Source organism: Crocinitomix catalasitica ATCC 23190 (assembly GCF_000621625.1).
Lineage (GTDB): Bacteria > Bacteroidota > Bacteroidia > Flavobacteriales_D > Crocinitomicaceae > Crocinitomix > Crocinitomix catalasitica.
The window spans coordinates 57,672-146,732 of sequence record NZ_JHXV01000011.1; the positions used below are offsets into that span (position 1 = coordinate 57,672).

Consider the following 89,061-nt stretch of genomic DNA (forward strand, 5'->3'; position numbering starts at 1 on the left):
AAGCAAAATCAAAAGGAACTGGAATTGCGTTTACATTTGTATTACATGTAGCGAATAATTCTTGTAATTCTTCATTCAATTTTTTATCAGACTTTTCAAGAATATCAGACAAACTTGTTCCTGATGTTGTTGCACCTGTAGTGCTTGTATAAGAACCGTTGTAAATATTTTGAATACCTTTAAAATTGGTAATGATATCACGGTGTGTATTGTCAGAAAAACAAGAATGTTCATCTTCTTGATCTTGGTTATCTAAAGCTGTGAAAATTCGTTCGCCTGCTAATTCTGATTTACCTAAAACACCCATTCCTGTTAGGATATTCCCCATAGAAACATCATCATCTTCAGCCATGAAAGCTGTACGGTAAGCACCACTTTCTTTCCATTCGTTCACCATTGAGTTTAAATCATCAACTAATATATCAGCACAAGCCAATAAGTATTGACCTCTTCTAGCTTGATTTTCGGCAGTACCTGTTCCATCAGTAATATAATCAGTATAAGGTCTGTTTCCTGGTGTTTTTAACGCTGTATTCGCATCATCTTGTCCCCATAAAAGGAATTCGATCGCGTGATAACCAATGCTGATGTTCTTTTCTCCACCTTCTTCATTTAGTGAGATAAGTAATTCTTTTGTGATTATAATATCAGTATCGTTGATGATTCCTGATGCATCAGCACCTTCAATATAATCAACATAACCTTCATCTAAAGGCCATGCATTTAAAGCGCCTTCTGGTCCGTCAGCGTCATCAATTGGTCCTCCAGAAAATCTGAATGCCTCACTTTGTCCATAAGGTTCACGTGCAGCTAACCACGCATTTTTTGCAGCTGTTAAATTGGCATCACTTGGGGCACTTACAAATGTTGTTAAAGCAGTTTGTAATTCAACTGTTTTCGTATAAGCATCCTGATAGTTTGCATAAACAATTGAAGCGTATGTTTCTTTAAATTCACTTTCAAGCGTATTTATTTTTTTCTTCTTACAAGCGGCTAATAAAAGTACAGCTGAAAGGATGAATATAATTCTAGAAATTTTCATTTTTGTTATTTAGATTGGTTTTAAAGAACGCAAATGTACGTTTGAGGGAACGCATTGACAATACCACAAAAAAGGTAAATACTAGAAATTAATTGTTAAGACCTGAGTCAATCAATAATTACGCGGTTCAAATACAATCTCATACTTAATCCCTTCTAAATCTTTAAAAAAAAGCGCATAATAATTCGAACCGTGTTGTGGATAATATTTGGGTGGATTTACAATTTCCGCGCCGGCTTCAATTATTTTCGGGTAAGCGTCATCCACCTCTTTTTTTGAATTCGCTTTAAATGCAATATGATGAATGGCTCCTGGTTTACGGCGGTGAATTTCGTCGTTTTTAAAAGCTTCTCGTGGCGAATTAATTCCGATGATCAGCAAGGGATGTACATATTCAATCACATCAAAATCGTGGGCATCGACACGGCCTTTTGATTTAAGAGCAAGATCAAAACCCAGAATGGCAAAGAATTTATCGTAAAAGGTTTCGGCTTTTTTTAAGTCACGAACTGTTATCTGGATATGATCAATTATTGGTTGCATATTTTTATCTTTGTACTGTACCTTGCTAAAATAAGCAAGGTTCATTATATCAACGCATTAAAAACAGAACAATATATGTCTAAATTTCAAGATTTAATCAATAGTGATCAACCTGTTTTAATCGACTTTTTTGCGACATGGTGTGGACCATGTCAAACTTTGGCGCCTATTATTAAAGACGTAAAGAAAAACTTTGGAGATGATTTAAAGGTCCTTAAAGTGGATATCGATAAAAATCAAAGCTTAGCTAGTAAGTTACAAATTAAGGGTGTACCGACGATGATTTTATATCAAAACGGTAAACAAGTTTGGCGACAATCTGGCGTTGTACCAGCAAGTCAATTAGAAGCTATAATTCGAGACAAAACGAAGTAAATTTAAAGAGAAGTATATTTCATACTCAATAACAAACGGATGAAAGTGGTAAGTACATTTAAATATTGCGGTGTTCTATTGGTTTTATTTGTTTTGGCTAGTTCCACTTCTAAATCTTCCGAATCGAAAAATGAAATATTACTTATCGGTAAATGGTATCATCAATATGGAGGCATACATACACATGCTAAAAGCAATTCTCCCTATCCTAGATGGTATGTTTTCAAACCAAATTCTCGAATCGAATTCTCTGGTTGCACTGATATGTGTGGATGCATGCGGTTAACTTTAAAGGGTAAATACAATTGGGTGAATGATAGTACAATATCAGTGCAATACAAACGCTCAAAAAAACATAAAGGGTCATTTAGCAAAATTAAATCCGTTGAAACAAATTTAATTCAGATCAAAAGGGTAAATAAAAATCAGCTTAAAATTACAAGCTTAAATTAAAAAAGAGCCGTTAACATTGCTGTTAAACGGCTCTTTTTGTTTCATCAAATTGGATAGATTAATTCCAACCTCCTCCTAATGCCTTATAGATATTGACCATTGCACTCATTTGTTTTTGCTTGGTTTCAATCAACTCAAATCGTGATTCAAGTGCATCTCTTTGTGTCATCAATACTTCCATATAATCAGCTCTTGCAGCGCTAAACAGGTTGTTCGATATTTCAATTGACTTCGTCAATGCTTCAACCTCTAAAGATTTTAAATCATAACTCTTTTCAAGATTATCAATATTTGACAATTCGTTCACAACCTCAATATAAGCAGTTAAAATACTGCGTTCGTATTCGTAAATAGCTTGTTGTTGCTTATTATTGGCCGAATAATAGGTTGCTTTTATCGCATTTCTATTAATCAATGGTGCTGCAATGTCACCGGCTAACGAATAGATGATTGATTCGGGTGAATCGACTAAAAACTTCGGATTAAAAGCTTGAAATCCAACACCAGCATTGATGCTTAATGAAGGATAGAAATTCGCTTTTGCGACCTTCACATCTAATTTAGCAGCAACCAACATCGCTTCTGCTTGGCGAATATCAGGTCTATTCTCTAGTAATTGTGTAGGAATACCACTTTGAATATCCGTTGGCATTAAATCGTTGAAGATGGCAGCATTGCGTTCAATCGGTTGCGGAAAACGACCTAAAAGAAAATTGATTCTATTCTCCGTTTCAATTATTTCTTGCTGAATTCTAAATTGCAATCCTTTTGTTTTGAGCACTTGCGCTTCGAATCTACGGACAGCTAATTCTGTTACTCTAGCGGCTTCCTTTTGCATCTCTACTATTTTATATGCATTGTTCTGTATTTCGATATTCTGTTGAATGATCAAAAGTTCATTGTCTAACGCTAATAATTCGTAATAGGTATGCGCAATTTCAGCAACTAATTGTGTCACCATAAAATTCTTCCCTTCAATAGAAGCGAGGTATCTATTCACTGCTGATTCTTTACCGTTTCTCAATTTGCGCCAAATATCAACCTCCCACGTCGCGAAAGCACCGATTTTATAATCTTGCAAAGGATCAGGCGTTTCAATTCCAGGTTTGATATCTGTATTCGCATCGTTTGCACCTTGACTGGTATATCGACCAACTTTATCAACACCACCAGCTGCTCCAATACCAACATTTGGCAAATATTCGCCTTTACGTGTTCTGATCTCGTTTTTTGAGACTTGAATTTCTTGTAAGGTGATATTCAATTCTTGGTTATTCGCTAATGCAGTATCGATAAGCGCGGTGAGGTAAGGATCGTTTAAAAAATCCTTCCATTGCACATTGGCACTATTGATTGTATCTGTATTACCACTAAAACTTGTCGGTGTGCTATCATCCAAAGTTTTATTCACTGCGGCTGGCGACACGCATGCAGAAAAACTTAAAGTCAATCCGATTATAGCTGCGCCTATATATTTCATTAATTTATTCTTTTTCATATTGAATCATATCTTCAGATAATGGAGAATCATCTTGATTTTTAATTAATTTTTTACCATGTGATAGGGTGGCAAAAATGTAGTATAACCCCGGGATGAGGACAACCCCAAAAATGGTCCCAAATAACATTCCACCTAAAGCAGATCCCCCAATTGTTTTATTACCAATTTCACCAGCTCCATGCGCAAAAACCAAAGGAATCAATCCTGCGATAAAAGCGAACGAAGTCATTAAAATAGGTCTAAAACGAACTTTTGCGCCTTCAATTGCGGATTCATAAATAGTCATACCTTCTCGATTTTTTTGAACGGCAAACTCAACAATTAACACCGCATTTTTCCCTAATAATCCGACCAGCATAATCAGTCCAACCTGGGCATAAACGTCGTTGGCAAGTCCCATAAACTTAAGAAGTACAAAAGATCCAAAAACACCAACTGGTAATGAAAGGACAACAGCCAATGGCAATAAGAAACTTTCATATTGTGCCGCTAAGACAAGGTAAACGAAAATCAATACCACCAAAAAGATGTATAATGCTTCATTTCCTCTACGAGATTCATCATAAGACAAGCCTTCCCAAGCAATATCGTATCCATTTGGCAAGGTTAATTCGGCCACTTCATTAATAGCTTGAATGGCATCTGCAGTTGTATAACCTTCTGCCGGAAGCCCTCGAATGGAGGCTGAATTGTACATGTTAAAACGTGTGATTTCATTTGGTCCTTGTGTTTTTTTCATATGCATAAATGCAGAGTAAGGCACCATTTCACCTTCTTCATTTTTGATGAATAATTTCATTACATCAGAAGGCATCCTTCTGAATTCAGGTCCTGATTGTACATACACTTTAAAGAAACGTCCAAAACGAATAAAACCTTGTTCGTATGTACTACCAATTAAAATATCAAGGTTATCCATGGCTTTACCAATACTAACCCCTTTTTGCATGGCTGCTTTATTGTCAATTTCTAATTCGAATTGTGGATAATTCGCCGCAAAGAAGGTGAACAAGCCACTCAGTTCTTTCCGTTCTTTCAATGCATTCATAAAATCTTGATTGATCTTATCGAATTCTTGATAATCGGTTGTTGGGTTCTTGTCCAATAATCGCATAGAGAATCCACTTGAAGAACCAAATCCAGGAACTGCTGGAGGTTCGAAATATTCGATAATCGCACCAAAATCTTTTGTCTTTTCTTCTAATTCTTCCATTATCTCGTGAACAGATTGATCACGTTCAGACCAAGGTTTTAAATTGATCAAGCAAGTTCCTGCATTCGAACCTCGACCTTCGGTCATGATTTCATAACCTGCCAAAGAAGAAACTGATTCTACTCCTTCAATCTCCTCACAAACGATTCTTAATTTTTGAGAAACTTGATTCGTTTTCTCCAATGTCGAACCTGGAGGTGTTTGAACAATCGCATAAATAGTTCCTTGATCCTCACTTGGAATAAATCCGCCTGGTAGACTTTTACTTTGGAAGAAAATTCCAATACCAAATCCTAATAGAATAATGAATGTGAGTAATCTTCGATTTACGATCAGTTTCAAAATCTTCACATAACGATTCGTTAATTTATCAAATTGATTATTGAACTTACCTAAGAACCAAGAAATTGGTGTTTTTCGTTTAGGTTTACCATGGTTGTTTTTCAAGAAAATAGCACATAACACTGGTGTTAATGTTAAGGCAACGACAGCAGAAAGAATAATTGAACTAGCCATTGTTATCGAAAATTGTCGATAGAATGTTCCAACCGGTCCAGACATAAAAGCAATCGGAACGAAAACAGAAACCATCACCGCTGTAATGGCGATGATCGCACCACTTATTTCAGACATCACAACTTTTACGGCTTGGTAAGGATTCAATCCCGTTTCTTCCATTTTAGCATGAACCGCTTCCACCACAACAATGGCATCATCCACCACAATACCGATGGCGAGCACCAGCGCGAACAATGTGATGAGGTTGATTGATAATCCAAAAATCTGCATGATAAAAAAGGCTCCAATTAATGATACTGGAACGGCAATAATCGGAATGATTGTAGATCTTAAATCGCCCAAGAAAATAAAAACAACCAAGGCCACAAGAATAAAAGCATCCCTTAAAGTATGCGTTACTTGCTCGATTGAGGCATCTAAGAATTTAGAAACATCATAACTAATTTTATAATCTACACCTGGAGGGAAATTTTCTTTCATCTCTTCCAGTTTCTCTTTTACATTATCAATTACTTCGGTAGCATTACTGCCAAAGGCTTGCTTTAATACAATGGAGGCAGAAGGATGACCATTTAGATTCGAATAAATATCAAAGAACTCACTACCCAATTCTACTTCGGCAATGTCTTTTAATAAGATGTTTTCACCTTCGGCATTCGCGCGAATAATAACATCTTCGTATTCTTCTGCTTTATTCAACCGACCTTTATACGTCAATACATATTCGAGTGATTGCGCTTCAATTCCAGAACTTTGACCCAAACGTCCCGGTCTACCCACAATACTTTGTTGATCTAAAGCTTCCATTACCTCTTCAGAGGAAATATTATACGCCCTCATTCGATCAGGATTTAGCCAAACACGCATAGCGTATTTTCTACTTCCTAAAATTTGTGCTCTTGCTACACCAGGTGTTCTATTAATTTCTGGAATCATTTGCACATCGGCAAAGTTGTACAAGAACTTTTCATCCAGCGAATTATCTGTGCTATAGAGGTTGACATACATCAACATACTTGGTTGAATAGGCATAATAATTACACCTTCACGTTGCACTAATTCAGGCAATAAAGGCATTACCCTATCAACACGGGTTTTTACACCAATAACAGCTTGATTGGGGTCAGTGCCAGGTTCAAAAACCACTTGTAAAGTAGCTTCACCAGCACTTGTCGCATCCGTTGTCATATAACGCATGCCCTCAACACCATTTATTGAGTTTTCAAGGGTAATTAAGGTAGATTTTACCAAAACATCAGCACTTGAACCAGGGTATGCAATGAAAATACTAACAGTAGTAGGAGCAATCTGCGGAAATTGCGCAGTAGGTAATTGTTTTATCGATAAGGTTCCGACAAACACCATAACAATGGAGATGACGATAGCCAATACCGGTCTATGTATAATTTTTCTAAACATTTTCTAAGATTTTTGAATGAATTAAACTATTCAGAATACAATCCTAAGTTCGATAATACAGAATTCGGTGACTGAAACTCATAGTCAATTTTAAGACCTGCTTTTACTTTTCTTAATCCATCTAAAAGTATTTTATCATCCTTGTTTAAACCGCTTTCAACAATGTATATATGTTGAATTTCGTCGGCAATTTTGATTTGTCTTGCTTGCAAAACATCGTTTTCATCCAAGACAAAAACATATTTATGCTCAAGAATCTCATAAGTTGCAATTTGAGGAATCACAAGGGCGTTTTTCATCGGCGTTTCAACCAATACGCTTCCTGTTTCGCCATGTCTTAAAAGACCATTCGGATTTGGGAATGTTGCTCTAAATGCGATATTACCAGTTTCGTTATTAAAGTCCGCTTCAATTGTTTCAACACGACCGGCAAAATCAAACATTTTACCATTAGCCATGCGCAAAGAGACGATTAAAATACTATCCTTGCTCAGCTTTGTTTGATAATCCAAATATTCCGATTCGGACACATTAAAATAGACCCACATTTTACTATTGTCAGAGAAGTTGGTTAGTAAATCACCTTCATCAATCAAACTACCTTCTCGAACAAGAAAACGGTCAATGATACCGTCAAAAGGAGCGCGAATTTCTGTGAAATCTAAATGCACTTGTGCTAAAGCCAATTCTGCTTTTGCTTTGTCTAATTTAGCCTCAGCCATTGCCAATTCGTTTGGCGCAACAACATTATTGTCAGCTAGTTTTTTGGTGTTTTGATATTCTATTTCTGCGAATTTAACTTCGGCTTGTGCCTTCTGTTTTTCAGCCTCATAAAGCTTCGGCATAATTTGGAAAATTATCTGTCCTTTTTTAACAAATTGACCTTCGTCTACATAAATTTTTTGCAGGTAACCATGTTCCTGTGCGCGCAATTCAATATGCTGAATTGAATGTATTTGTGAGACATATTGTTTAACTAAAAAAGTATCGAGTAATACGGGATTGGTGACCAAAAACTTGGTATCAATTTCGTGTGATTTTTCGTGTTCTGATTTACAGCTAAATGTTGTAAACAAAGCGATTAAACCAATGCAAGCGAGCATTTTTTTCATAATTATTTTACTTAATTCCCGATATAAATCGGCTGTTATGATATTGATTGTTTATTTTGAATTGGGCAAAATTGAATGCACATATTCGATTACTGAAAGACAAAGTCTTCGAAAAAAAATAACGCTAGAAAAGCGTCAGGACTAACAATCGTAAATTGTTAGTTATAAGAAGGTATCATATTCTGAAAACGCGCAGTAAGAGATGTCTTCTGCAAGCGGGAGTCGCATTATAATGCGCTATTTCATCGTTACATTTTACAGGCGCTTGCGCATCAATTAAAAATGGACGATGATTAATATCAAGTGAAGGTAAAAAATTATTCTTCTGAAAACCAGGTTTCTTTTTGACTACTTTGTCTTCATCTAATTCTAACTCTGTAGCGTCATATCCAAAATCACGAATATAAGAGGCAGAATGCGCTGATTTAAACTCAAGTTCGTTGGTATGAAAAATAGGGTGATGTTGAATTGATGTGCCAACTGATTCAATAGATTGATTTTCAGTAACCGCAAACGAATTTGCAGACACCAAACTTAATCCACCAACAAAGAGTAGACTAAAACATATAAAATATTTTAGCGCCATTTTAACCATCGGGTGCAAAGCTATATAAAGTTTATTGGTATATGTTGATTTGAAAACTTATAATTTTGTTAATTTTTACAAAATGACAACTGTAAATGGGTAAATTGCAGCTTAAATTTAAACGTTCGTGCAATCATTTTAAAAGCAATTACGTTTAAACAAAAAACCACGCTAATTCATGTTACAAAAAACGATATTACTTATTGCAGTTTGCCTTCAGTTCAATTCATGGACACAATCAGTAGATAATGCTTTGGTTGGATTTTACATTTACGAAACGGCACAAGAAGGAAAAAGCAAGAAAGGGGAGGAAAAATTAATTCCTGATGCAATTATTAGTTTGGACGCATACGGTTACAGTGAAAAATCGACAATTGTTAGTGATGAGATGATTTATTGTGAAAAATATGGAGGACTTTTTTCTAGTTATAAAGACAGTTTAATTTTGACATTTTATGTGTTCAAGGATAATTGTAAAAATGGTGGTAACGATCCTAAAGTTGAATTTGCTCAACAGGTGATTGAAGGTTATTCAATTCGAAGAAAAGGAGATGCTGTAGATGCTATTATCTTTAGAGAAGATGGTGTTGAAAAAATCTATAAAAAAGTAGGTGCACCAAAATAAAAAGGTGGATTTACACGTTCAATACCCTTTTTTCAACTTGAACAATGAGTTTTAATTGGGCTGGGTGTTTCAGTAAATTCAATGGATAAGCGTATAATTCGAATGATACCAATATTCAAAAAGTATAAAAATTCTGACAAAGCTGCAATTCTTGCAATTTTAGCGAAAAATACGCCCGAATATTTCCATCCGGACGAAGCAACTGATCTTAATAATTATTTAGATAATGAAATTGAAGACTATTTTATAGTTGAAGTCAATGGAAAAATAATTGGTTCGGGAGGCATAAATTATTTTAGCGCTGCGAGTTTAGCCAGAATATCTTGGGATGTGATTGATCCAAATTTTCATGGACAAGGATGGGGAAAAAAATTAATTGAACATCGCATAAGCTGGATCAAAGAAAAGGCTCCAGAAATTCAAAAAATTGAAGTTCGCACGACACAATTGACGCATAAATTCTACGAGAAAATGGGCTTCGAATTAATTAAAACAGAACAGAATTTCTGGGCGGAAGGATTCGATTTATATCAAATGGAAATGCAATTGTCTTAATAAAGACGGAGGTTAATTAAGATCGAGATCGTTAGATAAATAGGACTGAATCATTAATAGGTTTTTAATAATGCCTATTTTTCCAAATAAACCAAGAACATTATGCTAGTAAAAAAGAATACGACTTTCCGTGGAATTATGGCTTTTACAGGTCATCATTTGGTATGGTTAACTCTGTGGGCGTTAATTGTCGTTTGCTTGTATGAATTTTCATTCATGCGTGGATTCACAATTCCTTGGTTGCCCTTATCAGTTATAGGTACAGCTGTCGCATTTTATGTCGGTTTTAAGAATAATCAGTCTTATGATAGACTTTGGGAAGCCAGAAAAATTTGGGGAAGTATTATTAACAGCAGTCGAAGTTGGGGTTTAATGATCAGGAGTCTAATCGTGAGCGAATCGGATGAGCAGCCTCAGAATGAAGAAGAGTTAAAAGCTATTCATAAAAAATTGATAAATCGCCATATTGCTTGGTTGTATGCTTTGCGTTCTCAATTATTATTGTCTACAGAATGGGAGCATGTAAATTTAAGAGGAAGTTTTGGGCGTTTCGCTAGACGTAGTCGAAAGACAATTGGCGTCGGATTGTTTAATGACGAAGCATCCGAAGACAATTTAAAACGATACCTTCAGGAAGACGAGTATGAAAAGTTGATTAATTTTAAAAATACCGCAACACAAATTATCGATAAACAAGCGCAAGACATAGCTGCTTTAAGAAAAAAAGGCTGTGTCAGTGATCTGGATCATGTCGAATTGCAAGAGGTGTTGCGAGAATTCTATAATTTTCAAGGAATGGCCGAAAGAATTAAGAAATTCCCTTTGCCTCGACAATATGCCAATATGAGTTTTATTTTCGTTTGCTTATTTGTATTCATGTTACCATTTGGTGTTGTTACTGAATTTGCAAAATTAGGAGATTGGGGCAGTTGGTTTTCTATTCCTTTTATCGTAATCATCGGTTGGGTTTATGTTGTAATGGAACTTGTTGGTGATTATTCTGAAAATCCTTTTGAGGGACTCTACAATGACATTCCAATGTTGTCCATTTGCAGAGTGATAGAAATTGATTTATTAGAAATGATAGGAGAAACCGATTTGCCTGATGCAATCGAAGCAAAGAACGGGGTTTTGATGTAGTTATTTATGATAAGTAGGTGAATTCAATTTAATAGTATTCCATAAGTTATATTTGTAAGTCTAGTCTTTGTACGATAGACCATTTTTAATCATGATTTTTCAAAAACAGATTTGTCTCTATATTGCTTTACTCTTTTCGGCAGCCATTTGGTCGAATGAAACTGAGTTGGATAGTCTTAAACGTCAATATCATTCAGCGTCAGAAGATAAAATTATTTCAAGTGCATATGATTTAAGTCATTGGTATATTGGACGAGATTCGATACTGGCGAATGATTATTTACAATTGGCAATGGAGTTGTCAAAGAAAACGAATAATGTGCATGGCGTGATGCGTGGGAATCTAGAATATGCATATTTACAAACAACTTATGGACAACCCCATTTAGCAATTGAAACAGTTTTTAACTTGCTCAAACAAACGCCAAAATTCACTTTGTCAGACAGCATTCGTTTTGTTGATATTTTATCAATATCGCTTGAAAAATTAGGTGTTTTGGACCTTGCTATAAATTACAGAAAAGAGCATTTAGACTTAATAAGTGGTGGCGAAAAAAAGCAAGTCTACTATACAATTGAGAATTTAGCTTATTTAAATACTACGGTCGAATTGTATGATTCGGCGAATTATTATTACAATAAAGCGCTTAAAATTGCAATCGAGTTGAAGGATCCATCTTTACTCATGCATTGTAACAACAATATTGCTCACAACCTAAAAATGCAAGGTCAAGATCATGAGGCTTTAAAAAAATATGAAAATGCGATTGAATTTTATACGGCGCTAGAATCACCTAATCAAACAGACAGTTTATTGTTTGCTATAATACTCGGTAATATTGGAAGCCTCGAACTCAGTCTTGGCAAGATGCATGCGGCACAAGAGAATTTGGAGGCGAGTACGAATTTAATTTATGATTTAAACAGACAAGGCAATCATGACAGTTTACATTTTGGTTTTTACCAAATAAAATATGCGGAACTGGAGATTGAATTGGGAAACTTTAAGGCCGCGGAAAATAAATTATTATTGGCATTCAATAATTTACAACATGCTCCAAATTTATTAGTTGACTATTATCGCGTACTGATTCATTTATATGAAAAAACGAATCGAACTGACAAAGCGAGTCAGGCATTAAAAAGACTTGTTTTAGTTCGTGACCGAATTGAGCAACAAAAAATGGTAGCGAACTTTGGTATAAATGGATTAGTTAAATTTCAGTTAGAAAATCTAAAAACGAGTTATCAATTATTATCCGAATCTGTAGCGAGAGAAAAAGCTTCAAGAAAAGTAAGTACAAGATTGTTAATATTGGTGTATTCACTATTGTTCATTATAGTTTTGATTTTATTTTTAATTTATAGAGCTAAACAAAAAAAGAAAACTGAGCTATTAGGTGTCGAAAAAAACAAGGTTGAAAAACGGTTGGCAGTTAAGTCCAAAGAAAGTTCACAATTATCAATTAAGTTGGATAATAAAGACAATGACCTCACTGATTTCGCAATAGACCTTCGTCGTAAGCAGTCTTTTAATAAGGATTTATTGAATAGACTGACTAATCTAAGTTCATCCAATCAAATAGAGATTGATTTAAAAGCGTTAATTTCTGATGTGCGATCAGAGCTGTTTATCGATAAGAATTTGAAATTTTATCAGGAGAATATTGATAAAATTAATCATGAATTTAAAATGAAATTGTTGCAATTATATCCAAGCTTAACACAAAATGAACAGCAGTTATGTGCGATGTTAAGATTAGGTTTAACAACTAAAGAAATTGCAACTGTTAAAGGAATTTCACCTGCATCTGTGAAAGTTTTGCGCCATAGAATTCGAAAAAAAATGCATTTGAAGGCTGAAAGTAATTTAGTTGATTTGTTAAAATCGGTAAGTTAAACAATTGTAAATAAAGAGTTTAGAATCATAGTTAACCTATTGTTACCCTCTTTAATCATCTAAACACTAATCATCTTACCTATTTTCGAGAATGTTGCTCAACAGACATGAAAGTTTTGTTGATTGCATTTAAGTATAAATTAATTTAAGTAATGAAAAGATGAAAAGAATTTACAATCAATTTAACCTGCTCTGTTTAATTTTCGGAGTAGGTATGGTGTTTCAATCGAATGCGCAAACAGGGATGCATTTTGATGGTATCGATGATTTTGTTTCAGTGCCAAATGCGTCTTCAATGATCGCAGACTCTTCAGAAATAGCTTTGTCGTTTTGGGTTTATCCAGAAAATGTGGATGCAGGATGGCCAGATTTTGATGGCTTTGCTGGGTTCAGAAATAATACAGATGCTGATTTCTATGTAATGCACTTAGGAGGAACAGATGTTGAAGCTAGGTTTCGTAATGAAGCGGGCACAACATACGATATTTCTTATGGAGGACTGGTTTTAAATGAATGGAACCATTTTGTTTTTGTCTATGACGGTGCCAACACGATTCTTTACCACAATGGAATAAATGTGACAAGTGGGGAAGCATCTGGAATAATTTCTTCAAGTACAACTTCATTAGATATAGGAAGAATGTATTTTACAACCGAAGAGAACAGTTTTTATCTACAAGGTAAATTAGATCATGTTGGACTTTGGAATACTGCTATATCTGAGGAAAATGTTGTCGCTCTTTATGAAGATTTATGTGATTATGATTTGTCCCTAGAGGAATTAGTATTGTGCTATGAATTTACAGAAGGAAGAATTGATAGTGATAATACTGAATTAGAAGGGGCAATTGACAGCAAAGGAAATATTGACGGGGATTACTTTAATCTTGAATTAGACGGTTCAATATCGAATTATACAGATGGAATTACAGGGGCTAAAACCTCTTTTATTTCGGAGAGATTTTGTGACTTTTATACCGTTCCTAGTGGAGATGAAACTTATGTGACTGCTGGTACATATTTGGATACCTTAACAAGTGTTTCTGGTTGCGACAGTCTTATTACTATTGAGCTAAGATCAGATGCTACACACGCTGGAATTTCAATACTGACATGTGGAACCTATACTGTTCCAAGTGGCGATGAATCTTATGATGAAGAAGGAACTTATATGGATACTATTCCAAATACAATGGGTTGTGATAGTATTCTAGTTATCAATCTTAGATTCAATACTAGTTATGCGACAATAGATGAAATGGCTTGTTTTTCTTATACTGTTCCAAGTGGTGATGAAACTTACACGGAAACTGCTGTTGTACATGATACAATATTGAATGTTTTAGGATGTGATAGTATATTGACAATTAATTTAACTATTAATGAGTTTGATGTCTTGATTACGCAAGAAGAGGATACGTTGACAGCTGTATCGGATGAAGGAACATATCAATGGATGGACTGCGTTACGGATGAGATTATTATTGGTGCGACAGAACAAAGTTTTACACCAGAAGTGAATGGTGAATATGCTTTGATTTTAACAATCGATGGTTGTTCTGATACCTCTATCTGTAATACAGTTACAATTTCAAATGTTGGTTTGAATGACCTTCCGTTTGAGGACGTTGTAATTTATCCAAATCCCGTAAATGATAGGTTGACGGTTAATTTAGGCACTATTTTATCTACTGTTAATATTAGTGTGTCTAACATAGCCGGTCAAATCATTAATGAAGAGATATATCACGATACCAATCTGATTAATCTTTCTTTTGATGGCCAAACGAGAGGAATATACTTCATGACTATAACGGCGAATAATAAAGTTAAAACGATTAAAGTAATCAAAGAATAAGCATTTCAATTTTACTTTAAAAGCCGTTCAATATTTTACAATTGAACGGCTTTTTTATTAAGGCATTAATATTTAATTTATTGCAAGTGTTTGATTATAAGTTAAAAAGAATATATAATATTTCGATTTAAGCAAGACGATTGCCGATTTAGTTCAAATATGTAGGCGTTATTCTATTGTTAACGAATAAACTGTATCCCTGAAAACAGGTATACTTAAAAAAATTAACATTTGAAAAGCAACCAATCTTCTTTAGGATTCGTAGAGTTGGCAACTCGATATTTCTTCTGTTCAAATACGACAATTTGATTGGGGGAATTTTTTAAATAATTAAATGAAATTAAACTACTTAACTTATGAGATTAAATTTTAGGAACAACTTGCGACTCTTGATGGTGCCGGGGGCATTATTATTGAGTGCCGCCTCATGGGGGCAATGTGAAGATGAAGATCTTGATGCTTTAACCCTAACAATTTCTGACGACGAAATTTGTGTAGGAAGTGAATTAACCTTGACAGCGGTGTCTTTAAATGGTGGAACGATCACTTGGGATAACGATCTCTTGAATGGAGAGCCTTATATAACTGAAACAGCAGGAGAAATAGTTTTTACTGCAACAAGTGATAGTGAAGACGATTGTGCTTCAGAAGTAACAATTATCGTTCATGCATTACCAGAGGTTAGTATTTTAGGAGATGCTTCTATTTGTGCTGGTGCTTCTGTAACGCTTGAAGGTGAAGGTGCATTGGTGTACACTTGGGAAGGTGAAGTTGTTGACGGTGTACCATTTACTCCAGAACTTACAGCTACATACGAAGTATCAGGTGTTGATGCAAATGGTTGTACAAACACAGCTGAATTAGAGGTTGTTGTTAATGCCTTACCAGAAGTTGAAGCGACTGCAGATTTTACAGAAATTTGTGCAGGAGAATCAATCGTTTTAACTGGTTCTGGCGCAGATACATATGCTTGGGACAACGAAGTTGTTGATGGAGAATCATTTGCTCCGGAAGCGTCAGGGACTTATACAGTTACTGGAACGGATAGAGCAGAATGTGAAAATACTGCGACAATAGAAATCACGGTAAATGCATTGCCAGCAATTGAAATTACTGCAGATGTAATGGAAATTTGTAATGGTGAGTCAGTAACATTAACTGCTGTAGGTGAAGGAACTATCACTTGGTCAGGAGATGTTGTAGATGGCGAAGCATTTACACCAAGAGAAACGGCTACTTATGAAGTAACTACTATTGGTGAGAATGATTGTGAAAATACTGCGACAATTGAAATAGTAGTAAACGAAATTCCAAGAATCGGAATCACTGGAGAAGATGCTATTTGTTTAGGTGAAGGATTAACGTTATCAGGAACAGGAGCTACAACTTATACTTGGGACGGTGGTGTTGTTAACGGTGAGGAATTTTTCCCGACTGAGACTACAACTTACGAAGTAACAGGAGAAGATGAAAATGGATGTGAAAATACATCAACAATAGAAGTTGCTGTAAATGCTTTGCCAGTAGTTGAAGCATCTGCAGATTTAACAGAGATTTGTGCTGAAGAAGAGATTGTTTTGACAGGATCAGGCGCAGATACTTATACTTGGGATAACGGTGCAGTTGATGGAGAAGCTTTTACATTGTCTGAAACAACAACATTTACAGTTACTGGTGAAGATCGTAACGGTTGTGTAGATACTGAAACAATTGAAATTACAGTAAATGCATTACCGTTATTAACAATCACTGCTGATAATGAAGCGTTATGTAATGGTGAATCAGTAACATTAACAGCTGCCGGTGAAGGAACAATTACTTGGTCTGGTGATGTTGTAGATGGTGAAGCATTTACACCAGAAGCAACAGCTACTTATGAAGTAACAACTATAGGAGATGATGGATGTGAAAATACAGCGACAATTGAAATAGTAGTAAACGAAATTCCAAGAATCGGAATTACAGGAGAAGATGCTATTTGTTTAGGTGAAGGATTGACTTTATCAGGAACAGGAGCTACAACTTATACTTGGGACGGTGGTGTTGTTAACGGTGAGGAATTTTTCCCGACTGAGACAGCTACTTATGAAGTAATAGGAGAAGATGAAAATGGATGTGAAAATACAACAACAATTGAAGTTGTAGTAAATGCATTACCAGTAGTTGAAGCTGCTGCAGATTTAATAGAAATTTGTGCTGAAGAAGAGATCGTTTTGACAGGATCAGGAGCAGATACTTATACTTGGGATAATGCTGCAGTTGATGGAGAAGCTTTTACATTGTCTGAAACAACAACATTTACAGTTACTGGTGAAGACCGTAACGGTTGTGTAGATACTGAAACAATTGAAATCACAGTGAATGAATTACCAGCAATTGGAATAACTGCTGATATCACTGAATTTTGTATTGGTGGTTCTGTTGTATTAACAGCAACTGATGCTGTTGATTTTACATGGGCTGGTGATGTAGTTGATGGAGAATCTTTTTCACCGGAAGCAACAGCAACTTACGAAGTAATGACAACTGGAGATAATGGATGTGAAAATACAGCGACAATTGAAATCATTGTAAATGCATTACCAGAAGTTGTTATTTTAGGTGAATCTGCGATTTGTATCGGAGACGAATTAACATTGACAGCTTCAGGAGCTGAAGATTATACTTGGGAAGGTGAAGTAGTTGATGGAGAATCTTTTTCACCAGAAGCAACAGCATCTTATACAGTTTCAGGAGTTGATGAAAATGGTTGTATCAATACAGCTACTTTAGAAGTTGTTGTAAACGAATTACCAATCGTTACAGCTGCTGCAGATGTAGAAGAAATTTGTATTGAAGGATCTGTCATCTTGACTGGTTCAGGTGCTGATACTTATACTTGGGATAATGATGTAGTGAACGGTGTTTCATTCTCTCCTGAAAGATCAGGAACTTATACAGTTACTGGTGTTGACCGTAACGGTTGTGAAGCTTCAGCTAGAATTGATATTACTGTGAATGCATTACCTGAAATAGCTATTACTGCTGACGAAGACGAAATTTGTTTTGGAGAATCAGTTACATTAACTGCAGCTGGTGAAGGAACAATTACTTGGGCTGGAGATGTTGTTGATGGAATGGCATTTTCGCCAGAAGTAACAGGAACTTACGAAGTAGCTACTATTGATGAAAATGGATGTGAAAATTCAACTACTATTGAAATCATTGTAAATGAATTACCTATTGTAACGATTGCTGGAGATGAGACTGTTTGTCTTGGAAACGTTGCGTTTTTAGGTGGTGAAGGAGCTGTTTCTTACAGTTGGTCAGGCGGTATCTTTGATAGAGTAGGATTCTCACCGGATGAAACTAGATCTTATACAGTAACTGGTATTGACGAAAATGGTTGTACTAATTCTGCAACAAGAGAACTAGTAGTATTTGAAAAGCCAGTTGTTGTTGCAACGGCAGAAGATACTAAAGTTTGTCTTGGTGATGAGGTTTCATTAATGGGAACTGGTGCTGAGGTTTATACTTGGGAAGGTGATGTAGTTGATGGTGAAGGATTCGTTTCTACTGAAATGGGTATTTTAACTTATACTGTTACTGGAACAGATGCTAATGGTTGTACTAATATGTCTACAATTGACATTGAAACTAAAGATTCAATTCAAATTATTTCTGCAGTTACAAATGAATTTTTTGGAGATGACGCTGAGATTAACATCGCAGTATTTGGTGGATATGGTGCATATGTATACGATTGGGATAATGATGGAACAGGAGATTTTGATGATTCTCAAGATTTAGTAGGATTAGCTGGTGGAATCTTTTCTGTAGTTGTTCGTGATGAAGAAGGTTGTGAAGGTGAGCATACAGTTGTAATTGAAAGTCAATTGAGTGTTGATGGACAAGAAATTAATACTGTTGAAATTTTCCCTAACCCAACTACTGACTTTATTACAGTGAAAGCTGAAGGTCAATTTTCATATGAAATTACAACTAGCAATGGTCAAATAATTTTAAATGGAAACACTGTTGATACAGAAATGATTTCAATGAGTGATTTTGCTGATGGAATCTATTTTGTAAAAGTGACTTCGAATGAAGGAGCAAACACAATTTCAAAAGTGATTAAAAAATAAGTATACAAAAGGCTGGCGAAAGCTAGCCTTTTAATGTTTTGAATAATACGCCGGTCATGGAAACATGATCGGCGTATTTGTTTTTTAGGTCACGATAGACCGCTTAAAAAACGCGTAGTATATAGATAGTCCAAAAAGGAATAAATATGTCTTAGGATATCGCTTAAGTATCAATAAATAGAATTAACAAGTACTTATAATATTAATTAAATGCTGAATGGTTCTCATTTCATTCGAACCTGCTGGTGGTAAAACCGTAATAGTAGAATAATCTACACTTGAGTTAAGTTCTGGTTTCAGTGGTACTTCTTTAATCATACTATCTGCCTTAATTTTAAGGCCATATCGTCAGCATAATTTTCGAAAAAGTCAAGGAAACTAAAGTATTCACTATTCTATCATTGATTTCGTGAATTTTTATTTTTTAAAGACCAGTTTCATCATTAATTCGACTTGATGTCGCAGTGAAGTAATTTCCTTATCCAAAATAACACGTACCTTATAAAACCATAAGTTTTTCGATTAAACATAATGCTTTTCTAAAAGGCATAAGTATTCCTTAAGTTATCGCATAAGTACCAAATAACTAGAATTAAAAAGTACTTAAAATTTAATTAAATGTTGAATGGTTCTCATTTCATTCGAACCTGCAGGTGGTAAAACGGCAATAGTAGGATGATATGCACCTGAGTTAAGTTCCGGTTTTAGTGTAACTTCTTTAATCATACCATTAGCCTTAATTTTTAATACCATATCGTCTGCATTACTTTCGAAAAAGTCAAGGAAACTACAGTATTCACTTGGTATACCATTGATTTCGTGAATTTCTATTTTTTTAAGACCGGTCTCATCATTAATTCGACTTGATGTCGTAGTGAAGTATTTCCCTTTTGCAAGATAACGCATACCTCTAAAACCATAAGTATATCGATTGTAACTTATACTATCTTCCGACTCTTCTATTCGAATATTTAAGTCCGAAAACAGGCTATCTAATGGTACATCTTCCTTTCCTACAATACAAGCGTATAATGCCGGCCTAATCGCTTCGAATTTACTAGATAATTCTTCCAATAAAAGCGCATCATCAAAAGGTTTGTCTTTGCCATACTTTCGCAGTAAATAAGTTAGCAAAGTTGAAATATTATTCTCTCCATTACTTTCCATTGTTATTAAGTAATCAATATAGAAACCGACTAGCGCACCCTTGTCATAATAGTTACCAAAATAATCTTGACTTTTTTTACTTAGAATATTTTGACTTGCATCTAACATTGAATGTTTTTTGTAGTATAAAGTGCTTTTATCTTTGTTTTTCAGCATCATAAAAAACTCCTCTTTATTCATTAGGCCAGCAGCTAAATTGTTTTTATAAGCCAAGTATTCTGTTACCCCTTCATACAGCCATAGGTGACCAGAAAATATTTTGGGATCATAAAAATTATAAGGAGAGATAAGATTACTCGTTAAGTTCATCGGTGTAAGGACATGATAGAATTCATGTGCTACGGTTTCTGATACCAAGTCCACAAGTCCTGTTGTGTCTGTATAAAAACTGTATACGGAAGATGATTTATGCTCTAAAGCACCTTGCATTAAGCCGTTGGAGTATTCGAAGCAAAACAAGAAACAGTATTTGTTTGGTAAGTAACTATTTAAGAGTTCGTTTTGTGCAGCTTCAGTTACGATTGTTTTTATTTCATCGGCGAAATAGGCGGCATTAACGATTTCGTTTTCTGAATAAACAGCAATTTGCACCTGCATATTGTTTACCTGAAATTCTATTAAATCATTTTCTTTAAAAGTAGTATACAAAAAAGGACTGTCAACCAATTGGTCGTAAGTCTCTGCTTTTATGATATCAATTTCATTTTTTGCTTCTACTTCAAGTGCTCCAATTCCTTGGCGATCACCTTTTTTAACATGAATTTTATACGCACTTTCTTGTAGTCCTTCGAAATAGCCCACTATTGCATGGAAATTTAGGAGATAATAAGAAGAATCATTAAAATTAGTGCCGGCAGGTTTAAATATTCCGACTGACAACGGACTTATTTGGTGTGTTTGTTTTGCCGTGTATTCAATTTGCTTAATTCCACTTGGATTTTTGAGAATAAAAGCATTTGTTTTTTTCTGCTTAGGAATTAATTTTGATCCATCTTTATACGTGACTTCTACATTGTATATAAATTGACCAAAATTATTCTCTTCGTACATACCAGGTATAATGGAAGGAAAGATGAGCATATTGTTTTCATCAGATAACTCGTCAATTTGATGTATGACTTTTAGTTCACCATAACTTTGACTAGTTAAGTCGATATGAACGTTGTTGCTTTGACCAAAAATAAAAAAAGGAAAGCATAAAAATGCGAAGGATATAAATTTAAAAAACATTGATTTTGGGTTAGTTTTGGGTAATACTTAACCAAATATACCGTCTAAATGTCAATGATCAATAGGAATTTAGATGAACCCATTGTATTTGTAGCTCAAATTGGTTTTTCCATAGAAATGTGACGAATTTGTGCTTTATTAATCCATGTTTATTGTTCTTTTCGGCTAAATACGAACTGTACACGTCTATTTTGCATTCGATTTTCTTCCGAATCATTCGGTTTTCTTGGATTAGATTCACCCAATGATTCAGTTTCTATTTGTAGATCATCCACTTTAAGTTTCAACAAGGTGTTTTTTAGTGTTATTGCCCTATTTTTACCGACATTATAATTATTGCCGTTAGAACCAAGGTCGCATGTATGACCAATAATGTGTACAATTAAATCGTCATGTTGCTTCAAAATATTAGCCACTTCTTGCGTTACTTTATCTTCATTCTTTGAGTTAATTTGGGCAGCAGAATTCAATTCGAACACAATCAATTTATCTGTCATTTCAAAACTTCTATTTAACGAGTCTATATTCAATTGATTAGGTTTAATTGCTGAAACCATAGGGTTAACATCTTCCGCTTTTTGCTGTGCTTTTGGTGCTACCGAATCTATTTCTACAATACGATTTTCTTCTCTTTCAGGTGCGATTTGATGTGGTGCAACCTCGTCAATCATCGACTCTTCTTGATCCTCTATTATTTCTGATGATTCGTCAATTGGTATAATAGGAGTTTCAGAATTTTGTGGCTGTTTTCTGCACAATTTGATTCCAATCATAATTTCATGCGATCCACTTGACAATCCTGCCAATTGATTTCCTCCAAAACCGTAGCCGTATGCAATTTTAAATTTACCTTTCAGATTTAAATCAACCATTCCGATCACACCATAGGACGTTCTATAAATACTACCTAAGCCAAAAATATTTTTCCATTCAGCATGCAATCCAATATCGAATTGATGACCGATAAAATCAGCATTTTTATATAATAAAGAAGGTGTTACAATCCAATTATTCGTTTTAATTACATCAATTGATCCGTGTAAATTATAATGTTGTACTAATTTATAGTCATCATACCCATCATTCGAATAAGTCGTTAAACCACGTGAATATATTTGAGGGACAGATAAGCCAATTCGTATCCGTGGCTTCGTAAATAAAATGCCAGCATCGGAAGTAAAACCCAAGTCAGATTGATTCGCAAATAATAGTGAATTATCAGTATAATCTGTCGCAATGGCATCTGAAAAAGCAAAACTTTGTTGAATCATTCCAGCCGATATACCAAGACTTAAATTGGCGTCTTCAGACAACCTGATATGGTAAGCATAGGTTAATTTGGCATTAAAACTCTGCAATAAACCAGCTTGCTCCATGCGTGCATCTATCCCAATACCATGTGCACCAAATACTCTTCCATCAAGTGTTAGTGCATTTCTAACTGGACTATCATTAATGCCAACCCATTGATTTCTGTGATTTATATAAGCCGAAAAACAATCTTCCAATCCTGCTGCTGCTGGATTAATTAAATATTGATTTTGATTATACAATGTATTTAAACTGCTCTGCTGTGTTTTTGCTGTGATTGAAAGTATTACCATCATCACTGTTGCGAATTGCTTAATAATTTTCATAATCTCTTATTTAACGGATTAATGTTATACTTCCAGTTTCAGGTTGACCATCACTACAATCAATGATATAATAATAATTACCTGCTTGTAATTCTCTACCCTCATGTGTGCCATCCCACATATTATCGTATCCTTTATTTTCATAAATTAAATGGCCCCAACTATCAATTATTTTTACGGAACAATTACCCAGTAAATAATGTCCTTTTATTTGCCATGTATCATTTTTATTGTCACCATTTGGACTGATAAAATTGTTTATTTCAATTTCTAGGCTCACATAGACCAAAATCTCATCGGTTGCTGTACATCCATTTTCCGTAGTTCCAATTATGGTATATAAAGTAGTTTGTTCTGGATTTGCGATTGGATTTTGGATATCTGTTTCAGATAACCCTATTGGAGGTGTCCATTGATAAGTTACTGGTATCGAGGTTGTAGGATTTAACTCCACTGCAAATCCAGCATTTATTGTTTGGTCCGTTCCAGCATTAATTGTAGGTATTTCGAATCGCTCTATGGTCATAGTACAGAGGTCTGAATTGCCATGAACATCTATTGCTTCATACATATTGGTTGTGATACCAAGGGGAAATATATCACCAGATGCTATTCCACTGATTAATTCGATACGCGCTACTGCACAATTATCTACTGCGATGAGATCAGGTATAGTTATAATAGAATCACAAGTCGTTATATTTTCTGGACAAACAATAGATGGATTTTCGGTATCAATAACTTCAATTTCAAAAGAGCAAGTCGCAACATTACCCGAGGCATCAACCAATTCGAATGAATTAATGGTCGTTCCAATAGGATAAAGAGCACCAGAAGTTAAACCTGCTATTTGACTAAAGATAGGGTCAGCACAGTTATCGTTGAATAGGGGCGCATCATAAGCAACATTCGCCCCACAAACAGTTGGGTCATTTTCAATAGAAATAGAAGGAGGACAATCCAATTCAGGAATTTCATTATCAATAACGGTCACATTAAACGAACAAGTAGCGGTTAAACCGATTTCATCGTTAACCCTATAATTGACAAGAGTTAAGCCAATTGGGAAAACGCTTCCAGTGACAAATCCGTCTGTTATTATAGTTGTTGCCGAACAATTGTCTTCACCAATCGGTGTAGCATAAGTGACTGTTCCACCACAAATGCCGGGATCGTTATTTACTGTAATATCAGCAGGGCAAGATATTGTAGGAGGTGTGTCGTCAACAGGGATTACTTCAAATGAACAGGTAGCGACATTTCCGGCTGTATCCGTTGCTGTTAGCATAATAGTTGTCGTCGAAAAGATGATCGTGCCGGGAGCTGGTGATTGTAAAATTGTAGGTGTTAAACAATTGTCAGTTGCTATTGCCAATGATGTATAATCGACTAATGTAAAAGCACAATCCTCGTCAAAACTTACATTTTGATTTTCAGGACAGCTAATAATAGGATTGATTTCATCGATTAAAAAAACTGTGAATGTACAATTAGCTTCATTGCTGCTTGCATCTACAGTAGATAGTGTAATAATTGTTTCACTTGTTATAATTGTGCCAGCTGTAGGACTTTGAGTTATAAGTAAATCATCACCACAATTGTCTGTTGTTATTGCTAAAGCTGTATAATCGGGCAATACAAAATCACAATCTTCACTTAAAGATTCCAATTGATTTATAGGGCATGTTATCGTTGGATCTTCAATATCAAATACTGTTATGTCAAAAGAACATTCAGCTTCAAGACCAGCCTCATCAGTCACAACAAAAGTATTGGTTGTCGTGCCAATCGGAAAAATACTTCCACTTGCTAATCCTTCACTTAAAATTGTTGTTGGAGCACAGTTATCAATTCCTACGGGTGTTAAATAGGTTATTGTTGCACCACATACTCCCGAATCGTTATTTGTAGATATATCTTCAGGGCAATTAATTGTTGGAACCGTAACATCAGTTGGGATGACTTCAAAAGAACAAGAAACTGCATTACTTGCCGTATCTGTTGATGTTAAAATAATCGTTTGTGTACTTGTAATAATCGTACCTGCTGCTGGAGATTGCGTAATAATCGGTGCTAAACAATTGTCATTTGCTGTAGCTAAATTGGTGTAGTCCAATAGTGTGTAGGAGCAATCCTCATCAAAACTAACCCGTTGATTTTCCGGACAAATAATAGTAGGAGCAATTTCATCGATGAGGTTCAGGTTAAATGAGCAAGTAGTCATACTGTCACTTTCATCCGTTACTTGTAACGATATTAATTGATTTGCGCTAATTAAAGTGCCAGGTGCTGGGGTCTGTATTATCGTGAGAAGGTCAGTACAGTTATCACTTACTGTGGCTAAAGAACTATAATCGATTATTTCAAAATCACAACTTGCAGATAAACTGCCAGTTTGATTGGTAGGGCAAATATCAAAAGTAGGCGGAATTGTATCTTTTATATTGATAAAACCGGATTGCGTAAAAGCTCTTGAGCAGCCATCAAGGTCACTTACAATTAGTGATATATCATATTCTCCATAATCTGTGAAAGTATGCGTTGGGTTTGGTAAAGTAGAAGTTGAACCGTCGCCAAAATTCCAGTTCCACGAAATAAGTGGTGCGCTAAATACGGTATGGTCAGTAAAATTAACTGTTAGGTCGGGACATGCTGCAGATTCTATATCTGAACTAAAATCAATCTCTGGTCCAATAACTTGTACGAAATTCGATTTGGTATCTGTTTTTGTGCATCCTAAAGAATTGGTCACAGTGAGTGATACTGTATAAATTCCACTATGCTCGTAAATATGAGTTGGCTCTTGCTCGTCCGAACTGGTTCCATCACCGAAATCCCAATACCAATCAGTGATTTCGCCGAATCCAGTATTAACAGAGCTTTCTGTATAATTCACAGTAAAGGGTCCACATCCAAAATGTGAGGATCCGTCTATAATAGCATCCGGACTACCTATACGTAATATTTGCTCAATTCTATCAACGCAACCATTATTTGTATCTGAAACGGTTAAAACAATGGTAAATTCGCCTCCAGTTGAATAGGTATGAATAGGGTTTTGCGCCCTTGAGGTTCCGCCATCTCCAAAACTCCAATTCCAAGTATCTGGTAAGGTTGACAAATCTGTAAAAAATATAGAAGTTGGAATACTACAACCATGTGAAGGAGCAAAATTAAAATCCGCTGCTGGTTGTCGAACTGTATAGGTTCTTGAAAAAAAGTCTGATAATCCATCACCATCTTCCACGGTTAAGGTAATGGTGAAAGTACCTGGCGAATCATACAAATGAGTTGGTGTCATTTCTTCAGAATTTGTTCCGTCACCAAAATCCCAATTATAAGATGCAATAACACCAGTAGATAAATTGGTGAATTCAACGTCTGTGTTTATACAGCCTGCAGAACGCGTTAGTGAAAATTCGGAATGGGGTTGTGCAAACGCAAAATTTATTCCAACGAATAATAACAGAAAAGATAGTATATATGTCAATTTCATTTGTGTGGTTTTAATTCCATCACAAATATATTTTGATACTGAATTTATAAGTAGTTGATTTGTTGCAATAAGTGGTTAGTATGTTGCAAATAGCTACTTAACCAGTTTTTTCCTGGTTTCGGAAGGAGTTTCTTGGAATTGCTTTTTATACAATTTGGTAAAATTGGTTGGATCATTATAACCAAATTGATATGCGATTTCTCCAATGGAAAGTGTGCTATTTGTGATTTCTGAATAGGCAAGATCAAGCCGTATTTTTGTCATTAGAGCACTTGTAGAAAGTCCCGTTAAAAATTTAATTTTCCGATGCAATTGTGAACGACTTAAAGCGCATTGATTGGCTAGTTCTTCCACACTAATCTGATTACTTATATCGGCTATTGTTAGGGATTCAATTTTTTCAATAAGTGGATGTCGCTCAAGTTTGGTTTCTATTGAATCAATTGAGTTTGCAAATTTGAGGTGCAACTTTTCTTGCAGATTAATTAAATTGGCTATTCTCAACAATAACTCGTTCGGATTGAATGGCTTCGCAATATAATCATCAGCTCCTTCCGTTAAGCCGTCTATCATACTGTCAAAAGAAGCTTTTGCAGTGAGTAGAATAACAGGTATATGTTCTGTTGGAAAACTATTTTTTACGGATTTCAATAATTGATAACCATCCATTTTAGGCATCATAATATCAGATACAATGACATCTGGAATAATTTCTTCCGCCATACTAATACCTTCATGACCGTCTTTGGCGATGTATGTTTCATAACCAGCCTCATTCAATAAATGCTGAATAAATTGTTGAATGTCCTCGTTGTCTTCTACAATTAAAATTCTTTTGGACTTGAAATTTTCCAGGCTGTTAGATATGGAAACTTCGACAAGTTTTGATTGTAATGAATCAGTTGATTGTTCACGAATAAAAAGTGCTTTATGCCCTCGTGTATTCACAGGAATGCTAATGGTAATACTTGTACCACTATTTATATCACTTTCTAACTTGATAGTACCATTCATTAATTCAACAAGTTCTTTTACGAATGCTAGTCCAATTCCAGTTCCTTCACCGCGCCTAGTGCTTGAAGCGTCTGCTTGATAAAATTTATTAAATACTTTTTTTTGATCCTCTTTCGAAATACCTATTCCAGTGTCTACAACCGTTAATTTAAGTTGGTTTTGAATTAATTCGTCACGGATTTCGATCGTACCGCTGTCATTTGAATATTTAATAGCATTGGATAATAAATTGGTCAGGATTTTCTGCAGTTTATCAGCGTCAACATTGAGCGGGCTCTTCACGGAAGAGTCATAGGTTATACTGATGTTTTTTTTGGTTGCAAGCTCTTGAAAGAGAGCTGTTATACCTTGAATAAAACGATCAAGTTCAATATTATTTTCATTCAGGTTTAATTTACCTGCTTTTATTTTTGCAAATTCTAAAACTTGATTGACGAGGTCAAGCATTTGATTACTGTTTTTTAGAATCATTTGCAGGAGCATATTCCCCTTGTCCTTTATTAAAAGTTCTTCTGTTGGGCCTTTAATAAGTGTTAATGGTGTTCGGAATTCGTGGACCAAGTTGTGCAATAGATTATCCAAGTAAATTTTTTCTTTATTTATTAATTCTGTCGACTTTTGTTTTTGGCGGTAAGCAATGATTAAAAAGATGGCTGCAGTAAGTAGAATTAGAACCCCAGCAATCCAGAAACTGCGTTGTTTTTTCTCTGTTTGAATTAGGTTTTGGCTCTCTGAAATGAGTGTTTCTTTTTCTTTATTGTGGCTAACATTTAAAGTATTTGTAATGATATCCTTCTGCACTTCAATATTATTAATACTGTCCGCTAGCATTTGAAAAAACTCGAAATAAAATAGAGCGCTGTCATATTTATTGGCCCCTTTATAATTCATGTAAAGTACATTTGATATTTGGGATTGAATTTCAATATGACCTATTTTCTTCGCTAATGCTAAACCTTCCGAAGCAACATTTATTCCCTTTTCAAATTCGTCCAAATGGTATAAAACACGACTGTAATTCCCTAAAATTCCTGATAAGCCAAGTTCATTTCCATTTTTTCTTGATAATTCGATTGATTCGATATAAAATTGATTTGCTTTTTTATGTTGACTAAGATTAGAATAACATGCCCCAAGACCGGCATAAATGGAGTTGAGCAGCCTTAAATTAGGGTTTGCTTCGAAATAGGATCTAGCTTTTTGAAAATAATAAATGGCCGAATCAGTTTTGTCAAAACTTAAATACGAATCGGCTAAATTGAATTCACAAAAATGAATGTCAAATTCAGTTTTGGCCAATTTTGCAAATTGATACGCTTTATTTCTTAAATCGCGAGACTTCTTTAAGTCACCCATTACAAAATAAGCGGTGCCCATATTGGAATGTATATGTGAAAGCTTCTGATAATTTCCTAATTTTTGATAAATTTCAATAGCTTTTAAATGATAATCAAATGACCTTTTGAAATCACCGCGAAATCCATATACACTGGCCAAACCGCTAAACGCATTTGCAAGTGCCATTGGATTATTGTGGCGCTCAAAATAATCTTTGCAAGCGCTAAATCCAGTAAATGCATTTTCTAAATCTCCAACATTTGATTGTGCTAGTGATTTGAGGTAAATGATTTTGAAGATTGTGTCGGATTGCTTTGGAAGGAATCGGATTTCTTGATTCCAATAATATATTTCAGTTTTAAAATCGCCAATAGCATGAAAAAATTCTGCAGCGCGATGAAAAAACAATTGTTGTTTTTCAGAAGGAAACGAATCAACATTTTTATTTAAACCCTGAATGATTTGAATAGCTGAATCCGTATCCGTATCAATTAGTGAATAAGCTTTTTCTATTGCTACATCTATATTTTCTGATGAATAACCAAAAGTGATAAAGCAAATGAAAGAAATCGCAAAAAGAAATCGCATTTTGGGAGCTTAAATTAGAGGAGGTAAAAATAATTAAACAATCCTTTTAGGCAATTTAAAATTATACTTTTTTGCCAGTAATTTTATCCATTCAATTGCCTTAACGCTATAACTTTATTTTGCACAGTAACAGCAATTTCATTCAGTTCGTTATAGTCTCTTCCGTCCATACTGATTGGCTTACCAATATTTATACGAACAGTTCCCTTTTTAAATTTTGTATTGCTAGTGGTAGGCCAAATTGAGTTGGTACCTTTTATAGAAACTGGTAATATTTCGATACCTGATTCCATAGCAATATTAAATCCGCCTTTTTTAAAACGTTGCACCTCACCATTAGCACTTACTGTTCCCTCTGGAAAAATCAAAACAGTTTTACCTTCCTTGATTAATTGCACAGCCTCTGTTAAACTTTTACTTGCTTCAATACTATTACTTCTGTCAATAAAAATCATTCCAGTAGCGCGCATATACCAACCGATGAAAGGTGATTTACGCAATTCTTTTTTAGCAATGAAATGTAGGTTTAAAGGAATTACTTTAAATAATGCTGGAATATCTAAATATGAAAGGTGATTGGAGAAAAGGATATAGTGTTTTCCTTTTTCAATATTTTCTAATCCAGTTACTTTTGTTTTTGAACCGAGAATAAATAAAATACCTGGCGCCCAAATTGTGCGCGCCATTACTAATGGCAGTTTTTGATTAAATGTGAAAAGCAATACTATGAGTGAGCTCGTGATACACAGGATTGACCATAGTATCATTGCAATTAAACGCAGAATAGACATCTAAGCTTTGTCCTCCTTCGCATATTCTAGTTTTAATTTTTTTGCTTCCTCTTTTGTTCTTGAATCTTTGATATGTCTCGGCACAGGTTTTAGGTCCCAAATCAATCCTAACCAAGATAAGATTTTCAATCCGTAATATGTAATGTCGATTTCCCACCAATAAAACCCCTGGCGAGCTGTTGATTGATAATAATGGTGGTTATTGTGCCAGCCTTCACCCAAAGTGATTAACGCTAGTATTAAATTATTTTTAGATTCATCATTGCTTTCGTATCTCTTTTTACCAAACATGTGCATTAACGAGTTAATAGAGAATGTTCCATGTAATAAGATAACAGTTGATAAGAAGAAGCCAACGATTAAACTTGATAAACCGTGAGACATGATAGTCATTAAAGTTATCTCTACACCTGCGGAGCTTGCATTTACATATCCGCCTACAAAAAATACAGCTAACATTAAAACTGTAGGTGGAACTAAGTGATGTTTATTCAACCAAAGTAATTCTGGAAATTTAGCAAAATCTTTTATCAAATTAAATTTAGTTTCTTTATAATCGGGCCCTACTATCCAGCCAATATGAGAATACCAAAACCCATAAATTTTCTTCGAATGAGGATCTTTCGGTGTGTCACTGTGTCTATGATGAACACGGTGATTAGCAGCCCAATGTAAAACACCTTTTTGCAATGATGTTTCCGCCGCAAATGCAATTAAAAATTGAAAAAAACGTGAAGTTTTATAAGTGCTATGCGAGAAATATCTATGGTATCCTCCAGTTACAAAAAACATTCTGATAAAGTATAAACTTATGCACAATGTCCAATCAAACCATGTTGCACCAGTCCAAAAAGCTAATAATGGCGCTAAGTGTACCAATAAAAACCCAATTTCTTCTTTGAAAACGGCTTTTCCTCTTTTTTCTTTTTCAAATGGTTTGCTTTCTTCCACAGTAAATCTTTTTGTGCAAAGATAGCTGAATTCGTAGGTAAAAAATATTGTTTTGTAGATATTAGAAGATTTTTTAATGAATTTTAGTTCATTTAATGGGTCGTTTTACCATTAAAAACATGTGTTGAGCATATATTCAATAAAAAACCCTTCAACTTAAGAAGGTTTTGATTCTTGCTAAAAATGGCATTGCTTCACAAAAATAAACGCCTCGGAATACTTTTTTATAAGCTGTGTAAATGGTGTTAATCGTAGTTAAACCAGAGGTCTAAGAGTGTGTCATAAAGTCAATTTAAAATATTGTTTTATTATAAATAGAGTTGCTTTGTTGTAGAGATTTCTGTTAAGATTTATTATAATCCTTTATAGAATGATAGGTGAGCGAAAGATTTAGTGTAATTTTGAGGAAATATTAATTCCTAAATTCACCGAATTACTTGCTGTATTTAATAACATTATGATGTTCTAAGCTTTTTTAGCACGAATTTTATAAGTAATTATACTTAAAGAATAGGAATTAAACAATAAGTGAATATTGAAGATGAAATATGAAACTTGGTTAACATATACTAATATGTCAATGGCTGTTCAATGCATAAAGGGAGAATACCATTGTAGTGAGTTTGGTGCTAATCAAGAACGTAAATTAAATCTTAAAATTTGCACGAGTACCCTTGAATTGAAATTTTTTCTATTGTCATTACCAAAACCACCTAAGAAGGATATTTTGGCATTAATCAATAGAATAGAAAATAACCTTTCAGGTGAGGTAGTTTAGTATTTAATCGTAAATTTATAAGATTGGTATCAAATCAATCTAAGTAGTTATAATTCAAAAGAATCAATCATTTCAACTTAAAAAAATGAATACAAAAGATATTGCAAGTCTAATAAAGGAAATAGAAGTTTCAAACCCAGATAGACTTCAAGTGAAGGGTGATTCAACAAGAGAACCAAGACCAATTGGTTTTTATAATGCAATGAATAAAGTTATTCCAGATGTAGTAGCGATCTATTCGAACAAAAGGGATTTTTATGCCATCGAAAAGAATATCGTAGAAAAAGAGATCCATGTATTTATTTTTAAGTGGATTTTATTCGCCTCTGAAGCAAGAAAGCATGGAGGTAAATTCTATCTTGTTATACCAAAAGGTAAGTCAGAGTTAGTGGAAGGGTTAATTGCAGAAAAGCAATTAGATATTAATCTTATTGAAATTTAAAAATTTATTTTTCTAAATTTTACCAACTACTGCGTTCACGTTCAAGTAACAATTGATCTAAAATTTCTTGAGTTTATGTTCTATTTAATGATTTTTATTTAGAGATTAAATATGTATGTATTGATTCTATAAATAGAATGGGATGAGCAAGTATGCATTGCTATTTTATTATTTCTTACTGTGCGTTTTAGCATCTGTGCATTATTTAGTTACAATCGATGAACTCAATTCCGTTTGATCATTTTAATCAATGATAGTTTCTTGTTTAGCAAGTATAAATGTCGTTTGTATTGCTATAAATCACGCTCTAATTCATAGATAAACGATTATTAAAGGGCTATGAATAAGGAAGGATTGATTTATTTTCAATCCCTGTAAGTATTTGATAGTTAAATAGTAGTGTTCTGTTTATTATTTATGTAAAAGTGTAGATATCCGAATAGTTTTCATATATTTGGTTCTCCTAACTTAGAACTAAAGATGTTTTTTTGATTATTGTAGAACTAAAAGAAGTTTATCAAATCAAAATATATTCTGACGTGCTAGAATTAATTAATAAATGAAAAGGTCAAAATATATTTGGTTACCATCCATCAGTATTTTATCAACGTTATATTTTTTTTCCTGTGATGGACAAATAGTTCAAAATAATTTTCTTGCGCCAACATCTGCTACAAGTCATTCAATGGCGGAAAACATAAATCATAAGAATGAAACTCAAGAAATGGTTGAGTTTTTAGGGAGGATAGTTGAACAGTCAGATCCTAATTTGAACGCTTATAGAAATAAACCGAGAGTAGGTATTTATAAATCAATGTTAAGTCAATCGAAATCGACTGAGAAACTATCAATATGGTATCAATATTGTAAGGAATTATTACGTTCTGGTGATGCTCGTGAATGTATACAAGAGATTGAAAGTTTTTTTGAAGCTAATAGAGATTTGTCAGAGCAAATGACAGCAAATAATTATGTGCTTTTTGAATTATTAGCAATAGCTTATTTACGTTTAGGTGAGCAAGAGAATTGTCAATTGAACCACACTGAGTTTTCATGTATTTTACCATTAGAAGAATCAGCAATTCATACATTACCTGAAGGTTCAAAAAATGCAATAGATATTTATAAAAGCATGTATGATGTTTACCCAAATCAAGGATATAAATGGTTGATAAATTTGGGTTATATGACGTTGGGAACATATCCTCAAGAAGTGCCGAAGAAGTATTTAATTAATTACCCAAACTGGAATTTGGAACAACGGAATTTTCCGCGTTTTAATGAAGTTGCCATGAATGTAAATACTGCAATATATGGCTTGTCTGGAGGTGTCTGTACAGAAGATTTTAATAATGATGGCTTAATTGACATTTTTGTAACCGATTATGGAATAGATGCACAAGCAAGATTATTAATTAATAATGGAAAAGGATCATTCGATGACCAAACAATTTTGGCTGGTTTAGAAGGTATTGTTGGGGGATTAAATACTATTCAAGCGGATTATAATAATGATGGATTTGAAGATATATTTGTGTTGAGAGGAGCTTGGTTGGGCGCTCAAGGCAATCACCCAAATTCATTGCTTAAAAACAATGGGGATGGTACTTTTTCGGATGTAACAAAGTCAGCTGGATTAATGAGTTTAATGCCAACACAAACAGGTGCCTGGGCTGATTTTAATCGCGACGGATATTTAGATTTATTTATTGGTAATGAATCTCGGAATAACTCATCAAATCCTTGTGAACTATATTTAAATAATGGAGACGGAACCTTTAAGGAGGTGGCAGCAAGTGTTGGAGCCAATGTTCATGGTTTTGTGAAAGGTGTAGTGTGGGGTGATATTAATAATGATAGTTGGCCAGATCTGTATATCTCCATAATGGGAAGTCAAAATATTTTGTTAAAAAATAACGAGGGTGTATTTGAAGATGTTTCTCAAACAGCAGGTGTTCAGGAGCCAATAAGTAGTTTTCCGTGTTGGTTTTGGGATGTCAATAATGATGGTTATCAAGATATCTATGTATCAGGTTATAGTTCAGATAAAGATTTCGGTTTACCATTAACCTTTGCGCAAGAAATGCAAGGTGTAAAAACGAATAATGGCTATTCAAAATTATATATCAATAACGGCAACGAAACATTTACTGATGCCACTGAATCGTATAATTTACTGAAGTGTAGTTTTGCTATGGGGGCTAATTTCGGAGACCTGGATAACGATGGAAACCTTGACTTTTATTTAGGTACCGGAGCACCAGCTTTCAATTCAGTGATTCCCAATAGAATGTTTAGGAATGTTGATGGTACAAAATTCGAAGAAGTTACTTCGGCAGGGGGTTTTGGTCATATTCAAAAAGGTCACGGTGTTGCTTTTGTTGATTTTGATAATGATGGCGATCAAGAAATTTATGCTGTGATGGGCGGAGGATATCAAGCTGATGAATTTACGAATGTTTTGTTTGAAAACCCTGGTTTTGGGAACAATTGGTTGACTATAGAGTTAGAAGGGGTGACTACCAATAGAAGTGCTATAGGAACGCGTATTGAAGTTGTTTTAGATAATAATAAAAGAATTTATAGAACTGTAAGTACGGGAGGTTCTTTTGGATCATCAAGTATTCAACAAGAAATAGGAATTGGAAAAGCAACTAAAATAAATCAACTAATTATTACATGGCAAAATGGTGAGGTTGAGTCATTTGAGTCGGTTGCAATCAATCAAAAAATAGCAATAAAAGAGGGAACAAATGCAATTAGAACAATCCCTTTTAGCTATATTCCTTTTTCTGAAAGTAAAGGAGTTCATCATCATCATTAAATGTGGTGTTAATTTTTTCACATCATAAGCCGATTTTTTAGATATAATTTAATATTTATTGGTTATATTTCCCTTCTCCAAACTATTTTACCTATGAAATCTCATAAATAGTAAGATTTATTCATAATATAATTATGTTTTAAAAGCATGCAAAAAGAGATTAATCATTCAGTTCAATTAAGTAAAAAATTAAAAGAATTAATAGAAAAGTTAGAAGTTGTTAATGAAAAGCAGGGAATGACCCCAGCATCAGCGAAAATCGGAGCACTGTTGACCGTTTGCAACGAAGGTGAACTTACTTTCGATCAAATAAGAAGTACGCTTAACTTAAGTAAAAGTGCTACGAGTAATGGCATAAATTTATTATTAAACACAAAAAGCATTGAGCAGATCAATAAGTTCGGTGAAAGAAAAAGATATTTTAGAGTGAATCTTTATACTTGGAAGGAGAATTTACAAGAAATAAATAAAGGTTACGGTTATTTAGCAACACTCTTGCGTGAAGTTCATAAATATAGATCAAAAGAGACGGTTGAATTCAATACTAATTTGTTAGAAATGGTCGAGTTTGCTGAGTATTTACATGAAGAAATGCCTAAGCTTTATGAAAGATGGGAAAAATTGAAAAAGTAAATTTTTAGGACTTAATTATTCTTTATAAGCAGAGTTTCATACCAAAAAAATAAGTTGAATCGATTTAATCGATCCCCTCAAAGTTTATTTTAAACCGAGCGCCGTTGTCGTTGTTATATTCAATTTTGGCATCTATTTGATCAATCAAAGCGGCAATAATTTCCATGCCTAAAGAATCTGCTGATTCTAAATCAAAGTCACTTGGTAAGCCAACACCATTATCATGGAAAATTAATTCGAATCCATTACGATTCTCTTTTAATGAAATATGTAGAACGGGATTTTTATTATCTTTAAATGCATGCTTTACGGAATTTGTAATCATTTCAGAAACGATTAAACCAAGGGGCACTGCTATGTCAAGATCCAATAACAAATCAATCGTTTCCAGTTGACAATCAATATCTGATTGGATAATTTGTTGTGTTTTAATTAATTCTTTTAAATATGAATTAAAATCGACTTGATTTCCTTGAATATTACTGTATAATTTTTGATGAATTAGTGCAATTGCATCTACACGCCTTCTACTTTCATCTAACACTCCTAACACATCTTCGTCAGTAACAGATCGTGTTTGCATTGACAGTAAAGAAGAGATTATTTGTAAATTGTTTTTAACGCGATGATGCACCTCTTTTAAAAGTATTTGGACATGATGGTGTTGCTCAGATATCTCTTTGTTTTTTCGCTCAAGAATAAAATTTGCTCTTATAATCGTATCACTATTCACTTTGTTGGTATAACTAAAATAGATCATCATGATTAATACAACCATACCAACACCTGCTAAATTAAATCGTTCAAGCTCCTCTTGTACTTCCTTAGCCAATACTAATTTACCAGTTCCTCCTTCGAAATGATGCCAGATAAGCGAGGCTAAAAAAATGATGGACCCGTTAAAAATTGCAGTTATAAAAACGCTCCAATTTGTGTTTAATAAAAAGGTTAATGGAATTAAAAAGATATAATAGAAAACACCTGAATCCCAACCAAAATAATAGGTATTAATATAGGCTTCAATACCAAAAGTATATGCGCCAATAAAAAATATGAGATTAACTGGAATTAAATCTTTTATTGATAAAATAAGTATTAGAATGAAGATGAGAGTTGCAATAACCGGACTAAGAATAGCTGGACCTGTTGATACTTGAATTAAAAACCACGAAAGATAAAAATTGATACAAATAGCTAGAGCTACAGATAAATGAATTACGTTTTTAAAGTTATTCGATATGGATATTATTTTAGGCATTTATTTAAAGCTATATTAAAAACTTAGCGTATTATAAGAAAACTGTGAACAGACTTATAATCGTCTAAATTTGTAATTCCGAAAATCATTAATACATTTTCCAGTTTAACAACCTTCGTAATATTGGGTTTTTCAAGCGGGAGACTTGGTAATGAGGGGTTAATTGTGTTAAACTAGGAAATTTATTTTAAAACAAGCACCGTTTTCATTTTTAAATTCGATTGATGCATCTATTTGATCGATCAATGCACTAATGATTTCCATACCAAGCGAATCGGCAACAGTTAAATCAAAATTATCGGGTAATCCTGATCCATTATCAGTGTAAGTTAATTCTAGTGAATTCGAATCTCTAGTCAAAGTAAGATATACCTTCGGGTTTTTAGTTTCTTTAAAGGCATGCTTAACTGAATTTGTTATCAATTCAGAGATAATAAGTCCCAATGGTACAGCTGTATCTAAATCCAATAAAACATCAATTGATTCGAGATGACATTCAATATTCGATTGAATTAGCTGTTGAGAGTTGACTAATTCAGATAAATAGGATTTAAAATCGACTTGGTTACCATGAATGTCACTATAAAGTTTTTGGTGAATTAATGCAATAGCCTCAACGCGTCTTCGGCTTTCATCCAAAATGTTTATAGCTCCCTCATCATTTGTTGCTCTCCGTTGCATTGACAAAAGTGAAGTGATAATTTGTAAATTGTTTTTAACACGATGATGTATTTCTTTTAAAAGAATTTGAACATGCTGATGCTGTTCTGAAATTTCTTTATTTTGAATCTCAAGATCCTTATTCGCTTTAACAAGGGCGGTATCTTGCAGACGATTGACATTGCTAAAGTAAATAGTGGTAATGAGAATTACAATGCCAACAATAGCCAAGTTAAATTGATTTAAAAAATTTTCAAATTCTGGCATTGAATGCGTTAAACCTTCTTCATTGCGAAGTGAATACCAAAGAAAAAAGGTCAAGCTTATAATGGATAAATTAAAAATTAAAGTAGTCGATTTCTTCCATTCGGGATACATTAAAAATGTAAGAGGCAATAAAAATAAATAATAGAAAAATCCAGCATTCCAACCTATAAAATAAGTATGAATTGAAACTTCAATTGCTACAGAATAAGCGGCGGCAAAATAGGCTGACTTGATTGATAAAATTTTTTTTAACGACAAAATAATTGCTAAAATGAAAATGAGACTACCTAATAAAGGGCTCCATAAAACATGTTCTGCAGAGATATAAATAAAGAGGCTAGCAATATAAAGATTGGTCAAAATACCTAAACCAAAGGCGAGGTAAATTACTTTCGAAAAACGAATTATTTTAATATCTAAATCGGGCATTCATTCTAAATCTAATTAAAACTATAAATAAATAGACGCCAATTGATTAATTATTTAAGAATTATTTTTTTCGACTTGACATTATCTGAATAAAGGCCTGCCAATTTTAATGAACAACAGTAGAGATAGACTGTCACATGGAATTTTATTACGTTATTATTGTTTAACAAATTTTAAAATATCTTCACCCGCTGCCGAATGTATTTTGAGAAAATAGATACAAGAATTTAAAGATTGAATGTTCAATTTTTCCGAATTTATTTCCTTTTCAGTACAGGTGTATAGTTTCTTCCCAGAAAGTGAATAAATACAAATTTGTTGGACCTTTAAATCGCTTAAACCTTTAATTGTTATCTGTTCATTACTTGGGTTGGGGTAAATGAATAGCGTTGATATTGAAAGGTTAACGCTGGTATTTGCAAATTTTTCCAAAGCCATCTTAATAACTCCTGACGATAGGGCTGGAAGTACATAATCAGAGAGGTCAAATTCGCTAAATCTTCTTCAATTAACAGGGAAGGGTAGAATGGCACATTTGTCTACAATACTAATCCACGTCAGAGATGCCTCGAAGATTTCATTAAAGGTTTGATCGGTATTAAATCCGCTTAATTTAGCATTGATTTCGGTAGCTTCTGAAATTTCGAAGTTGAGGTTGATAGTTTGGCTTTGTGTAGGGTTTATTATAAAGAATATCCCGAATATTAGAATTGCAAAACGATGTAAATTATTTTTGTGGTGAAGGTTCTGTGTGTGTTAAGAACGTTGGATCCATATATTGTAAATATAATAAAAATGCTGTGGGTAATTATTGTTTTGATCTGATACACGGGTATATATGTTTCTAAAAGCAACTAAATTTTCATAATTAAAGATTTGTAATTTACAAATAGTTATAATTTTTATTTCATTAACTTTGAGGACCTAATGAATCAAATGCTGTGAACAAAATTATTCTATTATTAATCAGTTTTATTTTTCCGCTTGCTGTACTTGCACAATGGGAAGAAAAGGCCGAATCTGTGACGACGTCATTTTTGGCAGTTGATATCCATGAAAGTGGTGTTTGTTATGCTGTTGGATATCCCTTTATGAAATCAGAAGATGACGGGGAAACTTGGGCGGAAGTTGAATTCCCTGGTGCAGATTCCATTTATTTTAAACTCGTGGTATTATTTGACGTCAAAATTTTATCAGAAACAACTATAGTCGCTGTTGGTCGTAGTGCATTAAATGATAATAATGTAATTATTCGTTCGTCCGATAGCGGTGAAAGTTGGTCTGTAGTTTATGCTGGAGCTACAGGTAACCGTTTAGAATTTAGAAGTGTTGCTTTTTATGATGAATTATCTGGTATAGCAGTTGGTGAAAACGGTATTGTAGTCGAAACAACAGATGGTGGGGAAACATGGGTTTCAAGGTACTCTGGTACAGAAAACCTTCTTACCGCGGTAGAATATATGTCTGAATCTCGTGCCATTGCAGTTGGTTATGAAACCATAATTCGTTCGACAGACGGAGGTGGAACATGGTCTGTTGATACTTATTCCGATAAAAGTTTCAAATCTGTAAGTTATTACTTGGCCGATAACGAACTTACAGCTACTTATATAACTGCACCTTATAAGGACATGATTTTTAAAAGTAGTGATTATGGTTTTACATGGACGACACAAGACATTTCTTTTGAACGTATAAGCTGTCACAAAGTCTTACCTGGGGATTCAATTTATCTTGGTTACGAATATGGAATGTTATTGGGTTTGACAGAGGATATCCACCTGTATGAATTCATAGATTACGACTTTGAGGGAATCTCTGATATTGAGTTTAAAAATGGATATGGTTTGGCTGTTACGGAACAAGTAGATGAGAGTAAAATTTATAAGTTTTATTATGACGAACCTTGGAACCTTTCACAAATGGTTGATTTTTCTTATCCTGACACTATTTGTGCAGGTGAAACAACTATGTACACATGCTCTAACCCAACCCTTGATAGTTATGAATGGTTGATAGACGAGGTTTCAATTTCTGAATTAAGAGATTTTGAATATACGCATGAAGATGCTGGCGAATTCAATATAATGTTGGTCACAGAATTTGAAGGGAATAGTGATACAATCGAACATTCAATTACTGTTATCAGTACACCAGAAATAAATCCAATTGAGATAGTAGCTGATTCAGCTATTTGTCAAGGATCAGATTATCGTTTTAATCTTATAGATATTGCTGACGGAACAGGTTATCGCGTGATGATTGAAGGAGTTGAAATAGAATATGCAAGGGCAACTGGTGATGATCGACTATATTACTTTGATGAAGTTGATGCAAATCTTACTTTCAATATAGATAAATGGATCGTCAACGAATGTGATTCTGTAAGTGTTTCTGAAGAATTTGCACTGGTGGTAGATACATATCCAGATTCAAGTACGGTCTTTTACACAAGTGATAGTTTGGTTTGTTTTGGCGATTCTACTGCCATAGTTTTACCCATCCCTGAAATAGGAGTGGAGTATACAATTTATCAAGATGGTGATTCAATTGCAGCAGGACTTTCCATTGACGGTACAATGATGTCGTTTCATTCATTACCAATTACTTCAAATCATGGTTTTACAATAGAAGCTAATTCAGAGAATGGATGTCATTCAGTATTTGACATGATAGATTCAACCCACGTTGAAGTTGCTGACGCAACCTTTAGTGCAGGGTTAGGATATTTTTTCCAAAATGAATTAATTGAAATTGAAACAGATGATATTGTCGGTTATACTTACGAATGGTCATCAGACGGAAGTCCAGATATTTATACAGATCTTGATCTGCTTCATCCAAGTATAGCTTATGATGAGATCGGCGTGTATGAATTAAATTTATCGGTAGAATCGGAGCATATTGGATGTCGTGACTCTCTAACTAAAATAATTCAAGTATTCAACGATCTTATCCCAGACAGTTTGTATGAAGAAATATGCCATGTAATTGACAATAATAGGATAACCGTTTTAGATCAAACCGTCGACCCATATGGGAATTTAATTGTAGTTGGTTATAAAGAAGATGAAATTCAGGGACATTGGGGGACAATTTTAGATGGGGTACTTCAAAAATTCAATTCAGAAGGTGAATTAGTTTGGGAGTTTGTATTAGAACGCGACATCCCTTCGTATGATGACCATAAATCCTCTATTTTTAATTCGGTTGACACTGATCAATTTGGTAATATTTTTTTTACAGGAACATTTGATATTGTTGTCTTTGACTTTTTTGATGAACCTATATGGGCTGGTCCTAGAGGAGGTGGAGGTCCAGAGGCTAAACAAACTTTTTTATTGAAAGCGACCCCAGAAGGTGAGTTCGTATGGTGGTCATATGTTCAACGAACATCTCATCATAGTGGTTTTGCTGATGTAATTGTTTCTGACCGGCATGAACGAATCTACCTTTCCGCATGTAATGTAGGTACAAGAGATTATAATACAACGCATTATGATGTTGTGAGCATTCCATCTGTAGGGTTTGCTTCAGGCGGAGTATACTTATTAGAATTATCTCTAACTGGAGAATTATTAAACTCTTATGCTGGCTCATCTGCTTATGGAGCGATGTTAGAAGGGCGACACGACCCTGTTCCTAGCTATAGTTATCGAGATACTTATGTTGTTCCTCAGTTACATTTAAACGCCGACTCGACAATTTATATGGTAGGTGAAGTTAAAGAACACTCAGGTATAGCATTTGACATCGGAAGTGTTGAAAGTGAATCGCAAATACTAGGTTATATGTTAAAAATTAATCCGTTAAGTGAAGATCCCGGTTGGAAACAAATCGGAACGAATATTTCCAAAGCTAGGTATGGATCGTCTCGAATGTCATCAACCGTTGATAGTGAGGGGAATTTATATATTGCCAATTATGGTAGAGATATGAGTTTTGATGGGGATACTTTTGACATAATAGGTAGTCTTGTCATTAAATATGATTCGGATTTCAATTTATTATGGAAGAAACGTTTTGAGAATATAACAATTTCGGATATTTACTTTCATACCAACGGTAATCTATTTTTTAATGGTACTGTACAAAATTACGGTGCGGTATTTACTGACATTGAGCCTGAATTATATATAGAGGTAGAAGATTGGTATGATATGATGCTAGGAGCCATGACGCAATATGGTGAAATAATATCGTTAGAAACAATAGGGGACGGAAATATAGAGCGTGGTCAAAAAATTACTGGAAATGATTGTGGTGAGTTATACTTTTCAGGAGTGTCTGGTAATCGTGACCACTTTTATGCTTATGACAATACAAATATGCTGGTTCAATTAAATGATTATACAGCTCCAGACTCAATTAATGGTTCTTTTGTTTTGAAAATAGCTGACTCTTGTCTTGTAGGTGGATGCGCGATATTCTGCGAAGATCCTTTGCTATTACCAAATCCCTCCATTTTTATTTATGCTTCGAGATTGAAAACTGACGAGTATGCGACTTATCAATGGTATAATGATGGGGTTCTTATTCCAGGAGAAGAAAGCCAAACATACAGATTTCTTGAGCTCGGCGAATATAATGTTGTTGTAACAGACTTAAATGGTTGTTCTGGTGAGAGTGAAAGTTATATGATTACTTGCGATGATGGGAATTTAAAACCTAACCCAAGAATAAATATTACAGGGTTTTTACTTACCACCGGTGAATATTTGACTTATCAATGGTACAAGAGTGGGATTCTTATTCCTGGTGCTGAAAGTGAATCTTATGAATTTTCAGAACTTGGAGAATACACTGTTGTTGTTACTGAATCAAACGGTTGTATTGGAGAAAGTGAGGTTTTCATTCTTACATGTGAAATAGCAGCGCTCAGGCCAGATCCGATAATAAATATAACTGGCTCTTTACTGTCAACAGCAGAATACGCATCATATCAATGGTATCTTGATGATGTAGAAATTCCTGGTGCAACAGAACAAACTTATATGTTTACCGAAGAAGGATTTTATAAGGTTGAAGTTTCTAGCGAATATGATTGTGTAGGTATAAGTGAATCATTTGAAGTGCGCGGGTTAGGAATTTCTAATTTGGATATAACAAGTTTAGTAATTCACCCCAACCCATCCAACGGCGAATTCACATTGTCATACGATTTAAGAGCCAATGCTGATGTAAACATAGAAATTAAAGATATCACTGGTAAAATAATCTATTCTGAAAACAACCTGAATACTTCAATAGGGCATCATCAAAAAGCAATTGATTTAAGTCGATATGCTAAAGGAATTTATATTGCTACGATTAAAGTGGGCGCTGATAAGTATACTAGAAAATTGATTCTTGAATAAATGAAACTGTATATTATAGCTTTTTTTATTGCGACACTTTGTTTTTGTGGGTGCACAAAGAAAAGTGGCTGTCAAAATGAATCTGCAATTAATTATGATGCATCTGCAACAGAATATGACGAATCTTGCGTTTACAATTATTTTGGTGTGCTTAAGTGGGAGAATGAGGACGCTTTCCTCTCCGCAAATGATATAAACATAATTTCTATTTATTTTGGTGAAGTAGTAATTGGCGAAAATATAAAAGTCGCTGAATTCGATATAAATAAAGAATTAAATTGTGATGCAGATGATTGGATTGCTTTTAATAAACAATACTATATCCACCCTAATTCAAATGATAAAAGTAAATCCACAATACTTTCCATTATTGACCAAGATGGCGATGAAATCTTTACGAGTGAAATCGAGTTAACTCCAAACACTTGCAATGAAATATCATTTTTATTTAAATAATAGGCTTATAGATGAAAGTACAAACTAATATCTAATGAGGACTTTACAGCAATTCGAGCTTTTTGAAACACCAAGCTTGTTGGGTAGGTTGGAGTTAATGATTTATCACCATAATAATAATAATAATTCTTCTCAAAGGGGTTTGGAAAAATTATTTCTTCAATACCAGGGATTTCCCAAATGCCATTTGTCATGGTCGATGTAAATAGAGGAATAGTTACGCCTATATCTAAACTTAATAAGTGATTGATTGAAAAAACACTCCCAAAACTAAAATCGATTTGATAATAAAAATGACGTACCTCACCGAGGCTTAAAAGGTCCATATCAAGAATAGGAAATTGTGATTTGAATTTATTGTGTTCGCTGGCCTTATCTTTAACCCCAACTTGAGCTTCAGTACCTTCTTTGAGCTTTGTATAGCCAGTATTTAATCCGAATCCTATGTATTTTCCATGAGCAGCAATATTACCCTTGACAAAACGACGAAAATCGAAAGAAAAATGATGAAAATTAAGAGGAATATCTGCCAATAAATAGTAATAATCTAATTCATTTTCAGAAAGCAAGTAAGCGTTATAAGCATATAGTTTACTCCAAGCGTATCTAAGCCTTAATTCGGATTTTCTGCTCGCAACAAACGTATAATTCAGTCCAAATCGCATATTCAATAGCTTTCTTTTTACTGTTACATTACTTTTTTCAGCATCCACTTTACTAACATAACCAATAGTAGGAACTGTTTCAATTGTAATCCCAACAGCATGTCTTGAGCCGAAATAACCAACCTGTGTCCAACTTGAGCAAGCTAGATGGATGAATAAAAATAGAGTAATTGTTTGTCTTATCATTATACTTTTGTTGAACTTAAATGATACAACACTTCCGAATAGAATAATTCAATTGTTTTTTTCATTTGTCTTAAATTCACTCGGTCATTTTGAACAAATTCGATTTTATTGTTTTCAGCATCTATGGCGATTGCAAACACGTCATGATAATGATGTTTTACTGATTTGTAAACTACTATAAAAGGAATTGGAATTACTGATAAAGCCAGACTTAAGTCGGCACTCGTATATTTAAACTTGTGTTTAGTTGAGATAGCACCTGTAAATAAATAATGATAAGTATCATGCCTTTCGGAAATGGGTTGCATAAGATCATATGCGCTGTATATCATATCAAATTGTAATTGATGATAAATACATTCTGTTAACCAATCATAAATAGTAGCTAATTCGTTGTACGTCTGAACATCCATAGAATCTATTGACGAAAAGCTTAATAATGTCGCATCGATGTCTAACTTTCTATATTTCTTCGTGTAAATTGAGTTTAAATCTATCTCTATTTGCTCAGAGGTTAAATATTCATTTTCATAATGGCGATTATAACTTTGATAAAAAGGATTCACTACCACCACTTTGTTAATGCCAAGATGAATCGCTTCATTTTTTAATGAATCTTGATTGATTTTTTTAGTTTGCTTTAATTCTTGTGCGTTTAAATAAATGAGGTTACTCAGTGATTCAACAAGATTTTCTTCATTGACTAAATCATAATGCCCATATAAATGGAAATAATCGTCTGTAAAATCGTCATCCATTGGAACATTAGTTAATCCTTCAGGGAAAAAGTCAGCATTGATTGCCATTTCCTTATGAATATCTTTTAGATACTTCAAAAAAATGGGGTCAGCATTAAATATTTTAGAATAGTCACTACAAGTTCGATAGGTTAAAACTATTAGTTGATCCTTGGTTATTGTCTCAAAAAAAGCATGAAGAGAAGAGCTTTCTCCTTGCACATATTCTGAATAAACAGATACTTCAGAAAGCTTATCATAATTCTTATATTTCATCAAGCCATAAAGCGCTTTCACTTTTGATAAAGACAAATATCTATTCGCTATTTCAGACTCTTCGAGTAAAAAAATATTATAAAGAGCATTTACATATCGTCGGTCTCTTAAATTAATTCGAATCGTTTCATATCGCGACTGTAATTGCACCGATTTAAATGCTTCTTCTGAAATAATAAAGTCATAACTTCCAGTATGATTCGTGTATTTTAAGTAGTCATTAATATTCCTTTTACGTGCATTTATATTTGGATGCGAAGTAGACTCACTCTCATTGTCAATTTTAATAGCATTGGTACTATCGTTAAATAAAGATTCCGGGATTTGTAAATTTGGACGATTTAAAAAATCAAGATTAAAAACTTTATTGCCAAAAGGTAAATGAGATCTTGAGAGAACATCAAAACATTTCTTTAACTCTTCGACATTATAATCAGTTTTAAGGTATAGTTGTATTGCTTTTGCGTCTGCAACTAATTCGTTTTCCTTAGCATAAATATTAAGTTTAGCTATTTGGTTATCATAAGATAAATTATGATCGTTTTTCCTTCTATTTTCTTCAGATCTTTTTTTGAGGTAATTATTCCGAACGTGTTTCTCTGTAAAATGAGATACTTCATGGGCGATAATAAAGGCCAATTGAGCCTCATTTTCTAGTCGTGATAATAAACCTGTTGTAAAAAATAAAGCTCCTTGATGTGTTGCAAAAGCATTTACCGCATTACTATTTAATACATAAACAGAAATGCTTTCTGATAGTTTTTTGTCTTCACCAAGAATAACTTTAGCAACCCGTTTAATATATTTAGTCAAGTCATTATTAAAGGTTACTTTTCCACTTTTTAGTAAGTCATTTAAAAAGAAAGAGGTCGATAATATGAATTCGTCCTCGAGTAATTTATCAGCATTTGACTTTAACGTAGTATTATACTTTTCAGTCGCTGTTGAAATAATTTCATGCGGCACAATTCCAGTGGACTCTACTCTTTTAAAATCACCGAATATTTGCCCAGAGCTGTTCAAAATAATCAGCGTAAAGGAAAGAGACAAAATAAATTTACACACTCAAGTTAGGATTTGTTAATGTCGTAAATATAATCATTTGGAATTATTGAACCCTAAGTTGTACATAAACCTACGCCGCAATCAACTTCGTATTGTAAATCAATTTATCCTCTTGCACAACCGACAATAAATAGATACCCGCTTCAAGTCCATTGTTCCTGAAAATATATTCGTTACCCGTTATATTTACTGCTTGGAATACCTTTTTGCCTTGTATATCACGTATGATCAATTGGTTTTTACCCGTCAATTCTTCACTGAATTGTATTGTTGTAAAATCCGTGAAAGGATTGGGAAATACATTCAACTCCTTTTGCAATGATGTCTTTTTATTTATGCCTAATAATGGCGAATCTCTTTTATATAAAATCCACGGATCACAGTCATAAACATCTGTCGAATCGTCCAAAGAATTATTGCCGTACACCACTACAAAAGAGAGGTCGCCCCAAGTGGTTAATGTGGGTTCGCCTATTGCAAAAATGGTCCCATATTCACCTTCTATATGGCCAGGAGTAATCACCAATTCCTTCTCGTCCCAACTGTCCCAGTCATTTGCGATTAGTTGTTTGGATTTATAGATACATCGAACGCCAAAATCATTTGTTGCGCAAAAATAGACCCACCAATTATCACCATCCTGCCACAAATGCGGTTGAACGTCAAAAGGAGCGTCATCATTTAAGACATTTGTTATTAAAGTGGGAGCTTCCCAATTGTCACCATTATCATAACTGTGCGAATAATAAATAGAACGATCTCGGTCGAAAAGCAAAATCAACGTCGAATCATTTAGTCTTTCAATATGAGGATTATCTTCGGCACCTTCACTCACCAAAATAGGAACTGCAGTTTCTGTAGTTGGATTTATAGGCACGTTTTTCATAAACATCAAATCTACACCTTCTGATTCTGGTCCATCAACAGTGTATACAAAAACATCGAAAGTGTTTTCGTCTAATAAGACACCTTGCGCACCTCCTTCAAACGAAAATGAGGTTTGTAAATTAGAAGATTCCCAATTTATGAAGGGTGCTAGAATATCCGTTTTACTGGCAATAACAATATCACTTTGCATATAATGTTCACAACCTAAAATATTCGTAACCGTATCAATATCTAATAAGGGACCTCGATAATAAGGTGTAAAATCAAAACAAAAAGGATCTAAAACCAGGTCATATAACCAAGAAAAAGCATCAACGGGTAGATAGGTGCTAAATAAATGTTTACCATCTCTAGTGATATAAAGTCCATCTTCCCAGCCGCCAACATTTAAAGGTTGTATTTGTGGAGTAAGATATGTTGGATCTTCCACAATAAAAGTGGCATTGCTTTTAATTTCGGCCCAATTGGGTTGAGCAAATGAATTAAGATTAATGAATACCAAAAATACCATTGTGATAAAGGGCAAGATTTTCATAGGTTTGATCTTGTATATTTCTATCTTCATTCTAAGATATATATTATATTTAAAATTCAATTGTCTTAGGATGAAAAGGTGCTTTTTTTGTATACAGCAATTCATCATTCCTTTTCCAAACCAAAAAAGTGCAGTTCTTTATAATCTCCATTAATTACTGTAACTTCTAAGCGATTCTCAGAAACACTTGCGCGCATAAATCCTAAATCTTTCACTGCTAGCTTTGTCATTTCAGGATCTTGTGTGACACCTCTAGATTCAGAACCTGCTCCACTCACAAAATAATGGGTATGTCCAGTTGGTTTTTGGTGTTGTAAATCATGATCGTGACCTGCAAAATAAATGTCGACTTGATGTTTCTCAAAAATAGGCAAGAATGGTATTCTGATATCATCCATTTTTCCCCTTCTAAATCCTGTTGTAAATAAAGGATGATGACCGACAACAATTTTCCATTTAGCGTTCGAGATTTCAAGTACTTCATCCAGCCATTCGAGTTGTTTTTTCTTATTTTGTAACCACAATGCACCTTGAATTTTACTCATCGTTTTATCGAAAGGATTGGTATCAATAAAAACAAAAAGAACGGAGTCATTTGATACTGGCAATGGTTGGGTAAAACTAAAATACCTTTCTTTAGATTTCCATCTAGGATTCTTTTTATAATATTTTAGTTGTGTATTGACACTCCCCATATAATCGTGGTTTCCCATTGCTGTATACCAGTCTTTTTGCAGACTGCTGTCTGTATAAATATCTTCAAAATAATTGGTCCAATGTTTATGGTTCAAACCTCTCACTCCATGCGGATAAAAATTGTCTCCCACACTAACAATAAAATCAATAGGGTCTTTCGTTGCTTCTTTCGTCATGGCATTGGCAACTTTCAGTTGATTAGCATCTCCACTTCCCCAATCTCCAATCACGAAGAAATCAAGACTTTTATCGGAAGTATAAGTGGTATCATTAAGGAGTTTAGTCGAATCAGACAAGCCAAAACTAAGTGTGTTTTGACTTGTTAATAAAAGGACAATAAGAATTAGGGGATTAGTCATTGTTCTAGTCATAACTTTGATTTAAATATTAAATGCGGTTAAATGTCAACCACGTCTTTGAGAATATAATAAAATTGATCTGGATCATCTTGATTTAGATAAAAAATTCCTTTAAATTTTCTAAAATCATCTAAATCATATAGGGTATTCGAATTCTTCATGTACATGCTAATAACAGAAGCTGGACTTGCATTCCCGCAAAAGAAGCAAGACGCATAGGGGTTATAGGATAGTGCTAGTAACTTTCCTTCTTCGTCGTATGGAATAACAAATCCTTCTATTATTACTTCTTTTCCATGCCATTTTTTGAGATTCTCTCCAAAAACAGGAGAGAATACCTTGGAATTCATTTGTGCTAAATACTTCAAACGGTAACGAATGTCCATTAAAGTTTCCCATTTAATTTTAATTGGTTTATTTGATAATTCCTGTTTTTGAACATATAAATTGTCAGGATCTTTACGATTTACAACCTCACCTGTTATCACCCAGTTTACTTCTTCGTCATCCCAAATATAAATCGAATCATTCACCCAATAGTCGATTTCTTGATTTGGGAAGTTTGAACTTTCAGGCTTTTCCATTTGCATTGGAATCAGTTCAATTCCGTCTATATTTTCCTCGTCATCTTCCTTGTCCATCATTTTAGGGATGATAAGTAAAGCAAGCATGACAACAATAAGCGCCACCATTATTTTTATGACTTTATCCATGGCTATTTATCTTTCGGATAATGTTGATGCAACATCTATTCGAGTTGCTCGCCAAGCTGGAATTAAGGAAGCTAAAATTCCAACTAAAAGAGTCGTCAATAATAACCAAATCTCCTCGTATTGGTATCCTAGATCGAATTCAAAATTCATTTCATTTTGGGACTTTATATTGATAAAGTAGAGACCAATGCGGCTTAAAATTGTACCCAATATATAACCGATGCCAGCTAATAAAATTCCTTCTATTAAAAGTAATTTAAACAGATCCACTAATCTATAGCCTACAGTTCGCATTAAAGCCAATTCATATTTCCGCTCTTTTAATCTTCCGTACAAAGCAAAAAACACACTCAATCCAGCCATTGTTATAATTCCACCGGCAATCAGTTTTAATGTTTTTGTGCCGATTCCCATCATATAATATAACCGATTGATTTCTAATCCTGGTAAAACTGCTTGCATATTGGTTTGCTGGTTGATTTTACGAGGTATATTCAAAACGGCTAATTTCGTTTTACATTTCAATAATATAGCGGTAATTTCTTTGTTTTTATATGCGTTTAAACTGTCTGACGCGTGATGGTTGTGATGGCTATGTGTGTCATGTACTTGCCAAACACTTTCAATATTTGTCAAAATCAAGTCATCTAGTACCGTATTGGTCATTGATAGGATTCCGACGACGGTATATGGTTGATCTTTGTGGATATGCCCTTCGTGTTGTTCGCCATGTGTACCTAAAAAGTTATCGCCAATTTTAAGACCAAGTTGCTTTGCAATATCAGCACCGATAACAGTCTCCATATTTTCTGTATAAAGATGTCCTTGGGCGAATGTGCCATTGTACTTATCGATATAAGATTTAGTGGTGCCTAAAATGCGATATCCTTTATGGCTATCACCATAAGCAAGCGGAATTGCTTCATCAATCATGGGGTCATTCATTATTTTTTCAGCTGCGGACATTTTGATATTCCCAGTAGGTGCATCTATATGATAAACGGACGAAAGTACGAGTTGCAAAGGGCTTCCTTTGGCACCGACTACGAGATCAATATCTTGCATGTCCCGCCCGAACTTTTCTGTGACCTGGTTTTGAATCGACAATAGTAGAGAAATTATACCTGTTCCAAATAATAATAGGATAACACAAAGTATTGAATTCAGAGGTTGATGGATGATATTTTTCCAGGCAATTTTCAATATCATATCAAGCCAAATTTAGATTGTCTAATTCAATACAGTGATTGATTTCATTTTTCACACGCGCATCATGCGAGACCACGATTAATGCTGCATTATTGTTAATGGCCTCCTGATGCAAGAGTTGAATAACTTTTGAGCAGTTTTTATTGTCTAACGCACTGGTGGGTTCATCTGCCAATATAAGTTTAGGTTGATTCATCAGCGCTCTTGCAATGGTAACCCTTTGTTTTTGCCCTACACTAAGCTGTTTAGGGAATCGATTTAAAAGGTTGTTTATTTGTAATCGTTCTGCAATTGACTTTGCTTTTTCTCGGTTTACAGCGTAAGGAGAAAGAAGTAAATTTTCTATGACAGTCAAGGATTCAATGAAATAGGATTGTTGAAAGACAAGACCGATTTCGCTCCCTCTAAATTGATCCATTTTTTTGGATGTAAAACTATTTATTTCTTCATTATTCATGCGTATTGTTCCGCTGGTGGGACGCATTAAACCAGCTAATAAATGTAATAATGTGGTTTTACCGCTACCAGATTCGCCAGATATAACTATAGATTCACCACTTTCAATAGCAATATTGGGGAAAGAAAGCTGCGTCGTTTTAGAGTAATTATAGGTGACATTGGTAGTCTTAATCATTGAAGATTGTTTTTATGCTGAGCAACATTTATCTTTTGTACAATGGCAATATTTTCGATTATAAAAGTGTAAAAATACAATACTTAATGAAGGGATGTAAATAAACCAATGTGGTATAGGAATTAGGTGTAGGGATTCGTTTAAAATAATGGCAGCTAAAAGAGTCCATGACAACCAAAGAGTGATGCGGACCCACTTTTTTATGGAATGTTTGGTAGCAAAATAGATGGCAATTAAAGCGACGATTAAGAAAGTATAATCAATTAATTTCCACCAAGCAGGAGTTGCTGAACAAGTCGTTGCAACACAGGCATGCGTGATAAAAACAAAGGGAGTGGCGATGCAATGGATAAGGCAAAGACTACTGGCCATTATTCCGATCGCATCGGCTTTAGAGTTTTGTATTTTTAAAATATTTGACATGACAATGTGTTTTCCTGTTTGATAAATGCAACAATGATGCAAATGTAATACTTTTCTTTATTATGCAACATTGTTGCATGTAAAAAAAATAGGCAAATTCATTACTTTATTAATATAACAGTATGAAATTCAGAACATCTTTATGAAAATACGAACGAAAAAATATTGATAATGCTTTACTTTTGTCGAATAAAGAATTAAAAATCAGATATAAGATGAAACGAATAACGAATGTGTCACTATTATTTGGATTAGCTTCATTAATGCTGTTTAGCGCTTGCCAAAAGGATCTTTTACTTCTCGAAAAATCTATTGAAAAGGAGTTAGAAAGAGGCATTGAATCAGGATTCGACGGCATTATTATTTATGTCAATCAAGCTGGCAAGTCCTCATTATACAGTGCTGGTTGGAAAAACAGAGCACAACAAATACCAGCAGATCCTCATGCCTTATTTAAAATTGCAAGCATTAGTAAACTTTACGAAGCGGCGGCGGTTTCAAAATTAGTGGCATCAGGACAATTATCACTAGAAAGTACGCTGTCAGAACTTATTCCAGAAGTTGATGGTAAAATAGAAAACGCAGATAAAATAACACTAAAGATGATGTTAGGGCATCGGAGCGGTATTCCTGACTTTATTTACCAACCTGATTTTGAAAATAGTGATCCCAACGAATCGTATTTAACCACCGCAGCACTTATATTTAATCAATCAGCTGATTTTAAACCCGATAAAAAATACGGTTATTCAAATACCAACTATCTTTTAATAGGGGAGATTATGGATAGAACTTTAGACTATCCTCATCATGATTATATTAAAAACGAATTGCTTATTCCGAACGGATTAACCAATACATACAGTCTTTATTCTGAGGTTGATTCGAATGAAGTGATGAGTGGTTATTACAAGGGATATGATCCCGATTTGAAATCTGATTTATATACCCGTCCAGGAGGTTCTATGGTGGCAACAGCTGAAGATGTTGGGCAATTTTTGCGTTATTTAATTGATGGTACTTTGTTCAATGAAAATGAGCAAAAAATTTATTCTTCCATTTACGAATACGAACATACAGGATGGTCACCAGGCTATACCAGTATAGCTCGATATAATAGTGATGTAGACGCTATTGTAATTCAGTTTGTAAGTACTGGTCATAATAGTTTATTTTGGTCCGAATTAGAAGGCATGTATGGAAGAATAAATAAAATTATAGAGAAAGAAAACTAAAGACATGAAGCATTTATTAATTACGATCCTTATTGGGTTAATGGCATTAGCTGGTAAAGCACAAAACGAAACCACAGCAAGTAAGTTTGGCTTTGCAATAAATTCGAGTATTAGTGGTGAAATTTATCCTATTCGATTGGTTCCAAGTATAACTTACTTGAAGAATAAAAGTCAAATAGAGCTAGGTTTTGGTATACACCCTTTCATCAGAAAAGACCAGCATATTTTCAGTGGAGAATTCAATTATAAATATTTCCCGAATGGAACCGAGAAGAAATTCAATCTATACCTCATTGCCAACTTTTCCTATATCCATAATCCACGCAAAACTTTTTATCCTTCAACCTACAACTACTTTTTCTTGAATGGAGGTTATGGATTTCAATTAAGTCCTTTCAAAAACGCCTATATGGGAACCAATATGACTGTTGGAACATTCACCTATAGTAAGCAGTCTGAGATTCCTTATAAAAGTTTTATTAAGAAGGATTTCTTTGATGAATTCGGTTTTAATCTGGCTTTTCAGTTTAATATTGGGTACCGATTTTAAATCATTAGCTTTTGCTTGAAGTACCAAATTAATCAATAATACTATTCAAAATAAATGCTTCAATTTTTAAATTCTGTTCAGGATTTTGCACGTGTTTAGCATCTTGAAGGAGTTCCGTATGGTTTAATGATGGGAATATTTTTTTTACTCGTTTAAGCATTTTCTTACCGGGGAAAAGGATATCATTTGAAGCCGCAAAGATGTTTATTGACGTCTTTATTCGTTTAGCATGTTTAGTTTTAATGGTAGGAACTGGTGTGAAGTCCATTTTAAAATGGAGAAAGACTTTTGATAAATAATCAATTGCGAACTGATCTCTTTCAGTAAATACTTCAGCTAAAAATTGCTCCACATATTTCGTTTTTTGCGTACGCATGTATCGTTTCATAGGAATAAAAACCTTGAATAAGGCACGCAAGGGATTCCCATTTACTATATATGCCGGAGCAGATAAAAACACTTCTTTTATTTTACTTTCATCATATTCGAGTGTTTTAAGAATGATGAGACCCCCAAATGAAAAGCCGGCCATTGTGACGTTTTCCAATTTAAAATGAGCAATGATTTCGTTGATCCATCGTCCATAAGAGTTATCTTTCATACTCAATATTTTACCTTCACTTTTGTTCGGCTGCGCTAAAACATCAACAGCGTAAACGTGGAATGATTGATTCAAGTTAGGATAAGTTTCAAAGGAAAGCGGTGCACATCCATTTGATCCATGAATTAACAAAATAGGTGGTTTATTTTCATCCCCACTAATAAGGATGTTTGTTTCTCCGAAAGTGGTGGTAATAGATGTAGATTCAACATCGATCTTCAAATCAGATAATTTCTGCTCATATAGAGCTAGTATTTTGTCTCTGCCGTTTTCAGTTTTAAAAAGTGACTTCATTCTATTTTCAATTAATTTATTTTTCTTTTATTCACCAAGTCATAACTTTACAGTTAATCCCTATTTGAGACATTAGTTTGATAATTTTTTTTTCACTAATAGATGCTTTCGTTTCTAATCGCAATACCTTATCTACATCCTCTATATCCACCGTCCATTGTAAGATCGATTGCTGATTGTCAAATATCGGTTTTAATTGGTTCAACTTTTCGTCATTCTCAATATTTGTTTTAAAAACTAAGACGTTACTTTCTTTTAAAAATCTAAATCTCATATTACGTAGTTTTTATGCCCTTAATCAATAACCAAAGTACAATGGCAATCTCCCCGAAAAAAGTAAATTCGCTGAAAGCAAATCCTAAGTTTATATCTAAAAAGTAGATAAAACTATCTGCTAAATATCCAAAGCATGCGATATATAATAACACGCCTATCATCTTAGGTATAAATCCAGATTTATAGACCAAATATCCCATTGGAAATAACCATATTCCCCAGAAAATCTGAGCTATATTCACCCCATATTTATGAAGATTTAGGAAAAGAGAAACTTGTTTTGCATCACCTAAAGATTCCAATACAGCTAAGTGATTCACTTCATTCAACATAGCGATAGGTACCGCTACTAAAATTGAGATTACCATAAATTGTGCAGCTTGTTTATGTACCGAGTTTAGTAATTGATATAATGCCAAAACTGTAAAAATTTGGATAATCTGGGTGACTAAGGCGCAAACTATACTTAATCTGAAGGTAAAAATGTCATCAGTAATATTTCGGATGGTTGCAGCCATATCTCCAGGCGCTACGAATTGCATGGGTATATATAAGATTCCAAATACCCCAAAAGGAATTAATAAAAAGTAAAAGAATCCTGCAAGTCTTGCTATTTTTTTTGTTGGTCTCATTTAGTGGAGTTTTTAAAATTATATTTGTAAGCGGCTCCTAATAAAATCCCTATAGACATATAAAGAGCTAGATTATCAGTAAATACTCCTATAACTACGCCAATAAGTAAGCCGATTGATAAAGAACGAGAAGTTGGGTTTTTCATATTTTTATAATTGATTATGACTTAGTTTGCTGCATACGAATCACTACATTACCTCTTTTTCGACCAGTATCTACATATCGATGCGCTTCTTGTATTTGGTTAAATGAATACATTTTATCAATTACGGGACGTAACTTATTTTCAGACAACATTTCTTTAACCTTTTTTAAATCACGTATTTGAATATCCTTTTTACGCAACCCTGTCGCAGCAAATTTTAATTTCTTGTGACTAAATGGAGAGACAAAAAGCATGGTTAGTAAAGTTTTCATAGTCAATACTGGGGTAAGAAAAACACCCTTTACTTGCATGTGTTTTTTTGTTTTAGCATAGGAAAATTTACCTACGGTGTCGAATACCACATCAAATGTCACCGTACTTTTATCCAGTTCGTTTTTAGTATAATCGTAAACATTGTCAGCGCCAAGCTCTAGAACTAGCGACCTGTTTTTTCCGCTACATACTGCAGTTACTTCTGCTCCAAACTCTTTTGCCAATTGAATTGCCGCTGTTCCGATACTACCAGAAGCTCCATTAATCAATACTTTTTGTCCTTTTTTTATTTGTACTTGATCTGTAAAAAAAGCCAAAGCCGTACATGCTCCATCTACAATACCTGTAGCTTCTACAGCACTTACATTATTGGGTTGATGTACTATTATTGCGTCATCGGGTAAACAAATATATTCTGCATAAGCTCCGCAATTCAAACCCGTTTCGGCAATTACTTTATCCCCTTTTTTAAATCTTGTAACATCTTTACCAACTGCTTCAATAATGCCAGCGAGATCTGTTCCTGGAGTTTTGACTTTTGGTTTTGTTATTCCTGTAAACAAACGACCAAAATAAGGAGTGCCTTCACGCATCATACCACTTGCCCTTGTTATGGAAGTAGCTTCTATTTTAATTAATATTTCATTTAATTTTGGACTAGGCTTTTCTATATTTCTAATTTCTAAGACCTCCGGTCCACCATAAGCATTTACTACAACTGATTTCATAAGATTTAATTTAGATTTAGTCATTTATTTCGATAAGGATTTAAGTATTATTTATTCACCGTAGATTTGCCGCCTTTTAACAGCATCCACAAGGCAAAACCAATTTCACCAACAATCATAAAAATCATAAAAATTGATTCGATAGTAGCTACAAAAGCAACAGGATTAGGGACTAATAGTATGCCAATATATTGGACCATATAACCAATCCCCGCTAAAATTAATAGCGTCTTGATAAGGATGATTAACCATTTTCGGCCGCCTTCATTCTTATATGTTAATCCGAGAACGATAAGATGCAATCCAAATACGATCAATCCCCAACCCCAAATACTATTAAAGGCATTCAAAAAATTATAACTCTGAATAACTGACCCTGTTGTTTGAGCCAAGACTAAAGCTGATGTTGCTGCTATTAAAAAGAGGGTATAAACTAGACGTAATATGCCACTTAATCCTGCAAGCTTCGATTGATCAAATTTTCTATCTTCCTTATCTTTTTTTGCTGTTTCAGGTGCGTCATTTCTATAATATTTATACACACCTAGCGATACAAGTAAATCAAGTATGATAATACCTAACCAACCAAATAAAGAGCCTATAAATTTACCTGAATTTGCAGCTAAATTTGCGCCGGTACTAACAGGATTACCGAGTACGAATATGCTAGTGAATGTAGGAAAAGAAAAGGCTGCAATAATTGCCATGAGGAGTAGAGACGCTCCAATAATCATCGCAAGTTGACGCTTTGTAAATTTATTCGCTTTTTTTCTTTGCGCATTTTTGGTCACTTTAGCCTCCTTATTTTTGTGAACCTTAGGAGCAATTTTAATTTTTCTTAAAATTTGTTCATCTTTCAGATCAGAACTGACATTTACTTGAATAGATTTATCTTTTAATTTCTGAGTTTCTACTCCGTCCTTATGACCTTCAATAATCTTGTTTTCAGTATTTATTTCAATTGGACTATTCTCTATCGGTTTATACTCTTTTAAAGTATCGCTATGAATTTCTTCTTTTAATTCCTCTACAAATCGAGTCTTTTTTAAGGGGGTATTCTCCCGCTTAGTTTTGCCCATTTTAAAATTAGTAGAAACATGAAAACCTGGTCTGTATCGCCTTTTTTGGAAAGAAATTGAACAGGACGTAAAAATCATTGTTAGCATCAGTACCAGTAAAAGAAACTTTGTGTGAATGAACTTTTTCATTTTATTTTTTTATTAAATGAGTTGTTTCTATTTAGCATCAATTATTTTTTAATTGATGTATAAACCAACTCGATTACGGCACAAAGATATGGGCATGATATGGCCTAGAAGTTCGGGTTTACAAACAGCTGTTCGGTTTTATAAATCCGAACTTAATTCGTATGATATAATGGATAAAGGGGGAGTGGGGTATTGGTTTGAACTAGTTCTTTAAGAATTGCTTAGGTGTTTGACCAGTTTCTTTTTTAAAATAGGTATTAAAAACAGTTTTTGAGTTAAAACCACTGTCATAAGCCATTCCAATTAAAGTTAAATGGGCATTATTTGGGTCTTTAGCCAGCTCTTTAAATTTCTGAATGCGGTAAGCATTAATAAATTCGTTGAAGCTTTTACCAATATGCTCATTGAGTAACCAAGAAAGTTGGTTGGGGTGAATACCTATTTGATCAGCTAGTATTCGAAGGGATAAACTTGGGTCTAAATAAGTTTCAGCTGTAGTTATGTGGTCTAATAACTTCACTTTATACTCTTGCGTTGTCGATTCATCTAATAAAGCCTTTTTTTGTTTTTTTATGGACGAATTAATTGCTTTAGAGAAAATAATATCATGGTATTTTTTATACCTTTTATCTGACCTGAGGGAGTCGGCAATAGGATCGGCATATCGCAACATAAGTAAAGTAGACTTCGATTGCATACTTTTTTCTACCCAATTAAATGCGGTTTCAATATTCCCCATAAAAGCATGTATCATAAAAAGAAATGAATCCGCAGCGAATCCATCAGGAGATTGCGCCATCTCTTCTAGTTGACCCATATATCTCGAAATATTTTCTTGATCTTGTATTCCAGCATAACCCAGTGCTACTGCGCCAATTTTTTCGCCTTCAGGCACTTCAAAATCAATATGGTCAAAGTAAGAAATAACCTCTTCAAAGCGGCCTAGTTTTAATAAACATAAACATTTGATTGAATGTGATGGTATGTTTTTAGGATTCACTTCAAGGCATTCATTTAATTGATTTAAAGACTTGGTAAAATCCGATGTCATATAATCAAAATAGGCACTAAAGAATAGGGTTTCTTGTGAAAGGGGGTCAATACCCAAAGCGATATCAAGATGTTCTTTCGCTTTCTCAATATCTCCCGACAATACATAGAGAAAGGACAGAAATTGTTGAGATTCGACATAGTTGGGTTTTAATTGTATCGACTTTTTAGCATGCGCTAATGCATCAGTATAATTCGAGTCCGTGAAAAAAGAACTATTCGTTTTTTGGTAATAAGCCTCAGGATTATTTGGATCAAGTTTTAAAGTCTTTTCCACCAACTCATTCGATTTTTCCCAAGCCTCCACAAATGACATCATTCCGGTCATGGCCATAAAGCTGTATACATCTGCCAACCCAATCAAAGAATTCACATGATTGGGATCCAGCGCAATTCCTTTTAAATAGTAATCCTCAGCAATTTTTATATCCTCTGCACTCCATTTATTCTTATGGAATTTTGCCATCAATGAATATTCGTAGGCGTTGATATTGTTGGTTTGTTTAAAAACCAAATGATCTTCCATTTCGAAATGACCGAAGTTCTCTCGAATCTTATCGGCTATTAATAAACTTACTTCATCCTGAATTTCGAAAATATTCTCCAGTTTTCGATCCCATGTTTCTGACCAAAAGTGAAAATCATCTTCAGCTTGAATTAATTGAGCAGTAATTCGAATGATATCTCCAGATATTCGAGCACTTCCCTCAAGTATTATGCTAACACCTAAGGTGTCAGATATTTTAGAAATTGGAATGTCTTTGTTCTTAAAATAAAAGGATGAGGTTCTTGATGTCACTTTTAGAGATCCAATTTTTGCCAATGCATTGATGATCTCTTCAGTGATACCGTCACAGAAGTATTCATTTTCATCATTAGAACTCATGTTCTTGAATGGCAATACTGCTATGGATAAATCTGAAGTCAAACTTAAGGTTCTTAAGCAAAAATAAAACTTAATCGTGAAAATCTGTAGAAAACGTGGGAATACTTAGATATATTTTGGCAATGGAAACGAGGGATATTCTAAATAGCTACAACTTTCATAGTGTCAGCGAAATGTAAATCTATCCCTTCATTAAGGGGGGTGACTTGTTGTAAAATTTCTAATTCAAAAACAAGGCTAAGCCCATACCAACAGAAAACAAATTATTGTACATGGTTTGATTTCTTCCAATTGACCGTTCAGCATAGAGGGTGAACTTCAAGTTTTCTATATAATAATCTATCCCAAAACGGAGTTCAAAATAACTTCTAGAAGTAATTGTATTAAATAGGTAAGGTGAATAATCCGTATAATAGTCTTCTGTTTCCGCTTCATTGCGGTATTTATAATTGTAATAATCTACTTTCGTAAATACTCCCTTATCCGTATCTTCTTCAGAAGTAACATGGCCTTTCCATTCGCTTGCTTCGCTATTTTTAGGATCATTTTTGCCATCTACTTGTCCTGTGTTGTAATCATGAAAATCTTGCAATAATTCGCTGTCGTTAATTCCGCCCGATTCAGTAATGAATTTACCGTTAAACCATAAATTATAATTTATTCCTACATGAATTCCTAAGCGACTAATATTGTTAATTTGCATTTGGGTATATGCATTGAGGCCCAAAGATAATTCGTGGAAATTCTCTTGATAAACTACCTTCTTTGTTTGAATGGTTGTTTCTTCATTGATCGTTTCTGCTATAGTTTCATATCCTCGAATACCATAGGTATGGTTTTGATAACCAGCGTTCAGATCTATTGAAAACAATTCATGTGGATTTACCCTTAGAAATGCACTTAATTTTGGAGACTTTACAATTGAATTGATATTTCCCCAATCCAAAAACACGGTTGTTACCAAATCCACAGTCTGCAATTCATCATCTATTACACGTTGTTCATCATCTATTTTTTCAAGGTATAAATAATCTAATACATCCTTCGATTCGTCAAACAATATGCCCGCTAAATAATTATCTTCCTTCTGAATCAAACTATCACTATATTTTGAAATGTCATCCTTATCGTCCAATTCAAAATCATCAATTGCCGACCAACCAGAATTGTGCAAATTGGGAAAATTAATTGCCACTCCAAATTGGAACAGTTTTGGTTTTTGTCGATATCTACCAATTACTAGAGGATCTAGGACATTCTTTTTATCCGGACTAATAGATTGATTAAAGTTTTGGTTAAATAAAGTGTAATTTAAGCTTACGCCAGCAGACGCTATATTTTTGATGAGTTGCGATTTATTTGTATTTGTTTGCGTACTTTGATAACCTCCATAGATATTATCGTTAAGCGCATTATGTTTACCAAAAACGGGATTGGGAAAAAATGAAAAATCTAGTCCAATCCTGATGTTTTGTTTTTCTATACCCAAGTTAAAAAATGGGGCAAAAAGCATAGCATTAAGTTTTGGCATTGCTTCCAGAATATGATGAGTATAGGCTACTTTTTTATTTTCGTATAAAAGCCCTTGATAAGATTCAAGCGTACTGCGTGTATAGAAATCAAATCCTGCACCATAATAAAAAGTAATAGCTCCCCTTTTATTTAAAGCAGAACCAAAGGAGAAGGTTAGTCTATTGTATTGAACTCTTTCAAAGCTTTCAAAGTCATACGATTTTTCTTTCAGTATATCTTCCCTATATGCGTCCTCGATATCATCTAAATCACCTGCAGGGGGATTATCGTTCAATTTTTCTTGTACAGCTGTTTCAACAGCATAGTTAGTAGGTGTTGTCGAACCAGTAATACCTAATCGCCATGTTTCGTAACCATAATTTAATTGAATCCAATAATTTTTTTTTGCAGTATATCTGATGTAAATCGGAAAACTTAGACCATTTGTTAATTTTACACTGTTTTGATCAGTATGCATTACCAAGGTATCAGTATTGGTGGTGAGAATATAAAAGTTAAAAGCCTCATTATTTTCTACCCAATGATTGCTAGCTCTACCACCTACACCTAAGCTTAAGTTCTGTCCAATCGCTATACTGGACAAACAAACCAATACTGATAAGGTTAATCGTCTTACCATAAAACAAAATTATTTTTTATATTTTCTTTCCTCAATATAGGATTTTGATTGCCATCTGACAACGCAGAAACTGTCTCACGTAAATATACCTGTAATTCCATGACACGAATTTGTTTGTCGTCATTAAGGTCCGCTTCTGTTTTTAGTAGAGCGTTTTTAAGCACATAAGTAAACAGCCCGTTGCCCCATTTATCACCTTCCAAGGCGTATTCAATACCTGAGGAGGAAGATAAAATATTGGTTCCCTTGCTCACCCTTAAGTCGGCAAATAATAATTTCGATAATTCAAAAATACCCATATCACCATATCCATCAATAGCCGCGGCTTGTGTACTTCTGAACTGTATTTCGTCCTGTCTTTCAATCCTATTTGTATCCACCTTAATACTGGTTTTGTCAATTTCTCCACTAAAGCAAGCATCAATCATCATCAACTTATTTCGACACTCCATTTTTTCAAAAAGTTGTTCTAATTCATCAAATGGCAAACCTAAGTCATTCGGTGCATTAAAATCCATGTTATGGGTCGCCAAATAATAATTAAATTCCTCATCTAAAACGCCATGACCAGCATAATAAAATAAGATGACATCATTGATAGTAGCTTGATGTAAAAAATTAGCGATTGATGATTTTTTGTCTAGCGTAAAATCAGCATTATACAACTCCATGCTAAAAACTCGGTCATAAGGTTTTCCTTTTGATAAGAGTGAGGCAATTTCTTGGGCATCCTTTTGCGCAAACTTGAGGTTAAAGTCGGGGTTCAAATATTCACTGACACCTATGGAGAGTATGTAAAGGTTAGGCTTATCAAAATTTTTCTCACAAGTTATAATTTTCTTTTTTCGTAGGGAGCGTATACCCTTATCGTTGACACAATAAAACTCTATTTGATTAATTCCTGCACTTAAGATTAGATTTAATTCTGTTTTGTAATTGGAACGAGGATGTTTTAAAGTGAACTGTTTTTCAATACCATTAATCAAATAAGAGTAGGCAATTATATCACCATCTGCATCTCTCATTGAAAGCGAAAAATTAATGGAGTCTTTTTTAGTGCTATAATCTCCATTATAGTCCACTAGCATTTCTGGTAATTTATCTGAAACATTAAGTTCGTTCACTAAAACACCTAATTTATCTAGCCTTTTTAAATAGGCTTTTTTATGATCTGAAATTTCTGTACTATCAAAAAAGTGTAAGTCTTCCATTACTTCATTGGGACGATTATAATATAAATCGTACTGTTCGTAACCATAAAGTTTTCCATTATTTACAAAGCCAATATTCTCTAATATTTCCTTAGATGCAAAATAAAAATTATCCTTATTTAAATAGAAAAAGCTGTACTGACCGGCAAGATATAAAACAGCTACATATTCTCCCAATTTATCCCAAAATCGAATACTGCCATCCTGCGAAAAAGAAAGAATAATTTCATAATTGGATAAATATCTTAAACCAGTAATTGGTGCACTATGCTTGGTAGGATATTTTAATTTGTTTTGATCGTTCATAAATGAGTACTCATTTGAATCTAGCGAATACGATTCACCATGGAAATGGTACTTTGTATGTTGGTCATGATAATCTTCAAACACAAAAGCTTTTTGTTCCTTAAAATTTTTATTTACTAGTCCGTTTAACGCAGGATCTCTTATTTTTTGAGACAGTGTTATTTCATTCTTGCTTAAATTCCAAATACCCTTCATCTTTTCAGCCTTTTTTAATAAACTTGACTTAATGTGATGTCGATTTGTTTTTAATACGGTAAAGTATACAGTTTCTACCTCCATACTGTCAATGGATAGAATGCTATAATTCTCCCCGTTTTGCTCTTGAATTTCATCTAATTTTATAGAATTACTTTTAAGTTGATTATTCGGAAAATTCATGTAACGAATTACCCCATCTGAGTATCCAATAATTACCTCGTCATCAAAAACCTGAAGGTCTAAAATACTGGCGGCTCCTCCTTTTAAAATATTGTTGAGTTTATAATTTTCGGTGTCGTATAAATATATTACACCTTTAGTGTTTGCTAAGGCTAGCCATTTGCTGTCATCGCTATAGTTTAAAGCTGAAATAGCTATACCATTCATACCAATACTGGTACGGATTTTATTGGTTTTTACTTCTAACACATTGGTAAATCCAAAAGCAGTTCCTATGGCTATAGTGCCTTTCTTTGCAGCCATATCCGTCACATAATTCAAATCATCATTAAGGTTGAATATATGCTTCTTAGCGTTCGCGTGATTGTAATAAATTAAAGCCCCTTTTGTAGTTGCCATTAGCAATAAGTCGTCACTATAAATAGCTTTATGAATGTTACCCACAAAATAATGATGAAACAGAAGCGGTTCAATAATATTGATTGTGACCGCATAATTATCTTTCGGTCCTGTAACGACGACTTCATTATTCGATTTTCGATAATCTACACTATTAAACAAACCTTTTGATTTGTAATTTGTTGAAGTTAAACGATTGTTAAGTAGGTCGTAAAAATGAACATTTCGCCCAACCACACACAGTCTATGACTGTCAATTACTGCGAAAGCTTGAATAGAATCGGAATTGATGATTAACTGATTTATTGGACTCAAATTGGGTAGGGACCACATTTTTAAGTCGTTGTGTGTTCCTAGACTAATCAAAACCGAATCGTTCAAAAAGCCAATTTCCTTCAGTCCGTTTTTATGAGCCAAAACTTCAGTTCGTTGTAAACCCAAATGAATGTCCCACACGACAATTTTTCCGTCATCGGCGCAACTAATTAAATGTTGATTATCGGGATGAAATAAGAGTTCTTTAACCTTTGAATAGTGTCCGGTTTGAAAATTAGGGGCAGATTGTTGACTTTGCAATAAACATGGCAAACAACTAAAAAAGAATATAAATAACCAGTGAAATCTCATTTAGGTTTAAGTTGCCCAATTATTAACATAAATACGAAGCTAATTCAAAAGTACGCATAATTATTAAGGGGTATTTAACAAATGACTAGCGCTAAAGTGTAGGCTTAGTCTGGGAGATTTGTTAGGTTTTTTTGGGTGCGCATCGAGCTGACGCCGCATGCTCTATTGAAAGGACTAGTACCGGGATTAACTTTCACTACCTCATTTCATTCGGAAGTTCAATTCTAGTACTTTTTGAGAGCCTGCAAGAAAATATTTAGGAGTAAAGTTTTGTTAATTCTTAAGTTCTGTCAGCTAAACTGCGAACTGGATTTTTAATAGTGTTTCGCAACGAGCTGCTTCGTTGCTCTATTTTTCTAATTGACACCGGGATTAACTTTCACTTCCTCATTGCATTCGGATGTTCAAGTTGATCCCTGATGGACTACCAGCAAAGCATAGAAACCAATCCTTCTTGCAGAAGGCTTTTGGTTTTTTTGTTGTTCTCAATCTGAAGCAAGCTTCGATTGATGCCAACAAAAAAACCAAGCGATGCTCGCTTGGTTTCCTTTTTGCGGAAAGAGGGGGATTCGAACCCCCGTTACGTTACCGTAAACACGCTTTCCAAGCGTGCGCGTTCAGCCACTCTGCCACCTTTCCAATTCTAATTTGTACGCTTTCCAAGCGTGCGTGTTTCTCGGCTCACCCGAGACCACCTCCCGATCACTATCGATTATTATAAATCAAGTGTAGTCGTGATTTATAACCGGAGTGCAAATTTAGACATTTTAATAGTTTAAATCATCGTTTTAATTTTTGTACACTATATTTATTCGATCGAATCAAGTATAAGTCATAAAAGAATTAGCGAATTAGACGCTTTTAGAGGAATAGCAGCGTTGATGGTTGTGTTTTTTCACGCTACAATGTTCCGTCCATTTTCTGAGTTTGGTTTTTTTCTAGGTCGAGCAGGAGTGGATTTTTTCTTTATGATTAGTGGTTTTGTTATTTTGTTGAGTGCTGAAAAAAAAGCATCCCCAAAGCGATTTGTTATTTCACGATTTATTAGGATCTATCCTATTTATTGGGTGATTGCAACTTTCACTTTTTTGTCCTATTTGATCCTCAATTATTTTAATACCCCTGCTCCTTATGTCGAATTACCGTTCTATGATTATGTGGTGAATTTAACCATGATTCAGTATTTTTTTAATGTTCCAAATATTGATGGGTCTTATTGGACACTGATTATTGAATTACTGTTCTATGTGTTTATTTATATTTTACTACGATTAAAAGTATTGAAAAAAATTGTCTTAATTGGGGCTGTTTTTTGTGCAGTTTCGTTTGTTTTATTTTGGCTCATTTCAAACGAAATGATTCCAGATTTTACGAAATTGTTCCCTTTACTATATCATTTCCCATTATTCTATGTTGGCTTATTGTTTTATAAAATATTCCTCAACAATAAACTGTATTTAAAATATTTGCCTCTGATATTACTTTGCCTGGCTTTGCAGGTTTATTTGCACAATTATAGTAACGCGACATTGTTTATGTCGGTTGAATGGTACGCATTTATGCTTGCTATGGGGTTCGTTATTTTCACCCTTTTTGTATTTGGTAAAATGGGCTGGATAACGAATAAAGTCACGCTTTTTTTTGGTGACATTTCATATACCCTTTATTTGGTGCATCAACCTTTAACTTATGGTTTTCTAATTCCCCTTATGGTGGATGAACTTGGTTTTAACTTTTGGGTGGTAACTTTATGCGTTTCAACACCAATAGCAATAGGTTTTGCAACCATTTTTACCTATAAAGTTGATAATCCGTTAAGGAAGTATTTGCTCAAGAAAATGTAATCGTATTTTAAAAAGAGATAATCTTATTTCTTCTGTAAACCCAATTCCATCAATCGTTCTGTTAAAAACTCTCCAGCCGTAGTGTCTGTATAGTTTTTTGGTCGATCTTCTGAAACATACCTTTCTAAACAAGTTAAATCCATATCAGAACGCGGGTGTAAGAAGAATGGAGTAGAATATCTTGGTTTTGTCCATGATTCCTCATCTGGTGTGATAACTTGGTGTTGAGTCGAGCGCAATTTATCATTCGTTAAACGCGCTAACATATCCCCAATATTAATCACAATCTCGTCTGGTTCGGGATCGATAGAAATCCATTGCCCATCTAATGATTGTGCTTGTAATCCTTTAGCACTTCCGCCCATCAATAAAGTGATGAGGTTAATGTCGCCATGTGCTGCTGCACGCACAGCTCCTTCAGGAATTTCAGATTTGTCATCTACAGGATAATAATGCAGCAATCTTAAAATACTATTCCCATTGTGAATTTTTGGATCGAAATAAGTCTCGTTTAATTCTAAATACAAAGCAATCGCCCGTAATAAATTACGACCAGTTTCTTCGAATGTTCTATAAACTTCTTGACCTACTTTTTCGAAAGCAGCAACCTCTTTCGGCCAAATATTATCTGGATAATTAGCCTGTATTGGATCGTTGTCTGAAACAGTTTGACCAATATGATAAAACTCCTTTAAATCAGGAACAGATTTCCCTTTGGCACTTTCTTTATTCTTAGAAATATAACCTCTTTGACCATGTAAAGCTTCGTTTTCATAGCGCTTCTTAATGTCATCTGGTAATTCGAAAAAGGCTTTAGATACAGCGAACAATTCATCACGTAGTGCTTTTGTTACGCCGTGATTTTTAACAATTGCGAATCCCATATTGGAAAACGAATCTCCAAACTCTTTAATGAATTGAGTGCGTATATTTGCATCACCTTGACTAAAATCAAGATAATCTACATGGGCAATTTTATTTTGATCCATGAAAAATTAGATTTAAGCAATTTTTAATTGAGCCAATTTAGATCCTGCAAATTTAGATTGTGCATATTCCAAAGTCACTCTAAATTCCTTAATCTTTTTATCAGAAGGTATGTCGAACATCGCGTCATTTAGAATTGCTTCACAAATTGATCTTAATCCCCTTGCTCCTAATTTATATTCCAATGCTTTTTCCACCATAAAATCCAAAACTTCAGCATCGAATTTTAAATCTACTTTATCTAAGCTGAAAAGGTGAATATATTGTTTTACTAAAGCATTTTTAGGTTCAGTTAGGATACGACGTAATGCCTTTTCATCGAGAGGATGTAAGTAAGTTAATACGGGCATACGGCCGATTAATTCAGGAATCAATCCGAATTCTTTAATATCTGAAGGAATGATGTATTGCAATAGGTTTTCGCCATCAGGCTTAGTCATTTCTTTAGACGCAAAACCAATTAAATTGGTATTGACTCTTCTCGCAATAATTCGTTCAATTCCATCAAAGGCACCACCAGCAACAAAAAGAATATTTTTGGTATTTACTTTAATCATTTTTTGCTCTGGATGTTTACGACCGCCTTGTGGTGGAACGTTAACTTCAGTACCTTCTAATAATTTAAGCATTGCTTGTTGAACACCTTCACCAGATACATCTCTAGTAATAGATGGATTATCAGATTTTCGAGCAATTTTATCTATTTCATCAATAAATACAATTCCTCTTTCAGCTGCTTCAACATTAAAGTCGGCAGCTTGGAGTAAGCGGGAAAGGATGCTTTCGACATCCTCTCCTACATAACCCGCTTCAGTAAGTACAGTAGCATCGGCAATACAAAACGGAACATTTAACGATTTAGCAATTGTTTTCGCTAATAAAGTTTTACCTGTTCCCGTTCGGCCAACAAGAATAACATTCGATTTATCAATCTCAATTTCCTCGTCGTTTTTCGCCAAAGAAAGACGTTTATAATGGTTGTAAACAGCCACAGCTAAAACACGTTTAGCTTCATCTTGACCAATAACATATTCGTCTAAATGCGATTTGATTTCAGCAGGGCGAAGTAAATTAAAATCTGTTTCAACTCCCTTTTCTTTATCAAATTTTGACTGTTCGTCTATAATTTGGTGTGCCTGTTCAATACAGTTGTCACAAATATGTCCAGATACACCGGCAATTAATACTCCAACCTCATTCTTTGGACGTCCACAAAATGAACATCCTATTCCCGTTTTCTTTGTTGCCATGATATTTTATTTCTACTTATCTCTTTTTAATTGTTCAGCGATAATTGGGTTTCCTAAAACCTCATCTACCATGCCATATTCTTTAGCTTCTGATGCAATCATCCAATAATCTCTGTCCGAATCATTCCACACTTCATCAAATTTTTTGCCTGAGTGTTTTGAAATAATATCGTACAATTCTTTTTTCAATTTTAAAATCTCTCTTGCTGTGATTTCGATGTCTGAAGCTTGTCCAGAAGCACCACCTAATGGTTGGTGAATCATCACTCTTGAATGCGGCAATGCTGATCTTTTACCATGCGCACCTGCACATAATAAAACAGCACCCATTGATGCTGCCATACCCGTACAGATAGTTGCTACATCTGGAGCGATATACTGCATCGTATCATAGATACCTAATCCAGCATAAACGCCACCACCTGGTGAGTTTAAATAAATTTGAATATCTTTTTTCTGATCAACAGACTCTAAAAACAACAATTGTGCAGTAATAATATTCGCTACATGGTCGTCAATACCCGTTCCCAAAAAGATGATACGGTCCATCATCAAACGCGAGAATACATCCATTTGCGCAACGTTTAATTGACGCTCTTCGATGATATACGGTGTTAGTGATGATGTAATGTATTGGTTGTATTGGTCAAAAGCATTACTGTTTACGCCTCTGTGGTTGATAGCATATTTTCTAAATTCGTCTTTTCCAAACATGTTTTTTCCTTTAATTTTTAATGATTTGGGATAATTTGAACAATTAGACGTTCATCACGTGGTTAACTTTCCGAATTAACAAAAGTTAAGAGTCGATTCATCCAAATAAAAGTTTTATCCAAAAAAAATAATACCCATAAAGATAGGTATTATTTTATTTCGAGTGGTATTTTAAAAAGCTTTAATTTTTACTATAAGCTTCTTTGATGAAATCATCATACGGCAATTCTTTCTCGTTTAATTTGACAGTTTCTTTGAAGAAATTCATCATTTTAACACTGTAAACATTGTCGTAAATTTTATTTGCTTCCTCTTGATTCTGTAGAACAGATTTAACTTGTTCTTCTAATTCAGCATCTTCTGGAGCAGGCATACCATATTGTGCATATTGATTCACCAATAAACCTTTAGTATATTCAATAATCTCAGCATTCTCAACTTTAATATCGTTGTCTTTGATGATTTTATTTTGAATTAATTGCCATTTTAAGCTTTTCTTATAATTGTCAAAATCAGCCTCAACTTGCGCTGCAGTGATTTCTTCTTTACTTGAAGCAAGAATCCATTTTTTAAGGAACGTCTCAGGTAAATCAAAATTTGTTTTCTCAACCAAAGCATCAGTAACGCTTTGTGTTAATAGACGATCTGAATCATTGCTGAACATACGCGTTAAATCTTCGCTGATCTTTGCTCTTAACTCTTCTTCAGATTTAATAGTGCCTTCACCAAATAATTTATCGAATAATGCTTGGTCGATAGCTGCTGGAACCATTGTTTTAATTTCAGTAATATTGAAATCAAAATCACCAGTTAATGCTTCAGCTTCTTCTTTCGAAATGGCTAACATAGAAGCTAAATCATCTGCTCCTTTAGAAACAGTTTTAGGATCTAAAACAACTGTGTCTCCAACTTTTTTACCAATTAATTTTTTCTTTGCTTTTTCGTCTTCAGTAAACTCTAAAGAAATAGTGCTTGTATTTTTGATGTCTCCATCTTTCTGTACAAATTCACCAATCAACATATCTGTTGCTGAAGCTTTTTCTGATGCGGTTAACGAACCGTATCTTTTAGCTAAACTGTCGATTTCTTTGTCTAACATCTCTTTATTGATGTCAACTTTTAAATAATCGAATTTGTTCTTTTTTGATAATTCTACTTCGAATTCTGGAGAAATTCCAATCTCATATACAAATTCAAAATCAGTAGGATTGGTAAAGTCACCTTTTACTTCTGCATCGTCTTTAGGAAGAGGATTACCTAAAACTTGAATTTTATTTGTTGTGATGAAATCGTTTAACGATGCATTTACAACTTTGTTTAATTCTTCAGCAAGAATAGCTTTACCGTATTTTTTTTTAATGACAGCCATTGGAACCTTTCCTGGTCTAAATCCAGGGATATTTGCTTCCTTTCTGTAAGTGGCCATGGTTTTATTCACCTTTTCAGAATAATCTTCCGGCGAAATTTGAACGCGTAAAATTGCGTTTAAATCATCAATTTTTTCCTCAACTACATTCATGTTGTTCATTTTTTGTTAAACAAAAATGGCCTAGGCAAAGCCTAGACCATTAGTGCGGGTGGAGGGACTCGAACCCACACGCCGTGAAGCACTAGATCCTAAGTCTAGCATGTCTACCAATTTCACCACACCCGCAATATTTAATAGTGATCTTAAACCTAATTGTTATCAGGGAAATTCACATTAAAGTGAATTTTATGTCTACCTCCTGATAGCTATCGGGATTCACCACACCCGCAATTTATTGTCTCACCACTTTTGGTGAAGGGAGTGCAAAGATAGATAGATTTTTAATTTCACCAAAATTTTATATTAAAATGATTACTTTTTATTTCAAATTAAATTTGAAGCATTAAAAATATTCCTCATTTTATTGGGATAAAATTCTAATTCAATCCCTATTTTTGCCCTATATGTCTGAAAAAATTCAAGTTGCATTATTAGGTTCAACCGGTTCTATTGGAACGCAAACATTAGATGTTGTTAGCAATCATCCCGATTTATTTGAGATGGCTGTATTAACTGCCAATAAAAATGCCGACCTATTAATCGAACAAGCATTACTTTTTAAACCAAATTGTGTTGTTATTTCGGATGAATCGAAATTCGAGCAAGTGCGTGATGCATTATGGGATGCAGAAATAAAAGTCTTTACCGGTGAAAAGGCATTGGAAGAGGTTGTTGAAATGCAAGAAGTTGACATTGTTTTAACGGCTTTGGTAGGGTTTGCAGGATTAAAACCAACCATTTCTGCTATTAAAGCAGGGAAGAATATTGCATTGGCGAATAAAGAAACTTTGGTCGTGGCGGGTGAAATCATCACGGCATTAGCAGCCGAACATAAAGTAAATATTTATCCGGTTGATTCGGAACATTCGGCGATTTTTCAATGTTTAGTCGGTGAATTCCACAATCCGATAGAGAAAATATACATTACAGCTTCTGGCGGACCATTTAGAGGTAAAAAAGCAGAAGAATTAGCAAATATTACAAAAGAACAGGCCTTAAAACATCCGAATTGGGAAATGGGTGCTAAAATCACAATCGATTCTGCAACTTTAATGAATAAGGGATTGGAAGTGATTGAAGCCAAATGGTTGTTTAAATTAAAAGATGAGCAGATTGATGTGATCGTACATCCGCAATCTATCGTTCATTCGATTGTTCAATTTAAGGATGGATCGATGAAGGCACAAATGGGTTTACCTGATATGAAGTTACCTATTCAATATGCTTTGACTTTCCCTAATCGACTTGAGACAGACTTCCCTAGATTTAACTTCTTAGATTATCCAAGTTTAACTTTTGAAAAGGCGGATATGGAAACCTTTACAAATTTGAAACTTGCTTATTATGTGATGAAAAAGGGAGGTAATTTACCTGCTGTTCTTAATGCTGCGAATGAAATCACAGTTGCCGCCTTTTTGGAGGATAAAATCAAGTTTTTAGATATTTCAAAAATCAATAAAAAGGTAGTTGAAGAATTCGAATGGATAAAAAATCCGACACTTGAAAATTTATTTGAAACGGATATTTTAACCCGTCAAGTGACCGCCGAAATGATTGCAAAAGGCTAGTATAATTGCATTTGGTGTTTTATTGGTGTATATTTATTTTTTGAAATGAACTTTTACCATGAAAAAAATCTTACTCGCTGGGCTTTTCTTCAACCTTCTAACATTCAGTGTTAATGCACAGCTAACTTGGAGTGAAGACGTTGCCGAGATATTTTATAATAATTGTACCGAATGCCATAATCCATCAGGAGTAGCTCCTTTTTCATTAATGGAATACGGACCGGCTTATGATTATCGCGCATTGATAAAAACGTATGTTGAAGTTGGCTTGATGCCACCTTGGAAAGCAGATACAACATTCCAACATTATTTTGGCGAACGAATTCTGACCGAATATGAACGGAATACAATAATCAATTGGGCGAATGATGGGGCTTTAGAAGGTCCACCAGAAATGGCACCGGCTCCACCAGTTTATACCGGTGAACAAAAATTACCTGGTATTCCAGATATGACCATTGAAATGCCAAGATATATGAGTAAAGCAACCGATTTACACGATGATTATATCTGTATTTCAATTCCAGTTGATTTATTAGAAGAGAAGAAGATAAAAGCAATAGAAATCATTCCAGGGAATAGATCTATTCTTCACCATTGTTTAATTTATAATGATTTTGAAGGGGAATATGAAACAGATTCGATAGGTGGAGATTGTGGTGGTCCAACAGGAGATGTTGTTTTGATGGCAGGGTATACGCCAGGTGCATCTCCAACTATTTTTCCGTCGTCTGATGATTTTGCTTCAGGAATGCTTCTTCAACCGGGAGCGAATATCGTTTTTGCGATGCATTATCCGCATGGAAGTTATGGGGAATATGACCAAACGAAGGTAAACTTCTATTATTATCACGATGAGATTGAGGATTTCAGACCAATAATCGCAGCACCAGTCGTTTCGAATTGGGATTTTACTTTACCAGCAAACGAGATGACACCTGTGGATGGGGCGTTTATGGATGTTCCTGTAGATATTTCAGTTTTAAGTGTTTTTCCACATATGCATTTATTAGGCAAGTCTATCGAGGCTTTTGCTTTAACACCTAGTGCAGAAATGATCCCTTTCATTCGCATTCCTCATTGGGATTTTGATTGGCAAGATTTTTATTGGTTCCGTTATATGCAACATGTACCTGAGGGAAGTGATATATACGGGAATGGTGTTTTTGACAATACTGCAGGAAATATCCATAATCCAAGTGATCCTCCTGTTGATGTAAATCCAGGGTTCAATACTACGGATGAAATGTTTTTGATTTATTTCCATATAATGGCGTATCAAGAAGGTGATGAGTTGATAAATGTAGATAGTTTGAATACCATTTATTTATCCAATCAATACAATGATTTTCCCGAACTAAATACTGAGATTAAAGTCTTTCCAAATCCTTTTAATGATGCCATCAATATCAATTTTGATTTGAATGAAAATAGCTTTGTAAGTCTTTTTATTTACGATTTAAATGGAAAAGTTGTGAAGCGTTTGACACATCAAGAATTAGTTGCGGGTAAACAGGAAATAGTATGGGATGGCACCAATACTGAATCTGGAATTGCAAAGACTGGCATCTATTTCTATTCGATGTTGATTGATGGAAAGCCTCACAATGGTCGAATTGTAAAGCTATGAATTACTTCCAGTTGAATTTTGTGAAACATTTAATTCGATCCCAAAAGATTAATAACCTAACTAACTTATCCTATGAAATTGAATAATTTAATCCTGCCATTTATTACTTTCGGACTTTTTGCGGCGAATGTTTATGGCCAGTTTGGACCCGAAATAATACTGACCGAAAATATGGACGAACCAAGTTCGGTCTTTATCGCAGATATTAATGGAGACGGTCGTGATGATATTTTGGCTGGTTCTTTTAAAGATAATAAGATCCTTTGGTATCAATATATTTCTCCAGGTGAGTATTCCAAACAACATATCATTTCAACACAATCAATTGGTGTTAAATCGGTTTTTGCTGCTGATTTAGATTTAGATGGAGATATGGATGTAATCGCCGCATCTGCAACAGACAATTCAATAGCATGGTTTGAGAACTTAGGAGAAGGGGAATTTGGCGAAAGAATAGTTTTGTCAGATTTACATTCAGACCCTTCGTGTTTATTAGTAGCTGATCTTGATGAGGATGGTGATCTTGATATTTTATCAGCATCTTATGATAGCGATAAGGTGGTTTGGTTTGAAAATTTTGGGGATGGTACTTTTGCTCCATTAACCGTAATTTCTACTTTGGCAAACGGACCACGAGACCTATCTGTTGCAGATCTCGATGACGATGGTGATATGGATGTGGTATCCGCATCTGACATTGACGATAAAATTGCTTGGTATGAAAATTTAGGAGGTGGGACATATGCAGCACAAATTACTATTTCTTCATCTGCAGATGCAGCAAATGCAGTTGCTATTTTAGATGCTGACGGTGATGGTGATTTAGATGTTTTTTCAACGTCGAAGTTAGACAATAAAGTAGCGTGGTATGAAAATGATGGTGGGGGCATTTTTGGAACAGAACATGTCATTTCGTCTGATGTAAATGATGCTAAATTAATTCATGTTGCAGATATAGATGGAGACGGTTTATCTGATGTACTTACGACTTCTGAAGGTGATTTTGAATTTGTTTGGTTTCAGAATTTGGGTGGAGGAGTTTATAGCGCTAAAATTGTATTGGCGGAAATAGAATATTATTATTTAAGCGATATTGTGACAGGTGATCTTGATGAGGATGGTGATGAGGATGTTTTTGCGACGATTGATGGAAAGGATAATTTAGTAGTTTATGAAAATTTGGGTGCAGGAGTTTTTGCCGAAGAATCTATTATTAATCTATCAATAGAAAGAGGGAGAATTGTTAAATGTGTTGATATTAACAGAGATGGTGACGTAGATATTTTATATTTAAGTGAAGGGTTATTTCCCGAAACTCGTAAGTTAGGATGGTTTGAAAACCTAGGATATGGTGAGTTTTCAAAAGAAAAAATATTATTCATATCAAATTCGCGATCTCCAAGAGGGTTTGATGTTGGAGATATTGATAATGATGGCGACTTGGACATTATATTTACAATACCTTCTGGAGTAGGTCCTCGTATTGCTTGGTTTGAAAATTACGGCGATACACTATTCTCAGAAGTTATATATTTTGAAGACATAGTAAGTGTTGCTGATCAAATTCAGTTTGTTGATTACGACAATGATGGCGATCTTGACTTTGTTGTCGGAAATGGTGGTTACGCTTATTCTTATGAAAATCTTGGAGACGGAAGTTTTTTTGAAACGAGTCTAATTCCTGTACCTAGCGGATCAATCAACTCAGTTGAATGTGTTGATCTTAATGGGGATGGAAATCTCGATATTTTAATAGCATTGTATCGAGAACATCCCGATCAAATTGCTTGGCTTAAAAATCGAGGGGATGGTACCTTTGATCCTTATGCATTTGTCTCTGCCGTTGGAGATGTCATGGCACTTGCATATGGCTTTGATATTGATGATGACGGTGATGTAGATATTGTTTCTGGCTCGTATAATGATGGATTACTTTCTTGGTTTGAAAACGATGGTGATGGCAATTTTGGTGATCAAATTGTGCTTTCTTCTTTGGTGAATGGTATTTCTCAAATTTCACATGTCGACCTGGATGTAGATGGTAAAAAAGATCTACTTATCGCTTCTGGAAATGGTTCTGCCTGGTTTAGGAACATTGGAATTGGAGAATTTGGTGAAAAACAATTGATTACGCAATTTCCTTTCTATCCGGGCGGCTTATCTGCAAATGCGGTTGATATTGATTTAGATGGGGATATAGATATAGTTTCATCATCCAATTTTTATAAAACTTTGCACTGGCAAGCCAACCAATCTGTTTACCCGATTCAAATAAAAGGTAAATTATACATTGACCTTAACTTAAATGGTGAGCTTGATGATACTGATATCGGTATGCGTGAGGTTGGCATCATTTCTGATCCAGTAAGTGATTTTGCTTATACTTCTCCAGAAGGTGACTATTTTATGAATTTTAGTGATGAATTAGGCACTTATTCTATTCAACCACAAGAATTAGAGCATTGGTCAATTTTTAGTGATCCTTTAATATTCGAGGTTGAAATCGAAGAAGCTGCTTTAGCTTTAGATAGTTTAAATTTTGGGTTTAAACCCGATACTTTGATTCACGATATCGATCCTTTATTGGTCGGTGCTTTTCCAAGATGTAATGACACAATTAATTATTGGATTAATATTGAAAATAAAGGTACAACCTTACCTTCAGGAAGTATTCATTTGCATTTAGATGATAGTGTGATTTTTGTTTCGTCTCTCATTGAACCAGACTCTATTATAGGTCAAGACGTGTATTGGCATTATGATAGCCTAATTTATTTTTCGGATTATCTTCTAAACTTGCACGTGAGAATGCCAACCTTCATGAGCATGGGTGATACATTAATTAGTTTCGTTGCCATTAATGTTCTTGATGAATCGGGAACAGAAGTACTCATGACTGTAGATTCATTAATGCACCCTCTTTTCTGTGGATATGATCCCAATGATAAATTAGTAACCCCAGCAGGGATTGATTCAATTGGTATTATTCCCAATTCAACCGAAAGCTTAGAATATACCATCCGTTTTCAAAACACCGGAACGGATACTGCTTTTAATATAATAATTAAAGATTTACTTGATCCAAATCTTGATTGGAGAAGTCTTGATCCAATCGCCAGCAGTCACCCAATGACAGTTAGCGTAAACCACCCTGGAGATGTGAGTTTTAAATTTGAAAATATCATGCTGCCCGATAGTAATGTTAACTTTTTAGGCAGTCAAGGGTTCGTACGTTATCGCATTAATTTATTGGAAGATCTAAGCGCTGGAACACAAATCAAAAATTATGCTGATATCTATTTTGATGCTAATCCACCTGTAATAACCAATACAACAATCAATACTATTGGTTGTGATCCTAGTTTTGTAACCATAAATCCGGTACAAGAATTTATTTGCCCAGAATCAGGTTTAATTCAATTAACAGCTTCAGTTAATGATGGTGTTTTTAGTGGTGTAGGAATTGAAGGAGACAAATTCGACCCTGCTAAAGCTGGAATCGGTAGTCATTCGATTACGTATCGTTTAAACGAACCACAAGGATGCCAAACAACTATCACAATAGATGTAGGTAGTTGCACAGCTGGGGAATTAGATGAAGACTTAGTACAAGTATTCCCGAATCCGGCAAAAGGCTCTTCAACCATACATTTTGGAAGTTCAATTCAACAAGGCCGTTATAGCATGCAATTGTTTAATTTATCCGGTGGAATGATTTATGAAGATCCTGATATTAGCGGAGAAAGCACGATTATTGATCTCAAAAATTTTGCTGCGGGGTCATACTATATTCAAATTATTGAAGTAGAAACAAAAGAAAAAATTTATAGCGATAAGTTAATCGTTATTTAATTCCCCACCCGCGCGCGGTCCCGAACACTTTCGGGATAGCAAAGCGCTTTGCACTGAGGCCCTCGGAGTGTGTGTTCTTATTTTGGCATTTGTAATGCCAATTTCAAATTATTACCTTTCAAAATATTTCTCTAAATCCTTTTTTAGATTATTAGAAGGGTATGATGCGTTACCATTTACGATTTCACCTTGTTTGTTGACAAGAATAAAACGTGGAATCGATTGCAAATTAAATTCCGAAAGTTGATCAGAACTCCAACCTCCTTCTGCGTATAAATGGGATAAATTTGTTTTAGGTTTAATAGATTTCTTCCACAATTCGTACGTATTATGTTCGAGACTTACAGCCAAAAAGGTGATTTCTGGATATTCACTTGCCAAATTTTCAATAATAGGTTGCTCTTTCTTGCAAGGAATGCAATTTGAACCGGTAAAATATAGCACAATATTCTTACCCGACCAATTTGACAAACATATCTCGTCTCCCGAATTATTTAAAAGACAAAATTCTGGTTTCAATCCAAGCAAAGCTTTTTCTTCATATTGTTTTTTCACATGATCATAAAACTTTCTCTCAACGCAAATTGAATCAAATTTTTGGATTAATTCTCCGCAAGATTGATATGAATCGAAATCAGAAATCTTACTAATATTATTTCTTAAGATGGCACACATAGCGAGATCACGTGTTTTACCGTCTAAGGTGTTTTTTGCAGTATTAAACTTAAATTGATACGCATTATATTGTTTTAAATCCGGATCCTTATGCTCGTAGGCTCTAAAATAAAGATTGTCAATATAGGAATCAACGAACGAAGAGTAATGCCCTAAATTAATATGGTTGTCATTTGTTAATGCATTTGTAAATCGTTTATAAAAATCATCATCAACCATGTAATAATCGAGCGATTCCTTATTCGTCGCATAATAAAAATGATGCTCAAAATAATCTATGATTTTTGCCTCATGTTCATACTTCATTGTTGTCTTCATATAGCGACGGAAACTTTCAGGAAAGTCATTTGAATCACATACAGAATCAACTTCAAAGCTTCTTTTATCAAAATGATTCTGCTGATCATCTAAATATGCATCAAAATCTAGTTTAAGAGAATTTTTGTGCTCGTTGTCGTAACCACCATTCCTTTGGTATCGATCCTGATAATTCAACCAATATTTATACAGAGAATCGTGACTCGATGTATAATTTATTTTTCCATTTTCATCTTTAGTAAATTGAAATTCGATTGTTTTATTGGGATCTGGAAAAATTAGAATTGAATAATTTTCAACTTGTATGTAGCTTTCCAGGCTGGTATCTATATCGTCGATGAAGATTTTACCATCGTTTAATTTAAATGAGTCAATAATTGTAGGCGGTAAAAACCACAAGTCTAACTGTTTTAAATAAAGGCTGGTAGATTTTAACTCATCATCCACTGAAACTTGAACCTGGAATTTGGTGTTTTGAGCGGTAATAATTTGAACGCCTAAAGTTAGTAAGGCGAATATTAAAGTGATTAGTTTCATAGCGTTTATGTGAAATATTTAGATGCTAACTCATCCATAGATTGATCAAAATCAATTCCAGATTGTGGAGACTTCTCTAATTCTTCAATGCTGCGTTTAACTTCCTCTTTCTGCCAATTTGGTATATCAATGTCAGGATTTCCTTTTTCTAACATACCAAAAGATTTAAGAAAGTACAATATCGCCTTCCCTTTTTCAGTTGAATCATCTATGTTGAATGTGTAGATCATATAATCAAAGTTACAAAAAACAATTCCACATTTTCAACTTAGTAATAATGGCCTTTTAAAGAAAGAATTAGTAGCTTATTTTTTTCTTCAAGAATTTGGTAAATTATACGGTGTTCTTTATTAATTCTTCTTGACCAATAACCAGAAAGCTCATGTTTAAGTTATTCGGGTTTACCAATTCCTTCAAATGGATTTGCTTCGATGGCTTCAAGTAGAAGAGTAATTTTTTTAATTATAGATTTGTTTCCAGATTTTTTCCAAAAGTCACGATCCTTTAAAGCGTCAGGGGTATAGCTTACTTCCATAAATCTTCGGTCTTTATCACCTTGTCTTTACCTTGCGAATGTTGAAGTTTACTATTTTTTATTTTTTCCAGAAACTCAGGAGAATACGCTTTAACTTTGGTTATTTCAAATTTCATTTTCAACGCTTTAATAAAAGCTTTCAATGCGTTTGCTTGTTCCTCGTTTTCAGGCTGAATAACGTAAATATCTTCTGCTTTCATAATTAAGTTAATTTTTTACGAAGTGATTTTATTTGAATAGTTCAGGGTATTTTTTTTTGGTCTCCCTCACCATTTGGGTATGCGTAACTCCACCTTCATCTTGTAAAGATTGAATAGATTCATCTAAAGCCTTTTTTAAATCATCTGTTAATTCTATGTCACTTTCCTCATTTGCTACTACTTTGACATAATCCAGCGTTTTAATGAATTTTAAAAAAGCGATTGCTTTGCTGTCTGGTATATTTAGTGATATTTTCATGTGAATCAGATGATTTAACCAAAGATACGAAAAAAGCATTTTAGATGAAAATTTTATTTGTATTGGCTCGTAACGTTAGTGACTAGTTATAATAGACTGTAATAATATTAATAGAATTGAAATAATTTAGTTGGTAGGCCGTTTTCTAATAGAAAGAAATTTACATGGAAAGATTAATAAATAAAAAGGAATTCTGCTGAATGTAAATATGAGATTATTAATAATTGCCATATTACTGATTTTTAAAACTTTTTCGGGTTTTAGTAATGAAATATACTCCGTTATTTCTGATGATTCCGTTAAAATTAAAATAGATTATGAAATTTATTTTTGGTCAGACACTTTAGATTCGGATTTAATCTATTTCAATCAAATTGAAAGTCAAGATGAAAGTAAGATATTTAAGTTTGAAGAATTTATTTGGAAAGATCATGTTGAATTAAAAATAGTTTTTGCAAGTGCAGATATTGCTGTTTTTAAATTGTCCCCAGGCGGAGACAAAGAAATTATAATAGTAATTGATAATTTAAGTTTGAGAAAAGAGTATGGAAATATAGAAGGTTTGATATTAGTTATTCACAAACGAAAACTAAAAGATGATTCTTTTTTATATTATAAACTTCGTAAATTAAAAGTTGGAAAAATTCGATATGCGATAATTTTTAATAACTCTCCTAAATTTAAGTCACTTAATAAATTGGAGAAATTTATAAGTAAATGATTCAGTGTCTCCATCTCGCCCGCTCCCGAATGCGCGTTGCACTGAGGCCCTCGAAGTTTTTGTTCTTATTTTGGCATTTGTAATGCCATTTAGAATCTTGAAAAGTCTTCTGGGTCTGCAGCAACTTGCTCTGCTGTTTGTGAATTTTAACTATTTTTAGGTCTAATAAAGTTCAATAAATGAAAAGAGTATTCCAAATAAGTGTGGTGTTTTTAATTTTCGGATTTATAACCAATTGCAAAGTAGATGAGCGAAAAATGGAATTTATTAGAGATTTGCAAAATCGATATAATTGTGAAGTATCGCTAGGTGATACTTACGAAAAAAGAACAAATCAAGATACCAAAAAATTTATTAAGGTAACTTTTTCTGACTGTTATGTATTGAAAAAGGACAAAAATAAGGAAATGACTGGTATTGCGCTAGAAGTGTTTAAAATGAATCTTGATGACATTGATTTAGCAGGTGTTATAATGGATGTTAATTCTGAAGAGACGATTTTCGACACAGATTTGTTAAATGAGGTTTTAAAGGGTGAAGCATATATGTTTGATTTGTTCAACCTTATAAGTTTAAAAAATATGATACAGTATATGCCGACTTGAGTGAAGAGACAAAGAGTTTAACTTCAAAAAAGGATTTTACAAATTTTATGGATACAATTAATACTCAGGTAGATTTTATTAATTTGCGTTTGAATAATTTTGGTTTTATTAAAGAAACGATAAAGGGTCAAAACTACGAATTAGCGTATCTTGAAGGCTATTTTGGTATAGAAAATAAAGATAGATTTGGATTGTTTTTGCCTAGAAATTTTGAACGAAAAATCTATGGGATGGAAATAGAAGAAATTAGTAGTGAATAATTAAACTTCTTACACTCCTTTGTGATGTCTAAACCGCATCTATTATTTGTACTAAATTTATCTCAACAGTACCAGGAATAAAAATTTAAAGCATGAAGTATGTAAAAATCGTTTTCGTATTCATATCGATGTACTCATGTAATAATAATGTAATTGATGGAACTTGGTCACATGATTATACAAAGTTCAATTTTGATGTGGATTCAACCTTCTCTGAACAATCTTCAGATATAGAATTAACACAAAATGATAGCATTATATTTAGTGCTAGTGGTGAAGTGCACACAACGAAAAAAACATTTAATGGTTCATGGTATATTAAGGATCGGAATATCCTGATTTTGGATGTAGATTGGGGACAAAAGACAAATGAAATAAAACTAGGCAGTGGTACTTGGATGTTATTTAAAATCATAACGCTTGATAAGGAGGCTATGATATTAGAATCCGAAAACAGTAGAGGGATTTCAACACATTATTTTTCAAGAATTGTTAAATATTAATCCCCGAAATGGATTGGTTAATTTAATAATAGTCTTTAAATGACTGGCATTAATAAATCAATGGCAAGAATCTATTTTTTTAATATTTAATTTTTAAATTCGAGATAGATGAATACAGGGGATAAATATAAGGTCAATGCAAATCAAGGTGAACATAAGGTTTTGCCAAATAAACTCGGCATAACCAGGATAGATAAAATTGAAGAAGAAGAAGCAAAAGGATTTATAAATGCCAGTGTAGAGTTAAGTTTAAGCCTCGATGAAAACGTCAAGTTCGACTATGTTTATATTATGAATATACATAGGTTGGCTTTAGAGCATTTATATGAGTTTGCAGGTCAGGAAAGAGAAGTTAATATGTCTAAAGGTGGGTTTTCTTTTCCTCCAGCTCGATTTTTAAAAGCTTCAATGTTAGAATTTGATAAAAATATTCTTTCAGAAATTCCAAGTGATTATAGCAGTAAAGAAACCCTTATTGAACATATTGGTAAAGTTCATGGTGAGTTATTATATATTCATCCTTTCAGAGAAGGCAACGGTAGAACTGCGCGTTTACTGGCTAATTTAATGGCATACAAAGCCGGTTACGATAGATTGAAATTTGAAAAGTTAGACAGTGATGAAATGTTTAATAAGTATATCGACGCCATTCAGAAAGCAGGATTGAAACAATACCAACCCATGATAGATATTATATCGCTTTTGATTTAGCGTTCTTATTAGCAGCATTAACTGCTAATTTATATGCTTCTTCAAATGAAAGCGTAATACCTTCCAGCTTGAATGAAGCGACAGTTGCTTCTGCAATTGAAATCAATAATGCTTTCTTTGATTTTAGCGTTCTATTTGTTTTGACAACATAAGGTATCATATATCAAATATACGTAAAATATGCGAAAAAGTTACATAGGTTTTACCCCCCCCCCGCTCAGCAGTATCCTGACTAACGCTCTTCGCTTAAACAACAATATTTACAATCCTACCTGGAACAACAATCACTTTTTTAGGTGCTTTGCCATCTAAATATTTTGCAGACTGTTCGTTTGCTAAAACAGCTTTTTCAACATCGTCTTTGCCCATATTCGTTGGCAATGGTAACATGAATCGCATTTTACCATTGAATGAAACTGGATAAGAGAATTCAGCCTCTACCAAGAAGTCAGGATTGAACTTAGGGAAGGTTGCTTTTGTAATACTTTCGGTATGACCTAATGCCGACCATAATTCCTCACAAATATGCGGTGCATAAGGTGAAACCATGATCAATAACTCTTCTAATACGGCCTTACTATTACATTTTTGCTCCGTCAATTCGTTGGTGGCAATCATGAAGTTGGATACCGCCGTATTGAATGAAAAACGATCTAAATCGTCTTGGATTTTTTTAATGGTTTTGTGTAAAGTTTTTAAAGCTTTTTTATCTGCTTCGCCTTCGCTTACCACAAAATTATTCTCTGCATCGTGGAATAATCTCCAGAACTTGCGCAAGAAATTATGTACCCCACTAATACCGTTTGTATCCCACGGTTTTGCTTGCTCTAAAGGCCCTAAAAACATCTCATAACAACGCAAAGTGTCTGCTCCGTACTTTTCAAGTATACTATCCTTTAAATAATCACCTTTGTAATCAAGATAAACATCCGGAGGAACTACATTGAATTTGGATTTCGACATTTTTTCAACGTCATGTCCACAGATGAATTCTCCGTTATCTTCTGTAAGAATAATAGCTTCTTTTAAGTAGCTAAACATCGGGTCTTTATGTGCGTCATCTATATTTAATATATCATCCTCAACATATTTAATATCAACATGAAGATTTGACTCTATGGAATTGGGATGGCAGCTAAATGAAATACCTTCATTTGATAGAATTGATGAATCCCCCTTAGTTTTAATTAATTCTGTAATTTTTTCGTTTAATTCATCGCCATTTGCAGCAAAATATTTGATTTTATTAGCACTAATTAAGACGGGGTGCAATTCAAAATATCTTCTAATTTCAAGAGCGTTTGCACTAACTTCAATTTCAGGGTTTAATTTTCTAATTAAACTACTTCTTCCCAAAATCATCCCTTGGTTAATCATCTTCTTAAACGGCTCAACAAAACTGATGAATCCTCTATCGTATAAGAACTTCGTCCAGAATCTTGAATACAATAAGTGACCTGTTGCATGTTCAGATCCACCGATATACAAATCGACTTGGTTCCAATAATCAGCCTTTTCTTTCGAAACAAAAGCTTCCTCATTATGCGGATCCATATAACGCAAGAAGTACCAAGACGAGCCTGCCCAACCTGGCATGGTATTGAATTCCATCCTATCCCCTTCGTGAATATTCCAAGCATCTTTTTTAGCGCGCGCCAAAGGTGGTTCCCCATCTTCAGTCGGCAAATATTTATCAACCTCAGGTAAAGTAACAGGCAAATCTTTGTCCGCTACCAAATAAGGTACATCGTCTTTATAATAAACAGGGAAAGGTTCTCCCCAATATCTTTGTCTTGAAAAAACAGCATCACGCAACCTGAAATTCGTTTGCCCTTTTCCAAATCCACGTTTTTCTATTTCGTAAATCGCCAATTTCATTGCTTTTTTCGCTGGTAAATCCGTCAAGAAATCAGAATCCGTTATTACAGCATCCTTTTCTGTATAGGCTTCTTTAGAAATGTCTACATCCTTAAAAATATTGATGATGTCTATGCCAAAATGATTGGCAAAATCATAATCACGTTGATCACCGCAAGGAACTGCCATTACAGCACCTGTTCCATAACCTGCCAATACATAATCAGCAATCCAAATTTCTACTTTTTTACCCGTAAATGGATGAATGGCATAGGCCCCTGTGAATTGTCCGCTAATGGTTTTCACATCCGCTTGACGATCACGTTCTGTTTTTAAACTTGTTTCAGTTTGGTATTTTTCAATCGCATTTTTGAATTTGTCTGTTGTAATTTTAGCCACCAAATCGTGTTCTGGTGCTAAAACCATAAAAGACACACCAAAAATAGTATCCGGTCGTGTTGTGAAGACTTCAATATCTTCGCCTGCTTCAGTTTTAAAAACAACAGAAGCCCCAACTGATTTTCCGATCCAGTTTTTTTGTTGGTCCTTGATAGACTCTGTCCAATCAACTGTTGTTAAATCCTCAATTAAACGATCGGCATAAGCAGTGATGCGCATACTCCATTGGCGCATTAATTTTTGCACAACAGGATGTCCACCACGTTCAGAAACACCATCTTTAATTTCGTCATTCGCTAAAACCGTTCCTAAAGCAGGACACCAGTTCACCCATGAATCCGCTAAATAAGTTAAACGGTAATTCATTAAGATGCTTTGTTGTTCCTTTTCAGAAAAAGCTTTCCATTCGGCAGCCGTGAAAATTGAAGTTTGAGAACATGCCGCATCGACATCTGCATTCCCTTCATTCTCAAAAATCACCTCTAAATTCTCTATTGATTCAGCTTTCTTCGCTGTATTGTTATACCAACTATTGTAAATCTGTTTGAAGATCCACTGTGTCCATTTATAATAAGAAGGATCCGAAGTTTTCACTTCTCTGTCCCAATCGAATGAGAATCCGATCTTATCCAATTGCGTTCTGTATCTGTCAAGATTCGTTGCTGTAGTAATTGCAGGATGTTGCCCGGTTTGAATGGCATATTGTTCGGCTGGTAAACCAAACGAATCATACCCCATTGGATGAAGGACATTATAACCACTCAATTTTTTATACCGCGCATAAATATCAGAGGCGATATATCCAAGCGGATGCCCAACATGCAAGCCTGCTCCAGAAGGATAAGGAAACATAGACAAACCATAATATTTTGGTTTATCAGATTTATCTTCGGCTTTAAAAGTTTTATTGGTTGCCCAATACTTTTGCCATTTCTCTTCTATTTCTTGAAAATTATACTCCATATCCTTGACTTTTACAAGGTGCAAAGGTAATAATTCCTCTGTTTTTAGGCGCTGATTATTTGTAAAAAACAAAACCGCGTTCTCAGCTAGTGAAAACGCGGTTTTAGAAAATATTAAATCTGCTATTTATTTACCAGCAGCATATCTCTTAGAAACTTCTTCCCAGTTAATTACATTAAAGAATGCACTAACATAATCAGGACGTCTGTTTTGGTATTTTAAATAGTACGCATGTTCCCATACATCTAAACCTAAAATTGGTGTTCCACCACATCCAATTCCATCCATTAAAGGATTGTCTTGGTTAGGCGTTGAACAAACTTCAACTTTTCCACCTGGGTGTACACAAAGCCATGCCCAACCAGAACCGAATCTCGTTGCAGCTGCTTTAGAGAACGTTTCTTTAAATTCAGCAAAACTTCCGTATGCTTCATTAATTGCACTTGCTAATTCGCCAGTTGGCTCACCACCACCATTTGGAGACATTACTGTCCAAAACAATGAGTGATTGTAGAATCCACCACCGTTATTTCTAACAGCTGGTTTATCAGCACAAGCAGCTAAAATATCCTCGATAGATTTTCCTGCTAAATCAGTTCCTTCAATTGCAGCATTTAAGTTGTTTGTATATCCTTGGTGATGTTTTCCATGGTGAATTTCCATGGTTTGTTTATCAATATTTGGCTCTAAAGCGTCGTATGCGTATGGTAATTTTGGTAATTCGAATGACATTTTATATAAGGTTTTAAATGAATAAATCAATTGTGTACCAAATTTAGCAAGAATGCAGCGATTTAGAAATTTTTTAGCGAAAAAATCTATAATTTTATATTTTTGGTAAAAACAATTAAAAAATGAAGAATATATATAAGTTTTTAACGCTTAGTTTAATGGTGGTTTTATTGTCTTGTGGAACAAGTGAGGAGCAAAAAGAAATGGAAGCAGCCAAAGAAAATATAGAAGACATCAATGATTTATTAGAAAATGTTGATCCAGAAGATAAAGCAGCAGCCATAAAAATTGTTGATGAACAGTTAAATGACCCAAATAGCGCTTTGAACAAAGTAATGGATACGATCTCTAATATGTCGGAAGAAGATAAAGATCGAATTGAAGAAAAAATCAGCGAAGGTTTAGATGCTTTGAATAAGTCTTTTTAGAGGGGGTAGTTGTTAGTTTATAGTCGTTAGTTGTAAAGTTTCACAACATTGTTGATAGCAATAAAGCCCTTTCAGCGAAGTGAAGGCGTAGCCGAAACGAAGCTGAAAGGGCTGGAAATAAAATAGTTGATTATTTTTGTTTTACGACAAATAAAAATAATTATGCAACAAATCTATCATTCCAATGCCAAGACAAATATACATATTCGTCAAGAAATTAAAAATAATCTGAACTTAAGTATTGAGCAATTAGCCTTACGTTATGGTGTTTCTCGTCAAACCATATTTAAATGGCGTAAAGCTGAAACTCCTGAAGATAATTCTTGTGCCCCTAAAAAAATAGAATATGCTCTTAACGAGCAAGAA

General features: G+C 34.2%; 69 protein-coding genes, 2 tRNA genes and 1 pseudogene (1 of these 72 cut by a window edge). 27 read left to right on the top strand and 45 right to left on the bottom strand.

The annotated features are described in order from the left end of the window. Together T367_RS0108885 and T367_RS0108890 are read right to left on the bottom strand one after the other, a co-directional pair. Nucleotides 1–1,042: the 5' portion of an imelysin family protein gene (locus T367_RS0108885; protein WP_027419533.1), read on the bottom strand. Its footprint begins 131 nt before the window's first position; 1,042 of the gene's 1,173 nt are visible here — the first part of the coding sequence; its start codon is at nt 1,040–1,042; the stop codon falls past the left edge of the window. A gap of 111 nt (nt 1,043–1,153) precedes the next feature. Continuing rightward, the gene (locus T367_RS0108890; protein ID WP_027419534.1) at nt 1,154–1,585 is read right to left on the bottom strand and encodes a VOC family protein; all 432 of its coding nucleotides are present in this window, start codon (nt 1,583–1,585) and stop codon (nt 1,154–1,156) included. A 75-nt stretch (nt 1,586–1,660) separates the two neighbouring features. Here T367_RS0108890 and trxA point away from each other — a divergent pair, with 75 nt between their 5' ends. Continuing rightward, nucleotides 1,661–1,960 carry a thioredoxin gene (trxA, locus tag T367_RS0108895; protein WP_027419535.1) on the top strand — a complete coding sequence of 100 codons (300 nt, stop codon included), beginning with the start codon at nt 1,661–1,663 and terminating at the stop codon, nt 1,958–1,960. Nucleotides 1,961–1,999: 39 nt separating this feature from the next. Continuing rightward, nucleotides 2,000–2,413 carry a hypothetical protein gene (locus T367_RS0108900; protein ID WP_027419536.1) on the top strand — a complete coding sequence of 138 codons (414 nt, stop codon included), beginning with the start codon at nt 2,000–2,002 and terminating at the stop codon, nt 2,411–2,413. 58 nt (nt 2,414–2,471) lie between these two features. Here T367_RS0108900 and T367_RS0108905 read toward each other — a convergent pair whose 3' ends face one another. The 4 genes from T367_RS0108905 to T367_RS0108920 all read right to left on the bottom strand — a co-directional run bounded on the left by T367_RS0108905 (nt 2,472) and on the right by T367_RS0108920 (nt 8,763). Further along, nucleotides 2,472–3,911, bottom strand: a complete 1,440-nt coding sequence (locus T367_RS0108905; protein WP_027419537.1) for a TolC family protein — start codon at nt 3,909–3,911, stop codon at nt 2,472–2,474. After that, a complete protein-coding gene (locus T367_RS0108910) occupies nt 3,898–7,065 on the bottom strand; it encodes an efflux RND transporter permease subunit (RefSeq protein WP_027419538.1) in 3,168 nt (1,055 codons plus the stop codon). Before T367_RS0108910 ends, T367_RS0108905 begins: the two co-directional genes overlap by 14 nt. 26 nt (nt 7,066–7,091) lie before the next feature. Continuing rightward, entirely contained in the window at nt 7,092–8,177 is a 1,086-nt protein-coding gene (locus T367_RS0108915) for an efflux RND transporter periplasmic adaptor subunit (RefSeq protein WP_027419539.1), read from the bottom strand. Nucleotides 8,178–8,352: 175 nt separating this feature from the next. Next, nucleotides 8,353–8,763 carry a hypothetical protein gene (locus tag T367_RS0108920; protein ID WP_157454177.1) on the bottom strand — a complete coding sequence of 137 codons (411 nt, stop codon included), beginning with the start codon at nt 8,761–8,763 and terminating at the stop codon, nt 8,353–8,355. A gap of 178 nt (nt 8,764–8,941) precedes the next feature. On the opposite strand from T367_RS0108920, the gene T367_RS0108925 reads away from it, so the two are divergent. The 6 genes from T367_RS0108925 to T367_RS0108950 all read left to right on the top strand — a co-directional run bounded on the left by T367_RS0108925 (nt 8,942) and on the right by T367_RS0108950 (nt 18,965). Further along, nucleotides 8,942–9,388: a hypothetical protein gene (locus T367_RS0108925; RefSeq protein WP_027419541.1), complete on the top strand. Its 447-nt coding sequence runs from the start codon at nt 8,942–8,944 to the stop codon at nt 9,386–9,388. Between the two features lie 81 nt (nt 9,389–9,469). Then, a complete protein-coding gene (locus T367_RS0108930; RefSeq protein ID WP_245593035.1) occupies nt 9,470–9,943 on the top strand; it encodes a GNAT family N-acetyltransferase in 474 nt (157 codons plus the stop codon). Between the two features lie 102 nt (nt 9,944–10,045). Beyond that, nucleotides 10,046–11,083 carry a bestrophin family protein gene (locus T367_RS0108935; RefSeq protein ID WP_027419543.1) on the top strand — a complete coding sequence of 346 codons (1,038 nt, stop codon included), beginning with the start codon at nt 10,046–10,048 and terminating at the stop codon, nt 11,081–11,083. Between the two features lie 91 nt (nt 11,084–11,174). Further along, on the top strand, nt 11,175–12,983 hold the full coding sequence (locus T367_RS0108940; RefSeq protein WP_027419544.1) for a tetratricopeptide repeat protein: 1,809 nt from the start codon (nt 11,175–11,177) through the stop codon (nt 12,981–12,983). Between the two features lie 160 nt (nt 12,984–13,143). Then, nucleotides 13,144–14,841 carry a LamG-like jellyroll fold domain-containing protein gene (locus T367_RS0108945; RefSeq protein WP_027419545.1) on the top strand — a complete coding sequence of 566 codons (1,698 nt, stop codon included), beginning with the start codon at nt 13,144–13,146 and terminating at the stop codon, nt 14,839–14,841. Between the two features lie 356 nt (nt 14,842–15,197). Beyond that, nucleotides 15,198–18,965: a T9SS type A sorting domain-containing protein gene (locus tag T367_RS0108950; protein ID WP_084274357.1), complete on the top strand. Its 3,768-nt coding sequence runs from the start codon at nt 15,198–15,200 to the stop codon at nt 18,963–18,965. A gap of 603 nt (nt 18,966–19,568) precedes the next feature. Here T367_RS0108950 and T367_RS0108955 read toward each other — a convergent pair. From T367_RS0108955 to T367_RS21885, 6 genes are all read right to left on the bottom strand, one after another. Next, entirely contained in the window at nt 19,569–21,362 is a 1,794-nt protein-coding gene (locus tag T367_RS0108955) for a M61 family metallopeptidase (protein WP_027419547.1), read from the bottom strand. 149 nt (nt 21,363–21,511) lie between these two features. After that, nucleotides 21,512–22,999, bottom strand: coding sequence for a PorP/SprF family type IX secretion system membrane protein (locus T367_RS0108960; RefSeq protein WP_027419548.1), 1,488 nt, complete (start codon nt 22,997–22,999; stop codon nt 21,512–21,514). A 10-nt stretch (nt 23,000–23,009) separates the two neighbouring features. After that, nucleotides 23,010–26,495, bottom strand: coding sequence for a T9SS C-terminal target domain-containing protein (locus T367_RS0108965; protein WP_027419549.1), 3,486 nt, complete (start codon nt 26,493–26,495; stop codon nt 23,010–23,012). A gap of 93 nt (nt 26,496–26,588) precedes the next feature. Continuing rightward, entirely contained in the window at nt 26,589–29,435 is a 2,847-nt protein-coding gene (locus tag T367_RS0108970) for a hybrid sensor histidine kinase/response regulator transcription factor (protein WP_027419550.1), read from the bottom strand. 83 nt (nt 29,436–29,518) lie between these two features. Next, nucleotides 29,519–30,121 carry a lysophospholipid acyltransferase family protein gene (locus T367_RS21880; RefSeq protein WP_072032182.1) on the bottom strand — a complete coding sequence of 201 codons (603 nt, stop codon included), beginning with the start codon at nt 30,119–30,121 and terminating at the stop codon, nt 29,519–29,521. A gap of 105 nt (nt 30,122–30,226) precedes the next feature. Next, nucleotides 30,227–31,177: an acyl-CoA desaturase gene (locus T367_RS21885; protein ID WP_035843092.1), complete on the bottom strand. Its 951-nt coding sequence runs from the start codon at nt 31,175–31,177 to the stop codon at nt 30,227–30,229. 541 nt (nt 31,178–31,718) lie between these two features. Between T367_RS21885 and T367_RS0108985 the strand changes: the two genes are divergently transcribed. The 4 genes from T367_RS0108985 to T367_RS0109000 all read left to right on the top strand — a co-directional run bounded on the left by T367_RS0108985 (nt 31,719) and on the right by T367_RS0109000 (nt 35,854). Beyond that, entirely contained in the window at nt 31,719–31,955 is a 237-nt protein-coding gene (locus T367_RS0108985) for a hypothetical protein (RefSeq protein ID WP_027419551.1), read from the top strand. A gap of 85 nt (nt 31,956–32,040) precedes the next feature. Then, on the top strand, nt 32,041–32,397 hold the full coding sequence (locus tag T367_RS0108990) for a hypothetical protein (RefSeq protein WP_027419552.1): 357 nt from the start codon (nt 32,041–32,043) through the stop codon (nt 32,395–32,397). Nucleotides 32,398–32,956: 559 nt separating this feature from the next. Then, nucleotides 32,957–35,221 (top strand): CRTAC1 family protein, encoded by a 2,265-nt coding sequence (locus tag T367_RS21890; protein ID WP_051568459.1) that lies wholly within the window; start codon nt 32,957–32,959, stop codon nt 35,219–35,221. Nucleotides 35,222–35,368: 147 nt separating this feature from the next. Then, the gene (locus T367_RS0109000; protein ID WP_027419553.1) at nt 35,369–35,854 is read left to right on the top strand and encodes a GbsR/MarR family transcriptional regulator; all 486 of its coding nucleotides are present in this window, start codon (nt 35,369–35,371) and stop codon (nt 35,852–35,854) included. 64 nt (nt 35,855–35,918) lie between these two features. Here the strand turns inward: T367_RS0109000 and T367_RS0109005 are convergent, their stop codons facing one another. The 3 genes from T367_RS0109005 to T367_RS25600 all read right to left on the bottom strand — a co-directional run bounded on the left by T367_RS0109005 (nt 35,919) and on the right by T367_RS25600 (nt 38,906). Then, nucleotides 35,919–37,112 (bottom strand): sensor histidine kinase, encoded by a 1,194-nt coding sequence (locus T367_RS0109005; protein WP_027419554.1) that lies wholly within the window; start codon nt 37,110–37,112, stop codon nt 35,919–35,921. Nucleotides 37,113–37,280: 168 nt separating this feature from the next. Then, the gene (locus T367_RS0109010) at nt 37,281–38,468 is read right to left on the bottom strand and encodes a sensor histidine kinase (protein WP_027419555.1); all 1,188 of its coding nucleotides are present in this window, start codon (nt 38,466–38,468) and stop codon (nt 37,281–37,283) included. A gap of 156 nt (nt 38,469–38,624) precedes the next feature. After that, a complete protein-coding gene (locus T367_RS25600; RefSeq protein ID WP_027419556.1) occupies nt 38,625–38,906 on the bottom strand; it encodes a T9SS type A sorting domain-containing protein in 282 nt (93 codons plus the stop codon). 503 nt (nt 38,907–39,409) lie between these two features. Between T367_RS25600 and T367_RS0109020 the strand changes: the two genes are divergently transcribed. After that, nucleotides 39,410–43,825: a T9SS type A sorting domain-containing protein gene (locus T367_RS0109020; protein WP_027419557.1), complete on the top strand. Its 4,416-nt coding sequence runs from the start codon at nt 39,410–39,412 to the stop codon at nt 43,823–43,825. Beyond that, the gene (locus T367_RS0109025; protein ID WP_027419558.1) at nt 43,826–44,281 is read left to right on the top strand and encodes a hypothetical protein; all 456 of its coding nucleotides are present in this window, start codon (nt 43,826–43,828) and stop codon (nt 44,279–44,281) included. It begins immediately after the preceding gene. A gap of 5 nt (nt 44,282–44,286) precedes the next feature. On the opposite strand, the gene T367_RS0109030 is transcribed toward T367_RS0109025, so the two are convergent. From T367_RS0109030 to T367_RS24520, 8 genes are all read right to left on the bottom strand, one after another. Further along, on the bottom strand, nt 44,287–45,132 hold the full coding sequence (locus tag T367_RS0109030) for a hypothetical protein (RefSeq protein WP_027419559.1): 846 nt from the start codon (nt 45,130–45,132) through the stop codon (nt 44,287–44,289). Then, nucleotides 45,132–47,210 (bottom strand): M48 family metallopeptidase, encoded by a 2,079-nt coding sequence (locus T367_RS0109035; protein WP_084274359.1) that lies wholly within the window; start codon nt 47,208–47,210, stop codon nt 45,132–45,134. The genes T367_RS0109030 and T367_RS0109035 overlap by 1 nt, the downstream gene beginning before the upstream one ends. Before the next feature lie 70 nt (nt 47,211–47,280). Next, nucleotides 47,281–48,663, bottom strand: a complete 1,383-nt coding sequence (locus T367_RS0109040) for a T9SS type A sorting domain-containing protein (protein ID WP_211252696.1) — start codon at nt 48,661–48,663, stop codon at nt 47,281–47,283. 74 nt (nt 48,664–48,737) lie between these two features. Next, nucleotides 48,738–49,700, bottom strand: coding sequence for a metallophosphoesterase (locus tag T367_RS21895; RefSeq protein ID WP_084274361.1), 963 nt, complete (start codon nt 49,698–49,700; stop codon nt 48,738–48,740). Nucleotides 49,701–49,726: 26 nt separating this feature from the next. Further along, nucleotides 49,727–50,401: a hypothetical protein gene (locus tag T367_RS23845; protein WP_051568461.1), complete on the bottom strand. Its 675-nt coding sequence runs from the start codon at nt 50,399–50,401 to the stop codon at nt 49,727–49,729. 6 nt (nt 50,402–50,407) lie between these two features. Continuing rightward, nucleotides 50,408–51,610, bottom strand: coding sequence for an ABC transporter permease (locus T367_RS0109055; RefSeq protein ID WP_027419562.1), 1,203 nt, complete (start codon nt 51,608–51,610; stop codon nt 50,408–50,410). Between the two features lies 1 nt (nt 51,611). Next, complete coding sequence (locus T367_RS0109060; protein ID WP_027419563.1) at nt 51,612–52,244, bottom strand: ABC transporter ATP-binding protein; 633 nt, start codon at nt 52,242–52,244, stop codon at nt 51,612–51,614. A 12-nt stretch (nt 52,245–52,256) separates the two neighbouring features. Then, entirely contained in the window at nt 52,257–52,667 is a 411-nt protein-coding gene (locus T367_RS24520; RefSeq protein WP_072032183.1) for a MerC domain-containing protein, read from the bottom strand. A 215-nt stretch (nt 52,668–52,882) separates the two neighbouring features. On the opposite strand from T367_RS24520, the gene T367_RS21905 reads away from it, so the two are divergent. Both T367_RS21905 and T367_RS0109070 read left to right on the top strand, forming a co-directional pair. Continuing rightward, on the top strand, nt 52,883–53,902 hold the full coding sequence (locus tag T367_RS21905) for a serine hydrolase domain-containing protein (RefSeq protein ID WP_035843096.1): 1,020 nt from the start codon (nt 52,883–52,885) through the stop codon (nt 53,900–53,902). A gap of 4 nt (nt 53,903–53,906) precedes the next feature. Then, nucleotides 53,907–54,452: a hypothetical protein gene (locus T367_RS0109070; protein WP_157454178.1), complete on the top strand. Its 546-nt coding sequence runs from the start codon at nt 53,907–53,909 to the stop codon at nt 54,450–54,452. 28 nt (nt 54,453–54,480) lie between these two features. Here the strand turns inward: T367_RS0109070 and T367_RS0109075 are convergent, their stop codons facing one another. The 9 genes from T367_RS0109075 to T367_RS0109120 form a co-directional block, all read right to left on the bottom strand. Then, entirely contained in the window at nt 54,481–55,347 is an 867-nt protein-coding gene (locus T367_RS0109075) for an alpha/beta fold hydrolase (protein WP_027419565.1), read from the bottom strand. Nucleotides 55,348–55,378: 31 nt separating this feature from the next. Continuing rightward, nucleotides 55,379–55,621 (bottom strand): hypothetical protein, encoded by a 243-nt coding sequence (locus T367_RS0109080; RefSeq protein WP_027419566.1) that lies wholly within the window; start codon nt 55,619–55,621, stop codon nt 55,379–55,381. A gap of 1 nt (nt 55,622) precedes the next feature. Next, nucleotides 55,623–56,255 (bottom strand): DUF4386 domain-containing protein, encoded by a 633-nt coding sequence (locus tag T367_RS21910; RefSeq protein ID WP_051568462.1) that lies wholly within the window; start codon nt 56,253–56,255, stop codon nt 55,623–55,625. Nucleotides 56,256–56,415: 160 nt separating this feature from the next. Beyond that, the gene (locus T367_RS0109090) at nt 56,416–57,402 is read right to left on the bottom strand and encodes an NAD(P)-dependent alcohol dehydrogenase (RefSeq protein ID WP_027419567.1); all 987 of its coding nucleotides are present in this window, start codon (nt 57,400–57,402) and stop codon (nt 56,416–56,418) included. Nucleotides 57,403–57,449: 47 nt separating this feature from the next. Further along, nucleotides 57,450–58,481 carry a DUF4386 domain-containing protein gene (locus tag T367_RS23850; RefSeq protein WP_051568463.1) on the bottom strand — a complete coding sequence of 344 codons (1,032 nt, stop codon included), beginning with the start codon at nt 58,479–58,481 and terminating at the stop codon, nt 57,450–57,452. A gap of 331 nt (nt 58,482–58,812) precedes the next feature. Further along, on the bottom strand, nt 58,813–60,588 hold the full coding sequence (locus T367_RS0109105) for a helix-turn-helix domain-containing protein (protein WP_027419568.1): 1,776 nt from the start codon (nt 60,586–60,588) through the stop codon (nt 58,813–58,815). Between the two features lie 178 nt (nt 60,589–60,766). Beyond that, nucleotides 60,767–62,698 carry a hypothetical protein gene (locus tag T367_RS0109110; protein ID WP_027419569.1) on the bottom strand — a complete coding sequence of 644 codons (1,932 nt, stop codon included), beginning with the start codon at nt 62,696–62,698 and terminating at the stop codon, nt 60,767–60,769. Next, nucleotides 62,692–65,619: a caspase family protein gene (locus T367_RS0109115; protein ID WP_027419570.1), complete on the bottom strand. Its 2,928-nt coding sequence runs from the start codon at nt 65,617–65,619 to the stop codon at nt 62,692–62,694. The genes T367_RS0109110 and T367_RS0109115 overlap by 7 nt, the downstream gene beginning before the upstream one ends. Before the next feature lie 554 nt (nt 65,620–66,173). Further along, a tRNA-Ser gene (locus T367_RS0109120) sits at nt 66,174–66,258 on the bottom strand. Nucleotides 66,259–66,461: 203 nt separating this feature from the next. Here T367_RS0109120 and T367_RS0109125 point away from each other — a divergent pair. Then, nucleotides 66,462–67,463: an acyltransferase family protein gene (locus T367_RS0109125; RefSeq protein ID WP_262485458.1), complete on the top strand. Its 1,002-nt coding sequence runs from the start codon at nt 66,462–66,464 to the stop codon at nt 67,461–67,463. 23 nt (nt 67,464–67,486) lie between these two features. Here T367_RS0109125 and T367_RS0109130 read toward each other — a convergent pair whose 3' ends face one another. The 5 genes from T367_RS0109130 to T367_RS0109150 all read right to left on the bottom strand — a co-directional run bounded on the left by T367_RS0109130 (nt 67,487) and on the right by T367_RS0109150 (nt 72,068). Beyond that, nucleotides 67,487–68,452, bottom strand: coding sequence for an isopenicillin N synthase family dioxygenase (locus T367_RS0109130; protein ID WP_027419572.1), 966 nt, complete (start codon nt 68,450–68,452; stop codon nt 67,487–67,489). 12 nt (nt 68,453–68,464) lie between these two features. Further along, a complete protein-coding gene (gene clpX / locus T367_RS0109135) occupies nt 68,465–69,700 on the bottom strand; it encodes an ATP-dependent Clp protease ATP-binding subunit ClpX (RefSeq protein ID WP_027419573.1) in 1,236 nt (411 codons plus the stop codon). A 12-nt stretch (nt 69,701–69,712) separates the two neighbouring features. Then, complete coding sequence (gene clpP / locus T367_RS0109140) at nt 69,713–70,414, bottom strand: ATP-dependent Clp endopeptidase proteolytic subunit ClpP (protein WP_027419574.1); 702 nt, start codon at nt 70,412–70,414, stop codon at nt 69,713–69,715. 181 nt (nt 70,415–70,595) lie between these two features. Then, nucleotides 70,596–71,933: a trigger factor gene (gene tig, locus T367_RS0109145; protein WP_027419575.1), complete on the bottom strand. Its 1,338-nt coding sequence runs from the start codon at nt 71,931–71,933 to the stop codon at nt 70,596–70,598. Between the two features lie 53 nt (nt 71,934–71,986). Further along, nucleotides 71,987–72,068, bottom strand: a tRNA-Leu gene (locus T367_RS0109150). Between the two features lie 278 nt (nt 72,069–72,346). On the opposite strand from T367_RS0109150, the gene T367_RS0109155 reads away from it, so the two are divergent. The 3 genes from T367_RS0109155 to T367_RS0109165 all read left to right on the top strand — a co-directional run bounded on the left by T367_RS0109155 (nt 72,347) and on the right by T367_RS0109165 (nt 78,992). Beyond that, a complete protein-coding gene (locus tag T367_RS0109155; RefSeq protein WP_027419576.1) occupies nt 72,347–73,510 on the top strand; it encodes a 1-deoxy-D-xylulose-5-phosphate reductoisomerase in 1,164 nt (387 codons plus the stop codon). Nucleotides 73,511–73,568: 58 nt separating this feature from the next. Then, entirely contained in the window at nt 73,569–75,140 is a 1,572-nt protein-coding gene (locus T367_RS0109160; RefSeq protein ID WP_027419577.1) for a T9SS type A sorting domain-containing protein, read from the top strand. Between the two features lie 72 nt (nt 75,141–75,212). Further along, nucleotides 75,213–78,992, top strand: a complete 3,780-nt coding sequence (locus T367_RS0109165; protein WP_027419578.1) for an FG-GAP-like repeat-containing protein — start codon at nt 75,213–75,215, stop codon at nt 78,990–78,992. A 111-nt stretch (nt 78,993–79,103) separates the two neighbouring features. Here T367_RS0109165 and T367_RS0109170 read toward each other — a convergent pair whose 3' ends face one another. From T367_RS0109170 to T367_RS0109190, 5 genes and pseudogenes are all read right to left on the bottom strand, one after another. Beyond that, nucleotides 79,104–80,522, bottom strand: coding sequence for a TlpA family protein disulfide reductase (locus tag T367_RS0109170; protein ID WP_027419579.1), 1,419 nt, complete (start codon nt 80,520–80,522; stop codon nt 79,104–79,106). 5 nt (nt 80,523–80,527) lie between these two features. Further along, entirely contained in the window at nt 80,528–80,752 is a 225-nt protein-coding gene (locus T367_RS0109175) for an addiction module protein (RefSeq protein ID WP_027419580.1), read from the bottom strand. Nucleotides 80,753–80,790: 38 nt separating this feature from the next. Continuing rightward, nucleotides 80,791–81,057: pseudogene (locus T367_RS21920) on the bottom strand (Txe/YoeB family addiction module toxin). Continuing rightward, a complete protein-coding gene (locus T367_RS21925) occupies nt 81,048–81,257 on the bottom strand; it encodes a DUF2683 family protein (RefSeq protein WP_035843102.1) in 210 nt (69 codons plus the stop codon). The pseudogene T367_RS21920 and the gene T367_RS21925 overlap by 10 nt, the downstream one beginning before the upstream one ends. 28 nt (nt 81,258–81,285) lie before the next feature. After that, nucleotides 81,286–81,516, bottom strand: a complete 231-nt coding sequence (locus T367_RS0109190) for a hypothetical protein (RefSeq protein WP_027419581.1) — start codon at nt 81,514–81,516, stop codon at nt 81,286–81,288. Between the two features lie 208 nt (nt 81,517–81,724). Here T367_RS0109190 and T367_RS0109195 point away from each other — a divergent pair, with 208 nt between their 5' ends. From T367_RS0109195 to T367_RS25470, 5 genes are all read left to right on the top strand, one after another. Then, a complete protein-coding gene (locus T367_RS0109195; RefSeq protein ID WP_027419582.1) occupies nt 81,725–82,237 on the top strand; it encodes a hypothetical protein in 513 nt (170 codons plus the stop codon). Nucleotides 82,238–82,416: 179 nt separating this feature from the next. Beyond that, nucleotides 82,417–82,842, top strand: a complete 426-nt coding sequence (locus T367_RS0109200) for a hypothetical protein (RefSeq protein ID WP_027419583.1) — start codon at nt 82,417–82,419, stop codon at nt 82,840–82,842. 47 nt (nt 82,843–82,889) lie between these two features. Continuing rightward, the gene (locus T367_RS0109205; RefSeq protein WP_157454179.1) at nt 82,890–83,102 is read left to right on the top strand and encodes a hypothetical protein; all 213 of its coding nucleotides are present in this window, start codon (nt 82,890–82,892) and stop codon (nt 83,100–83,102) included. A gap of 92 nt (nt 83,103–83,194) precedes the next feature. Continuing rightward, entirely contained in the window at nt 83,195–83,605 is a 411-nt protein-coding gene (locus T367_RS0109210) for a hypothetical protein (protein ID WP_027419585.1), read from the top strand. Between the two features lie 108 nt (nt 83,606–83,713). After that, nucleotides 83,714–84,316: a Fic/DOC family protein gene (locus tag T367_RS25470; protein WP_027419586.1), complete on the top strand. Its 603-nt coding sequence runs from the start codon at nt 83,714–83,716 to the stop codon at nt 84,314–84,316. On the opposite strand, the gene T367_RS0109220 is transcribed toward T367_RS25470, so the two are convergent. The 3 genes from T367_RS0109220 to T367_RS0109230 all read right to left on the bottom strand — a co-directional run bounded on the left by T367_RS0109220 (nt 84,297) and on the right by T367_RS0109230 (nt 88,267). Further along, nucleotides 84,297–84,476, bottom strand: a complete 180-nt coding sequence (locus T367_RS0109220) for a hypothetical protein (protein ID WP_027419587.1) — start codon at nt 84,474–84,476, stop codon at nt 84,297–84,299. The two genes, T367_RS25470 and T367_RS0109220, sit on opposite strands and share 20 nt — an antisense overlap. A gap of 86 nt (nt 84,477–84,562) precedes the next feature. After that, on the bottom strand, nt 84,563–87,535 hold the full coding sequence (locus tag T367_RS0109225) for a leucine--tRNA ligase (protein WP_027419588.1): 2,973 nt from the start codon (nt 87,533–87,535) through the stop codon (nt 84,563–84,565). A gap of 126 nt (nt 87,536–87,661) precedes the next feature. Continuing rightward, complete coding sequence (locus T367_RS0109230) at nt 87,662–88,267, bottom strand: superoxide dismutase (protein WP_027419589.1); 606 nt, start codon at nt 88,265–88,267, stop codon at nt 87,662–87,664. Nucleotides 88,268–88,389: 122 nt separating this feature from the next. Between T367_RS0109230 and T367_RS0109235 the strand changes: the two genes are divergently transcribed. After that, nucleotides 88,390–88,695: a hypothetical protein gene (locus T367_RS0109235; protein WP_027419590.1), complete on the top strand. Its 306-nt coding sequence runs from the start codon at nt 88,390–88,392 to the stop codon at nt 88,693–88,695. A 162-nt stretch (nt 88,696–88,857) separates the two neighbouring features. Next, nucleotides 88,858–89,061, top strand: a 204-nt coding sequence (locus tag T367_RS0109240) for a helix-turn-helix domain-containing protein (protein ID WP_027419591.1), incomplete at its 3' end; no start/stop codon positions are given.

Coding starts and splice junctions, on each gene's coding strand:
- T367_RS0109225 (WP_027419588.1), bottom strand. CDS start 87,535: ATGGAGTATAATTTTCAAGAAATAGAAGAGAAATGGCAAAAGTATTGG.
- T367_RS0108970 (WP_027419550.1), bottom strand. CDS start 29,435: ATGCGATTTCTTTTTGCGATTTCTTTCATTTGCTTTATCACTTTTGGT.
- T367_RS0109060 (WP_027419563.1), bottom strand. CDS start 52,244: ATGATTAAGACTACCAATGTCACCTATAATTACTCTAAAACGACGCAG.
- T367_RS24520 (WP_072032183.1), bottom strand. CDS start 52,667: ATGTCAAATATTTTAAAAATACAAAACTCTAAAGCCGATGCGATCGGA.
- T367_RS0109040 (WP_211252696.1), bottom strand. CDS start 48,663: ATGAAGATAGAAATATACAAGATCAAACCTATGAAAATCTTGCCCTTT.
- T367_RS0109005 (WP_027419554.1), bottom strand. CDS start 37,112: ATGCCTAAAATAATATCCATATCGAATAACTTTAAAAACGTAATTCAT.
- T367_RS0109110 (WP_027419569.1), bottom strand. CDS start 62,698: ATGGTAAGACGATTAACCTTATCAGTATTGGTTTGTTTGTCCAGTATA.
- T367_RS0109210 (WP_027419585.1), top strand. CDS start 83,195: ATGAAGTATGTAAAAATCGTTTTCGTATTCATATCGATGTACTCATGT.
- T367_RS0109130 (WP_027419572.1), bottom strand. CDS start 68,452: ATGGATCAAAATAAAATTGCCCATGTAGATTATCTTGATTTTAGTCAA.
- T367_RS0108905 (WP_027419537.1), bottom strand. CDS start 3,911: ATGAAAAAGAATAAATTAATGAAATATATAGGCGCAGCTATAATCGGA.
- T367_RS23850 (WP_051568463.1), bottom strand. CDS start 58,481: ATGGGCAAAACTAAGCGGGAGAATACCCCCTTAAAAAAGACTCGATTT.
- T367_RS21890 (WP_051568459.1), top strand. CDS start 32,957: ATGAAAAGGTCAAAATATATTTGGTTACCATCCATCAGTATTTTATCA.
- T367_RS0109055 (WP_027419562.1), bottom strand. CDS start 51,610: ATGATATTGAAAATTGCCTGGAAAAATATCATCCATCAACCTCTGAAT.
- T367_RS0109230 (WP_027419589.1), bottom strand. CDS start 88,267: ATGTCATTCGAATTACCAAAATTACCATACGCATACGACGCTTTAGAG.
- T367_RS0109170 (WP_027419579.1), bottom strand. CDS start 80,522: ATGAAACTAATCACTTTAATATTCGCCTTACTAACTTTAGGCGTTCAA.
- T367_RS0108960 (WP_027419548.1), bottom strand. CDS start 22,999: ATGAAAATTATTAAGCAATTCGCAACAGTGATGATGGTAATACTTTCA.
- T367_RS0109200 (WP_027419583.1), top strand. CDS start 82,417: ATGAAAAGAGTATTCCAAATAAGTGTGGTGTTTTTAATTTTCGGATTT.
- T367_RS0109070 (WP_157454178.1), top strand. CDS start 53,907: ATGAAGCATTTATTAATTACGATCCTTATTGGGTTAATGGCATTAGCT.
- T367_RS0109205 (WP_157454179.1), top strand. CDS start 82,890: ATGGATACAATTAATACTCAGGTAGATTTTATTAATTTGCGTTTGAAT.
- T367_RS0109025 (WP_027419558.1), top strand. CDS start 43,826: ATGAAACTGTATATTATAGCTTTTTTTATTGCGACACTTTGTTTTTGT.
- T367_RS0108965 (WP_027419549.1), bottom strand. CDS start 26,495: ATGAAATTGACATATATACTATCTTTTCTGTTATTATTCGTTGGAATA.
- clpX (WP_027419573.1), bottom strand. CDS start 69,700: ATGGCAACAAAGAAAACGGGAATAGGATGTTCATTTTGTGGACGTCCA.
- T367_RS0109030 (WP_027419559.1), bottom strand. CDS start 45,132: ATGATAAGACAAACAATTACTCTATTTTTATTCATCCATCTAGCTTGC.
- tig (WP_027419575.1), bottom strand. CDS start 71,933: ATGAATGTAGTTGAGGAAAAAATTGATGATTTAAACGCAATTTTACGC.
- T367_RS0108890 (WP_027419534.1), bottom strand. CDS start 1,585: ATGCAACCAATAATTGATCATATCCAGATAACAGTTCGTGACTTAAAA.
- trxA (WP_027419535.1), top strand. CDS start 1,661: ATGTCTAAATTTCAAGATTTAATCAATAGTGATCAACCTGTTTTAATC.
- T367_RS0109165 (WP_027419578.1), top strand. CDS start 75,213: ATGAAATTGAATAATTTAATCCTGCCATTTATTACTTTCGGACTTTTT.
- T367_RS0108955 (WP_027419547.1), bottom strand. CDS start 21,362: ATGTTTTTTAAATTTATATCCTTCGCATTTTTATGCTTTCCTTTTTTT.
- T367_RS0108990 (WP_027419552.1), top strand. CDS start 32,041: ATGAATACAAAAGATATTGCAAGTCTAATAAAGGAAATAGAAGTTTCA.
- T367_RS0108900 (WP_027419536.1), top strand. CDS start 2,000: ATGAAAGTGGTAAGTACATTTAAATATTGCGGTGTTCTATTGGTTTTA.
- T367_RS0109235 (WP_027419590.1), top strand. CDS start 88,390: ATGAAGAATATATATAAGTTTTTAACGCTTAGTTTAATGGTGGTTTTA.
- T367_RS21925 (WP_035843102.1), bottom strand. CDS start 81,257: ATGAAAGCAGAAGATATTTACGTTATTCAGCCTGAAAACGAGGAACAA.
- T367_RS25600 (WP_027419556.1), bottom strand. CDS start 38,906: ATGGCTTTGGAAAAATTTGCAAATACCAGCGTTAACCTTTCAATATCA.
- T367_RS21905 (WP_035843096.1), top strand. CDS start 52,883: ATGAAACGAATAACGAATGTGTCACTATTATTTGGATTAGCTTCATTA.
- T367_RS21895 (WP_084274361.1), bottom strand. CDS start 49,700: ATGACTAGAACAATGACTAATCCCCTAATTCTTATTGTCCTTTTATTA.
- T367_RS0109000 (WP_027419553.1), top strand. CDS start 35,369: ATGCAAAAAGAGATTAATCATTCAGTTCAATTAAGTAAAAAATTAAAA.
- T367_RS0108945 (WP_027419545.1), top strand. CDS start 13,144: ATGAAAAGAATTTACAATCAATTTAACCTGCTCTGTTTAATTTTCGGA.
- T367_RS0109115 (WP_027419570.1), bottom strand. CDS start 65,619: ATGAGATTTCACTGGTTATTTATATTCTTTTTTAGTTGTTTGCCATGT.
- T367_RS0109010 (WP_027419555.1), bottom strand. CDS start 38,468: ATGCCCGATTTAGATATTAAAATAATTCGTTTTTCGAAAGTAATTTAC.
- T367_RS0109195 (WP_027419582.1), top strand. CDS start 81,725: ATGAGATTATTAATAATTGCCATATTACTGATTTTTAAAACTTTTTCG.
- T367_RS21910 (WP_051568462.1), bottom strand. CDS start 56,255: ATGAGACCAACAAAAAAAATAGCAAGACTTGCAGGATTCTTTTACTTT.
- T367_RS0108930 (WP_245593035.1), top strand. CDS start 9,470: ATGGATAAGCGTATAATTCGAATGATACCAATATTCAAAAAGTATAAA.
- T367_RS0109190 (WP_027419581.1), bottom strand. CDS start 81,516: ATGAAAATATCACTAAATATACCAGACAGCAAAGCAATCGCTTTTTTA.
- clpP (WP_027419574.1), bottom strand. CDS start 70,414: ATGTTTGGAAAAGACGAATTTAGAAAATATGCTATCAACCACAGAGGC.
- T367_RS0108915 (WP_027419539.1), bottom strand. CDS start 8,177: ATGAAAAAAATGCTCGCTTGCATTGGTTTAATCGCTTTGTTTACAACA.
- T367_RS0108920 (WP_157454177.1), bottom strand. CDS start 8,763: ATGGCGCTAAAATATTTTATATGTTTTAGTCTACTCTTTGTTGGTGGA.
- T367_RS25470 (WP_027419586.1), top strand. CDS start 83,714: ATGAATACAGGGGATAAATATAAGGTCAATGCAAATCAAGGTGAACAT.
- T367_RS0109075 (WP_027419565.1), bottom strand. CDS start 55,347: ATGAAGTCACTTTTTAAAACTGAAAACGGCAGAGACAAAATACTAGCT.
- T367_RS0109160 (WP_027419577.1), top strand. CDS start 73,569: ATGAAAAAAATCTTACTCGCTGGGCTTTTCTTCAACCTTCTAACATTC.
- T367_RS23845 (WP_051568461.1), bottom strand. CDS start 50,401: ATGGATAAAGTCATAAAAATAATGGTGGCGCTTATTGTTGTCATGCTT.
- T367_RS0108985 (WP_027419551.1), top strand. CDS start 31,719: ATGAAATATGAAACTTGGTTAACATATACTAATATGTCAATGGCTGTT.
- T367_RS0109175 (WP_027419580.1), bottom strand. CDS start 80,752: ATGATCTACACATTCAACATAGATGATTCAACTGAAAAAGGGAAGGCG.
- T367_RS0108925 (WP_027419541.1), top strand. CDS start 8,942: ATGTTACAAAAAACGATATTACTTATTGCAGTTTGCCTTCAGTTCAAT.
- T367_RS21880 (WP_072032182.1), bottom strand. CDS start 30,121: ATGGCGCGCACAATTTGGGCGCCAGGTATTTTATTTATTCTCGGTTCA.
- T367_RS0108910 (WP_027419538.1), bottom strand. CDS start 7,065: ATGTTTAGAAAAATTATACATAGACCGGTATTGGCTATCGTCATCTCC.
- T367_RS0109155 (WP_027419576.1), top strand. CDS start 72,347: ATGTCTGAAAAAATTCAAGTTGCATTATTAGGTTCAACCGGTTCTATT.
- T367_RS0109080 (WP_027419566.1), bottom strand. CDS start 55,621: ATGAGATTTAGATTTTTAAAAGAAAGTAACGTCTTAGTTTTTAAAACA.
- T367_RS0108940 (WP_027419544.1), top strand. CDS start 11,175: ATGATTTTTCAAAAACAGATTTGTCTCTATATTGCTTTACTCTTTTCG.
- T367_RS0108950 (WP_084274357.1), top strand. CDS start 15,198: ATGAGATTAAATTTTAGGAACAACTTGCGACTCTTGATGGTGCCGGGG.
- T367_RS0109220 (WP_027419587.1), bottom strand. CDS start 84,476: ATGATACCTTATGTTGTCAAAACAAATAGAACGCTAAAATCAAAGAAA.
- T367_RS0109090 (WP_027419567.1), bottom strand. CDS start 57,402: ATGAAATCAGTTGTAGTAAATGCTTATGGTGGACCGGAGGTCTTAGAA.
- T367_RS0108935 (WP_027419543.1), top strand. CDS start 10,046: ATGCTAGTAAAAAAGAATACGACTTTCCGTGGAATTATGGCTTTTACA.